Raw genomic sequence first — 115343 nt, 5'->3', positions numbered from 1 at the left:
TTCCAACGTTTTTGACTGTCCCATATTTAAATCCCTCTGTGTTAGACGTTGGTAAAAGGTTAGGGGAAAGTAAGTTGCGTCACAACGTAAAAGGCCAGAGGCATATATATGTTGGCTGCAAGGAGGCGCACAAGGGAAAGTTAAGGGAATAGCTAGGAAATAGCTGTAGTGCACCTTCTTCGACTAGAGTTAAGTAGGTTATGGGCAAGAAGAAGTCGAAGAAAGAAAAGGTCAGCGCCAACAACGCGGTGGTGGCCACCAATCGTCGTGCCCGCCATGACTACAACATTCTTGACACCTACGAATGCGGTGTCGTTCTCGTGGGCACTGAGGTCAAGGCGCTGCGCGAGGGCAAAGCATCGCTTAACGACGCCTTCGCGACCATCGATGACGGAGAAGTGTGGCTGCGCGGGCTGCATATCCCGGAGTACTCCTACGGTTCGTGGACTAATCACTCGCCGCGTCGTTCGCGCAAGCTGTTGTTGCACCGCAAGGAGATTGACACCCTGTGGGGCAAGGTCCGCGATGGTAACAACACGCTTGTACCCCTGAAGCTGTATTTCACCAACGGTCGCTTGAAGGTCGAGCTCGCACTCGCCCGCGGTAAGCAGGACTATGACAAGCGCCAGGACATCAAGCGCCGCACGGAGGAGCGCGAAGCTACTCGTGCGCTGGGTCGCCGTGTGAAGGGCATCAAGGGGTAGCAGAGGTCTTCATTAGGAAAGGGCTCTATTAGAAGGGGAACTCAGTCGCATCGACTGGGAGGATGAGCAGGCCAATGACGTTTTCGTGACGGTCAAAGGCAACTCGAGCCATCCATTCGCCAGCCTCATGTTTGAGGGTGGTGATGACGAGACTTGTGCCGAGAATCTTCGACAGGAGTTTCTGCGAGGTCGGTTCCTTAGTCCTGGTTCCCCCGAGGCTGGTGACTTGGGTGTCGTCGAAAGATTCGAACGCCCCAGTCTCGGTGAGAACATCTTCCCAGACAGAGTAGATAGTGGACCAGGGGAGATCCTTCCGGAGCTTTGGGGAGATCATGCTTACGGTTTCTGCTTCTTCACCGTTGATGATGTGGCGAAGGAATTTTTCGCCGAGTTCGGCGATATGTGTAGTTTTTGTGGCAGTCATCAATTCTCCTGACACGGGGTTTTGGACACTTCCGAACCGTTTGAATGCCGCTTGCCGGGAGATATTGAGTACATTTCCAATCTCTGCCCATGAATGGCCCGCTGCGCGAGCCTGCGCCACGGCATCTTCAAGTTCTTGTTCGGCAATGTTCGTTGCTTGCAGTCGGTGACGGATTGTCGTCAATGGATCCATGACTGCAGTCAACCATTGGTTGACAATGGTGTCAACTCTAAGTTGACATGTGGGTGGGGAGCTGCTGGCTGTATGACGAGGTCTGTTGACTTTCCTCGTCGTAAAGCGTTATCCTTGAACATCCTTTGAGTGCTACGCACTTTCCCGTGCTCGAAGGCATTGTATGGGGCTGACATGGTTTCGACACCGTACAGTGAGCCAGGGGAAGCGTGCCGGTGCAGGCTAGAGACCACCGTTAAGCGTCGTAGCAACTGATTAAGCGCCGAGAACACTCAGCGCGACTACGCTCTCGCTGCCTAATTAAGCGACTAGCGTGTCTGTCAGGCCGGGCTTGCCCTTTGGTCCGGACCCTGGCATCGACTTAAAAGGGCTCGCCCGATGGGTGTGCCGTAAGGCTCATCGGGGATCTTCTTGCTTGCGGCTGGGCCCGTCATTCGGACATGTTTGCCTGAGCCGAAGGGTCGAGTAGAGGCGATTGTGCGAACTGCGCACGGAGAAGCCCTGGCGAGTTGGCGGTGGACCCGAGTTCAATTCTCGGCAGCTCCACAAATAGAAATCCCCGGTCATTATGGCCGGGGATTTTCTCGTTGTACTTGAAGACGTCTGAGCGACGTCGAAAGACCTTAGAAGGTGCTCTTGTAGACGTTGGCGATAGTGGTGCCAGCAACTGCCGAACCGTGGAAGGTCGGGTGGTTGGTCATGTTGTAGGAAGCAACATCGGTATCCAGAATTGCGGAGACCTGACGCTCACCGTCCGGACCACACATTGCGACGTCGATGTTGGTGACTTCCTTCATGTTGACGAAACCGATACCGGATTCAGCGGCAGCGCGCATCTGGCGGTTCTGCAGAGCCATCTCAAAGTGGTGCATGCCGGCAGCCGGAATGTGCGGTGCAAAACCTGCGGCGTTAACCGGGCAAGCGTAGTGAGTCGGGTCATTAGAGGTGAAGGCCGGGTAGCCAATCAGCATGACGCGAGTAGTTGGGTTAGCGGCCTTGATCTTCTCCACAGCGGCCACAACGTTGGTGGTGTACAGGTCATCCTGAACCGGCATTGGCAGCACAGCGCCCTGCATCGCGTCATTGGCACCAACGTAGATGGTCACCAGCTGGGTAGCCGGGCCGAGGGAACCCTGAGCGATGGCGTTGTCAACCTGTCCCATCAGGGACTTCTGCGGCTGAGTCGGCATGAAAGCGGTAGTGCCGTTGCAGGAATAGTCGTGCAGTTCAAGGCCAGTCTCACGAGCAACGTGAGAGCCGATGTTCGAAACCGAAATTGGGCAGCCACCACGGCCCGGTACGGCCGGGTCGGACTGACCCGGGTTAGCAGCGAAGGAATCGCCGAAGGCAACGTAGTTACCAGTAGGGAGAGCGTTGGCAACACCGCCAGTCAGGAGGGAGGCTGCCAGCGCAGAAGCTGCAGCTGCCGAAGCTGCTGCACGGCGAACAACGTTGTTCTTCATAATTAAAAACCTCTTAGTTGAAAACCAATAGAAGGAAAAACTCGCGCTACACTCGCGATTTCTTCGCCACAGACCGTCCCTGGAAGAACCCAGTCCGACAGAACCAAGTCCGACAGAACCCTGAGCGGATACTTAGAGACGTGCCTTTATCACTTTGTTATACAACTAGGTTCTAAGTCCGATGTCAACCGGAATCAGCTAGTTATATGGATATTCGGCGCTTTCAATGCCTCTTTTTGTCTCTTATCGCTGGTAGGTGGATTTATGAGGCGCTTCCGAACGTGGAATACAACGCAGCGATGACACCATCGGCTACCCCAGAACCGTCTTTTAGCTCAATCTCATCTTCAGCAAAGGGTCCACGCTCATCCAGTTCCGCCTCTGTGGGGCGAGGCTGAATCAGCGTTAGGTGTGGACCTTCACTGATAACGCCACTGAAAAGACGTGCCTGACGAGCCGCCTCACCATCCGCCTGTGCCCGCACCTCGTCCAGGGACGCGCCCTCAAAGCTGTCTGCCTGCTCCGGGGCGATGACCATAATTTCCTGCGCTAACACGGCACCGACGACACCTGCTGGCCAGGATGTCCGAGCGATAAAGTCCGCCAACTCAGGGCTACCACCTTCAATTCCCTCGGGGAGAGGTTCCTGCGCAACGACAGTCAATGGGGCGCTGTCAATCAGCTCGTCGGCAAGCACGTCGGCAAGCGCGGCGGTGGGGACGAGGGCGAAGAGGCTCGGAGCGCGGTCCCAACCTTCGGTGTGGACGTATTCGACAGCTTCGCGCACGGCGCGATTGAGTGCCTGCTGGCTGAGATGAGTCTGAGTGCCGTTGTTTTCGCTCATGACGCTTGACGACGCCCCTTTCCTGGCAACGCTGTATTAACAGCATCCTTAGTCAAATGTTAGGAACTTTATTTAGAGTAGATGACAGATAAGCGTACGACCGACTTACCAGCTCGCTGGCAAGTCAAGCTCAACTCGAACAGGAGAGACGTTGTCTCTAAACCAGACTCGACCGAGACGATCGGCGGGTGGCCGACCGGGGTGGCTGGCAATTACCGTGTTGGTGATTGCCGCGCTGACCTTTGTTATTCCAATCGCCGTCAATTTTTATACGGACTTTCAGTGGTTCGGTGAAGTGGGCTATCGAGGGGTATTCGCCACCACGTGGCTCACTCGTATTGTCCTGTTTATCACCGTAGGCCTAATAACGGGTGCACTGACATTTCTATCTATGTGGCTGGCGTGGCGCTCGCGTCCCGTCGACCTCGGGCTGACGGATCCACGCAGCCCGCAGGCAGTGTACCGACGGATGGCTGAATCTGGTTCGAAGTCGATGTTCACCACGCTGCCCGTTGTATTCGGCGTACTCGGTGGCCTTGTGGGGCAGGGCAATTGGCAGACGGTGCAGCTGTTCTTAAACCGGCAGTCCTTCGGTGAGACTGACCCGCAGTACGGCAAGGACTTGGGCTTCTATGCATTCCAGTTGCCGCTGTGGTCGTACATCGTTTCGACGCTGGTTGTCCTGGTAGTTATTGCGTTCCTGCTGTCGCTGGTGACACATTACTTCCTTGGTGGCATCCGCCCAGGTAACCCGACTACAGGGGAGAAGACCCGCGTTTCCAATGCGGCTCGTGCGCAGTTGGCGTGCTGGGCCGGTGTTTTCATGCTGCTCAAGGCTGTGTCTTACTGGCTGGACCGCTATGAGCTGCTGAATAACAAGCAGAAAACCTTCACCGGTGGTTCCTACACCGATATCAATGCGCTGCTGCCGGCAAAGATTACGCTGCTGGTCATCGCAATTGTCGTGGCCGCTGCATTCTTCGCTTCTATCTTCCTGCGCAACCTCTCCATTCCGGCGTTTGCCACAGTGCTGATGCTGGTCTCCGCGGGGCTGATCGGCGTGGCCTGGCCGATGGCAGTTGAGCAGTTCTCGGTTAACCCGAACCGCGCTTCCAAGGAACGTGAATACATTGCGCGCAACATTGAATCGACGCGCTACCACTACGGGCTTACCGACGACAAGGTGAAGGTCGAGCGCGACTGGGGCGTTCCGGCTGAAAAGGAAGGCGATAAGGAGGCAGCAAAGGAAGGTGCGGATTCGATTTCGCGCGATGCCGCGACATTGGCCAATATCCGAATCCTGGATCCGGAGGTCCTGCCGCGTACCTTCACTCAGCAACGTCAGCTGAAGAACTTCTACGGTTTCTCCGATCCGCTTGCCATTGACCGCTACCAGATTGATGGGGAGTCCCGTGACTTCATTGTCGCTGCTCGTGAGCTGAACCCGCAGACTCTGCAGGGCAACCAGACTGACTGGATTAACCGTCACACGGTCTACACTCACGGCAATGGTTTCGTTGCTGCGCCGGCTAATAAGGTTGACGAGGTTGCCTCCGAGTCCGGTTCCGCCCGCGGTGGTTACCCGCTGTACACCGTGGCTGACCTGTTCGAGTCCGAGGACCCGAACGGCATGAACCTGAACCTGAAGCAGCCGCGTATCTACTACGGTCCGGTTATCGCCAACAGCGATGCCGACTACGCGATTGTCGGTGGCAATGGTGACGGCAAGGACTACGAGTACGATGCTGACGGCCGAAACTTCACCTACGACGGTGAGGGCGGTGTTGGCGTTGGCGGACTTGCCAGCCGCATGATTTTCGCCACCCGTTACCAGGAACTCAACATCCTGCTGTCCGACCGCATTGGGTCGGACTCCAAGATTATCTACAACCGCGATCCGCGTGACCGTGTTCAGAAGGTCGCCCCATGGCTGACTACCGACACCAAGACGTACCCGGCTGTAGTCGATGGCCGTATGAAGTGGATCGTCGACGGCTACACCACGCTGGCCAAGATGCCGTACTCCCAGCGCATGAGCCTCCAGGAAACCACGCAGGACTCCATTAACCCGGATGGCACTCCACGCCCGCTGCCGAACAGCGAGGTCAGCTACATCCGCAACTCGGTCAAGGCGACCGTCGATGCCTACGATGGCACCGTTGAGCTCTACGAGTTCGATGAGGAAGATCCGGTGCTCAAGGCCTGGGAAGGCGTCTTCCCAGGTGTGGTGAAGCCAAAGTCCGAGATTTCCGAGGAGCTGCAGGAGCACCTGCGCTACCCGGAGGACTTGTTTAAGGTTCAGCGTGAGCTGATGGCGAAGTACCACGTCAGCGATCCGGGCGTGTTCTTCGCCAATGACTCCTTCTGGTCTGTCCCGTCCGACCCGACCGCACCGGAAGACAAGAACCTCTCTCAGCCGCCGTACTATGTTGTCGCTTCCGATCCGGAGAGCGGCAAGCCGAGCTTCCAGCTGATCTCGGCATTCCGTGGACTGGAGCGTGAGTTCCTCTCCGCTCAGATGAGTGCTTCCTCCGAGCCGGAGACCTACGGCCAAATCACTATTCGTGCTCTGCCGACCAACACCCAGACCATGGGTCCACGTCAGGCGCAGGACACGATGATGTCCGCAGATGAGGTCGCCCAGGACCGCACCCTGCTCGAGGGTACGAACGTAGTCACCAACGGTAACCTGCTGACGCTGCCGGTCGGCGATGGCGAGATTCTCTATGTCGAACCGGTCTACACCCAACGCAAGGGGCAGGAGACCGCATTCCCGAAGCTGTTGCGTATTCTCGTCGCTTACCGCGGTCAGGTGGGCTACGGCGCTACGGTCACTGAGGCTCTGAGTCAGGTCGGTATCGATGCTTCCGCCGTGACCAAGGTCCGCGGTGAGGAAGAGGCTGAGGAGCAGCCGTCGGATAAGGACAAGGACGCCGCCGACGCTGAGTCCGACGACGAGGCACCGAAGGAAGAGCGCAAGGTTGATGTCGCTGCGCGTGACGACGCCGCTCGCCGTATCTCCGACGCGCTAAAGAAGCTTAACGACGCCCAGAAGAACGGTGACTACGCAGCCCAGGGCCAGGCACTTGCCGAGCTCGACCGCGCTGCCGCTGACTACCAGAAGGCCAACGGCCAGTAAGGTTTACAGAGAGTAAGGCTTGCAACGGGAGATTAGCCGAGAATCATAGGGTCTTATGGTTCGCAGAGTCCCCAGGTTGTAGCGAAACTGGCTATGACCTGGGGATTGGTCTTTGTTGGAAGGTCCGTGCTACAGTTACATCTCGTTGGCCGGAGAGGTCAGCACCCGCTGTGAGTGCTTGTAAAAGCCAGGACAGTTGACGCGGGGTGGAGCAGCTCGGTAGCTCGCTGGGCTCATAACCCAGAGGTCGTTGGTTCGAATCCAGCCCCCGCCACTAAGAAGAGACCCCTACCGGTGTAAACGCTGGTAGGGGTCTTCGTTATTCGGGGGTCAAATCACCGTTTGGGGGTTAAGCCGTTGGGCAGTCGTTGGGTCTGACGAACTCGCGCACTTCACAACCGGGCATTGAAGGACGGTCGTCAAAATGCAGCGTGAGGCGCTGCTCGATTAGTCGGCCTGAAGGTACTTAGCTTGAGGAGTTGCTGGGTTGATTCTGGTCGATTTGCCTCAGCTCATGTACGCGCTGCTAGCTTTCGGTTTCACATATCGATGAGTTATTCACTTATGGATACGCTGGAGCGCATCGATGGGTGAATCATGCATCGATAAGTGAGCGCAATACTGGCAAAACGGTGGGCAGACAGCTGGCAGACAGCTGCCAGACAGGCTTGGACTCCCACGGTGGGCTCGAAATGTGGGCGGATGTGGAGTGACTCGTTCCTTTTTTCGCCCCTTCATAAAGAACTCTACGAAGTCTTGGCTTTCGATTTTTTCAGCCAGATCATTGGCGGAATCAACAGAGCCAGGCCACCGATAGGTGCGACCCCACCGAATCGTCGATTCTTAGAAAAATTGGAATAAAACCATAGGATTACCTCACGATTGTACGTCAGTTACCGAGAGATTTTGTGGCTTCGGTCACGATTAAGTTCCTCGCATGCACGATAAAAGCCGCCTACCCAGTACTTTCCGGGGAGGCGGCTTGTGGTTGTGGTTAGACGGTTCTACTGTCGGCCATTCCTAATGCGCGGCCAGGCTGCTGCGACAACCAGGCCAACGCACGCGATGGCGAGGTAACCCCACATGTGATCGGCGCTGGTCTGAATGGTCTTTGGCGGAGCAGGAGTGTTCTCCGCGGTCAGCACGCTTTCTGTGTCTCGGCCAGAGGTGATGTCATCGATCCAGTCAGCCGTGCCAGCGAGGGTGGTGATAGCTGCGCTGGGGGAGGGTAGGTCAGGATCGCCATTGGAGGTTCCGGCAGTAGCCAGGCCCGCGAGCTTGCCGTCGACGAAGAACGGGCCGCCGGAGTCACCGCCCTGCATACCCGCGCCAGAGACGGAATGTGCGTCCAGGATGGCGCTTTGAATCATTGGCATCATGGCAGCGTCGGCTGGGATGCTTTCCGTTCCTGCGGGGATCGACTCGGTTTTGGAGTCATCTGGCTTTACTACATCCGGCTTAACTGCACCCGGCATTGCTCCGCCTGGCTGCATCTCCATTGATTCCATGGCATCGCCCGGAACAGCTTCGCCTGGAGTAGCGTCACCCGGAACAGCACCGCCAGGCGCAGCCTCACCTGGAGTTCCTTCAGCCGGCCCGCCGCCCAGCAGCTCATTGACGACCATCTTGGTCATCGGAAGCTGCCCGGATCGTGCCATGGACGAGCTGCTGCTCCAGCCGTAGAGAGTTCCCGTCTGTCCAGGTGTGGGGATATCGCGGGAGACCTTCGCCGGGGTTGCGTCGGTGACCTTTTCGGTCAGGTGAAGCAATCCCGCATCAGACATTGGAGAAAGCGCCCAAGAATCGGCATCGTAGACCTTTCCACCGATGCGGGCCTGGGTCCCTTCGTTGTTCACAGACTCCAGGCAGTGGCGTGCGGTGAGCACCCACTGGTCGGCAACCAGCGTGCCGGTGCAGTCACCGAAATTACCGATTTTGCCAATCTTTAGCGCGGCCACAGAACTGCTTTCAGCATTGGCGGGTGCGGGTTCGCCGTTTTCCAATGCAAGAGCTGGAGTCGCAGATAGAAGCAGGGTGCTGCTAACAATTGCTGCGATGGAAAAAGATGTTTTCTTCACGGTTATTTCCCTTTCCCAGAAGGAACAATGCCCTTGATTGCGGTGGCAACGAGTTTTTCGGCAGGGCCCTGTCCGACAAATTTCTTCCAGAGGCTAGCGATGACGAGGAAGAATACGATGAAACCTGCTGCAGACAACGTGGAATGCAATGCAACATTCTGCTGCCAATAAAACGCGGTGAGAACGTGCAGGATGTAGATCGTCAGCGACATTGTTCCCATAGCCGCGAATGGGTAAACCACAGCTGGGAAGCGATCGCCTACGAAAAGGCACAAGTGCAGCACAATGGCGGCAACTGCGACGGAGAGAATGATTTCTCCGAAGACGCCAGTGTGTCCGGTAAAACGGAGCCAGCCAGCAATCTCGGGATCAAATCGGAAGTACATGCCGACGGCCGTGATGACAGCACTGACAGCGGTGACAATCCAGCTCAACCGAGCATTAGCGCTGGTCTCGGAGGTGGAAGTGTCTTGCAGGCGACTGCGTAGGTAGACGTCGTAAAGCAGCATGCCGCCGATGAAATATGCGATCCACGCGAGTAGTGGATAGATCTGCGGCAGCGTCATAGGCGCGTACTTGATTGTGGCGGCGATGGTTGCGGCGATGAAGAAGCCGACTCGCCACCAGGTTCCGAGCGCTGGCATCCAGGAAACCAGCATCATGACCAGGCCCATGATGACGAGGACCACCTGAATTTCTCCACCCACCGGCAATAGCGCCAGGCCGATGAGAATGATCAGGGCACCGCGAGTGATCAGGCGCAAGAAGGTAGTGCTGCTGTAATTGCGGCCGATAATCATCATTGTGGCGCCGGCGATAATGGCGAACAGTGATGAGGGTAGGCCAGAGAGCACAACCTTTGTGCTCCAAAGTAGTGAGGCCATATGGACAATGATCATGCCGATGATGGCGAGTGAGCGCGCTATATCGAGCCCCACAATTCGGGTAGGTTTATTCACCCCGGATTTCTCCTTTACTACAACTTATAGGGAGGTGCTCTTTGGTAAAAAGCACTCTCTACAAACGGCGTATTGAAAACGACTTTCTAGTTGTAGCAACCGAACCTGACAATACATTAAGTGACTATGTGTAAATCATGGTGTTTCGTCTGTGTTTTTACTGGGAAACTAGCGCGCTCAAAAAGCTAAGAGGCAGGCGTAACCTGGTGGCATGACATCGATGCTGACGAGTTTCACCTGGGCAGAGGTGCCAGGCGTCTTCCTCGCGTACCTATTAATCATTGCCATCCCCACCGCTCTCGCATGGGTGGGTGCCGCATGGTTGGCCAAAAAATACGGCGAGCGTATCGCATTTGGGCACACGATTTTCGTCTTTGTCGCAGCATTCCTAATCTGCTTTTGTACGCTCGCGTGGACACTTGAGGGCGAATACGACTACTCGCCGTGGCAGGTTTTCTGCAGCGGCTTTGCGATGGTCATCCTCACTGCCTCTGCCATGATGCGCGTGCCCGCCCCAGCTCTGAACCTGCTGCCCACCTGGTGGGCTGCCGTCGCCGGCTACGCCCTGTGCTGGAGCATCATTGCCGGCACCGACGACACCACCGGGCTCTGGGCAGTCGGCCTGATGTTCCTGCTCCTCGGCCTCATCGCAGGCGTCGGCGCAGTCGTGTGGCTTACGCTGGCGATAAGGCGGCTTTTGTTGGATTCTGCCGCTTAGGGATTCTTAGTGTAACGGAGTTCGACAGCTAACTCGTCGATACGGTGCTCGAGGTCATCGCGAATTAGGTCCATGCGTTCTTTTCCGTCGATGCCTCGTTTTGAAGGCTCGTCAGTAAGCCAACGCTCGAGTGAGCCTTGAGCGTCCGAGGGGAGCTCTACATGAGCGGCATCGCCGATGATGACAACACGATCTGCAGTCCGGAGAATCGTGGGGTCAATCGGCTTTGGTGATGCACCGTCCATAGAAGCGCCGATTTCTGCAACTGATTTGGCTGCAAGCGCATTGGTAGTAGTTTTGGGGTTCGTTCCTGCTGAAAGGGCGATGAACTGCGTGGCATATTTTGCACGCGCAATGGCCTCGGCCATCTGGGATTTACCGGCATTTGCCACGCAGATGAAAAGTACCTTCGGGATTTCCTTCATTTCAGAATCCTTTTTCTATAGTTTGTCCGGTACGGAAAGGTCATTGGGAAAAAGGCGTGGCCCGAGCCAGCGGGTGACGTAGACAAGTGCAACGAGTACGGGTACTTCAATAAGTGGTCCAATCGTTCCCGCAAGTGCTTGCTGGGACAATGGGCCGAAGGTGCCAACCGCAACCGCAATTGCCAACTCGAAGTTATTTCCGGCGGCCGTAAAGGCAATCGATGCGGAGGTTGCGTAGTTCATGCCCGCGGCCTTGGCCGAAGTGAGAGCGATCGCGAACATGGCGAGGAAGTAGATCACTAGTGGTAGTGCCACTTTCGCAACGGTCCAGGGATTCTCAAGAATCTGCTGTGACTGAAGCGCAAAGAGCAACACGATTGTGTATAGAAGGCCGGCAAGTGCCAATGGTGAGATTTTGGGCAAGTACTCATTTTCATACCAGTCGCGACCACGGGTGCGTTCACCAATTATGCGTGATGCCGCGCCAGCCAGAAGCGGAATACCGAGGAATACCACTACAGATAGTGCGATTGCCCAAAAAGAAAAGGTGGCGGAAGTGGTTTCCAGTCCCAACCAGGAGGGCAGAATCTGCAGGTAGAACCACCCTAGAGTGCCGAACATGAAAATTTGAAATAGCGAGTTTACGGCCACCAATACGGCAGCGACTTCAGTATCGCCGCAAGATAGGTCGTTCCAGACCAAAACCATTGCAATGCAGCGGGCGAGACCGACGATGATCACGCCAGTGCGCAGTTCTGGACTATCACTGAGGAATATCCAGGCAAGGGTGAACATCAGTGCGGGGCCGAGAATCCAATTGAGGAAGACTGTGATGCCCATCAGCTTCCTGGATGTCAAAATTTTGCCCGTTTTGTCGTATCGAACCTTTGCGAGCGGTGGGTACATCATGACCAGCAATCCGATGGCGATTGGTACGGAAATTGTCGTAATTTTTGCCTCTGCCAGCCAGTTCACAAGTGACGGTGCAATTTTGCCCAGAATGAGGCCAATTGCCATTGCAGCTGCAATCCATAGCGGCAAGAAGCGGTCTAGGAAGCTGAGTGACTTTGTAGTCTGTGTCATAGTTTCCGGTGTAATCAATATATCGATGATTGTCAATATATTTAGAGGGGAGGCCGTGTAGCCTCAACGGGTATGGACGAAATCTCAGAATGCTGTGCACTTGGCGGTCGGCCTCTCGACGCGGCGGAAGCGCAGGCTGCGGCAACGCTCTTCAAAGCGCTGGCGCAACCGGCGCGCCTGCAAATTTTGTCTCAGCTCGCTGCCGCTGGCTGTAGTCCGATGACCGTAGGGGAGCTGGCCGCTGTTTCTGGGCTTAGTCAGCCGACGGTGTCGCATCATTTAAAGACCATGGCGGATGCCGGGCTGCTAACTAGGTCTAAGAGTGGACGGGTGGTAACCCATGAGGTACGCCCTGAGGTATTTGCTGAGCTGCGACGTATCCTGGATATCGGTCACGCGGACGGGAGATAGTGAGCCGCTCGTCGCAAATTGCGATAGGTTGGAAAACCCTGTTTACCCGCCCAGGCGCTTGACGACGGCGTCGTGAAGCAACCCATTCGTCGCAACTGCGTCCCCGCCGTGCGGCCCGTTGACACCCGCGAGGGAAGTGAAGCGGCCGCCAGCTTCCTCCACCAGGATCGCAAGCGCTGCCAGGTCCCACAGGGAAACCTCCGGCTCCGCGGCGACATCGACCGCACCCTCGGCTACCAGGCAGTAGGAGAAGAAGTCGCCATAGCCACGCAGTCGCCAGGCGTCATCGGTAAGCCCGATGAAGTTATCGCGTAGGTCGCGCTCAGCCCAGCCGGTGAGCGAAGAGTTGGAAATTGAGCAGTCCGCGATGTCTGCCACCTTCGAGACCTCAATGCGGCGCTCGGTGGCTTCCCGGCCATCGACGTGGGTGCGCTTGAATGCGCCGTCGCCCTCGGATGCCCACCAGCGACGGCCCAGTGCTGGGGCAGAGACTACGCCGACAACCGGCTTGCCGTCCTCCAGCAGGGCAATCAAGGTGGCCCAGACCGGGACATTGCGCACGAAGTTCTTAGTGCCGTCGATGGGGTCGATGACCCACTGGCGCCCCTCAAACACAGCTTCGCCACCGAATTCTTCGCCGAGAACTTCATCGCTCGGGCGCTTGTCCGACAGAATCTCGCGGAGCAGTTTTTCGCACGCGATATCGGCATCGGAGACCGGTGTCAGGTCGGGCTTGGACTCGACGATTAGATTGGCCGCCTCGAAGCGGGACATCGTGAGCTCGTCGGCTGCGTCGGCAAGCGAGAGTGCGAGGGCGAGATCTTCGGAGTAAGAGGTGGTCATGGCCGAAATTCTAGCGCAGAACCTCACGTAACTCTGCGACCTGGCCACTCGAGCCCGCGAGCTTCCAGCGCCCCACCGACGTGCATTCGCCGCCTGCGCCCGAGATAAGCGCATACCCAGGCAGCCAGTCCCAGGCTGCGACGTCGCGCTGGAACCACACGCCGATGCGGCCGTCGGCCACGCCTGCCATATCTACCGACGCCGAGCCCAGCATGCGCCAGGTAGCGCTGCGGGACACCGCATCCAACCAGGACTTTGTGGCGGTGACCTCGGATTCCTCGCTCGAGCTCACCACCGTGGTGTGGAGGTAGGTCGCTGCGCAGACTTCCGAGAGGGGGCGGTCAGTGACCCGGAGGTCATCAACAGTGCCATCGAGGTTGATGCGAGTGGTCGGGAGATTGGGGCCACCAATCCAGCTCTCGCCCGTTGCCGGGCGGTGCACCGCGCCGAGGACGACCTCATCCGGATTGTTCGCATCGCCCATAACCAGCGCCAATGCGCTGCACCAGTAGTCCGAACCAGTGGTGAAGTTGTAGGTGCCATCGACAGGATCGATCACCCACGTGCGACCAGACTGGGACTCCTTCGCTGACCCTTCCTCGCCAAGAATGCCGTCCTCCGGGCGGAGCGCGGCCAAAGCCTCGACGACGAATTTCTCCGCTGCGCGGTCGGCCGCGGTGACGACGTCGGAAATCGATGTCTTGTACTCCGTGACCAGGCCTTCGTCGCGCATACGAGCGGCAATGGTAGCGGCACGCTTCACGATGGCAACCGCAACGCTGGTATCCGATGCCACAATCGACTCGGATACTTGGGAGAGAAAGAGTTCTAGGTCTTGGCTGGAATCTTGGCTGGCGGTGGATTCAGACATACGTCCTATTGTGCAACGAAACAGGCGGTATAGCTAAGGTAGTACCCGTGAACCCGGATCTGAATGCTGACCTCAAAGAACTCGACGCGACGCTGACCACCATTGAGAAGGTGGTCGATGTCGACGAGCTTTCCGACCGGATCAGGGAGTTGGAAGCCCAGGCCGCCGACCCGTCGCTGTGGGACGACCCCGACTACGCGCAGCAGGTCACCAGCGCACTGTCGCAGGCGCAGGCGAAGAAGAAAAAGATCGACTCGCTGCGCGGGCGCCTCGACGATCTCTCCGTGATGTACGAACTCGCGGAAGAGGAGGGCGACCCCGACGCCGTCGAGATGGCCGATGCCGAACGCGCTGAGCTGCGTGCCGACATCGAATCCCTCGAGGTCACGACGATGCTTTCGGGGCCTTACGACGAGCGCGAGGCGGTCATTAACATCCGCTCCGGTGCCGGTGGCGTGGATGCCGCTGACTGGGCCGAGATGCTCATGCGCATGTACCTGCGCTGGGCCGACAAGCATGGGCATAAGGTCGAGGTTTACGACACGTCCTACGCTGAAGAGGCCGGTATTAAGTCCGCTACTTTCGTCGTCCATGGCGAGTACATGTACGGCACCCTCTCGGTCGAGCAGGGTGCGCACCGTCTGGTTCGTATTAGTCCTTTCGACAACCAGGGGCGCCGCCAGACTTCCTTCGCTGAGGTTGAGGTGCTGCCGGTTGTGGAGGAAACGGATCACATCGACATCCCCGAGTCAGATTTGCGTATCGACGTCTACCGCTCCTCCGGCCCAGGTGGGCAGTCGGTGAACACCACGGACTCCGCGGTCCGACTTACGCACGTCCCAACCGGCATCGTGGTGACCTGTCAGAACGAGAAGTCGCAGCACCAGAACAAGGCATCTGCCATGCGTGTTCTGCAGGCGAAGTTGCTGGAGAAGAAGCGCCAGGAAGAGCGCGCGGAGCTGGACGCTCTCGGCGCAGGCGGCAATGCCTCGTGGGGTAACCAGATGCGCTCCTATGTGCTGCACCCGTACCAGATGGTCAAGGATCTGCGTACCGAATACGAAGTCAACAACCCACAGTCGGTCCTCGACGGTGACCTCGACGGTTTCATTGAGGCCGGTATTCGCTGGCGCATGGCTCAGCAGTCCGAAGGGGAGTAGCCCTAGAAGGGCGGTTCGTCTTCGAGTGCTTCCGGTGTCTCGGGAGTTTCCGGTGCTTCCGGTGTGGTGGGCTCGTCGGCTTCTGATTTTCTCTCGTTTTTGTTCATTCCCAGTTCTTCGCGAGCCTGATTTGTCAGCTCCTGTGATTCGCGGAGGTTTTCCAACCTCTGCTCGTTGTACTCCTTGAGCGTCTGTGCTTTCTTTGTCTTGCGCAGGTCGAAGGAGTAGCGACCGTGGCCGGAGAGCGGCCCTGATTCTGTGCTGATTAGGGCAGCTTTTTCAGCGCTCTGATCAGTGGCGGAGGTCCAGTACTCCACGCCGTCGATATCGCGCACGACATTCCAAAGACCGGCCGTTTTTAGATTGTGGTGGCGACGGCATAGGCAATGGAGGTTGGGCGTCTCGGTTTGGCCACCTTCGTCGGGATTCTCGTGGTTATACGGCTGAATGTGGTCGATGTCGCACTTCGTCGCATCGACATCGCATCCGGGAAAGCGACAGGTGCCGTCTCTACCTTGGATGTAAGTACGCTGTCGCTCTGTTGGCGAGTACTTTTCCGTTTTCTCGTCTGCTAGTAGCCGGATGCTAGTGACCCGATCGAGCCAGGATTCAGTGGCGATTTTGTTGATCCACCCCAGGCCACCGATCCAGGCTTCCTGGGGCTTGTCTTGGGTTAGTGGGCAGTACAGATTCAGTGTGGCGGTGACCTGGGCAGTCCCGTGCAGAAGATGTGAAAAGGCCTCGACAAAGTCGCAGTCCTGATCAGCGGTGATTTCTTCCAAGACCTTCTGAAACTCAATTGCCCGCTCAGGCATTAGTTCCATGGTGACTTCAGTGAGGTTGTCCTTTAACTCGAACGTTATAGATTCGCCAGCTTTTTGCTCGATGCCTTTTTGAAACGAAGTGATCGGCGGGTCGTACTCATTCTTCGGGCGCAATAGCGGGCTGACTTCATCAACAAGTCGCTGAATATTCTGTTGAAGGCTCCGAACTCCGCGAAGAACTTCACCATTGACTCTCGGCGTGATCAGCTCAAGGAGATGGTCTTCGAAATATCTCACAGCCGAGGCGTCATCCAAGGGGAGGACGGCCGTGGCAATGACCCGCATGTGGGGAAGCGGTAGCTGTGCGCGTTTGAGCAGAAGCTCTTTTAACCGCGGGAGTCGCGCTAGTTGCATCCCGACATCGATGTACTGGAGTGTTCTCCCACGTGACATGCCAAGAGCTGGAGCGATTTTGGCGATGTAATCTTCGACATCTTTTGTTGAAGAACAGGGAACACAAGCAAGGGCAAGCTTCAAGTCAGCTCGATTGCGGTCAATTCCAAGACGTGCTGGTGCTGTTTGAGAAATCTCATGGTGAAAGCGTGGCGCTGTTGCTTCCATCGCCGCAGTGTAAGTGCGTTTGCGTGGTATATGTTCCCCGCTGGCCATTGGTGAATCCCCCTGAAAGATAAGGCCTGGACGTTGAAATGTTGAAATAAGGAAGAGGTAGGGAAAGTATTTTCGACTAACTCTGGGTGTCAATTTTCCAAGCTTGAAGCAGCTCGGCGACGTTATTTGGTGCTTTCAATCCTCGTGTTTAATCTTTCATGACCCATTTTAATCGAACAGATAAGCGAAGTAAAGGGTGATTTAAAGATTTTTAGGGAAAATAATTTCGAATGCCGCTATGTCGTGAGCTTTCGTGCGGTCGCGCTCTGGGGTTAGCGTTCGACGCCGCCTGTTCCCGCAATCCCGCCATCCCAGCGCCTAGTTTCGCGCATTCCAGAGTGACTTGAGTGGCTTAAGTGATTAGAGTGTCTACTTATGATCACTTTCGACGGGGTTACCAAGTCCTATTCGACTTCTAGCCGACCAGCTCTCGACGACGTTTCAGTCCACATAGATAAAGGTGAGTTTGTCTTTCTCATTGGACCGTCGGGCTCTGGTAAGTCGACCTTCCTGCGCCTTATGGTGCGTGAAGAGAAAGTGGATTCAGGAAAACTGACAGTTGCAGACCAGGATCTAACCAAGATTTCTCGTCGCAACATCCCGAAATTGCGTCAAAAGGTGGGGTACGTCTTCCAGGACTTCCGCCTGCTGCCAAAGAAGACGGTGTACGAAAATGTCGCGTTCGCATTGCAGGTAATTGGCAAGCCGAAGGCGAAAATCGACAAGGCAGTTCCGGAAACGCTCGAAATGGTCGGGCTCTCGGGCAAGGAAAACCGCTACCCGCATGAGTTGTCGGGTGGTGAGCAGCAGCGCGTCGCCATCGCTCGCGCCTTCGTCAACCGCCCGCTCATCTTGCTTGCCGACGAGCCCACCGGCAACCTCGACCCAAGCACCTCCGGTGACATCATGCTCTTGCTTGACCGCATCAATCGCATGGGCACGACCGTTATTGTGTCGACTCACGACAACGATGCCGTGGACTCCATGCGTCGCCGCGTGCTGGAGCTGGAGCTTGGGCGTCTCGTGCGTGACGACGCCACGGGTGTTTACGGCCTGAACAATTAGCAGACAGTCCATCGGTAGAAGAACTCATTCGAAAGGTATTACTGACCTATGAAGACTCGCTTTGTCCTCGGTGAGGCTTTCTCCTCCTTGGGCCGAAACATCACGATGACCATCGCGATGATTATTACGACTGCGGTGTCGTTGGCGCTGCTTGCGACGGGCATCCTGGTTACTGAGCAGACCAGCCGCACGAAGGATCTCTATCTCGATCGAGTAGAAGTGCAGATTGAGCTGAATGAACAAATCTCAGCCGAAGACCAAACTTGCTCCTCGCCGGAGTGCGCTGACGTCGTCGGCAAGCTTGAAGAGGCTGACGGCATTGATTCGGTGACCTTCCGAAATCGTCAGCAAAACTTTGACCACTTCGTGGAGATGTTCAAGGACAGTGACCCCGTGCTCGTGGAAAATGCGACGCCGGAGTCGCTGCCGGCTGTCGTGATGGTGCGTCTGAGCGACCCGACCGATGTCAGCCCGCTCGATCCGATTCGGGAGCTGCCGCAGGTCGACCATGTTACTGACCAGCATGAAGAGATCGGTACTGCAGCTCAGAACCTGGACTCGGTGCGAAATGCGACCTTCCTGCTGGCTGCGGTGCAGGCCGTTGCCGCGGTGTTCCTGATTGCGAACATGGTGCAGATTGCGGCGTTCTCGCGTCGTAAGGAAGTTGAGATTATGCGCATGGTCGGTGCCAGCCGTTGGTTCACGCAGGCGCCGTTCGTCCTCGAGGCTGTGATTGCGTCGCTGATTGGTGGTGTGCTGGCCATTGGTGCGCTGTTCCTGGGCAAGGCGACGGTCATCGATCCGGCGCTGAGTAACCTGTACAAGGCACAGCTCCTGGCGCCGCTGACCAACGGCGATATCGGTGTGGTGGCGCCGATCGTGGTCGTTATTGGCATGGTCTTTGCTGGGCTTGTTGCACAGGTCACGCTGCGTCTTTACTCACGCGACTAGGGTTGCAAAAAGGTTAGCTATTAGGCCCCGCGGTTAAACCCGGCGAATAGGGCCGTCGCGCCCTGCCGGGTAAACTGTGGACTATGAATAATGACGACGTCCAGCGCCCACCGAAGCTCGACAAGAAGGCTTATGAGGCTGAGCTCAAAAAGCTCCAGGCAGAGCTCGTCGAAATGCAGCAGTGGGTGGTAGAAACCGGTGCCCGAATTGTCATCGTGATGGAGGGGCGTGACGCTGCCGGCAAGGGGTCGGCCATTAAGCGCATCACGCAGTACCTGAACCCCCGTACCTGCCGTGTTGAGGCTCTGCCGGCCCCAACTAGCCGTGAGCAGGGTCAGTGGTACTTCCAGCGGTACGTCGAAAAGCTGCCGACTGCTGGTGAGATCGTGATTTTCGACCGCTCCTGGTACAACCGTGCCGGCGTTGAGCGGGTCATGGGCTTCTGCACCTCCCAGGAGTACCGTCGCTTCTTGCATCAGGCGCCGATTTTTGAGCGTCTGCTGGTCGAAGACGGCATTATCCTGCGTAAGTACTGGTTCTCTGTGTCGGACGAGGAGCAGGTTGCCCGCTTCAAGTCCCGCCGTGAGGATCCGCTGCGCCGCTGGAAGCTCTCGCCGATGGATTTGGAGTCCATCACCCGCTGGGAGGATTACTCCCGTGCAAAGGATGAGATGTTCATCCACACCGATATCCCGTCCGCACCGTGGTTCACGGTTGAGTCTGAGGACAAGAAGCGTTCGCGTATCAATGTCATCAACCACCTGTTGACGACCATTCCGTACGAGCGCATTCAGCGCGATGTTCCGGAAATCCCGGAGCGTCCGGAGTCGGAGGGAAGCTACGAGCGTCCGCCGCGCACTGAGTTCCGCTATGTGCCGGACGTTGCCGCCAATCTCGAGGCTGACCGCGTGAAGGGCGCAGGCAAGTCCGATAAGAAGGGCAAGAAGCACAAGAAGGACAAAAAGGACAAGAAGAGCAAGAAGAAGTAGCTCCTTAGTCTCAGTGAGGTTCTGGTCGTCAGAACCTTTCCCTGGTTAGTTATCTGTGTCACACTGGGTGACATGACTGCTACTGATAACGGTTCTGGCACTGCACGCACCGAGGTCGATGAGCCGAAGGTGCTGCGAGAAGTCCACGGGCGATCTGGTCACCTTCGGCTGAATAGGCCGAAGGCACTTAATTCGCTCGATTTGGATATGGTCACCGAGGTCGTCGAGGGGCTCCGCGCATGGCGTGACGACGACTCGGTGGACCACATTGTTGTTTCATCCGGTCACCCCAAGGCGTTTTGTGCCGGTGGTGATGTGCGCGCAGTTCGGCAGGCTGTGCTCGATGGCGTTCCGGAGCAGGGGGAGGAGTTTTTCCGGGATGAGTACGAGATGAACGCGATGATTGCGGAATTCGCGCAGTCCAAGCCATATATCGCGATTATTGATGGCATCGCTATGGGCGGTGGCCTTGGTGTTTCTATGCACGGCTCCCACCGAATCGTGACCGAGCGTGCCAGCGCTTCCATGCCAGAAATGGCAATCGGCTTTATTCCCGACGTTGGCATTACCCACTTTTCGCAGCATGTGAACACGCGGTTAGGAGGGCCCTCGTCGGCAATCGCGAGGTTTACCGGGCTGACCGGTTACCGCCTAACTGCGGCGGACATGCTGTGGTCTGGATGGGCGACACATGCGGTGCCATCCGCGCAGCTGGACGAGTTTGTTGCGGCTCTGGACCGCGATGGAATTGATTCGGCGCTCGCGGAGTATGCGCTCGATATGGACTCAGCTGAGGCTCGTGAGCTGCTCGGGGATCCGCAGTTGGCCGAGTGGAGCGACTGCATTGAGGCTTGCTTTGGGGCTGATACCTGGGCGGAGATTGAGCGAGCTCTCAACGAAGCCGCTGAGGCGGGCTCTTGTGCATCGTCAACAGTGGAGACTTTTCGCGACCTGCTGGCACCCGCCAACCCGGAAAGTCTCGTAGCGGCCGTGGAACTCTATGCGGCTAACTCGGCCCACGAGGTCACCTTGCAGGAGGCGCTAGACCGGGAAATGAAGCTTGGCGCTTACATGCGTCAGCACCCCAATTTTGCCGAGGGCGTGCGGGCAGTGTTGGTGGATAAGGACCGCGACGCCGCCTTTAAGCCCGCTACCGTGCAGGAAGTTGATGTCGAGGAGATTCGACAGCACCTTCGTTAGCGAGCCCTGCGTTAGACAAAGCTGTGGCGGCCAGTCGTCGGCGCGAAATCATCGGCAATCATGGCCGCTAATTCGAGATAGCTCTGGGTGGTGGCGGGCTGGAGATTGTCCAGCTCGATATTGGCACCATTCGCGATATGCGGATCATAGGGGATGACCTGTACTGCGCGGCAGCGCTGGGCAAATAACTCGTGCACGGTCTCTGTGGACAGTCCCTGTTTATTCAGCTCGTTGACCACCACGACAGTGGTAGAGACCAACCGTTCGAAGCCGTGCGCTGAAAGCCAATCCAATGTCGTCCAGGCACTTTTCACGCCGTCCAGTGCAGGTGTGGTGACCAGCACCAGACAATTGGCCGCAGACAGAATCGAAGCGGAGATGGGCTGCGTCAGGCCGGTACCGCAGTCAGTCAGGCTCACGTTGTAATGCCGTCGAAGGATGTCGAGGGCCGCGCAGTATTCGCCGTCGGAAAGCGCGATCGTCGATGTCGGATTTTGGTCGCTGCCGACAACCTCCAGCCGCGATGGCGTGTGCGATGTATATGCACGGACCTGCGCGTATTTGTCCGTATCCGGGGCTCGGAGCAGATCGCGAATAGATGCGGGATTGGCTGCGGTGACGCGTGCGCCGAGGGTGCCAAAGTCCGGATTCGCGTCGATCGCGACGATTCGGTCACTGCGCAGGCTTGCAAGCGTGGCGCCCAGGCACATGGTTGTCGACGTCTTGCCAACGCCGCCCTTCACGCTGATAACAGCGATGTTGTAGTCACCGTAGATAGGCTGTCGCACCCGCTCTATCAGCTCGCGTTGCTTGCGTGCCGACGATGATTCCCGCGGTGAAATTGCGCCCCAGGTGGCTTTATGAACCCAGCTGCGCCAGCCCGACTGTGGTGCCTGCCGCGAGTTCAGGCTAGCGGCCAAGTCTGAGACGGAAACTGCGTGATTGACTGCGTGTTTGGTGGAAGTCATAGACTTCATCCCCTCCCCAAAAATCCCCAAAGTATGTCCCCGCCGTCGTTTTTACCACGCAGCCAGGACGACGGCGACTCCAAAGAAGGCATCGAGAATTCCGACCTGTTTCGGAGTCCACGGCCGAGCGCGGCGAGCGCCGGAGATTGGCATGGCAAAAGACCTGATGAGAAGCCCAATTGCGACGATGGGCACACCGATGCTGATGAGGTTCCGGTCGTGGAGGAGGAGCCACCCGATGACGGCCACGGCGGTAATGAGAACGTGATACGTGACCGAGCCAATGAGCCACTGGCGGTTGCCGCGCTTGCGAATCATAGTTTTTACATAGGGCACGGTGCCGACGAAATATCCAGCGTAGATAGCCGCAATTGCCCAAGCTTTCGGGGTTGGTCCGGCGATGATAGGCACCATGAGGCTAGCGGCCAGAACGGTGGAGACACCGGAGAGAAGTGAGCGCGGTCGGCGGCGGTAGGTCTCCCAAATAGCGATAGCGGCAAGAGGGGCAATGAGGGCGACCCAGGTGAGGAGGGAAACGTCGGCAAGCAGTGTGATGCAGCCGGCGACGGCAGTGAGCGCGGTGTATGTGGCGGCGGGTGCGAGGTGGCGGCGTTGGCGACGAGAGCGGAGCCAGACGCTCACGGCGAAGAATGCGAAGTAGCCGAGCAGCCAGGTTGCGGTGACGGCAAGGCCTGTCCATGTGGGGTTGAGGGCGAGAGCGGTCAGCGGGGGAATGGTGACCATGAACCAGGCGCCGTGCTGGTCCGGAACCCAGCCAGCGGAGCGCTTGTGATGGGAGCGGCGGGCGGGGCGGGGAGGACGTGGTTGGCGGGGCTTTTGGCTCATACTACGCATTGTAGATGCGTAATTATGTCGAGGCTGTATTAGAACCTCATATTGAAACCTCATTGAATAAAATGCACATGCGCGCAAGGCGACAGTGCTAACGTTGAACTCGCATTCTCAGGGCGAGGTGAAATTCCTCACCGGTGGTGATGCTGCGGATGACGCAGACAAGTCCACGAGCGCCCTACCTGTGGCCAGAAGGGTCGTCAGGTAGGGGACAAGCAGATTTCGGTTGGAATCCGAAACCGACGGTCATAGTCCGGATGAAAGAGAAGGAGTTGAATAATTCGTGGAATACGTGTCGGATTTTTTGGTGGGTTTCCTCACTGCACAGCTCAGTGTGGCGGGAGCACCAATCTTGATTCGTGAAATTGTCGGTAACCTCTTTGGCCTGGCGTGTGCCTTCCTGGGCATGAAACGGAAGGTATGGGCTTGGCCGGTCGGCATTATCGGAAATGCCTTGCTGTTTACCGTCTTCCTCGGCGGAGTTTTCCACACGCCACAAAATCTTGATCTCTATGGCCAGGCTGGGCGTCAGGTCATGTTTATCGTCGTCAGTCTCTACGGGTGGTTCAGCTGGGTCAAGAGCCGCAATCAGAGCGGTGACGAGGTCGCAATTGAGCCTCGGTGGGCGACGGCATCGGAACGCATTGGGATGATTACCGTGGCTATCTTCGCCACTGTGATCTGTGCCAATGTCTTTGAGATGCTGGGCTCGTGGGGGCCATGGGCCGATGCCTGGATTTTCGTCGGTTCGATGTTGGCGACCTGGGGTATGGCCCGCGGGTGGAACGAATTCTGGCTAATTTGGATTGCCGTTGACGCCGTGGGAGTGCCGTTGCTGCTCAAGGGTGGCTACTACCCGTCGGCGGCGCTGTACCTCTTCTACGGATGCTTCGTTATTTGGGGCTTTGTCTCCTGGGTTCGCCTCGAGCACCAGAGCGACAATGACCAGCAGAAGAGCTCCGCGACCGACCAAGTACCGGCTTTGGCAGCAGCCGAGCGGTAGGATAGTCCAGGTGAGCTTCCGACCAGATAACTCCCGTACCAACCGCGCCCATCAAGCCGAAGAGCGTGCCCGCAGTCTCGTGCAGGACGTCCTCGACCGCGAGGAGCGGGTACGCAACAATCTGGCCAGCGCTGATGTCGACCCGTGGACGATGCGTTTCGTCGTCGATGAGTCGATTTCTGAGGGCGCAATCATCACCTGGCGCAATGAGGCCACTCGTGCCCGCCGCATCATGCGTCGCTATGACATTCAGCGGGGCTACCGCGAGAAGTTGCGCGAAGTTGAAAAGCGCATCGATGCCATGTTGCACCTCGCGGAATCGCTGGAGGAGTCGTGGGACGCCGCGGCACACGCTTCGAAGAGGCTTTCCGACGCGGAGGCCCGCGATGTCGCAGCCTTTGAACGCGAGCGCGAGCGGCAAAATGACGCGGCAGAGACTAAGCGGCAGCGTGAGGAGAAGGTCCGCAAGTTCCGTCGGAAAGCGGAAAATATTGCTACCGACGCGTGGGACGCGGGCCGTGACGCGCTGGAGAAGCTGCCGCCGCTGTCGTCTTCGCTGAAGGACATCGCGGCTAAGTTCCGTTCGCGGGGCTCGGAGGAGGAACCGCGCGAGGTACGGCGGGCAACAGCCCGCGACCTGCGCAAGGAGCCCCCGCTGCCGGAGGACTAGCGCTGCTCGGTTTTAGCTGCCTGGACTACCTCAGCGAGCTTGGAAATCTCCTCGTGAGAGGGGCGGATATCCGGATGCGTGCGACAGTAGTCCAGCAACAAATAGCCAGCTGTGCGAATGCGACGATGCCCATCCCAGTGTGGAGTGGCGATTTCGGGGTCGTTGGTGGCCAAAGACGAGATGGCCTGGCGCTCACTGAGCAGCTCGTACTGGAGATCTCGACGAATATCGAGCGCCTGATTCGGAGTACCGGTTAGCAGCGCGCCGAGAAGAGCGCCCATCTGTCGATAGCAGCGCGGAATATGACGCAGGTAGTGCTTTTCAATGCTCTCGGTTGGCCAGAAGTGCAGGACAGCGAGAGCCAGCGCGCAGGCGATACCGACTTCCAAGACACGATCGGTCACAATCGGTGCGAGTTCGCCAGCGACGTTTCCGCCCAGCAGCAGCGCCAATGGAGTGGTGACGATTGTCGTCAGCGCATAGTTCTTCACCACGAGAACCTCCGCGCCGAATTGGCAGGCTGCAAGCGCGATAAGTAGCGTCCAGCTGTCCAGGCCAAAGGAAAAGAGCAGCGCATAGAGGAAAATGCCGATAATCGAGCCCACCATGCGGTGAATCCCTCGGATCGAACCAGCGGTGCGGTCGGGACCCCACTGCAGAGTCATCAATGCGCTGACCACCGCCCAGTCAGGCCGGTCGAGACCGACAAGCACGCTAATGAGACCAGCTAAGCCACCAGTAATAGCAACCTTTGCCGCAGTCATTGACGCATGGGAATAGCGATCGAAAGAGCGGAAGATTCGGTAACTCACGCTTGGTCGCGCGAGTGGAATGGTTGTCTGCGTCTCGTCGAAGAGGTTAGGCGTGTCCACGATGTCCACAGCGCTGCCGTGCACGCCCAAGCGTCCGCGGATAGCAATCAGCCGCTGATGAGCAGCAATGACACGGTTGACCAGTTCCGTGTGGGAGGGCTTAACGATTTTGCTGCCACGGATGATGCCTGCGTCGGCAAGCGATTCCCATGCGTCGGTGAGTGCAGTTTGCGCCTGGTGATGAACGGCGAACGATGTCGAGTCTGACTTTTCCATCGCGTCGATGGCTGATTCAAGGGATTCGACAGCCGCCATCTCGGGGCCATGCGGATTCCACAACCGCGGTGCCATGCCGATGACTATCGGGGAAAGCACGCCAACGGTAGCCCACATGGCGGTTTCCACCGGGTTGAAGCCAAGGCGGGCGACCATTGTTGTGCCGCCGGAGACCATCACAATAAAAAATGTACCCGGCGGTGGCAGGCGCAGTGCATTTTGAATGAAAGCGCCGACGGTAGCCAACGCCGTGGTAAAAAGTGCGATGAGCAGCAGCCATAGATTGCTGCCGCCGGAAGCGATCTCACTGTGGACCACCGAGCCGACAAAACTGCCGGACATAACTCCGGCGATCAGGCATAGCCCCGCGATGGCCATCACGCGCAGACGACTGCGGTAGGGGTGGCCTTCGCCATAGATGACCACGCAACCACCAGCGGCGATAAGGAGCATCTCCGAGCCATGTCCGGTGAGAAGTGCCACGGCACCCGGCAGGAATAGCGCGAGTGCTGCGCGGAGGGCACCTGGCCATCTCTGCGCACGGGAGTGGAAGGCAGTAAAAAGCTGCCATGCACTTGGTTGTGGAGGAAGCTCAACCGTTTGGCTCAATGTTGGTGAAATCTCCTTAAAACTCTAGTCCGCGACCAGCGTCTCGAGCGTGAACTCCGGGTGCTCCTTCTCAATGAAGGACAGCTTCCACTTGTCCCCGAAGAGCGCGATGAGGGCGCCGTCGGAACGAGTGAAGATCTCCACGCCGCGCTGCTTTGCCAGCTCAGGCGCGGTCTCTTCGTCCGTGCGGCGGGCGACGGAGTAGGGGATGGGCTCGGCGATGGTCTCGACGTTGTACTCGTTTTCCATGCGTGCCATCATGACCTCGAACTGCATCGGGCCGACCGCGGCCATCACCGGGGCGGCATCGCCGCGGGCATCGTTGCGCAGAATCTGCACCACTCCCTCGGCATCGAGCTGATCGACAGCTTTGCGGAACTGCTTGTACTTGCCCAAGCTCTTGGCGCGCAGGGTGCGGAAATGCTCGGGCGCGAACTGCGGCATCGGCTTGAATTGAACCTTGCGGCCCTCGTAAATCGTGTCACCCGGTGCCAGTGAACCCGCATTGACCAGGCCGACAATGTCGCCCGGGTAAGCCGTCTCCACAGTCGAACGTGTCCGGCCGAAAACGGTCAAAGCATACTTTGTGGAGAAACTACGTCCCGACTGCGCATGCGTGACCTGCATGCCGCGGTCAAACTCGCCAGAGACAACGCGCATGAATGCCAGCTTGTCGCGGTGGTGCGTATCCATACCCGCCTGCACCTTGAACACGACGCCCGAAAAATCATCCGTCGGCTCACGCTTTTCGACGATAGCTCCCTGGCCGCCAGCCGCCGCAGCGGCAACGGCAGCCGGGTCGGACACGCGGGCACCAGGTGCCGGAGCCAGCTCGCAGAGAGTGTCCAGGATCTGGTGGACACCCCAGTTCAGCATGGCGGAGGCGAAAATCACCGGAGAGGTGTCGCCAGCGAGGTACATCTCCTGGTCGTGGTCAGCGCTATCGGAGGAGAGAAGCTCGGACTCCTCGGCTGCCGTCTCCCAGGCGTCGCCCTGCTCTGCGGCGGCCTCATCTGGGGTGAGGTGACGCTCAGCGGCAATAGTGGCGCCACCGGCAGTGCGCTCGAAGCCGATGAACTGCTTGGCTTCGCCGTCCTCACCACGCTCCAGCAGACCGCGGAAGTCGCCGGCCTCACCGACTGGCCAGTACAGCGGAGTCGGTTGCAGTCCAATCTCCGCGACAATCTCATCCATCAACTCCAGGGGAGCCTTACCCGGGCGGTCCCACTTGTTGATGACGGTGACGATGGGAATTCCGTTGGACTTACAAACCCGGAACAGTTTCAACGTCTGAGGCTCGAGACCCTTGGCACCGTCGACAAGCATGACAGCGGCGTCGACAGCGGTGAGCACACGGTAGGTGTCCTCGGAGAAGTCAGCGTGACCAGGCGTATCGACGAGATTGATCATGTACGGCTCGCCGTCGTGCCCCTCTGGCTGGTACTCGAACTGCAGCGCGGAAGAGGCAATCGAGATGCCGCGATCCTTCTCCATGTCCATCCAGTCGGACACAGTCGACTTACGGCCGGCCTTGCCGTGGACAGCACCGGCTTCGTTAATGACATGAGCATGCAGTGCCAGCGCCTCGGTGAGCGTGGACTTACCGGCATCCGGGTGTGCGATGACGGCGAATGTGCGGCGGCGTGCGGCTTCTTCGGCGAGAGTGGTCACAGGGAAACTACGCTTTCCTTAAAAAGAAAATCGGAATAAGGGAATCGGGTTCAACCTTTCTAACTTACCGCTCCAGTGGGGTAAGGGGTCAATTGCAGTTAGAGGTTGAACAGCTCGCGCAGCGTCGTGATGACGCCTTCCTCCGCGTTCGACGGTGCGATGTCGGTGGCGCGGCGTTTGATTTCCGGGTGACCGTTGGACATGGCAAACGAACGGCCTGCGTGGTCGATGAGCTCGAGATCATTCAGGTAGTCAACGAAGCAGACAGTTTCGGCAGGAGAGATACCTAGGGCCTCCTGCAGGGCGGCGAGTGCCGTGCCCTTGTTGGTGTTGGCATCGATGAGGTCGACCCAGTGGGCACCGGAGACTACCGCGCGCAAGTGCGAGCTTTGGGAACGCAGGTAATCGGCCGATTCCTCTTCGACGGCGTAAGGATCAAAGGCGGCAATTTTGACGATGCCGTCCTCGGCGGCAGCGGTGATGACATCATCGACCTTCTGCAGCTTCAAGTAGTACTTGGCGGCCTCGTCGAACTGCAGCTGCTGAACTTCCTCCGGAATATTGAAATGAGGCGGGAAAAACTCCACGTATGCGCTGGCAGCGCCGCAGATGATAACTGACAGGGGAGTGCGACCCGCCGCCACACGGTTGTCGTTGAATTGGCGGATCGCGTGCACCAACTGGGTGACGATGTCGTGGTCGATACTGGTAACCGAGACCACCTCGCCCGCATCCGCGACGTAGTTGCCGTTTTCCGCAATGATTGGGATGCGGTGTGCAATGGGGGCGAACTGGTCGGCCAGAGTCGCGTACTGGCGGCCCGACGCGGGAGCGAAGTGGACACCGCGGTCGAGCAGCTCGGTGACTACCGGCCAAAAGGAATCCGGGATTTCCTTGTCTTCATTTAATAGAGTCCCGTCCATATCTGTGACTACAAGGCGGTATGGCGGCTGGGCGGGAGATTGCTGCTGGATATCCAGGGGTTCCGTCATGGCTCTTATTCTAACGGGTAAGTAGGGTTCAATTTTCTTCCTTGAGGTGTCTCCCGGTGTCTCCCCCGATTGGGTGAAAGCTGGGCCACAATACGGGGTACCCAGTTGAGGGCGATAGCCGGTGAATAGCGTGTGCGGGGTATTTTGAGGGGGAACTCATATTCATTTAAGCCAGGAGGATTTATGTCGGATTCGGCCCCCATCAAGCGCAATGACTGGAATGAGCGCATCAGCCTTGCAGAGCAGATGATCCCCCTCCTGGGACAACTGCGCCGCAACAATGATGTCGTGACTTCAATCTTCGGCCGCCGACTGGAAAACGTTACCGAGACCGGCATCATTAAGTCGCACCGCTACGCCCGTCGCATCACCTCGCAGGAGCTGCCCTTGAGCCAGACCCTGCCGATTCTGCAGGAACTGGTGAAGATGGATCTCGGCACCGCCTCCATCGACCTGGGTGCCCTGGCTACCAGCTTCGAAGAGGAAGGCGGCGAGCTGCGCGCATTCCTCGAGCGTGAGCTTGCCGACGTCATCGGTGCCGGGACACAGACCCCGAAGACCGACATTGTCCTCTACGGTTTCGGCCGCATCGGCCGTCTGCTGGCTCGCATTCTGCTGGCTCGTGAGGCACTGTTCAACGGCCCGCGCCTGCGCGCTATTGTGGTTCGCCAGAATGGTGAGGACGACATCGTCAAGCGTGCTTCGCTGCTGCGCCGTGACTCCGTCCACGGAGCATTCGACGGCACCATCTCGGTTGACCGCGAAAACAACATTATTTGGGCAAATGGCACCCCGATTCAGGTCATTTACTCCAATGACCCGGCAACTGTTGACTACACCGCCTACGACATTAACGATGCGATTGTCATTGACAACACCGGTCGTTGGCGTGACCGCGAGGGACTGTCGCAGCACCTTCAGTCCAAGGGCGTTTCCAAGGTTCTACTTACCGCGCCAGGCAAGGGCGATGTGAAGAACATCGTCTACGGAATCAACCACAACATCATTGAGGAATCTGACAACATTTTGTCGGCAGCTTCCTGTACTACCAACGGCATCACCCCGGTGCTGAAGGTCGTCAATGACAAGTGGGGTGTCGAGTTCGGTCACGTCGAGACTGTTCACTCCTTCACCAACGACCAGAACTTGATCGACAACTTCCACAAGGGTTCTCGCCGTGGCCGCGCAGCCACCCTGAACATGGTTCTCACCGAGACCGGTGCCGCAAAGGCCGTCGCCAAGGCTCTGCCGGAGTTCGAGGGCAAGCTGACCGGTAACGCCATCCGCGTTCCCACCCCGGACGTTTCCATGGCGGTGCTGAACCTGACCCTGGACACTGAGGTCGACCGCGACGAAGTCAACAACTACCTGCGTGAGGTTTCCCTCAAGTCCGTCCTGCGCCAGCAGATTGACTACATCCACTCCCCGGAAGTGGTTTCCACCGACTTCGTCGGCTCCACCCATGCTGGCATCGTCGATGGTCTGGCTACCATCGCCAACGGTAAGCACCTGGTGCTCTACGTCTGGTACGACAACGAGTTCGGTTACTCCAACCAGGTCATCCGCATTGCTGAGGAGATCGCAGGCGCTCGTCCGCGGGTCTACCCGAAGCGCAAGCACATCGACGAGCTGTAAGTCGGCGGTCCTGGGCTTGAGCTGCTGAGCCCTCGAAGGCCCTCTTCCCCCTCCTAAACCACGGGGGTTGCGGCGATGGGGAGGGCAGGGGAGGGGGACGGGGAGATTTTCCTGTCCATCGACGACGACTTGGATTCCGCGTATGAGCCGTTCGAGTTGGTGAGGATTGTGATCCTGCCGGAACTGAGCGACGAGGATCTGGTTTTCGGCCTCCAATTCCGGGCCTCCGGCGACATCGAGCACGGGCGGGGGATGAAGATTCGGGAAAGTGATTTCGGGATCGTCGAATACGGCTCGGCGGAAGTGGCCCTGTTCGGCGCCTAGGTGGCGGCGTCCGGCCGCCACTCGGTTCCAATCCGCGTGGGGGCCCTATGTGGATTGTCAATAGTCAGGCGAGACTTTCACGTACATCGTATGGGAGGGGGGTAGCCATGACTGATCGCCGGGCCGCATCGTGCGGGCCGGCGGTGATCAGCGCAGCGGCCTACGCAGCCGTGGCGATGGTTCTAGCAGGGATTTCTCGGAAGAACTCACGCCGAGTCAACAGGGCATAGATGACGTTGCAGCGGCTTCGGGCAAGCCACATCACCGCGGCATTGTGCTTCTGTCCTTCAGCCCGTTTACGCAGGTAGTAGTCGCGCGATGCGGGATGGCAGTGCGACGCGATCCACGCCGATCGAAACAGCGCGTTTTTCAACTGTTTATTGCCGGCCCTGGTGGGAAACTCGCCGCGGACCGACGTACCCGACTGCCGGGTGGTCGGCGTGATGCCGGCGTAAGCGGCTAAGTGTGCGGCGTCGGCGAAGTCCTGGCAATCGCCGATGGACAACACGATGTTAGAGGCGGTCTTGATGCCTACGCCGGGCATCGACATCAAGACCTGGGCAAGAGGGAACGATTCGAGCATCTCCTCGACTTGTCCGGCAATCGTGTCGCGCTGTGCTTGAAGCGCTTTGATGTTCGCCGCCAGCTGGGGAATGACCAATTCTGCTGCCGCAGTGCCGGGTACCGTGACGATTCGCTCGGCAAGGGCGGCGAAAATTGCGTCAACCAGGGCAGCAGGGTCCTTCTTGGCGCGGTTGCGCATCCACTTCAGGCCCCGGCCTCGACCTGCGGCGGCCAGTTTTGTCGGACCTTCGTAGTGGATGAGCGAGTCCAGCACCAGCGTGCGGGAGAGAATCTCGCCTGCAAAGACGCGCTCGAGTACGGGGCGAATCTCTGTGAGCACGCTGGGAAGGCGGTTTTTCGTTCGGGGGGGGCGGGGGTAATTTCAGTAAATTGAGCCTGGCGTAATCCGATAAGCATTGCCTAACCTAATACTGTTTCAGGTGGTGTTCCCGATCGGGAATCGGCAACGGAAGCGAGGCGGCGACGATGAACGGAAAACGTGGATCGACCGGAGAACCCCTCTCCGGAGGGGGAGCCGGGGACGCGGTGGCGTCGCAGACGGATGACGGGCGGTTGGTGCACGTCGCACCGGTCGCAGCTGGTGGCCGACCATCCACCCGCGACATGCTCGTCGCCGCCGCGATCGGCGTCGCGGGGTCTCTCATCATCGTGCCCCTGACCTACCTGCAGGTGTTCGCCGGCATCGCCCACGTTTATCTCGTCGCGGCGACGCTCGGGTTGTGGTTCCTGCAGTGCGTTGTTCCCCTCATCGTCGTCCGCAAGCCTGGCGCGAGCCTTATCGCGTGCCTTGCCATGGGCGTCGTGTCCGCGGCGACCACCCCGTTCGGCGTCGCCGCAATCGGGGCGCTGACTATGGAAGGATTGCTCATCGAGCTTCCGTTCATGGTCACCCTGTACCGGCGGTGGACGCGTCCGCAGTTCGTGGCGTCGGCGATGTTGTTCTCCGCGCTGATGGGAACGATGGCCCCGCGCGCAGTCGGCGTCGACTCGCCGACCACGCCCATGACCCTGATTAGCTTCGCCGTAGCCTTGGCATCGAGCCTGGTGTTTTTGGTCCTGGGCTTTGCCGTCGCAAAGGGGCTTCGCAGCCGCGGAGTCACCCGGTGACCGGCGGAGCACCCGCGTGCGCCGGTGCGACACGCGGGACGGCCCCGGCCCGGTTACGGGTTAGTGGCGCGGGCGTCCGGCACGCCGATGGGCGATGGGCACCCGACATGGTGGATCTCTCCTTCGATTTCGGCACGATTAACGCCATCACGGGACCCGTGGGATGCGGAAAGACGAGCCTGGCCCACCTCATCGCTGGACTGATCCCCTCGCACATCCCCATCGACCATGCCGGATTCGTGCACATCGTCGATGCCGACGGCACCGAACGCCCCGTGGACGGGGACCGGGTCACCTTCGTCGGGCAAGACCCGTCGACGCAGGTGCTCACGCTCCGAGTCGTCGATGACGTGTCGATGGCCCTCGAGTTTTCCCTCGTGGAAGCCGGCATCGTCGCCAAGCAATCAGCCGAGGCCCTATCGGAGCTCGGGCTGTCAGAGCTCGCGGAGAAGGATCCGTGGGCTTTGTCGGGTGGGCAACGCCAGCGGATGGCCATCGCCGGTGCTGTGGCCAGGGCGCCGGAGGTCATGATCTTCGACGAGCCCGCGGCCCACGTTGACGAGGACGGTCGTCGGTCGCTGTTCGCCGCCATCCGTGATTTGCGGGCCCCGGGGCGCGTTATCCTGCTCATCGAGCACGACCTCCGCCCGTTCGACGGGTGGGTCGACACGGTGACAATCCTCGATGCGGACGGGAGCGTCGCCGCGCACGGAGCACCGGAGGGCATCGCGGTGAAGGGCATTGCGACGTCGGCCGCGCCCGCCGGAGCGCCGGACGCCAGTACGCCGGGCACGGGGGCACCGGACCGTCCCGATTTGGAATCGGAGGCGGATGCCGTTCCACTGCTGGCCTTGACCGGAACCCACGTGGCCCGAGGCGGGGAGAGGATTCTGGACGGGGCCGATCTGACACTGGAACGGGGCGAGATTCATGCCCTAGTCGGCGCCAACGGAGCCGGTAAGTCCACCTTGCTGGCGGTGCTGTCAGGCCAGATGAAGGCGGGAGCGAACTTCCGGATCGACGGCGCGTCCGCCCGGCGCGTCCCCGACGCCTTCGCGTCGTGGGCGTTCCAGAACCCCGAGCACCAGTTCACCCGCGCGACCGTCGCCGCGGAAATCGACTCCGCGCTGGCCGGCACGGACCCGCACGGACCACTCGGCGCCGATGAGCTGCGGAAACTGCGGGAAGCCCTGTGCCCCAGGGCACTTGACCCCGTCTCGCCGTTCGTCCTGTCGGGCGGACAGAAAAGACGGTTGGGCATCTTCCTGGCGGTGGCGGCCAATCGCCGTTTGCTGCTTCTCGACGAGCCGTTGGCGCACCTGGATTCGCCGAGCTCGCGCATCGTACTGGATGCGCTAGCGGAATACGCCGGGGCCGGCGGAACCGTTGTGTTCACGTGCCACGACCGCCGTGTCGCGCGAACGTGGGCAGATAGGGCGAGCATCGTCGCCGAAGGGAAGGTCGCCTGGTCCGGTCCCGCAGCCGACCTGCCGGCTTCCCCGGAGTCGTCCCGGCGGGATCGCCCACTGCCCGCGGCCGGCGCACGGACGTCCTTGGACGAAAGCCCCTGGACCAGTGAATCCGCCGCTCGAAGGCGCGCGGGGTTGAACGCCATCACGATTGTCGCGGCGGTGATGTTCGTCCTCGTCGCCGGGCTGCTCTCCGACGGAGACGCCGTTCTCGCCCTGACGGTGGTCGGGTTCCTCGCACTCGCTGCGATCGCGGAACGCGACGTTCGGGCGACGGCGGGGAAGGTCCTTCTTGTCCTGTTAATCGGGGGGTTCTTCGGCCTGCTCGGGTGGCGCTCCGAGTTCTACGGAGGTGGGGATGCGTCGGAAGCCGTCCGCCACGGCATCCATCACGGACTGCTGTTGATGGCCGTGTTCGCGGGGACGGTCCTGGTCTCCGCGTGCATGCGCGTCGAGGAGCTTTTCGACGCCATGGTGCAACGCCTCCGGGTGCCCTACACATGGTGCACCATAGCGATTTCCGGGGTGAGCATCGCAGCGTTCCTGCGCAGTGAAATCCCCCAGCTGACATGGGCGATTAGATTGCGCTCGATGCGACCGGAGCAGTCTTTCCGCTCCGGTTTCATTCGCGCGACGACGCCCGCGCGCATCGCTTTCCCGTTGTTCGTCAGCGCCGTGCGCTGCGCCGAAAAGCTGTCCCTGACCCTGGCGATGCGCAACTTCGGCCTCTATCCGCGGCGTACCTTCCGCACCGATCACCCCTGGCGAGTGCGTGACGGGTTCGCGGCCGCAGCGTCCGCCGCGGTCTTCGTCGCCGCCCTGGTGTCTGCAGTGACTTGACGGGCGCCTGGAACCGGCGGGTCCCGGGCCCGCGAGCGTTTCTGAGCTTGTGCGGAGACGCGCCCCACCCAGTTGCTTCACCCTTTCAACCCTTCAGACACATCCTCCGGGTCACGCCATGCGGGCCCGGTCCGCCCGGCACCGGCATGGCGCCGACAACCGAAAGAGGTACCAATGAACACGATCCGGACCATCAGCGACGTGCTTCGGGACAAGGCCGATGAGACGAAAAAGGGGATCACCTTCGTCGAGAATCGGCGGGACGTCTTCGTCCCGTATGGCCGGGTCCATGCGGAGGCGGTGGCGGCTGCGACTCGGTTGGCCGAAGCCGGCATCGGCCCCGGCGATCGCGTGATCTTCCAGGTTTCGGAGAACCGCGGGCTCATCCGGGCGTTCTGGGGCTGCGTCTACGCCGGCGCGGTTCCGGCGCTTGCGCCGCCGGTGTCGGGCCCGGTTGACGTCGACAGGGTGCGGACGCTCTCGGACATGATGCCCGGGGCCCCGATCCTGGTCGACGAACGCAGTTACACGCTGCTCACCGGCGCAAACGGTGCCGTGGTCGTGGGCGAGGATCGGCTGCTCGACGTGTCCATCGTCAATGACGCTGCCGCGGAACCGGATGCGGCGATGCCGGGTGATGCTGAATCGGACTTCTCTCAGGCGGGTGACGTGGATTCCGGGGATGGCGCCGGGGCGGTCCCCGCGTTCCCGGTGCGAGGTGGGACGGCAGGCGAAGCCCTCATCCAGTTTTCGTCCGGCTCCACGGGATCGCCAAAGGGCGTCATCGTAACCAACGAGTCCGTGCTGAACGGTCTGCGCGCGACGATCCCACGCCACGCGCACCGGTACGAGAACAAGATGCTCACGTGGCTGCCTTTGACCCACAACCTTTCGCTGATCGGCTTCCACGTCTACGCCCTTTTTCGTGGGTACGACCAGGTGTTGCTGCCGGTTTCCGAGGTGGTCGCCGATCCCCCGAGGTGGTTCGAGGCCGTGACCAGGCACCGGCCGACGGTGACAGTGTGCCCGAACTTCGCGTTCAAGCATTTCCTGCGCCATCTCGAGCGCCGGCCCCTCGGGGATGACCACGGTTACGACTTCTCCAACGTCCAGAAGCTGATGAGCGGTTCTGAGCCCATCGACGCTCCATTGGCCCGGAAGTTCCTCGCGGCGATGTCCGCCATGGGTCTCCGGGAGGATGCCCTGACCTCCGCCTACGGAATGTCCGAAGCTTGCCTGCTGGTCACGACCCGGGACATCTACTCGGGTCTGTCCACGGTGCGACTTGACCGGACGGGCATCGCCACGGGGCAGCGTTTCGAGGACATCGAGAGCGAGTCCGGAGCTGAGTTCGTCGCCTTGGGCAAGGCCGTCCCGGGGATTTCCTTGACCATCCGCGATGACGGGGGCGGGGTCCTCGGCGACGGCACCGTCGGTGAAATCCACATCGCCGGCGCTCCGATGACCCGCGCCGCGATCACAGCAGAGGGGATCGTGGAGCACGAGCTCACCGATGATGGGGCGTTCGCAACGGGGGACATGGGCATTCTCCGCGACGGCGAGTTGTTCGTCCTCGGCCGGAAGAAGGACATCATCTTCGTCAACGGCCGGAATTACTATTCGGCTGATTTGGAAGCCGTGCTGGAGAATGTGCTTGACCGCGATGTTGCCGTTCTCGGCCGGAGCAACCCAGCCACGGGCGAAGAGGAGATCGCCGTGTTCTTGGCCAGGCGGACCCCGACCGATCGTAAGGCCGACGATGCGACCGGTGCCGGGCAATCGGACGGGGATGAACCTCCGATCGATGAACAGGCGGTGGCCCGGTCCGCGACGACGGAGCTGATGCGCGTCGCCGGGGTGCCCGTCTCCAGGGTTCTGTGGGTCGACGAGCTGCCCGTCGCGTCGAACGGCAAGAAGCTCCGCCGCAAGCTCGAGGCTCTGCTCTGAGGCGATGACGATGACCAATGAAACGATCGCGCCGGCCGTCGCATCTACCGCCGTGGGAAGAGCCCGCACCGGGGCCCGAGTCGCCCCCGAACGGCTGTCGGAGTCCATCGCCGACGCCATCGGCGTGCACCTGGATTCGGCGGACGTGAAACTCCGCGACCACATCCCGAACTCCCTGACTTTCCTCCAGATGCTGCTGGCGCTGGAGGACGAGTACGGGGTCACCATCGATTACGCGGCGATGGACCCCGGGGTCACGGTCGCTGATTTGGCGGCCGTCATCGACGCCGCCCGGGGTGGCGCTGATGCCGGATCTGCCGCAGGCGCCGCTGCCGGGGCCGATCCCGCTGTAGCGACGGGTGAGTCGGATGACGGCTGTGCCGGCAAAAATGGGGCTGGTTCCGCGGATGCGGTCCCGCTCAATCCAATCCAGACCGCCTACCTGCTCGGCGCGGACGAGGACATCGAGCTTGGCGGCCAAGCGACGTACATCTACGCGGAATCCCGGCACGACTATTCGTTGCCGCAGGTGGAGGAGGCCGTGCGGGCGGTCTTCGGGCGTCACGACGTGCTGTTCCATCGGCTCGACGTCGATGCCGGGGTCTTGAGCCCGACCGGCGCGTGCCTCGCCACCGTCGAGGTAGTCGGGTCCGGCGACGATATCGACGCGGCGGTGGGGGAGATCCGTCGGGACATGCGAACCGCGGCGCGATCGTCGAACGAGGACGGTCCCATGGTCGCCGCGAGGCTGCTCGCAGATGCGGGCGGGTGCAGGATGTTCATCTACTTCAACATGATCGTCATGGATGCGGGTTCGGTGTACCTATTCTTCGACGAGCTCGAATCCCTGCTGGCCGGGGAGCCGCCGGCTCCGGCTTCCAGATATGGGGATGCCCTGGCGGCAATCTCTGCGCGCCGGCGCGACGGGAAACGGGCCGAGGACCTCGCCTACTGGGAGAAGAAGGCCGCAGATCTGCCGCGGCGTCCGGAGTTCCCGGCGGCCGTGGGGGGTGGCGACGATTGGTCGACCCGGCGCTTGGGCACGGTGCTTGACGCGGAGGTCACCGCCAAGCTCAGCGAACGTGCCCACCGCATTGGAGTTACCCTGTCGTCGCTGGTGATGGCCGTCAACGCCGCCGTCGTCTGCAGGTGGCTGCCTGAATCCGCGTTGACGGTCAACGTGACTGTCAGCGAACGCAGCGGCCTCGCCGCGGGCACGAGGGTGATGGGAGATTTCACTTCATCGATGCTTGTCGGCGTCGACGCCGGGAGAGCCGCGACCATCGACGGGTTGGCGGAGGCGATCGACCTGGACATCCGCGAAGGGCTGTCCCACCGCTGCGTTTCCGGTGTGGAGGTGCTACAGCGATTCCTCCGGGACGCGGCCAATCAGTCCCAGGCCACCGCTCCGGTGGTGTTCACCAGCTACCTCGGCGGCGAGCGGGGAAGCGGGCGCAGCCCGGTCATCGAATGCATCTACACGCAAACCGCGCAGGTGTGCCTCGACATCCAGGTGATGCCGGCATCGGGCGGGATGGCGTTGTCGTGGGACGTGGTCGACGATTACTTCCCTGCGGTAGATGCGATGTTCGGAGCCGTTGCGGAGGCCCTGGACGTGGTGGCGGACGGGGGAGAGGCTCTGCCCATCCGTCATGCGGAGACGGAGGGGGCCGTCGCCCGCTACAACGACGCTGCGGGCCCGATCCACGATGACACCCTGGTTTCGCTTGTCGAAGCCGCATGCGCGGCGACTCCGGATGCGCCGGCCGTGCGCCTCGCCGCCCGGGGCATCTCGTACACCTACGCCGAGGTCTGGGCCAGGGCCGGACGCATCGCCCGCCAACTCTCGGATTCCGGCGTCGGGGCGGGGGATGCGGTGATCGTGCGCTACACCAAGCATCCCGACGACATCGTCAACATGGTCGGCGCATTGCGTGCGGGAGCCGCATTCGTGCCTGTCGACGCGGGCATGCCGGCCCAGCGACAAGAATACGTAGTGGAAGCCTCAGGTGCGGCGGGCCCGATTCTGGACACCGGCGTGATCGATGAACTGGACCAAAGCGGAGTAGAGGGCGTCGGCAAGCCCGCAGCCGCGGAAGTCTGCGACCGCGCGGGCAGCGCGGGTGCGCACTCTTCGCCCGGCACTGCCCCTGACGACCTTGCCTACGTCATCTTCACCTCGGGGACCACGGGCCGGCCAAAGGGTGTGCGGATCAGTCATCGCAACTGTATCAACACCATCCTCGACGTGAACCGGCGGTATGGGGTCACCTCCGCTGATTGCATTATCGGATTGTCGTCGCTGGGATTCGACCTGTCGGTCTACGACGTGTTCGGTGCGTTCGCGGCAGGAGCGACGGTGACGATGGTCGGAGACGAACGCAACGCCGATGAAATCCTCGACGTCTTGCGGGAAGAGCGGGTCACGCTGTGGAACTCCGCGCCCGCCCTGTTGGAGCTCGCCCTGGTCCGGGCGACGGACGACGACGTGTTCCCGGATGTGCGCACCGTATTGCTCAGCGGCGATCGCATCGCAGCGGGGCTTCCGGCGCGCGCCATGGACATGTTCCCGAACGCGTCGATCAATAGCCTGGGCGGTGCGACCGAAGGAAGCATTTGGTCCATCCAGTACCCGCTGCAACGCGACAGCCTGGAAAACCGCATTCCCTACGGGTACCCGCTGGCGAACCAGGGCATCCACGTGCTCGCTCCCGACGGGGTGCATTGCCCCGTCGGGGTGCCGGGGGAAATCCACATCAGCGGCCTCGGCGTCGCGCAGGGGTATGCGGCCGATCCGGAGCGGACCGCTGCCGCCTTCGGGTATGTCCCAGGCATCGGTCGCTGCTACCGGACCGGAGACGTGGGCATGTTCAACGCGGAGGGTTTTGTGGAATTTCTCGGCCGCCGCGATCGTCAGGTGAAAATCGCGGGCTTCCGCGTCGAACTCGGAGAAATCGAATCGGTCCTCGAGCGGTCCGGCCTGGTGACCGCGTCGATGGCGGCGGTCGTCGAATCGGGCGATCGGGGACTACTGGCGTGCCTCTACGTTCCGGTGGACGATATGACCGGCTCGCGGGATGCCGTCCGGGCCGAGCTTGCCCGATGCTTGCCAGCGTACATGGTACCGACGGTCCTGCTGCCGGTGGCGCACCTGCCCGTTACCGTCAACGGGAAACTGGACCAGGAGGAAATTCGTAGGCACGTCGGCGCCGCGGGCGGCGGGGCAACGGCCGATGGCGAGGTCGCCGGGGCGGGGGCCGGAGCCGTGGGCTCGGCTGGTTCCGTCGCCGACCCCGGGGCGATCGAGTTGGTGTCCGGAGTCTTCGACGAGATTCTCGGGGAAGCCCCGTCGACGGGTGCCGCGGATTCGGCGTGCGGCGCGGGAGAGTCCTTCTTCCGCCGCGGCGGCGATTCCCTGCAATTCCAGGTTATGATTCGCGCAATCCGGCAGAAGACGGGAGTCCGGCTCCGTTTCCGCGACGTCATCGTCGACCCGACCATCGCGCACATCGCCGGCCTTGTATCGGAGGCCATGCGGGAATCCGGGGCCGAGTCTGAAGCCGTCGCCGAGGCAGTGCCTTCCCCCGATTGTGCCGTCGGTGCCGGTTCAGCCGCAGGAGGCGCCCGAGAATGCTCCGCGAGTGCCCACGGAAAGGATCCGGTGGAACAATTCGGGGATGACCCCCACGCGCCGTTCCCCTTGACTGACATGCAGAAGGCCTACTACGTTGGCCGGAACTCTGGGTTCGAGCTGGGCGGCGTCACCGAGCACTACTACATCGAATCCGTCACCGAACCCGGCACCGACATCGATCGCCTGGAAGACGCCCTCGACAAGCTAATCCGCAGGCATCCGATGCTGCGCGTCGTGTTCACCGCACAAGCCACGCAGCGGATCCTGCCGGAGGTTCCGCGCTACCGTATTGATGTCGCCGACTACCGGACCGCCGATGAGGCGACCGTGGTCGAGGCGGTGCGGCGCAAGCGCGATGAGCTGAGCCACCAGGTATTCGATCTGGGCAGCTGGCCCTTGTTCCATCTGTCGGCGTTCGCGCTCCCGGACGGGCGGCACCGCCTGTTCTTCAGCGTGGACATGATCATCGGAGACGGGGCGAGCCAGCGGATTTTCATCGACGACCTGGACAAGCTGTACCGAGGAACGGAGCTTCCGCCCGTCACTGGCGACTACCGCACGTACGTCTTGGAGATGAAGCGTCGGGAAGCTTCGGCGGTCGGGCGGGGCGAAGAGACGTTGACTCGGACGGTGGTCGAGGAATTCCCGCCCGGCAACACCCTTCCATCAAGCGGTGCGGCCGCGGACGTGGATGTGCCGCGGATGCGTCGCCTGTCGTACACGTTCACCGCTGAGGAAACCGCACTGTTGCGGGAAAGGGCCAGCGCCGCCGACGGCAGCGTGTCCGCACTGCTTCTCGCCTGCTATGCGACGAGCCTGTCGCTGTGGTCGAAGGGGGATTCGGTCGGCATCAACATCACCACGTACAACCGTGATTCCGAAATCGCCGACGTCGCCGGCGTCTTCGGTGATTTCACCGGCGTCATTCTGATGCCTGTAAAAGCGGCCGCCGACCATGATCTCCGTTGGTGGACGGCGGAACTGCGCAACCGGCTGCTCGGGCACATGGCGGCCGGGTACTCCGGGGTGTCGTTGCTCGGCACCATCGCGCGCCACCGGGGTCTGCCCGTCGGACAGGCCATAGCGCCGTTCGTGTACACCTCGTTGCTGTTCGGCGAGGGGGCCGCGGCAGGCGATGGCTCGGGCAAGGATGCCCACGTCCTGGGAGACGTCGATTACGCCATCTCCCAGACTCCGCAGGTGCTGTTGGACAACCAGGTGATGGAGGTCGACGGGCGTATCAACGTCGCCTGGGATTTCGTCGAGCAGATCCTGAAACCGGAACTGGTGGAGGACATCTTCGACCATTACATCAGGTCGGTGTCGGGCTTCGCCGGGGGCTGCCCCGAAGCGGCGCCGCTGAGCGTCGGCCAGGTTCGGCACCTGCGCCTGGCGGTCGGGGGCACTTCTTCCGGCGGTGGGGTGATCGACGACGGCGTCGCGGGCGTGTTATCGGCAGAGCGCGACAGGGCGGGCGCGATCTCGAGGATCGCATCCGGGGACCTGATGGGCCGAGTTCGCGGATACCTGACGGTCATCACTGGGATAGTCCGGGCCGACCTCGGCGGCGCCGAAGCCGGCGCGGACGACGACCTGTTCCTCCTCGGCTACGACTCCCTGGGATTCGTGAAACTGATGCAGCGGATCCAGGACATCACCGGGGCGTCGGTGCCGCTCGCGGAAGCGCTGGCCAAGCCGACGCCACGTGGCGTGGCAGAGCTCGTCGGCCAGTCGACGACCACGCCGACCGACCGGCGGGACGCGGATGATCCCGGCGCGTCGGCCGCGGACCGTTCGCTGGTCCTATTGCGCAGCGGTGATGAGGCGCGCCCGATCTTCCTCGTCCACGGCGGATTCGGCACCGTCGACATCTACCGAGACCTGGCACTCGCGATCCCCGGTGGCGGGCAGGTGTGGGGCGTCGGCTTCGCGGAGTTCGAGAGACCATTCCCCCACGCTATCGGCATCGGCGATATCGCGGCCCACTATTCGGGCCGGGTCCGCGAGGTGCTCGTCGACGGTGCCGCCCCTGCGATCGTTGGATGGAGCCTCGGCGGCACCATCGCGGCCGAGATGGCGCTCCGTTTGGCCGATCTCGATCCTGCGCTGGTGTTTCTCGACAGCCTGGCTCCGGGGATCGCGGTCGACGTCGGGGATTTCGACGCGGAATCCGAAAAGGGGCTGCTGTCCCGGGTGATGCCCTCGATCGCCGATCTCCCGCACGGAACGCCGGTTGCCCGCCTCTGGGCGGAGTTCGGCGGGGTCGACGAGACCGATGAGGAACGAGGGGCCCGCCTGCGTGCCCTGGCCGCAGCGGTCGCACCGACGCTCCTGGAGGACCTTGGGCTTTCCGGCGACCGGGTGACAGCGACGGAGTTCAACTCGCTGCGCTCGCTCATCGATGCCCGCACCCGGTACCGGCCCGAGGGGCGGGTGAGGGAGGCGCTGTTCGTTTTCCCCGATGACGGCGAGGCTCACAACCACGACCAGTGGCGGGACCACCTCGTCGATGACCTCTGCGTCGCCGGCGTCGCGGGAAACCACTATTCGTTCGTCCTCGGAGAGGATGCCGCGCTGACTGGGGCTCTCATCGGGGAGTACATCGAACACCGGCGCCGGGCGCCGGAAACGGACGACAGGGCAGTGGACCCGTCGTCCGATGGAATCGACCGGTCGCGGGACCGGGGAAACGAGATGGAAAGTGACTGATCGACGAAACGGCGGGGAAGCACGGGACCGCGACGCGGGCGAACCTGTGAAAGTGCTGGTGGCCGGAGGTACCGGCGTCACCGGACGGCTCGTCCGGGGGATGCTCGGCGCCGTCGACGGGATCGAGCTGGCCTACACTTCCCGAAAGAAACCGGACGATGGCCCGGGGCGGCACTTCCCGCTGAGGATCGCCGCCGGCCACAACGAGATCTGCAGGGTATTCCGCAAACACGATTGGGTGGTCAACTGCACCGGCCCGTTCGAGGTGCACGCAGACTCACTCGCCCGTGCTTGCATTGACTCAGGCACCGGATACATCGACGTCAACGATTCGATCGACGCCCGCCGCGCAATCATGGCCCTCGACGGGGATGCCCGGCGGGAGGGGGTTACCGTGCTCACCGGGTTCGGCCTGTGCCCGGGCTTGTCGACGGCACTGTTGATTCTCGGGGCCCGCGCTGCGGGGGCCGAAGAGGTCCGCGATGTGCGGGTCGATCTGCGAATCGGCGCCGACCAGGAATCCGGGGCCGCGTCGGTCGAGTCGATGTTCCGGACCATTCGCGGCGGATACCGCGCGATGCTCGGCGGCGCCATTGTCGAAGTGCGGCGCAACCCGGTGTCGTCGCAAAGCGGAATCGGCTACGAATGCCCGGACGTCGACGTCGTACGCGAGGTGTGCCCCTCGATCCGTGGATATTCCTACCACGTCGCCTTCGATGCCCTCCCCGATGCGTTGGTGGAGAAGATCTGCACGTCGAGACTGTACGCGATGCCCGTTGTCTCCGGTCTGCTCGCCCGTCTCGGGGCGGCCGTGACATCGCGGAAGGCGCGGGCGAAGGGCACTCCGCAACCCGCCGAGCTGGTCGTCGTACTGTCGTCCGCCGGCGCGGGCGATGCGGGGCCGTCGGCCGAGACGACCGTCGTCCGGGCGACCGGCCCAGGTTCCTACAAAATGACCGCGGCGATTGCTGCCGCCACCGTTGTGGCGGTGGCGGGGAAGCCGGTCACGCCGGGGTGCCGGGATCTCGTCGGCCACCCCCGGCTCCTCGAACCGGTCCTCGCCTTCGCCCGCGATGCGGGCATCCATATCGAGGTGCCGCATGACAACCCGACCACGGGGCCGCTGCCGACAGCGGCCCACTGCGATACCAAAGAAAAGGGGAAACGATGACGGAGAAAGCTGAACGAGGTGCGGCGATCGTCGTCCGCAACCTCACGAAGAGCTACCCGATTGCGGGCAAAGCGGGCACCGCGCCCGAAGGCGGTGCAGGTGCCCCGCCGGACGGCGGGCGTAAGGGAAAGCGCGGTGCCCGGATGCGCAAGCATGTGCTCGACGGCGTGAGTTTCACCGTGCCCGCCGGGGCGATCGTGTCGTTCCTCGGCCACAACGGCGCAGGCAAGACCACTCTCATCCGAATCCTGTCGACGCTCATCACCGCAGACTCCGGCGAGGTGAGCATCTTCTCGCGCGATGTGAAAGAGGATCCGGCGGGCGTGCGCGCCGACATTGCCACCACCGGCCAATTCGCGGCGATCGACGAGAACCTCACCGGCCGGGAGAACCTGGAGTTCTTCGGGCGGCTGCGCGGACTCGACCGCGCCGACGCGGCCGCCCGCGCGACGGAACTACTCGCGCAATTCTCGCTCGCAGACAGTGCCTCGACGTTGGTGTCGGCCTATTCGGGTGGCATGCGGCGGCGCCTCGACATCGCCGCGTCGCTGTGCGTCGTGCCCAGGCTGCTGTTCCTCGACGAACCCACGACGGGGTTGGACCCGGTCAGCCGCGAAGAGCTGTGGGGCTTCATCCGGCAGCTGCGGGACGACGGAATGACCCTGGTGCTGACCACCCAGTACCTGGAAGAGGCGGAGGCGCTGGCAGACCACGTCCATCTGCTCAAGGACCGACGCATCGTCGCCAGCGGAACGCCGGAGGAATTGCGCCGCGACTTCGGGTCGCACGTGCTCCGCGTGTCCTTCGCCACCGCCGCCGGGGCGGAGGCGTTCGCCCGCTGCCTCGGGGGAACGTGCCTGGACCGCGCCCGCGTCGCGGGGAAGTCGGTGTCCCTCGACGTCGACCCCGGGCCACGGATCCTCGAGGCGGTGGCGCGGGCGATGGAGGCCTCGGAAGCGTTGCCGGATTCGCTGAGCGTGTCGCCGCCCACCCTCAACGAGGTGTTCATATCGATGAACGCAGGGGGTGCGGCACGATGAGTGCGACGTCGGTCGCGGCGTTTCTCCGTCGGGATCTGCTGCTGTTGCGACGCAACACCGCGTCGCTGATCTCCATGTTCGTAGTTCCGCCCCTCTTCCTGCTGTGCCTGTACGCGGTGTTTGGGTACTCGGCGGGGCAATCCGGCTTCGGGTACCTGCGTTTCGTGCTCGGCGGCTGCCTGTTCCAGGCGGCGATGTTCACCGCCGCGGCGTCGGCGATGGCGGTGGGACAGGACGTCGAATCCGGGCTTGTTGACCGCGTGCGCGTGTTGCCCGGGGCCACAGGCGGCTATGTCGCCGGCAGGCTCGCCACCGATTTGCTGCGGATGTCCGCGTCGATCGCGGCGCTGCTGGTCGTCGCGTGGGCCTGTGGACTCGACATGGCTGTCGGTGACGTCGCGTGGACTGTCCTGTGGTCGCTGCTCGCCGCGGCGGTCCTGTCCCTGGTCACGGACGGGGTGATCCTGATGGTGCCCGCCCCGGTGTCGACGGCCTCATCGATCCAGGCGCTGGAAATGCTGCTGCTTATGTTCTCCACCGCGTTCATTCCGGCGACCGCTTTGGACGGCTCCCTGCGCGACGTCGTACGTCACATGCCGTTTTCGCCGATGATCGAGGTGATCAGGGCGGCGTCCCCGGACGCCTTCCCGGATAGCGCCGGGGAAGAGGCAGCCCTGTGGCTCGGCGTCGCGGTGGTCGCCGGAATCGTCCTGTTCATCCGCCGGTTCACCTCGAGGAGCGAATCATGATCGACGCCATCTTCGTGCATTTGCGGCGCATCGCCCACATTTGGCTGCGGCGCCCCGACTTCTGGTTCATGACGTTCATTGCTCCGCTCGTGTACCTGTTCATCGTCAACCGCATGTTCGGTGGCCTGGTCAGGCAGCTCACCGGAGAGTTCGAACTCCGGAACGCGGTCATCCTGGTCGTGACGGCGTGGGCGTTCATCCTGGCCATCACGGGATCGTCCACCGTGTTCGTTGAACGCAGCAATGGCTTCCACGAGCGGTTAATCACCATGCCGTCACCGTACGCGGCCGTGCCGGCCGCACGGATTATTGCCGAGTTCATCCGGATCATGGCGATGACGGTCGTCGTCGCGGCGGTGGCCGCCTTGCTGTCCGACGGCCTCCCGGAGGTGTCCTGGTGGTGGAGGATCGCGGTGACCGGCGCGATGGTTGCCGCGGCGGCCGCATGCACCGGCACGTACATCGCGTTCTCCATCACCAGCCCCCAGGGTTCCGTGGCCCTCATCCCGTTAATCATCGTTGCGATGTTCGTCAACACGGTGCTCATGCCCGCCGACCACTTCCGTCCTCTCCTGCGCGGAATCGCCGGGCACACCCCCGTATCCGCGGCCGGCGAGGCCGTCAACGGCACCGGGGCTGCGGGTCTGGTGGTCTGCGCGGCCTGGTTCTTAGGCATCGCCGTGCTCGCGGCGTGGGGCATCGCCGTGAAAACGAGGCCGGGGGAGGCTGCATGACGGGCACGTCCACGGGGGCGGCGCCGCCGACGACGGCCCGCGAACCCGAGCACCTAACCCGAAACCGCCGCGTGGACGCGGCCCACACACCCGGAGACAGAACCAGATGAAGTCGATTGCCCAGATCGTCCAGAACAACCGCAGACTCCTCGCGGCCTACGAGGACAAGGTCCAGCCGAGGTTCCTCAGCCGCTATGCGCGTGAACCGATGGACGTCGCCGCCGTGTATCGGAAGCTCCGTGCGCTGGATCCCGGGCCGGATGCGCCAGCCCGGGTTCTCGACCTCGGTTGCGGAACCGGGTGGCTCGCCCGCATGCTTGCCGCCGAGCCTCGCTATCGCAGGGCGAACATCGTCGGCTACGACCTGTCGCCCAATGCGATCCGCATCGCCCGCGAACGCGCCGCCGTCGAAGGGCTCGGGGCCCGGACGGAATTCCACGTCGCCGACGTCCTCGCGCCGCTCGCGGGAGAGACCGGCGGGGCCGATGAAATCTGGGTGTGCGGCGCGCTCCACCAAATGAAGGATGCGGGTGCCGCGCTCGGCAGGGTCGCCGGGCTGCTCGCCGACGACGGCATCGCTTACGTGCAGACGTTCGCCGAGGATCCCGACGTGAACGAGCGGGTCGACATGGCCATCATGGCGAAGATGGGCCACCGGGTGTTCCGGGACAGCGAGCTCGAGGACCTCGCCGAAGCCAACGGGCTGAAGCTGGGCGGAGCCTCACACGCCGGCATGGTGTACTTCTGTACTCTCACGAAGAAAAGCGCAATCGGGGAGGCGGGCAAGTGAGCGCCGTGGACGGGACTGTAGGCCCGTGGTCGCTGCTCGCCCCGATCCGGACCCGGATGCGTGCGGTGGTCGCGTTATCCGTCCTGTCGTCGGTGGCTACCGTCGCTTCGCTGGTCGGCATCATCGACATCGCGATGACGTACCCGGAGGCCCCGGAGCATCGGACGTGGTTGGCCGTGGCTGTCATTGTCGTCGCCGCAACGGTGCGCATGGCCGCGGACGGCGCCGCCGGCATGCTCTCGCACCGGGCGGATAACGACCTGCAGCTCCACCTTCGGCGCCGGCTGGTCGCCCAAATCCGGAAGTTGCCGCTGGGCTGGCTGGACGCCCGGCGCTCGTCGGGAATCATCGGGTCGGTTGAGAAGGACGTCGCGGCTGTCCACCAGCTCATGGGCCACACCGTCGGTGAGACCGTGGTGGCGGTGCTGGTTCCCCTGCTTTCCCTCATCGCGCTCGTCGCGGTGGATTGGCGGATCGCGGCGGTGGCGGTCGTCCCGGTGCTGGTCACCTTCGCCCTGATGGGTGTGATGATTTCGCGCGGAGCCGGTCTTCAGCGCGACTACGAGCGAGCCTCCGAAGGAGTGACGGCCGCGGTCATCGAGTTGGTGCGAGGTATCTCAGTGATGAAGTCCTTCGGACGCGCCAACCAGGGCGCGGGTCGCTACGATGCCGCGGCGCTGTCGTTCGTCCGTGCGTGGTCTGCCTGGTCCCGGCAGTCGAACATCTATCTCGGGGTCATCGACGTGGTGACGTCCCCGATTACAGTCCTCGCAGTGGTGTGCGGGGCCGGCCTCGCTCTGAGGGACGCCGCGGGCGGCCTACCGGAGGGGCTCGTCGCCGGGCTGGTTCTCGGCCTTGGACTCTCCGCGGCGATCGTGCGGGTGGCCATGAACTCCGAACCCATCATCGCGGGGATCGCTGCCCTGAAGTCCATCGCGGAGGTGCTGGGCACGCCGCCGATCGTCGAGCCCGCCGATCCGGTGCCCGTGCGCGGAGGCGCGCTCGAGGCCCGGAACCTGGTCTTCGCCTACGGCGATGGGCCGCGGGTCCTCGACGGGATGTCCGCGACGTTCGAACCGGGGACCCTCACTGCGCTGGTGGGGTCCTCCGGTTCCGGAAAGTCCACCGTCGCCCGGCTGTTGGCGCGTTTCTACGACCCCGTTGAAGGCTCGGTGCTGCTGGGCGGCGCCGATCTTCGCGACATCGCCGTGCGCGACGTGCACCGCTCGGTGTCGGTGGTGTTCCAAGATCCGCAGTTGCTCACGCTGCCGTTGCGGGAGAACATCCGGCTGGCCAGGAGAGACGCCACCGACGGCGAAATCATGGCGGCCGCGAAGCTCGCGAACCTCGATGCGGTCATCGCGGCGCTGCCGAAGGGCCTGGATTCGGTGGTCAACGTCGACGTGACCTTTTCCGGTGGTGAGGCGCAGCGCGTGGCCATCGCGAGGTCGATCGTCACGGACGCGCCGGTGCTCATCTTCGACGAGGCAACCGCTTACGCGGATCCGGCTTCCGAGGCCCTCATCCAGTCCGCAATCGAGCGTTTGGCCCGTTCACGGACGGTGATTGTGATCGCGCACAGGTTGAGCACGATCCGAAACGCCGACCGCATCCTCGTTCTCGATGGGGGAGCGGTCGCGGAGGCGGGTACCCACGACGAGTTGCTTGCGCGCGGTGGCCGCTACCGGGATTTGTGGCGCGCGTTCGCACTCGACGACGAACCATCCGCCCCGCGGGGCACTGAATTAGACGATGAAAAGGCGGGGAACCGATGATTCGGGACTTGTGGTCGATGACGGATCGGCGCTCGAGAATGACGCTGGCGTGGCTCATTGCGTTGGCCGCGCTTGCCGCGCTGGCTCAGGGAGCGGCGTTCGTCGCGCTGCTGCCGCTGCTGTCGGCTCTGGCCGAGGGAGATGATGCGACGGCGTGGCGTTTCACCGGCGTCATCGCCGGCCTCGCGGCCGCCCATGCGGTGCTGTCTCTCGCCGCGGGGACGGTCGGCAGGGCGAATTCCGCAGCGGTGCTGTCGTCCCTGCTGCGTTCCCTGGGCGAACGCGTGCTGACGTTGCCACTCGGGTACGTCACCAAGTCCACGGCCGGCCGCTTTTCGGAGATGGCATCGTCGGGTATCGCGTTCGCGGCGTCCGTGCCGCACGTGATCCTGCGGCCTGTCATCGCCGCGGCGGTTGCGCCGACCGTCATCGCCTTCGGAATTCTGGCGGTGGATTGGCGCGTCGGTTTGGTTCTCGTCGCGTCGGCGCCGGTGATCTTCTTCGCCTACCGGGCCATTGGTCGGGTCGGCGGGGAGTCGGACGAAGCGCATGCTGACGCCGTCGCTGCCGTCTCCGGCAGGCTGATCGAGTTCACCCGCTGCCAGCAGGCGATTCGCGCCGCGGGCGACGGTTCGGCGGCGGACGCGATGGTGGATGAGGCAATCCGGGCCCAACACGATGCGTTCGCGAAGGCGACGTCGACGCAGGGGGCGGCCATCGGACGACTGGGTTCGGTCGTCCATGCGGTGTTCACGGCGGCGGTGATAGTCGCCGTGGCAGTCGCCGCGACGGGCGGGATGGCGCCGGCGCATTTGGCGCCGATGCTCATCGTGGTCGTCCAGTTCACCGGACCGATCACCACGGCGGGAGCGTTGTCCGGCGGTTTCGGTGCGGGCCGCAACACGTTGGCTGCGTTGCGTGACCTGCGGGCAATCCCCGCCCTTCCCGAACCTGCCGCACCGGAGCTGCCCGACGGGCATGACGTGGAGTTCCGCGACGTGAGCTTCGGGTACGGGGATAAGAAGGTTCTCGACGGCGTCAGCTTCCGTGCCCCTCAGGGAGCGCTGGTTGCCGTAGTGGGACCGTCGGGGGCGGGCAAGACGACGGTCATGCGGCTGCTGTCGCGTTTTCATGATCCGGACTCGGGGGAGGTCCTCATCGGCGGGGTACCCTTGCCTCGGATTGGCACCGACGGCGTGAACTCGCTGGTGACCCCGGTGTTCCAAGAGACGTTCCTTTTCGACGCGTCCGTGCGGGACAACGTGGTCTTCGCCGATCCCGGATTCGGTTCCGAGCCCGGTGACGGGGACCGCTTGCGCGAGGCCGCCCGGCGTTCCGGGGTGGACCGCATCGTGGAGCTGCTGCCTTCCGGGTGGGATACCCCGGTGGGGGAGGAGGGGACGCTGCTGTCGGGAGGCGAGCGGCAGCGCCTCGCCATTGCCCGGGCGCTTCTGAAGGATTCCCCGGTGGTGCTTCTCGACGAGCCGACGTCCTCGCTGGATGCGGCCACTGAGCGGGCGATCGTCGGCACGATGGAGGCGTTGCGCGGCGATCGCACCGTGATTGTCGTCGCCCATCGCCTGCACACCGTTCGCGATGCCGACCTCATCGTCGTGCTTTCGGAGGACGGGACGGTCGCAGAACGGGGCACGCACGATGAATTGCTGGCGAAGGGCGGCCGCTACGCCGAGTCGTGGGCGTGCCGGACGGGGAGCTCCTCGGGCGCCTGATCCTCATCACCTGGTCGATGCCCTCACGGGCGCCCTGCCGCAGCTTCCCGAATCCCACCGCCAGGCGCTCGGTGGACAGAGCGAAAACGCCGACGAAAACGCCGAGCAGCACGAACACCGACGAGCTGTAAAGACTGAAGCTCCCGGGAACGTGAAAATAGCCCCCCCCTTCCCGCTACTGCTACCGCCCGTGAATCTGGTTCTGCGCAATCTCCAGCCCGTGGCTGGCGATTAACTCCACCGCCTCCGCAGCAGTGGGCAGAGTGAAAGCGAGCTCCTCGCGTTCCTTAGCATTGAAATTACGCAGCACGTAGTCCGCCGGATCTTGGCGGCCCGGAGGACGGCCAATGCCAATACGCACCCGCATGTAGTCCTTCGTGCCCAACGACTTCGTGGTCGAGCGCAGGCCATTGTGGCCATTCTCGCCCCCGCCGCGCTTAAGCCGTACCACGCCCGGGTCCAGGTCCAGCTCATCGTGGACTACCACGACGTCGGTAGGCGCGACGTTGAAGAACTTGGCCAGCGCCGCAATCGGACCACCCGACAGATTCATGTAGGTCCGGGGCTTAGCCAGAATCACCTGTCGCTCGCCGCCATCGGAGGTCTTAAACCGAGTCTGCACAATCTCAGCGTTGGACTTCTTATGCACGCTAAACGACGAAGGCATCGGAGAAGTGCGGCTCGCTAGTTCATCTAGCACCAGATGCCCGACGTTATGGCGGGTGAGTTCATATTTGGGCCCAGGGTTGCCGAGCCCCACGACAAGCAGAGGTGTGGTGGAGGCGTTCATGAATTCAATCTTGGCACACGGTGCGCGGTCTGTTGGCTTCGGGGAGTTTCAAGAACAAAAAAGGGACGGACCAGAGTGTCCGTCCCTTTTTAGCTAAACGTGAAAGCCTGTACTGGTTCAGTCAGATAGAGCCATTCAGCGTTTGAATTACTCAGCCTCTTCCTCAGCTGGCTCATCCGGGGTCTCAGCCTCGCCCATGCCCTCGATATCGGCATCGACGTCACCAGCCGGCTCTTCCTCCGGCTCGACGATGTTGAAGATGAGCAGGTCAGCGTCGTCGGTGAGGACCAGGCCCTCTGGCAGGGTAACGTCGCCGGCGTGAACCATGGTGCCGACCTCTGCACCCTCGACGGAGACCTCGATCTCTTCCGGAATAGCCAGAACCGGTGCGTTGACCAGAATGGTCTCGGCATCCTGCATGAGCAGGGCGCCCGGAGCGAGCTCGCCAGTCGGAACGACCGGAACCTCAACCTCAACCTTCTCGTCACGGTGAATGGCGAGCAGGTCAGCGTGGTCGATGTCGAGGGTCAGCGGGTTCTGGTCAACAGCCTTGACCATGGACAGCTGGGACTCACCCTCGATGTTGACGTCCAGAACAGCGTTGACACCGTGGTTACGGATGACAGCGTGGAAATCCAGAGTGTCAACGAGGATGTGCTTCGGGGCATCCAGGTCAGCGCCGTAGATGACAACCGGGATGTCGCCAGCAACGCGGGCACGGCGAGCGGCACCCTTGCCGAACTCGGTGCGGTTACGAGCATCAATCTTGATGATGTTGGGCTTTGCCATGAAAATGGACTCCTAAACGATTCGATATTGAGTCGTCGAGTCGAGCACGTGCCGCATCCATGCCACCGTGGGCGCAAAAGTTGGGCTGCGAGCGTCGCGTCGATAACGGCAACCACCTACTGTGGCCGCCCTCGCCGAGACTTACCGGAGAAATTGTAGTGGACTAACAGGTCAAACAGCAAACCCCGCCACCACCAGCAAAACTAGGTTGCTGGTCGCGGCGGGATGCCCGTCGGCAAGCGGAAAGAACTTATGCCTGACCCTCGAAGAGGGTGGTGACGGAACCGTTTTCGAAGATCTCGTGGATCGTCTTAGCCAGCAGTGGTGCGATTGGCAGGACGGTCAGGTTGTCCCAGCCCTCGGTGGACTGCGGCAAGGTATCGGTGGTGATGACCTCGCGGGCACCGCACTTCGACAGGCGCTCGCGAGCTGGGTCGGAGAAGACGCCGTGCGTGGTAGCGATGATGACATCCTCAGCGCCAGCCTCACGCAGCACCTTGACAGCGCCGGCGATGGTGCCGCCGGTGTCAATCATGTCGTCGATGAGCAGACAGGTCTTACCGGAGACCTCGCCGACCACGCGGTTGGCGACAACCTGGTTTGCGACATCGACGGAACGGGTCTTGTGAATGAAGGCCAGCGGGGCGTCGCCCAGGGTGTTGGCCCACTTCTCGGAAACCTTCACACGGCCGGCGTCAGGGGAGACCACGACCAGGTTGTCCAGGGAGTAGTTCTTCTTGATGTACTCCGACAGAATCGGCATGGCGTGCATGTGATCGACCGGGCCGTCGAAGAAGCCCTGAATCTGGTCGGTGTGGAGGTCCACGGAGACGATGCGGTCAGCGCCGGCGGTCTTGAGCAGGTCAGCGACCAGGCGAGCGGAAATCGGCTCACGGCCACGGTGCTTCTTGTCCTGGCGGGCGTATGGGAAGAACGGCAGGATAGCGGTGATGCGCTTGGCTGAACCGCGCTTGAGCGCGTCAATCATAATCAGCTGCTCGATGAGCCACTTGTTCAGCGGTGCCGGGTGCGCCTGCAGTACGAAGGCATCGGAACCGCGGACGGATTCCTCGTAGCGCACGAAGATTTCGCCGTTGGCAAAATCACGAGCGGTCATCGGAGTCAGCTCTGTGCCGAGCTCCTTGGCAACTGCCTCGCCCAATTCCGGGTGTGCCCTTCCGGAGAAGAGCATGAGGTTCTTTTGGTTATCGATCCACTGGCCGGTCATCTGCCGTCTAGCCTTCCTGGTCTTCCTTGTTGTTGTCAGCGTTGTCAGCTACCTGCGCCGCCTGCGCTGCCTCAGCAGCAGCGGTACCTGGACGCTTCCGCTCGACCCATCCCTCGATGTTGCGCTGACGGCCACCACTGACCGCCAATGCTCCCGGAGGAACGTCGTCCTTAATAACAGTACCTGCACCTGAGTACGCACCATCACCCACGGTCACCGGAGCGATGAACATGGTGTCGGAGCCGGTGCGAACATGCGAGCCGATAACGGTGCGGTGCTTGTTGACGCCGTCGTAGTTCACGAACACGCTGGAGGCACCAATGTTGGAGTGCTCGCCAATCTCCGCATCGCCGACGTAGGTCAGGTGCGGAACCTTCGAACCGTTTCCAATCTGCGCGTTCTTCGCTTCTACGAAGCCGCCGAGCTTCGCGCCGACACCGAGTTTGGTGTTCGGGCGAATGTAGGTGAACGGTCCGACCGTCGCATCCTCGCCGATCTCCGAATCGGAACCGTGTGTACGTACGACGCTGGCGCGCTTGCCGACGACCATGTTGGTCAGCGTCGTGTCCGGTCCCACGGTGGCCCCGTCGCCAATCACGGTCTTGCCGTGCAGCTGCGTGCCCGGCAGAATCGTGACGTCGCGGCCGATTTCCACCTCAACGTCAATCCACGTGGTGTCCGGATTGACGATAGTGGCGCCCCCGCGCATAGCTGCCTCGCAGGTGCGACGGTTGAGCTCACGGCCAAGGGTAGCCAGCTGGACGCGGTCATTGACACCGGCGACGACGGTGGCGTCGGCGAGGCGGTGACCGCGTACTGAGCGGTCGGCCTCACGGGCGATGCCGATGACATCGGTGAGGTAGAGCTCGCCCTGGGCATTGTTGGTGTCCAGCTGCTTGAGAGCGTTTGCCAGGGTCTCGGCATCAAATGCGTAGACACCGGAGTTGACCTCGGTGATCTCGCGTTCCTCGTCGGAGGCGTCCTTTTCCTCCACGATGCGCAGAACTTCGCCGTCGGCGTTGCGAACGATGCGGCCGTAGCCGTGCGGGTTGTCAGCAGTGGAGGTCAGCACAGTCACGGCAGCGCGTGGCTTGCGGTTGTGCTCTTCGAGCAGTGCCTGGAGCGCTTCGGAATCCAGCAGCGGAACATCGGAAGTGGTCACCAGAATGGTGCCATCGAAATTCTGCAGCTCAGGGTGTTCCAGTGCGCACTGAACAGCGTGGCCGGTACCGTTTTGTTCTTCCTGCGGGGCAATGACGACGTCGTTGGAGTGCTCGGTATCCGAAGCCCAAGTCCCGATGGCGTCGATTACCTTTTCGCGCTGGTGGCCAACGACAACAGCAATCTCTTCCGGACTAATTCCCTTGGCGGCATAGAGCGCGTGCTCCAACATGGTACGACCGCCGATAGCGTGCAGCATTTTCGGCGTATCGGATTTCATTCGGGTGCCTTGACCCGCGGCGAGAATGACCACAGCGGTGGCCGAACCGTTTGACATGAAACTTGCTACTCCTCGGTCAGGGTGCATCACGGTCACGGCGGGGCGAAAAGTCACTTCTTAATTAAGGGGCCGGCCCCCCGCTTGCTCTCCCACCAGGACTCGAACCTAGAATGCCGGTACCAAAAACCGGAGTGTTGCCATTACACCATGGGAGAATGGGGCAAACGCGAAAAATTGCATGGCTGATTCGACGCTGATTCGACTCAGCCAACTCGCTTGCGCCTGCGATATACGATAGCAAGACTTTAGCCACTAATCTAAAAGCATGGCCTCCAATTCTCCGAGACGACGTATGACCGGTCCACAGCGCAAAGCTCAGCTGACAGAAGTCAGCCGTGGAATCTTTGCCGCCAAGGGGCTTGATGCCGCCTCAATGGAGGAGATCGCTGCCGCAGCTGGGGTATCAAAGCCGGTTGTCTACGAGCATTTCGGTACCAAAGAGCGGCTCTACCAGGCAGTCGTCGACCAGGAGATGAAGACCCTGGAGGCCACGATTAGGGAAGCGTTGTCCCTGGGACGCTCGCGTTACCGCATCGAACAGGCGGTGTTGGCACTGCTGACTTATGTGGAGGAAAACCCGGAGGGATTCTCCATTATTTCTCGCGACCCCGGCGTGGCGGGTGGCTATGAGACGCTGCTGAATAATGCCACTGAGTCGATTACGCCTATCCTTGCCGAGGCTTTCAAACGCGCCGGCTTCGACCCGGCCATGTCGGTGCTCTACGGAAACTGCATGGTCGGTATGGTTTCGCAGACCGCTCGCTGGTGGATGGAGAAGCGCAGTCCGGATAAGGAGACAGTGGCGGCGCACATCGTGAACCTGTGTTGGAACGGGCTGGCCGGCATGGAGGGTTCTCCGACTCTGCATGGCTCCGCTGATGTGCCAGCGGCCGCTGAGGGCGCGAAGTTCGGCGCAGGTGCCGCAGCGGACCCGATGCAGGTGGCGGAGAACGGCTAACCAGCACGCAGGGTGGATCCGGGGTGCATGGTTATATTGGGGCTATGCCAACTTCTGCGTCTTCCTCGGCGAAAGCCACACCCAGCATTCTGCCGAACCCGCTGTCGGGGCTGGAAAGCCTCGTTGTCACGGATCCTCAATTTGTCGGCGTGCTCGGGCGCATCGGCGAAGACGAGCTGGCGCTCACGGGTGCGGACGCGGTGCGTTCGCACCTTATTTACGCCATGTCTACGAAGGTGCCGGTGCTGGTCATCACGGCTACCGGCCGTGAGGCGGAGGACCTGACTGCCGAGGTCAAGTCTATGATCGGCGACCGTGTAGCTATGTTCCCCTCGTGGGAGACGCTCCCGCATGAGAAGCTTTCGCCAGCGGTGGATACCGTGGCGCAGCGTCGTAAGGCGCTTTACGACGTTCGCCGGGGCAAAGTCGACGTTCTGATTGCGGCGGTGCGCTCGTTGGTGCAGCCGATTGTGGACGACCTCGAGGCTGAAGCCAGCGCCCCCATTCACGTCCAACTGGACCAGGACTGCGAGAACCTGGTTGAGCGGCTGGTGCATCACGGCTATTCGCATGTGGACATGGTCGGCAGGCGTGGCCAGTTTGCCGTGCGTGGCGGCATCGTCGATGTTTTCCCTGCGACCGAAGAGCTGCCGGTACGTATCGAGCTCTGGGGTGACGAGGTCACCGACCTGCGCGCCTTTTCCGTCGCTGACCAGCGCACGATCTCTGAGGTAGAGGTCGACCAGCTGGATATCTTCCCGTGTCGTGCACTGCTTATCGACGACGACGTGAAGGCCGCCGCGGAGAAACTCGCCACCACGCGCTCCGGCCAGGTCCAAGAAATGCTCACCCGCATCGGTGATGGCCAGTGGGTGGAGGGCATGGAGTCGCTGATTCCACTGATTAGTCAGCATCCGATGAAGATGCTCACCGAGGTCATGCCGGAGAAAACGCATGTGCTCATGTGCGGGCCGGAGCGCATTCGCTCTCGCGCGCAGGACCTGATTAGTGCGGGCGAGGAGTTTATGGCCGCAGCGTGGGAAACGGCCGCGATGGGTGGCTCGGCGCCAATCGCCACCGATGGTCTGGAGCCCAGCGCTTACCGCAGCTTGGCCTCTATCCCGATGCCCACCTCGTGGCATATTTCCCCGCCCGGCATGTTAGAGGCGGGGGTCACCGAAGATGATGTGCTGCCGCTAACCTTTGAGCCCGGGCCCGCGCCACGCGGTGACTTAAAGGAAATTGGTCACCTGATGAAGCAGCTGCGCGATGCCACGGTCGCGGGGGAACGAGTGGCGTACGTGGCGGCGACGCCCGCGGGCGCGCGTCGGCAAGCGGAAAGGTTTAGGGAAGCCGGAATTGCGACGCGCATGGCGGCGGGCCCGGAGTATCCCGAGTCCGGAAGAATTACCGTCTACCAGGGTGTTTTGCACGGCGGCCTGGTGTTCCCGCGTATTCCCGGTGGCGCGCTGACTCTGATTACTGAGCAGGGCATCACGGGGAACCGCATCGCGGAAGGTGCCCTTGGTGGTCGCCGTAAACCGGCGAAGCGCCGTGGTCGCGTGGATCCGCTGGCACTGAAGGCCGGCGACTATGTCGTACACGACACGCATGGCATCGGTCGATTTGTGAAGCTCACTGAGCGCACCATCGGCACGGGCGAGGATCAGGCTCGCCGCGAGTACGTGGTGCTCGAGTACGCACCGAGCAAGCGCGGAGGCCCCTCGGACCAGCTCTACGTGCCGATGGAGAGCCTGGATCTGCTGTCGCGCTATGTCGGCGGCGAAAAGCCCGCGCTGTCGAAGATGGGCGGCTCGGACTGGAAGTCCACCAAGCGCAAGGCCCGTGGTGCTGTCCGCGAGATTGCGGAAGAGCTGGTCAAGCTCTACGCCGAGCGTCAAGCCGCGCCGGGCCACGCGTTCGCGCCGGATACGCCGTGGCAGCAGGAGATGGAGGATAACTTCCCCTTCACCGAAACTGAGGACCAGCTGCAGGCCATCGACGAAATCAAGTCCGACATGGAAAAACCGGTACCGATGGACCGCGTGCTCATCGGCGATGTCGGCTACGGCAAGACCGAGGTGGCACTGCGTGCTGCTTTCAAAGCGGTTCAAGATGGCCGTCAGGTAGCAGTGTTGGTGCCGACCACGCTGTTGGCACAGCAGCATTTGACTACTTTCACTCAGCGTATGGAGGGCTTCCCAGTCACCATCCGTGGGCTGTCCCGCTTCACCTCGCCGAAGGACTCCAAAGAGGTTCTCGAAGGGTTGAAGAATGGGACGGTCGATATTGTTATCGGCACGCATCGTCTCTTGCAGACCGGCGTGCAGTGGAAAGAACTCGGTCTGGTCATCGTTGACGAGGAGCAGCGTTTCGGCGTCGAGCACAAGGAACACATCAAGGCGCTGCGTCACCACGTCGACGTGCTCACCATGTCCGCAACGCCAATTCCGCGCACGCTCGAAATGTCGATTGCCGGCATCCGCGAGATGAGCCAGATTCTCACCCCGCCGCAGGACCGCCACCCGGTGCTGACATACGTCGGCGCGCAGTCTGACAAGCAGGTCGCCGCTGCTATCAGGCGCGAGCTGCTTCGCGACGGCCAGGTGTTCTACCTGCATAATAAGGTGGAAACCATTGACAAGGTCGCACAGAATATCCGCAATTTGGTGCCCGAGGCCCGTGTGGTAGTGGCCCACGGTCAGATGGGGGAGGAGCAGCTGGAGCGCACGGTCGATGGTTTCTGGCAGCGCGAGTACGACGTGCTGGTGTGTACCACCATCGTGGAGACCGGCCTGGATATTGCCAACGCCAATACGTTGATTGTGGAAAACGCCCACCATATGGGTCTTTCCCAGCTGCACCAGCTGCGTGGTCGCGTGGGCCGTTCCCGTGAGCGCGCCTATGCCTACTTCCTCTACCCGGAGAATCAGACGCTGACGGAGACTTCCTACGACCGTCTGTCCACGATCGCGCAGAACAATGACTTGGGTGCCGGTATGGCCGTGGCCATGAAGGACCTGGAAATGCGCGGAGCCGGAAATATCCTCGGTGCGGAGCAGTCCGGTCACATTGCCGGCGTCGGCTTCGACATGTACGTCCGACTGGTTGGCGAGGCCGTGGCTGCACTGAAGGCAGTGGCCGATGGTGAAACTCCGGATGCTTCCGATAACGAACCGAAGGAAGTTCGGATTGATTTGCCGGTGGATGCGAATATTCCGGCCGAATATGTGTCGTCGGAACGCCTACGTCTAGAGGCGTACCGCAAATTTGCTGCCGCCAGTGCGCTGGACGATATCGACGTAGTGCTCGAAGAGCTCGTCGACCGTTACGGAACCCCACCCATTGAGGTGGAGAGACTGGCGGTTATTTCACGACTTCGAATTATTTGCCGGGAATTCGGCGTGCATGAAGTTCAAGCTATGGGGGCGCACATTAGAATAACCCCTATGGAGCTTGCTGACTCCAAGCAGGTGCGTCTCAAGCGCCTGTATCCACAGGCGACCTATCGTGCGGCAACGCGCACGGTTTCCGTCGGAATGCCGAAGGAAGGGCGAGGGTTGCGGGCAAAACCTGTCCGCGATATTGCATTGGTGCAGTGGGTAGCAGACTTCTTGACATCGATGGCGGGAATTCCACGTATGGATATCTCGCACATGGGAAAGGACTAGAAACCGTATGACTATCATCAAGCTCGATAGCCGCTTTCCAACTGCAATTCCGCTGGAAGCCGCTAACCTGCTGACCGGTGAAGTCAGCTACACCGAAGAAGTCCCAATCCGTGTGCGCTGGGCAATCGCCGACGCCGGTGGGCACTCGGTGTCCCAGGCGGAGATTCTGGTCACCACCGATATGGAAAATGACGAGGTACTCGATCGCCTCGATGCGGGCGAGAAAATCTACTCAGTCGAGCTGGATGATGCGCCGAACCCAGCAGCTCCAGCGGGCCCGGCCGCTCCGGTCGCGGCGGCACCCCAGCAGGACTCGGTGCAGGAACCTGAGCCAGAACCGGTTGCAGAGCCAGTGGCAGAGTCTGTTGCAGAACCGCTGACTCCGCAGGAACAGCTTGCCGCAGCTCGTCTGCCCCACGTCGTCGAGGCCGTGGACATCATGGCGGCCGCACGGCGCACGGGGCAGTGGGAAGCTCGCCAGACGCACAAGAGCCTGCTGCCGTACCTCATTGAAGAGACCTACGAGTTTGTCGATGCAGTCAACGAGGGCGGTGACATTCGTAGCGAGCTGTCAGATCTGCTGCTGCAAGTCCTCTTCCACGCTGAAATCGCTGAGGACTTCGACTTCGACGACGTGGCGACCGACTTTATTTTGAAGATGCGAGCTCGTCAGCCGTACCTCTTCGACGGCACTGTGGCCGAGGGAGAAATGGTCTCGGAGGAAGAGCAGGAGCGACTGTGGACTTACGGCCGCGGACGTCCGCGCTCGAACCCGGCTACGCAGTTGCCAGCTCTGACTTTGGCTGAGGAAGCCATCCGCCGCGCACGTGCGCTGGGACTGTCCGATGCAGACATTCCAGTGGAGATTCTGGTCCCGACCCCGGGACTGGAGACTGAGTCCGGTGCGGAAGAGCGAACCCGACAGGCTTCACGCGCATTCCTGGCTGAGCTGGCCCAGATGGAGAATCAGCAGGCCGGTAGTGCTGAGCAGTGGGCAGCGGGCAGCGAAGATAACGAAGAGGCTGAGGACCTCGGCCCGTCGGAAAGCGACAGCTAGTTTCCAACAAAAGTGATTTCTGTCCTCGAGTTTGAGTGATTTTTATGGTTTACCCCGTAGAGTAATTCCCCATGCCTTCTAATTCTCCCTTTGATGAATACGCGCACCCCGCACCCCGCGGGGCGAAGTCGCGTGGCCGCAGTAGGGGGAAAAAGAAGTCCTCGCGAGGCTGTGGCTGCCTCGGTCTAACCTCCCTGGCGGTGCTGATTATCATTGGCACGGTTGGGGCGTTGGCGATGTTCACTGGACCCGTTATCCCGTCGTTGACCAAGAAGCCGATTCCGGACAATGTGCCGCCTGCCGCGGCCGAGCCACCGCCGATGATTGATGTCAACGCGCCCGGGCGCACCTCTGAACAGCTCCGACAGTGGGCGCAGCAGATTTCCCCGAAGACGGGGATTTCTGAGGACGCCCTCCGCGCCTACGGCAACGCATATGTGATTGCGGCAGAACAGTTCCCGAGCTGCCACCTGGAGTGGAACACGCTTGCGGGACTGGGCAAGGTGGAGACTAATCACGGCACGTACTCGGGCAATTGGCTCAAGCCGGCGCATATCGGTGCCGATGGGGTAGTGAGTCCGACGATTATCGGTCCGCCGCTGGACGGTACGAGTGGGTTTGCTGAGGTTCTCGATACTGACAACGGCGAACTCGACGGTGACACAGAGTATGACCGCGCTGTGGGGCCGATGCAGTTTATTCCCGAGACATGGCATCGCTTTGCGATGGATGCTTCGGGGGATGGTGTCGCGGACCCCAATAACGTCGACGACGCGACTGCGACGACCGCGCGGATGCTCTGCAGCGACGAACGCGACCTCGCCACCCCGGAAGGGTGGGCATCTGCAATTCGCTCATATAACCAATCTGAGCAGTATCTTCGCGATGTCCGGGACGCTGCGGCGAACTATGCGCTGAATCAGCCCGCATAGGGTGAAAAGGATTTAAGGCGAAGGTTGGCAAACCGTGCCACAATTGGAGTCATGTGCCGGAACGGTTCCGGCGGAAAGGTGACCTATGGCTGCAATCATCGAGTTGAACGCACGCGAAATTCTGGACTCCCGTGGTAACCCGACCGTTGAGGTTGAGGTGCTGTTGGAAGACGGCGCTGTGGGCCGCGCTGCGGTTCCGTCCGGTGCCTCTACCGGTGTACACGAGGCTCACGAGCTCCGCGATGGTGAGGATCGTTACCTGGGCAAGGGTGTCCAGAAGGCTGTCCGCGCGGTGCTCGAGGAGATTGAGGACGCAATTATCGGCCTCGAAGCTGAGGATCAGCGTCTCGTTGACAAGACCATGATTGAGCTGGACGGCACTGAAAACAAGTCCCGTCTGGGTGCCAACGCCATTCTCGGTGTGTCCATGGCCGTTGCCAAGGCCGCTGCTGAGTCCGCCGGCCTCGACCTGTTCCGCTACGTCGGCGGTCCGAACGGTCACATTCTGCCGGTCCCGATGATGAACATCCTCAACGGTGGCGAGCACGCTGACTCCGGTGTTGATGTCCAGGAGTTCATGATTGCCCCGATTGGTGCTCCGACCTTCAAGGAGGCACTGCGCGTCGGCGCTGAGGTCTACCACGCGCTGAAGAAGGTCATTAAGGACAAAGGACTGTCCACCGGTCTCGGCGATGAGGGCGGCTTCGCTCCGTCGGTCGACTCCACCAAGGCTGCACTGGACCTGATTGTTGAAGCAATTGAGGCCGCTGGCTACAAGCTGGGCGACGACGTCGCTCTGGCTCTGGACGTCGCTTCTTCCGAGTTCTACAAGGACGGCAAGTACCACTTCGAAGGTGGCGAGCGCACCTCTGAGGAGATGGCAGCTGTCTACGCCGACCTCGTTGAGAACTACGCCATCGTCTCCATCGAGGATCCGCTGCAGGAGGACGACTGGGAGGGCTACACTAAGCTGACCGCTCAGCTGGGTGACAAGGTCCAGATTGTCGGCGATGACTTCTTCGTTACCAACCCGAAGCGTCTGGCTGAGGGCATTGAGAAGAAGGCCGCTAACGCTCTGCTGGTCAAGGTCAACCAGATCGGTTCCCTGTCTGAGACCTTCGAGGCCGTCGCAATGGCCCACAACGCCGGTTACAAGACCATGATGTCGCACCGCTCCGGTGAGACTGAGGACACCACCATCGCTGACCTGGCCGTCGGTCTCAACTGTGGCCAAATCAAGACCGGTGCTCCGGCTCGCTCCGAGCGCGTTGCTAAGTACAACCAGCTGCTGCGCATCGAAGAGTACCTCGGCGATGCCGCAGTCTACGCTGGCCGCAGCGCTTTCCCGCGTTTCAAGTAAAGAGCTGAGGCGCTGCGAAAGCTGCGTCTAGCACTGCCCGCCCGCACCACACACGTGGTTGTGGGCGGGTTTTTGTTATTTCATCGGCTGGCGGTCGGGTAGAGTGTGGGGCATGAGTGCATCGGACCGATCTCGCCGCGGAACACAGTCGCGCCCTGCAGGGGCGGGGCAGCGTTCGGCAGCGGCAATCGCATCGGGAATGCGCTCGCTGAGCACGGCACAGAAGATCGGTATTGGTCTGTTGGTGCTTTTCTTAGTTTCTGTTCTCGCAATCCCGCTGCGGACCTTTGCACAACAGCAGGCGGATGTAGCCGCAACGCAGGACAGTATTGCGCGCATGGAACAGCGAATTGAGCAGCTAGAGGATGAAAAGGAGCTTTACTCCAACCCTGCCTATATCAAGGAGCAGGCACGCCTGCGCCTGGGGCTGGTAGAGCCGGGGGAGACCCCATTCCGTATCCTCGATCCGGCAGTGGGCGAACAGCCCGTGACGCAGCCGGAGGAAATTCCGCAGCACCAGGCCAAGAAATGGTACGAGACGCTGTGGGATTCCATTTCCATCCCGCCCGAACCCGACGAGACTCGCCCGAATCCGGGGCGCGATCAGGCAACGAGGCCAGAGAGCTTGCCGACGGTACCGGAGTCCTAAACCTCCATAGGGCAACCTGAGCCTCTCGGTGAGGTTGCATGCGCGGTGGAGTGTGCCGTCGTAAAGCGAAACAACGCGCTTGTAAGGCGACTGTGAGATTATGTGTCAGTAAAACGGAAGCAAAAGGAGTGTGACCGATGTCTGTGGATACCGCAGATTTGGAAGTGATAGCGGAGCAGCTCGGACGTGAACCGCGGGGTGTAGTGGACATCTCTTACCGCAGCCCCGACGGCACTCCTGGTGTGGTCAAGACGAAGCCTCGTTTGGACGATGGCACTCCGTTTCCCACGCTCTTTTACCTGACTGATCCGCGTTTGACAGCGGAGGCCTCCCGGTTGGAGACGACCGGCGTGATGAAGGAAATGACCGCGCGTCTGGAAAGTGACGAAGAGCTTGCCGCTGATTACCAGCGTGCACACGAGGCGTTTCTGGCGGAGCGCAATGAGATGGAAGACCTGGGCACGGACTTCTCCGGTGGCGGCATGCCGACGCGCGTGAAGTGCCTACACGTTCTTATTGCCTACGCGTTGGCAAAGGGGCCGGATCACTTCCGACTGGGTACGGAGTCGGTGGCGCTGGCGGCGGAGAATGAGAAGCTGCGCGGCACCGCGATTCCCGCGGACTGGCCGACGATTTCCGAGCTCGGTATTGCGTATCCGGGGGTGGAGGGATAAATGACGACTCTCGCTGCCGTCGACTGCGGCACTAACTCGCTTCGACTGCTTATCAGCCGGGTCGAGGTCGTCGATGGAGTTCTCGAAATCACAGAACTGCACCGACTGATGGAAATCGTCCGCCTTGGCCAGGGCGTGGATGCCACTGGCATGCTGGCCCCGGAGGCACTGGAGCGCGTGCGGGAGGCTCTGACGAAGTATGCAGAGCTTATGCAAGTCGAAAAAGTGCAAGCAGTCCGAATGGTGGCGACATCGGCGACGCGCGACGCAAGCAACCGCGACGATTTCTTCGCCATGACCCGCGAGATTCTCGCTCCGTGGGGTGCAGAGGCCGAGGTTATTTCCGGCGACGAGGAAGCCGCGCTGTCCTTCCGCGGGGCAGTCGATGACTTGGAGCCCGAGCTGGGTCCGTATTGCGTCATCGACGTCGGCGGCGGCTCCACCGAGGTTATTGTCGGTGACCACGATGGTACGGTAGCCGGCTCTGATTCCGTGGCTATGGGCAGTGTGCGCTTGACCGAACGGTTCCTGCAGGCCTCGCGGCCGACGGCGGAGCAGGTCCAGGAGGCGCGTTCGTATGTTGCGGAACTGGCCGACGAGATTATTGCGAAGGTGCCTGTCGACAAGGCTCGCACCATCGTCGGCTGCGCCGGGACCTTCACCACCCTGTCGGCGCTGGCACAGGGCCTAGAAACCTACGACCCGGAGGCAATCCACCTGTCGCAGCTGCGCTTTGCGGCGTTGCGTGCGTTGACAGCATCCGTCATCGAGACCGATGCGGAATCCCTTGCTGCGAATCCGGTCATGCACCCGAAACGCGCGGATGTCTTCGCCGGTGGTTCCATCATTGTTGACGGTCTGATGGACATGTTTGAGGCGCTGCCACTTTCCGAGGCAGCCAAGGAAGAGCAGCGCTTTTTCTACATCAGCGAGAAGGATATCCTCGACGGAATTGTGGCGAGTTTGGTAGACACCCATATCGCCCATTAATCTTTCTTAGGGGCCCCTATAGCCCAATTGGCAGAGGCAGAGGACTTAAAATCCTTTCAGTGTGGGTTCGAGTCCCACTGGGGGCACCAAAAGGCCAGGTAGAAGCGATTTTCTACCTGGTCTTTTGCTATTTGTGTGCGCTCCACACGTATTACGGCAGGACGTTGAACTTCTTGCCGAGAACAAGTGCCGTGTTGAACACCTTCGAGTACAGCTCACGCGGCATCTGTGGCATCGACACCGGGGAAAGACGCTGCACGGTCACCGTCTGCGCATCGGTGTACTTCAGCAAGCCGCCCGCTGCTTGACGACGGCCCACACCCGAATCCTTGAAACCACCCATCGGGGCATCGACAGACGCGAAGGCCGCAGCAAAACCATCGTTGACATTCACAGTGCCGGCCTCAAGCTGTGGAGCCAGCTCCTTTGCGCGACGCGGGGAGGTCCACAGCGAAGCGTTGAGGCCATAACGGGAATCGTTGGACTTGGCGATAGCCTCATGGACATCCGAGACACGCTGGAGGACTACCACGGGGCCGAATACCTCTTCGGTCAGCAGGGCGACGCCCTCCGGGACGTCGGTAAGCACGGTTGGCTCGTAGAACAGCGGTCCCAGATCGGGACGAGGACGACCACCGGCCAGCACAGTGGCGCCGGCCTCGATGACCTCGTCGACCATGGACTTGACGATGTCGAACTGCCCCTGCGACTGCAGGCAGCCCATTTCGGTTTCCCACTCGTAGCCAGCGCCGATGGACATTGCCTTCACGCGGTCGGTGAATGCCGGGACGAATTCGTCCCAGACGGAGTCCACGACATAGATTCGCTCAATGGACACGCACAGGTGACCGGAGTTGGTGAAGCAGCCGATGCGCGCGCCCTCGACCGCGCGGTTGATGTTGGCATCCTCAGCGACAATCAGCGGGTTCTTGCCGCCGAGCTCCGCGGAGAAACTAATCAGGCGCTCGCCGCACTGCTGTGCCAGTGAGCGGCCGGTCTCGGAGGAGCCGGTGAACATCAGGAAGTCACACTGGCCGACAATGCCCTGGCCGACAACGCGACCGGGACCTGGAATGACCTGGAAGAGATCCTCCGGAAGGCCAGCGCGGTAGAGCAAATCGACAGCGAAGAGAGCAGTAAACGGAGTGGTGCTGTCCGGCTTGAGCACGATGGCGTTACCGGCCATCAGTGCAGCCAGCGCGTCGGAAACCGCGAGGGTCAGTGGGTAATTCCACGGAGCAATAACACCGACTACGCCCTTTGGATGGTGGTAGACGGTGGTCTTGGAAAGTACCGGGACAGCGCCGTGTGCTCGCTTCGGCTCAAGCAGTTTCGGGCCCTGATTGCCGTAGTAGCGGGCGGTGATAGCTGTGTGTACGAGCTCCTCGTGGGCACTGGCGCGGTTTTTACCGGTCTCGGCCTGCAGCAGGTCCAGCACCTGGTCGCAGTGGGTAAAGAGCAGGTCGTGGAAGTGGTGCAGCACTTCGCCGCGCTTTTCCGGCGCCATGCGGGCCCACTTCTTCTGCGCGGCACGGGCACGCTTGAAGGCCTCGTCGACATCGGCCTGGGTACCGACAGGAATCTGCGCCAGCTCCTGGCCGGTAAATGGTGCCGAGATAGTGGCGGTCTTCGACTTATCAGCTACCGTGACGCGCTGAAGAAGGCGGGCAACGAGCTCGTCGTTAAGCGGATTGCGGATGGTAGTTCGGTTTGTCGTAGCAGTAGATGCTGTCATGGCACAGATACTACTGTTGCGCGGCGCTCCGAGATAGTAAATTTGGCAAAACTACTAAAATTTAGAAAACTCTAGTAAGTAGTCCAGCCCATCCGACGGTTGCGGTCCGGGTCTCGCGGGCCATCGTTGCCGAACTCGAACGGTTCGTGACCGTCGACATCGCCGTAGCGCATCTCCGGGTCATCATCCAGATCGTCATCGATGTCGATGTCCGGCTTTTCCTCTGCCAACCGCTTGCCGAGAGTGTCATGCGGAGAAGCGCCTCGCCAGCGGTCTGGAGGATCCATTACATAATTCTCGCCGTCACCGGTGAGGAAGTCGCCATCGAGCCCCTCTGAGCCATCGAGCGTGGTCTCGTCGAAATCACCAGTGGTATCCGGATCGTAGTCAAGGCCATCAGACATCTTGACCAACCTCCTGTTTCGTAATCACTCAAGTGGTGCCCACGCCTGGCGACTGTGAGTGTTTCCGCGATTACAAAATCACCGCCAGCAGGCGAGGAATTACCTTGATACTAACTGTTTTTCAGGGTTGGGAACAATACCTTTACGTCGCCCGTTGTAGACAGTGTAGGCAGACGTATGCACGTGTGCCTAAGTTCAAAACTTGTAAGAAAAACTGAGAAAAAGAAAGAAGGACGACGTGCGCGAAAGCAGCAATCCTGCATTCAGTTCACTTACTAAGACCGTCGCCCGCGGACAGGCGGGCGCACAACACTACGGCCAAGGTCAGATGGGCGCTGACTACGGGGATAACCCGTACCAGTCGCAGGTTGCCGCCGACTACCGTCCGATGACGGTCGACGATGTCGTTTCCAAGACCGGCATCACGCTGGCAACCATCATCGTTTTGGCTGCAGTCAACTTCTTCATTGCCGTTAGCGTCTCCACCAGCCTGGCCATGATTCTGACCATCGTCGGCGCCATCGGTGGTCTGATTACTGTTTTGGTTTCCACCTTCGGCAAGAAGTACGGCTCCGCGCCGGTTACCCTCACCTACGCGGCCTTCGAGGGGCTCTTTGTCGGCGGCATCAGCTTCATGTTCACCGCCCCGATTCAGGGCGTTGCTGCTGGTGCGTTGATTATGCAGGCCGTGCTGGCCACCCTGGGTGTCTTCATCGGTATGCTCTTCGTCTACAAGTCGGGCGCTATCCGTGTGACCCCGAAGTTCACCCGATTCATGAGTGCGGCTCTGATTGGTGTCCTGGTCCTCATGCTGGGCAACCTGGTGCTCTCCCTGTTCGGCCTGGGCTTCCCGCTGCGTGACGGTGGCATGCTGTCGATCATCTTCTCGCTGGTCTGCATCGGCCTGGCAGCCTTTAGCTTCCTGATTGACTTTGATCAGGCTGACCGACTGGTCCGCGCAGGTGCTCCGGCTCAGTACGCCTGGGGTGTCGCCCTCGGCCTGGCTGTGACCTTGGTCTGGCTCTACACCGAGATTCTGCGTCTGCTGTCCTACTTCAGGGACTAAACGCTAGAAAACTAACTAACGCACAAGCGCCGGTTAGCCCGTTTTACGGGTTGGCCGGCGCTTTGCTCTTATCTGATGAGCTGCTTTCTCGATTCGCATTAAACACGGACGCGCGGTGGGCCAATCGACCGGCAGTCAACATTTTGACCGATCGGGCTGTGCAGTGTGACGTCGTAAAGCGCGATATTGAAGCGGGAGAGGGTACAAAAAAATGGACCGATAGGCCATATGGGCTTCTATCGGTCCAAGAATCGGGCACTGTGGCCCGAAGTTGCCGCCTGGGTTGAGGCGGTCTAACGCCGGGAGCGCTTAGGCATCCATCTCCGGGTTGTACGGCTCAGCCTTAACTACGGTGACAGACACTTCGTCGCCGCTCGGGGAAGCGTAAGTGCGGGTCTCGCCCTCCTTAGCGCCGACCAGAGCCTTACCCAGCGGGGAATCGGTGGAGTAGGTCTCCAGGTTCGGGTTGGAGGAGTCAGCGCCACGGGTACCGATGAGGAAGGTCTCGGTGTCGTCCTCGTCGCCGTCGTAGTAGACGTGGACCACGGTGCCGACCAGAGCCACACCGGACTCCTGCGGAATCTCGCCGACAGTGGCGCGCTGGAGCAGGTCTTCGAGGTAGCGGATGCGTGCCTCTTCCTGTCCCTGCTGCTCGCGGGCGGCATCGTAGCCGGCGTTTTCCTTCAAGTCGCCCTCTTCGCGGCGCTCGTTAATCTCGGCGGCGATGACCGGGCGGTTTTCATATAGCGCCTCAAGCTCGGCCTTGAGCTTGTCGTAGGACTCCTGGGTGAGCCATGGGCTATTGTTCTTTGCCTCAGTCATGGTTCCTCCTGTGTTTTTGGCTATTTAATACAAAAGCGGCCCCGCGTGGGGCCGTCGGCTGCGTCACAGGATAGCACTGTCACGCCACATGGCAATAACAGGCGCGTCGGAGTGTTGTCGCGCACGCTTTACGACGTGCCCCCCGCAGCGCATGATCCTCAGTCGCGAAGGGAGATTACTTCGCAGGTGCGAGGAACTCCGGAATGTCGGTGGAGCAGCCATAGACATCGCCTGCGACGGCCAGCTCGCGGGTGGCAATGGGGACGTCCATCCGCACGGTAGCGGGGCCGCCGCCCGGGATGAATACGTCGCGACGCCCGACCTCTGCCACGTCATAGTTCAGCGCATAGATAATGCAGTAGCTATCCAGCTCCGGCTTTTCGCGGGTGACGTCCAGCGTGAAGATGAACTGCTCATCTTCCTTGCCTGGAGTGCGGCTCCAGCCCGCTTGCGTTGCAGAGACATCCGGGGCGGAGACGCGGTTCATCTGAACGAAGATGTATGCGCCGACGATGACGAGCATGCCAACAATAGCGATGACAACCAATTTTGCGGGGAGAGTGCGACTGTTGTCCCCATAGCGCTCGCGCTGCTCGTTAGGCGCTGCGGTATTTCGGGTGTTTCGCTCCGAACTTTCAGCCATGCTTTTTAGCCTATCGGAGTTCTCAGTCGACGTGGTAAAATGTTGACAGTTAAACAATCTTTCTGGTGTGGCGCGGTGTCCTGCTGCTATGTCGTTCCGCCGAGTAGCGATGCTGCGTGGTCATATGATGGTGCAGCGCTATAGTGGGGCGGTATTGAAACGGTGCTGGAGTAGCATCGTTGCGGTCGAAGGGCTCCGGCCTTGGCCAGAAAACATGGACTGAGATAGTAGCGGGAGTGACTTCAATTGACACTTCGTCTGATGGCAATTCACGCTCATCCTGATGACGAATCGAGCAAGGGCGCCGCAACGATGGCCCGATATGCGGCGGAAGGGCATCGCGTCAAAGTGGTGACCTGCACCGGCGGTGAGGCCGGTAGCATTCTCAACCCTGCGATGGATCGGCCGGAGGTGCGGGAGAATATCGCCGCAGTGCGCGTTCACGAAATGGCTGCAGCCGCTGAGACTCTCGGCGTTGAACATGAGTGGCTCGGCTTTACCGACTCCGGTCTGCCTGCGGGCAACCCGGTGCCGGTGCTGTCGCACGGTGTGTTTGCTCGCCAATCGGTCGAGGATGCGACCAAGCCTCTCATTCGGGCAATCCGCGAGTTTCGTCCGCACGTCGTCATTACTTACGACGAAAACGGTGGCTACCCGCACCCGGACCACATCATGACCCATATCGTGTCCATGCGCGCTTGGCTGGAGTCTGGAACGGATAAGTACCCCGAGCTCGGTGAACCATGGGAAATTTCCAAGCTCTACTACACCCACGGTTTCATCAAGGCGCGTCTCATCGCGCTGGACAACTACTACCGCGACAACGGTTTGGAAAGCCCGCTGGCCGAGTCCTTCCGCCGTTGGACTAAGACTCCCGGCGACATCATGACCCGCGTGACCACGCAGGTTGAGTGCGGCGAATACTTCCAGCAGCGGGATCAGGCGCTGCTGGCGCACGCTACGCAGATCGATCCGAACGGGCCATTCTTCGCCGTGCCGGTAGACATTCAGCAGCGCGTTTGGCCGACCGAAGAGTTTGAGCTTGCCCGCACTCGAGTGCAGACCGAGCTGCCAGAGACCGATCTCTTCGCCGGTATCGACCCCGACGCGGAATAGTCCGGAATTAACGCTAAGCTGGAACTCATGATTGAAAGCTTCGATGCCTTGGCGGCTCGCACGACAATTTTCCTGGCGCAGAACCCCACTGGTCCGCGGGGTGCTGACTTCGGAAAGGCCTCTCCTGTTGGCCTGCTCATCATTGTCGTTTTGCTCATCGTCATCCTGGCTCTCGGCTGGGATCTCTCGCGGCGCGCGAAGCGCATGGCCGCTCGCCGGAAGTTCGCCGAGGCGCACGACATGGATCCCTTCGATTCCGAGGCTGTGGATAAGGCGATGGCTGCAGCAGAGCAGCGTCGTGAAGCGGAGTAGTCAGCGTCAAGGTGTGTGCGCGTCGCTTGACGACGGGTAGTTGCGCGCACCCCTGATTGTTTCCCGTGTGGCGGGATTTGGAGTTCGAATTGCGGGATTCTAGGCAGTGCGCTACAGTCAAGCGCATGCGTATGTGGCGATTTTATTTTTCGAAGGCTCCGGAGGCAGTGACGACATAGTCACAGCCGGCGGCTAATCGTCACGTCGCCACCAACCGGAGCCAAAGGCAGCAGCCCCACCAATAGGGGCGCTGCCTTTTGTCGTATCTACAGCCAAATACATGCGTAACGCCCCAGAGAAAAGAGACCTCAGATGACCCCTCCAACTTCCCTCGAAGCCCCCGCCTCTACCGCGAACCGCCGTGTCGTAGCCTTCCACGACCTGCCCTCCCCAGAAGAGGTCATGGCCAAACAGCCACTGACCCCGAACCTAGTTAACGAAGTGGAGCAGTCGCGACTCGACATCGCCCGCGTCATCGCCCGCGAGGACGATCGCCTGCTGGTCGTTGTCGGCCCGTGCTCCATCCACGACCCCGAGGCCGCCATCGACTACGCCCGCCGCCTGAAGGCCACCGCCGATGAGCTCGACGAGGACCTGCTGGTCGTCATGCGCGTCTACTTCGAAAAGCCGCGCACCACCGTCGGCTGGAAGGGACTCATCAACGACCCCGACCTGGATAGCTCCTTCAAAATCAACAAGGGCCTGCACATGGCCCGCGAAGTGCTCATCGGGGTCCTGCGCACCGGCCTGCCCGCCGGCGCTGAATTCCTCGAGCCCAACAGCCCGCAGTACATCGCCGACGCCGTCTCCTGGGGTGCGATTGGTGCGCGCACCACGGAGTCGCAGGTCCACCGCCAGCTCGCTTCCGGACTTTCCATGCCCATCGGCTTCAAAAACGGCACCGACGGCAACGTCCAGGTCGCCGTGGACTCGCTGGTCTCTGCAGCAAACCCGCACTTCTTCTTCGGCATGAACGACCAGGGCCGCGCCGCCGTCGTCGAAACCGCTGGCAACCACAATTGCCACCTCATTCTCCGCGGCGGCACCTCCGGCCCGAACTGGGACGAGGCATCGCTTAACGACGCCGAAGCCCGCCTGAACAAGGCCGAGCAAACCATCAGCATCATGGTGGACGCCTCCCACGCCAATTCCGGAAAATCCGAGGTACGCCAGGCCGAGGTCGTTGAGGAGCTCGGCAAGCTCATCGGTGCCGGCGACGAGCGCATCACCGGCATCATGATGGAGTCCTTCCTCGAAGCCGGCGCGCAAAAAATTACCGATGGGCGTAATGGCCTCGTATATGGCAAGTCCGTCACCGATGCCTGCATGGATTGGGAAACCACCGACCGGCTGCTGCGTACGCTTGCGGCAGAAGTCCGGAAGCGTCGGCAGGCACGTGACTAAGCACAAAGCGGCCGTGCCCATTGGGTAGAGTTACATATGTGAAAGAAAACCAGCCGTCCTCACTCCGGCGGATTGCGTATCCGCTCTACGAGCGCAAACTAGCCCAAGAGCTAGAAGGAAAACCTCGCCCCAAGCACGTTGCCATCATGGCCGATGGCAACCGCCGCTGGGCGAGGGAGGCTGGATTCACCGACGTAAGCCACGGCCACCGCGTCGGCTCCCGCAAAATCGCAGAATTCGTCGGCTGGTGCGCCGAGCAGGAAATCGAGCTGGTCACCATCTACCTGCTCTCCACCGAAAACCTCGGGCGCGACCCCGAAGAGCTGGAGTTACTGTTCGACATCATCGCCGACGTCGTCGATGAATTGGCGCAATCGCCTAACGACGTGCGCCTGCGCATGGTCGGCCACCTCGAGCTCCTTCCGGAAAGAATGACCGCCCGGCTGCGTCACGACGAAGAAGTCACCGCGAACAACACCGGCATCCAGGTCAACATTGCCGTTGGCTACGGCGGCCGGCAGGAAATCGTCGACGCAGTACGCAGAATCATCCGGGAATCAGTCGCCGAGGGAATCGATGCTTCCGAGCTTGAGGAGCGCATCACCACCGATGCCATTTCTCGCCGCCTCTACACATCCGGACAACCGGACCCCGATCTAGTCATCCGCACTTCCGGAGAACAGCGGCTCAGCGGCTTCCTCCTCTGGCAAACCGCCTACTCCGAGATTTGGTTCACCGATACCTACTGGCCCGAGTTCCGCCGCATCGACTTCCTCCGCGCACTTCGAGACTTTTCGCAGCGCTCACGCCGCTTCGGCAAATAACCTCTCTACATCCGGAAAAATTTCCGGATGTTAGAGTTTGCGCATCCGGACCCTCGAAACCTTGTGGTCCCGAGACTTCGTCAGAACTAATGACGCACGCACTCGAGTGGGCAGAATATTTTCCGTCAGGTTCGGCAAGTTCACCTGCTGCCAAATGCGTCGGGCCACCTCGGCCGCAGCTTCGTCGTCAAGCGTGGCGTAATCCGCGAAGTGCGCGCCCGGAGCGCGAAACGCTGTCTGGCGGAGACGGAGGAAACGGCTGATGTACCAACGCTCGATGTCCGCGCGCGGGGCATCGACGTAGACACTGAAATCGAAAAGATCGGAAATCATCAGCGTCGGGCCCGTCTGCAAAACGTTGAGCCCCTCGAGAATGAGAATGTCCGGACGGTCAACATCGACGAACTCATCCGGCACCCGGTCATAGAGCGTGTGTGAATACACCGGCGCCTTCACATGCCGCGCCCCCGACTTCACCGCCGTGACAAACCGCATCAACGCACGCTGATCATACGACTCCGGATACCCCTTGCGCTGCATAATCCCACGGCGATTCAATTCCTCAGAAGGGTAGAGGAAGCCATCAGTAGTAACCAAGTCCACCCGCGGATTAGTCTCCCAGCGCTCGAGCAGGACCTGCAGCAAACGCGCCGTCGTTGACTTGCCGACCGCCACCGAACCCGCGACGCCGATAATAAACGGCACCGACGCCCCCTTCGAAGGATTTTCCCCAAGGAAGTTCGACGTTACGGCGTTCAGCTCCCGATGCGCCGCCACACGCATGTGAATCAGACGAGAAAGCGGAAGATAGACCTCGGCGACTTCGTCCAGGTCGATGTTTTCACCGATACCGGAAAGTCGTTCAGCTTCCTCTTCCGTCAGCACCAGAGGCATATTCTTGCGCATTTCGCGCCACTGCTCGCGTTTGAACTCGACGTACGGGCTGGGGGATGTTGCGCGCGTCATACTTCCAATTGTGCCAAGGGGGTGCCGAAAACCGGAAAACGAGTCAATAAAGGGGGCATACCTGAATGGTGCTGCTTTCGTGGTTTGCCCCATAAAGGGCTAGCATGGCCTGTGGCATTGAAGTTTCATTGAAAGGTCGAAAACCTACTCATGACCGGGTCTAACAATAACGATGTCCGCTACCAATCGCTGCGTGAACTCGATCCCGACCTCGCAGAGGCAATGGCAGGGGAGCTCTCTCGTCAGCGTGACATGCTCGAAATGATTGCCAGTGAGAACTTTGTTCCACGTGCAGTGCTGCAAGCTCAGGGCTCGGTTCTGACCAACAAGTACGCCGAAGGCTACCCGGGTCGTCGTTACTACGGTGGCTGCGAATACGTCGACGTCGTCGAGGACATGGCTCGCGACCGCGCCAAGGAGCTCTTCGGCGCTGAGTTCGCCAACGTTCAGCCACACGCAGGTGCGCAGGCAAACGCTGCCGTTCTGCATGCGCTGATCAACGCCGGTGACAAGATTATGGGCCTCGACCTGGCACACGGCGGTCACCTGACCCACGGCATGAAGCTGAACTTCTCCGGCAAGCTCTACCACGTCGCCGCATACGGTGTGGACAAGGACACCATGCGGATCGATATGGACAAGGTGCGTGAGCAGGCGCTCGCAGAAAAGCCGGATGTTCTCATCGCAGGTTGGTCGGCGTACCCGCGCCACCTCGACTTCGAAGCTTTCCGTTCCATCGCCGATGAGGTCGGTGCGAAGCTGTGGACGGACATGGCGCACTTCGCAGGCCTGGTTGCCGCCGGTCTGCACCCGTCGCCGGTTCCGCATTCTGACGTTGTGTCGACCACCGTTCACAAAACCCTCGGTGGTCCACGTTCGGGCATGATTTTGGCCAAGCAGGAGTACGCCAAGAAGCTGAACTCCGCTGTTTTCCCGGGGCAGCAGGGTGGCCCGCTGATGCACGCCATCGCCGGCAAGGCCGTGGCGCTGAAGATTGCTGGTACCGAGGAGTTCAAGGAGCGCCAGGAGCGCACTCTCGCTGGTGCCCGCATTCTGGCTGAGCGTCTCACCGCTTCCGACTGCGCCGAGGCTGGCGTCGATGTTCTCACTGGCGGCACCGATGTCCACCTGGTTCTGGCGGATCTGCGCAATTCTGAGATGAACGGCCAGGAGGCCGAGGATCTGCTCCACGCTGTTGGCATTACCGTCAACCGCAATGCTGTTCCGTTTGACCCGCGTCCTCCGATGGTTACATCCGGACTTCGTATCGGTACTCCGGCGCTGGCCACCCGTGGTCTCGACGAGAAGGCCTTCACCGAGGTCGCCGATGTCATCGGTACTGCTCTCGCCGCCGGCAAGAATGCGGATGTTGACTCCCTGCGTGCTCGTGTTTCGAAGATTGCTCAGGAATTCCCGCTTTACGACGGTATCGAGGACTGGAACCTCATCTAAATCTGCGTTTTTGCAGCGCAAGTACCCGTTCTAGCAGTGCGCTAGGACGGGTTTTCCCGTACATCCGGGTTTTAGTCCGGAGGTGGTGGCTCCGGCCCGAGCTGTTTCGTCGTGCCCGCCCGGTATCCGGCGTAGGACCTCCCGGACATTGATGTCACAAATGAGTTGCTAAACAGCGGCGGCCGAGTCTTGTCAGGTGGGCGCCATCGAATATGTCCGGATGTGGGGATGCGTTCGAGGTGGCCGTTGCGTCCTTCCCGGTCGTCGTCGTTAAGCCCGTTGTGTTCGCGGCAGACCATGGTGAGGTTGTCCAGCGTGGTTGTGCCGCCGTGCTTGTGGGCGACTAGGTGGTGCGCTTGTCCGCTATAGGCGGGGCGTTCACAGCCGGGCCAGGCGCAGATGGGGTTGTCGATGAGCATCGCGATGCGCTGCTCTTCAGTCGCCAGGCGGGGGTTGCCGATGGGAAATAAGTCCGTAATGGCGCTGTGTTCGTCGTAAAGCACGGCCCACCCGGTGTCGGCGAGTAGGGCGTTAAGGAAGACGTCGGGGGCGAGCGCGGAGCCGTTGGTGGTGGCGGCGAAGCGCGGGCTGTAGTCGATGATGTCTTGTGCGGTGATGATGATGGCGGGTTGGTAGCGCATTTCATCGAGCTTGTCGACGGGCATTGCGGCATCGGCATGCTCGAGGCGCTCGGCAAGCGCCTGACCGACGCAGCGGTCGTGGGAAAACTCCGGATGGGACTTCCGGATTTCTGCGGCGCGGATGGTAAGCGGCGACAGGAGATTGTCGAGCATATCCGAGGGGCCGGAGATGTGGAAGTGCTTCATTCCCCGGATGTCTACCTTCCGGGAAAACCGGGCGCGCAGGTGCTGGGGTGGTTCGTCTTCGGTGTTGAGCTCGGTGAGAGTTTCCCGCATGTAGAGATCGAGTTCTTCGAAGCCGAGACGCTCGGCGGCCGCGACGAATGTGAGCCGCAGGTTGTCGTGGAGTTCTGCGTTGTTGGCTTGGCGGCTGCGCTTGTCGATAAGCACGCAGGTGTCCAGGCTGAGCCCGAGTCGGCGGGCCAGAGCTGTGGCGTCTTCGCGGGCTTTGGTGTTTTCCCCGGTGTCTGCGGGTTGGAGATAGTGGGCGGCGACGCGTAGCAACAGCCGAAGGCGCGCCGGGTCAAGTCCGAGGGTTGCCGCCAGGTGGGAGGTGGCGTCGTGGCCGTCGGGACGGGCGGCGTGGAGTTCCGCCAGCGTGTCCATTCCGCGCGAGGCCAGTGTGGCGAGCGTCCCAAGAACTGTCATGCCTTCGAAGGTAAAAGTCCGGATGTAGGGGGACAACGCCCATGAGGGCAGGCTGTGGATAAGTCAGCCGGTTTAGCAGTTATCCACATCCGGACTTTTCTGTTGCCGCATTACCGCGCAAACGCAGCGCAGCTGAACCGTCACACCGCCGGACAGCAGCATCTCCGCCTTCTACGCCCCGAAGTCAGCGAGCGGCTGTCCGGTGAGGCGGAAGGTGTCCCATTCGTCCATGGGGAAGGCGCCGAGGGAGCGGTAGAAGTCGATGGAGGGGTGATTCCACTTCAGGACGCACCACTCGACACGTGAGTAGCCTCGCTCCACGGCAATTCGCGCGAGGTTCTGCAGCAGTGCTTTGCCCTTGCCGGTGCCGCGTGCCTCGGGACGGACGTAAAGGTCTTCGAGGTAGATGCCGTGGGTGCCTTCCCAGGTGGAGTAGTTCAGGAACCACAGTGCAATGCCGTCGAGGCGAGGGCCGCCACCAACACCGCCACCAACACCGCCACTACTAACACCGGCGCCGTTATCGTCGCAATCGTCCAAATTTCCGGATGTGGAGTCGACGACGTGGCAGAAAATCGCGGGGTTGTCCCCGAAGAGCTGTTCGCGCAGGCGCTCGGGGGTCAGTCGGACGGCGTCGGGTTCTTTTTCGTAGGCTGCCAGGTCTTTGATGAGGTCGACGATCTCGTGGACATCGTCAGGCGTGGCGGGGCGTGGAAGTGTCATGTGTCCCTTGTTACTCGCGGCGGGTGATTTGGTGCAAAAGTGCGTCCGAGGCGGGGGAGATTGCGATAACCTGCGAGGTTATGAGCAACGTTACTCAAGAATTTTCCGACGGCATTCTAGCCATCACCATCGACCGCCCGGATGCATACAACTCCCTGGATAAGAATCTCCGCTTGGAGCTAAAAGCCGCTTTTGAGCGTGCGCAAGAGCCGGACGTGCGCGCTGTTATCCTGCTCGGCGGGCCGAAGGCGTTTTGTACGGGCCAGGATTTGAAGGAGCACATCTCTGACCTGCAGTCGAGCGCTGGCATGGGCAAGGTTGTCGAGGAGTACAACCCGATGGTCGCGGAGCTGACCGCGATTAACGTTCCGGTTATTGCCGCTATCGAAGGTGCTGCGGCGGGTGCCGGCTGGTCGCTGGCGCTGCACTGTGATTTCCGTATCGCCGGCCCGAAGGCGTCGTTCAAGGCGGCGTTCCCGTCGATTGGCCTGGCCACGGACTGTGGCATGTCGGCGCTGCTGCCGCGTATGGTCAGCGACGCGAAGGCGCGTGAGCTGTTGTTCTTCGATAAGAAGGTGCTTGCCGACGAGGCCCTGAGCCTCGGCCTGGTCACTGAAGTGGTGGATAATCCAGCGACTCGGGCACGCGAGTTGGCTGCCCAGTTTGCGGCGGGGCCGACGGCCGCGCTGAAGGAGATTAAGGCTCTGCTGCGCCGGGATACCTTGTCTGCTGCTGCGGCGGAGGCGGACGCGCAGGCTCGTTTGGCGGTCTCGACCGACCATAAGGAAGCGGTGGCCGCGTTCTTGGAGAAGCGACCACCGCATTTCGTAGGTGAGTAAGTCAGATACCTGGAGTGGCAGGGAAGAGATAGTAGTGAAAACTACTGCTCTTCCTGTGCTCCTAGTACTTCACTGGTGAGTTCTGGGTGATCTCCCAGCTCACCGGAAACCTCGTCAGGGTGCTTGGATAGGCTGATCAGCGAGACCGCCAGACCGCCCCAGATGACGATGATGAACAGTGCCATCATGACAATTGCGATACCGGACATTTGGCTTAAACCTCCTCGGTTTCCGGAGTGTGCTTGCGTGGCAGGTGTGAGGACCGCTTGAAATCTGGCGTCACACCGAAGTCCGAGCCCGGAGGGCCATCGAGACGGTGTTGGCCGCGCCAAGGCAGGATGGCCATAATCAGAGCGCCGATGAGAATCACGCCGATGACACCCCAGCCAAAGATGTCGATTTGGGTGTCGGAGTAGCCTTCGTAGTTTTCCCGGAAAAGTCCAATGAGCTCCTGGAACAGGATGACGGCGAGAATGACCGGCGTGATGTTTCCGACGAAGATCTGCCACATGGTGCCGACCTTGAACGAGGAGACGGCGTTGAGGTGCATGGCGAACTCGTTGGTGCGGCGCAGGATCCAGTCGATTGCGATGATGGTCAGCAGTGCAACCAGGACGATGCCGACGTTGTTGGTGAACTTATCTACGATGTCGAGGGTTACCAGACCTGAGGTGGTCGGGAAGGCCAGCAGCGAGATGACGGCCATGGCGCCGCCGACGGTGAGGGTGGCCTGGACGCGGCCGAGGTTCAGCTTGTCCTTGACTGCGGAGACGACGACCTCGAGCAGCGACATCAGGGAGGTCACACCGGCGATTGCCAGGGAGAGGAAGAACAGCAGGCCGAAGACGGAGCCGATGAGCTTTGGCATCTCAGAGATGACCGTCGGGAAGGCGATGAAGGCAAGACCAATACCGGAGGTTGCGACCTCGTCAACGGCCTGACCCGACTGCGCCGCCATGAAGCCCAGGGTGGCGAAGACACCGATACCGGCGAGAACCTCGAAGGAGGAGTTTGCGAACGCGGTGACCAGGCCGGAACCGGTGAGGTTCGTGCGTGGCTTCAGGTAGGAGGCGTAGGTCAGCATAATGCCGAAGGCCACGGACAGGGAGAAGAAGATCTGGCCGTAGGCGGCAATCCATACGCTGGAGTCAGTGAGTGCGGACCAGTCTGGGGTGAAGAATGCGTCCAGGCCCTTTGCAGCGCCGTCGAGCGTCAGGGAGTAGATGACCACTGCGACGAAGAGGATGGTCAACAGTGGGATGAAGATAATCGAGACCTTGCCGATGCCCTTGTCCACACCAGCGGCCAGAATGCCGATGACGAGTACCCAGACAATGAGCAGGACGATGGAAATCGAGGGGACGAAGTCCAGAGAGAAGACGCTCTCGGTGTCTACTTGGAGGAAGTCCTTCATGAAGTGGGTCTCGGCATCTGGGCCCCAGCTCTTGCGGATGGACTTCCAGGCGTAGATGAAGGACCACGCGATAATAACGGCGTAGTAGACGGTAATGAAGAAGGCGATACCGACCTGAATCCAGCCAATTGGCTCAGCCCAGGGCTTGATGCGACGCATCGACTTCGGTGCGGACCCGCGGAAGCGGTGTCCGATGGCGAAGTCGAGGAAGAGCAGTGGGATACCTGCGGTCAGAAGTGCGACCAGGTAGGGGATAAGGAAAGCGCCACCGCCGGAGTCATACGCGACATAGGGGAAACGCCAGATGTTTCCAAGCCCGACTGCCGAGCCGATAGCGGCGAAAATGAAGGCTGCTCGGGTGGAAAACACCTCCCTTCGCTGAGGGGTAGCGGTCGAGTTGGTTGTGCTCATACCTCTGGAACTCCAATCCTTCATCTCCGGTCACGCGCTCGCGCGGCCTAGGAGGGAATTTGGTGAAGTGCATCACCATTACCTAACAGAATCTTAGTATATGAGATGGGTATCTCATTGTATAGTTTCGGTTTTGTAGGGGGTAATGTTTTTTGGTGAGGGGTATGGCACAGGGGAAGGGAGCTCTAATCCAGCCTCGTAAATAATCGCCAGCCACCTACTTTGAGGTATGCAAAAACCCCGCCAGGAAGACCTGACGGGGTTTGGGGCGAATCGGCTAGGCCGACGTGAGCTGTTTACTCTGCGCCGCCCTTGGCGATACGACGGAAGATGATCTCCTTCATGATCTCGTTGGTGCCACCGTAAATGGTCTGGACCTTGGAGTCGAGGTAGTGAGTGGAGATTGGGTACTCGAGCATGAAGCCGTAGCCACCGAACATCTGCAGGCAGCGGGTAACGATATCCTGCTGTTCCTCGGTGGTCCAGTACTTGGCCATGGAAGCGCCGGTCTCGTCCAGCTGGCCTGCGTTGTGAGCCATAACAGCCTGGTCAACGAAAGCCTGCAGGGCGGTGACGCGGGTGGCAATGTCAGCCAGGTAGTGGCCGTGGACCTGGTGCTGGATGATCGGGCGACCGAATGCCTCGCGCTCCTGAGCGTACTTGTAAGCCAGGGTCCAGGCGCGGCGGGAAGTTGCGACAGAGCCGCAAGCCAGGGTCAGGCGCTCGTGAGCGAGGTTGGTGCGCAGGTAGCCGAAGGCAGCGCCCTCTTCGCCGAGCAAGTTCTCGGCCGGAACGCGGACGTTGTCGAAGTTGAGCTCAGCGGTGTCCTGAGCCTTCAGGCCGACCTTCTGCAGCGGGCCAGCCTTGGTGAAGCCCTCGAGATCAGCGTCGACGATGAACATGGAGACGCCAGCGCGGCCCTTGGATGGGTCGGTGATAGCTGCGACGAGAGCGAAGTCGGCCATCATGCCGTTGGAGATGAAGATCTTGGTGCCGTTGAGGACGTAGTGGTCGCCGTCCTTCTTGGCGAAGGTGCGCATACCTGCCAGGTCAGAACCGGCGCCCGGCTCGGTCATAGCGAGGCAGCCGATGGTGTCGCCGGCGTTCATGGAAGCCAGGTACTTCTGCTTCTGCTCTTCGTTACCGAACTTGGCCAGGTACGGAGCGACCAGGTCGTTGAGAACGCCGAAGGAAACGACGATGGAGCCACAGTCAGCGTTGGAGAGCTCCTCGTTCAGGACCTGGTTGTAGCGGAAGTCCATCTCTCCGCCGCCGCCGTATGCCTCCGGGGTGGACATACCAATCAGGCCCAGCTCACCGGCCTTCTTGAAGATTTCGCGGTCCGGCTGACCTTCCTTGTGCCAGCGCTCTACGTTCGGGGTGATTTCCTTCTCGACGAAGCCGCGAACCATGTCGCGGAACATGTTGTGCTCTTCTTCGAAGTGAGTACGGGGCAGAAAGTCCTTCATGACATGCTCCTAGAAATATTGTCGTGGAATTTTTGTCTTAAGGCCTTTTCGTACGTCGCAGATAAACGCTGCAGATAAACGCGATGGCCTCGGTTCATCGTCATAGTGACTATGACTGTTGTACCCCATTATGCATGAGTGTGATGAGAGACACTTGTTTTTTTAAAAGTTTTTTCCCGATTGATGACGTGAAATCGCTTGACGACGGATATTGTGCCCAACCTTCCCGGAAAACTACCCCCGTTGCGGTTGGGGGTGCTATTGAATCCAGACTGTCCCCGACAGTCGGCAATGTTAGGTAATGCTAACCTACAGAGCCAGGTGAATGGCTATTTTTGTCATATCTGACAGACGGGACCCTGGGGCTTTGGGGTGGATAGGGTAGGCGTTTTGGATGGTCATCATGGGGGTGATTAACGAAACATTCTCGTTTTCTTATTCCCATTAGTGCTGGTGGTAGTTAGTATGAGCATCAGGTGGAGACCGGTTCCCTTGATTATCCGAGCTTCTTCCACTGCAGTCATAGCAACCTCCAATTGCACTCGAAAAAATGACGCGACCTGTGCGCCGTCCCCGTGGAATGGACAGCGAGCAGGTCGCGTTATTTTTATTTTTTATTGCTGCGATTAGGCGCTAGTCGGCAATCCCATCAATGTGCGCCAGCAGGGCCGAGTTGTAGTACTCCGGGGTTTCCTGGTTGAGCAGGTGCTTGGCCGGCGAAATGACGACCATGGTCGAGCCCGCGATGCCGTCGTGAAGCGAAGTGACGACGTCGAGAGACGTAGAGGTGTCCTGCTTACCGGCGATGACCAGCGTCGGAGCGGTGATCTCGGCGAGGCGCTCGCGGGTGTCGAAGCGAGAGAGTGCTCCGCAGGCGCCGATGTAGCCGTCATCGGGGCAATCTGCGATCATGTCGCGGAAGCGGGCGGGGAGCTCAGGGGTAGTGTCGAAGCACTCGTCGGTAAACCAGTTGCGGACGACAGTGTCCGCGAGCGCGCCTGTGCCCTTGTCACGCACGAGCTGGGCCTTTTCCTGCCAGGCCTCGGGTGTGCCGAATTTCGGCGCCGTCGACGACAGTGTCAGACTGACCACGCGATCGGCGTGTTCTAGTGCGATGGTCTGGGCGATAGCGCCGCCGAGAGATAGTCCCACAAAATGTGCACGGTCAACATCCTCCTCATCGAGGACCTCGATGATGTCGGCGGCCAAGTGGCTCATGTCCCACTCACCCTCGGGGATAGGGGAATCGCCATGGCCGCGGACATCTGGCGTGATGACCTGGTACTTTTCGCTCAAAGCGGCTACCTGGGGCTCCCACATCTCCTGTGTGGTGCCCAGCGAGCCAATCAGGACAACCGTACCGTTGTCCTTGTGGTTGATTGCATGTGCGGTGTAGTCGATGGCCACGAGATCCTCCTTGAAGGTGTTGGCTGTGTCAGCTGTGCCAGCTGTGTCTGCTAATTCTCGGCGTTGCGAGCAGCTTCAGCGGCAGCCCGACCAGGGCCGTCGTCCTTCTTGGCCTCTGCCTCAGCGGCTTCCACGCGCTGCTTCGCCATGGACTCACGAGCGGCCTCCAGCCACTCCGGCATCTGCTCGAGCAAATCCTTAATCTCCGCCGTTGTCAGCGGCTTGTCCATGTCGTTCTTCTTCAACGCCGTGATAGTGATGCCCAGCTTGCGGGCAACTTCTGGACGCGGGTGCGGTCCGTTGCGGCGTAGCTCAGCGAGCCATTCCGGCGGATTGGATTGCAGTTCGGCAAACTGCGCGTGCGAAATCTCACCAGTGCGAAATTCCTCGGGTGTGGCCGGGAGGAAAATGCCAAGTTTTTTGGCTGCGGTTAGGGGTTTCATGGGTTCAACGCTAGCACCCATTCGAGTAACCTTGCGGAGTATGTCGACTCCTGAACCCGCCGTCCTGCGCATCGTGTTCGCCACCGGCACCAGTCCCGAGAAGTGGTTTCGCCGCTTTAGGGATCGAATTCCGGCAACACTGCACACCCACGCCGCCGACGATCCGATGTCCGACCTGGTCGGCGGCGCCGCTGACATGGCGCTGGTTCGGTTAGAGTCCGAAAGCTCGCTGCCCGAGTCGCTCCATCGCATCCGGCTTTACGACGAAGCCTGGGGCGTGGCCTTCGAGAAAGAGCACGTGTTCTCCCTCACAGAGTCCGTGCCGGAGGAGCTGTTGGCGGACGAAACTGTGCTGCTGACCTCCGTGGATGCGGATGAGCTGCGACAGATGCTGCCCGTTGCGGCCACTGGTGCAGGTGTCGTGGTGGGACCTCGCACGATTTTGAAGGCGCTGTCGAAGAAGGCGGTGGCCTCATCGAACTTGGTGGCCGAGGAAGGCGCCACGGAACCGCTGTCTCGGACAGCTATTTGGTTGGTGTGGCCGAAAGTAGAGGACGACGAGCTCCGGCAGGAGTTCGTCGGCATTGTCCAGGGGCGCAGGGAGGGCTCGACACGCACGCAGTTGGGGCGCAAGAAGGCTGACGAGCAGCCGAAGAAGTTGTCGGCCAGAGAAAAGACGCTTGCTAAGCAAGCCCGCCGGCAGCGCGCTGGGGCCGTCGTAAAGCATGCGCGCAGTGGCCGTAGCGGACGTCGAAGCAGCGGCGGAAACGGGCGACCGCGCAGGCGAAAGTAATCTTTTTACAATATTTTTGCCGTTTCGTTCGACGCGCGCGGAAAAATTAGCCACACTTGTAGTTATGGCTGAAAAGAAGCGCGATTTCACGATTCGAATGATGCGTGAAGAGGACTATCCACAGATCCAAGAGATCTACGAGATTGGCCTGGATACGGGGCACGCGTCCTGGGAGCACTCCGCTCCCGAGTGGGACGAATTCATCGCACTCAAACGAGTGGATTTGTGTTACGTCGCCGTCGACGCAGAAAACCCGGACAAGATTCTGGCTTGGGCATCGGCAGCGCCGGTATCCAAGCGCCCGATTTTCAATGGCGTCATCGAAGACTCCATCTACGTCCATCCTGACGGGCAGGGCATGGGGCTGGCGGCGACGCTGCTGCAGAAGCTTATCGACGATGCCACGGAGCTCGACTGCTGGTCGATTCACTCGTGGGTCTTCCCGGAGAATGTGGGATCGTTAAAGCTGCATCGAAAGCTCGGCTTCCGTGAAGTGGGGATTTACCACCACATGGCAAAGATGACCTACGGCCCAATGGCGGGGCAGTGGCGCGATGTCATTATTTTGGAAAAGCTCCTGGAAAAGCCAGAGGAGCGCGCACTGAAGCGCGTCCAGGAAGAAGCAGAAGCCGCCGGTGAGCCGAACCGTCCGATTCTGGACAAGCTCGACCGCGCCGACGGCCAGGTGGGGGCATAGCTGCCGGGAGCCGCGGCTCCCGCGAATTAATTATTCGACGGTTTCCTTCAACGGATCCTCGCGAACAAAGAACACAATGATTGCTGCCAGAATAATCACTGGCATTAGTACCAAGAAGATCGGCGTCAAACCATCGTTGTAGCTGGAGATCAGCGCTTCGTGGATTGGCGCCGGCATGCTATCTAGGACGTGCGGCGTCAGTGAACCAATCGACTTAGAGGAAAAGCCCTCCGGGCCCATCTGCTTTGCGAACTCTGCTGCAGCCTCCGGTGATGCGGCCTTGATCTGTTCGATAGCCGCCGGAACGCGTTCGCCTGCCAGGTCCTTCATGCGGTGGATGAAAATCGAACCCACAATGGAGGAACCGACCGCACCACCAATCTGGCGGAAGAAGTTATTCGCAGCGGTAGCGGTACCGACCATGGCGACCGGGAAGGAGTTCTGCACGATGAGAACCAGAACCTGCATGCCGGTGCCCAGGCCGAAGCCCATGATGAACAGGTAAACACCAACCTGCCACAGCGGGGTGGTGGTCTCCAGCGTGGACAGCAAGTAGAGGGAGACAGCCATAATCATCAGGCCGACGAAGGGGTAGAAGCGATACTTACCAGTCCGCGAAATAATCTGGCCAACGCCAATTGAGGTGAGCAGCATGCCGACCATCATCGGCGTCATCATCAAGCCTGCAGCGGTCGGTGACATTGAGTGCACCATCTGCAGGTAGGTCGGAATATAGGCCATAGTGCCGAACATCGCGATACCCAGAATGAGACCCGACACAGTCGTGAGCACGAAGTTCCGGTTATTAAACAAGTGCGTCGGAATCAGTGGGTTGGAAACACGAGTCTCGGTGAGGAAGAACAGCACCCAGGAAACCACGGAGGCAACGATAAGCGAGATGATGACTCCGGAGTTCCAGTCGTACTGTGTACCGCCCCACGTGGTGGTGAGAATTAGCGTCGAGGCAGCGGCAGTCAAGAACATCGTGCCGATGTAGTCGAAGTTTCCTTCACTCTGGCGTCGGGGCAGCTTCAGGAAGGCTGCAGCTGCCGATAGTGCAACCACGCCCATCGGGACGTTGATCCACAGGCCCCAGCGCCAGCCCGGGCCGTCGGTGAACCAGCCTCCCAGCACTGGTCCCAGCACGGAACTCAGACCGAACACAGCACCCATGATGCCCATGTACTTACCGCGCTGGCGTGCGGGAATAACCTCGGCCAGGATGGCCTGCGAGGAAACCATCAATGTACCGCCAGCAAATCCCTGAAAGGCGCGGGCGGCGATGAGCAGGCTCATGGAGTTGGTGATTGCACCCATGACGGAACCGACCATGAACAGCGCGATGCCCATCATGAACAGGCCCTTGCGCCCAATCATGTCACCGAGCTTGCCGACAATCGGCATTGCCACAGTCTGTGCCAACAGGAATGCAGAAATAACCCACGACATGTGGTCAACTCCGCCGAGCTCGCCGACGATGGTCGGCAAGGCGGTGGCGAAAATCATCTGCCCCAGCGAGCTCATCAGCATGGTGAGAATGAGCGCGAAGAAAATGATTCCCAAGTGGGACTTGTTGTCTGAAACCGTGGTGTCGGTTTGATCTTGAGCAGTGGTGTTGCTAGCTGTCACTATTCCTCCTCCAGAAATTTTTAACGACGTCGGCGGCGTCGTGAAGCGGTGTATCTGTTGTGAATTCGTCCCGATGAGCCGATGAGTACAGCACGCATTCGCGGACGAAACCGACCGACAGTGCTACCTCGTGCCCGACGGGCAGCTCGGGGTGCGTGCGTGACTGTGGATTCATCTCGAAATAGCGCTCAAAGGCAGAACGGACGCGGCGCATTGAGTTGCCAAAATTCGAAATGACAACCGTCGATAGCTTTGGCTCATTGCGCAAAATCTCGCGGATACGCTCCTTGAGCAGACGGTGAAACTCTTCGGTTGCCCCCAGCTCTTTATATCGGAGTAGCTGGGATTGCTGCTTTTTCTCGATGAAATCGAGCATGTCCGCGATGGGGTCTTGGTGCGTTTGGGCGAGGAATACCTCTTCATCGTCAGCATCGAATGACATGATGCCGTTGCCGAAGATGGCTTGATCCTTGGAGTCGAAGTAATTGAAGAATGTGCGTCGACTGATATTGACCCGCTGACAGATGTCTTCGATGTTGACTTGGTCGTATCCGTAATCCAGCACAAGAGCGGTCGCGGCATCGGCCAAAGCGCAGTGTGTTTGAAACCTTTTGAGCTCCCGGAGACCGCACTCGGGGTGTTGGCCCGGGTCCAATCTGTGATAGGTATTCTCATCAATTTGCACGAGGTGCAAAGTTACACCGAGTGCAATGTGATGGCAAGTTGATGAGTCAACAGGTGTTTGAGTACCTATGCAGAGAGCATCTTTGGGTTGTTCAGGATGCCGTGGACTCAGGCGCAGGGGTCGGGTTGTTGATAGTCGCAACGCGCCATTCAATTACACAACCTTCGTGTTTTGTGTAGGCACGGTGGAAGGCTACGTCTCCTTCAATAGCTCGTGGCGCAGGGCGTCGTTAAGCGAAGTGAAGCGGAACCTGTGCCCCGCCTTTTGCAGCGCTGCTGCCTCTACTCTCTGATTCGCGAGAGCCAACTCCGCAGCACCGCGTTTGCCCAGCAGTACTGCAGGCCCCAGTGAAGGAATCGGAACCGCCGTCGGGCGGTGCAAGACCTCTCCCAATACCCTCGTGAACTCCGCATTATTCACTCCGGAAGCCAGTGGCACCACCGCATTGACAGGTCCGGCAAGTGCGGAATCTGCCAACGACCGGTGATAGATGTCCAACAGGTCGTCCAAAGCAATCCACGGGAACCACTGCTCGCCCGACCCCAATCTTCCTCCAAGTCCGGTGAACACAACGCCCGCTAGTAGCGGCAAGAGTCCGCCGCCACCAGCAAGCACGAGACCAGTACGGACGTTTACGACCCGCTTGCCTGCATCGCGAGCGGGATCCCATGCATTTTCCCAATCGCGCACGATAGCCGAGAGACTGTCCGCGGTGGCGCTACCGTCGTAACGCTGCGCCTCCGCGCCAGGGCCAGCGTCCTCGGTGAGCACCTCTGGGCCACGATCCGCACCGTAGAACCCCACCGCCGACGCTCCAACCGCGACCTTCACGCTGTCAGTAGATGCAACGAGCTTTGCCAGAGCTCGCGTTGGTTCGACACGGGAATGGCGAACCTTTCGAAGATGCGCCTCCGTGAAGCGCCCCGCAATCGGTGCGCCGGCCAGATGGATGACCGCGTCGACTCCCTCCAGCAAGTCAGCTGCGGGTGCCGCAGTATCCCAATATCGCTTGTCCACACCCGTCTGTTCACGTGAGCGCACCAGCGAAATCACCTCATGTCCGGCCGTGGTCAGTAGCGCGCGCAGCTGCGTTCCGATGGTCCCCGTAGCTCCACTGATCGCCACTGTCAGCGGCTCCGGCACATGCCCCAAATACTCCGAAAGCCTATCGACGGCCGCAAGGTCTCCAGCAACCTTCGTAGCACGGTAGGCGAACATCGAATCTAACCCGGGTACCGGAACCTTGGTGTCAACGGTGTCCTCTAAAACCGTGCCAGCGCTGCCGTCGTCAAGCGGAGTATCGGAGAGAACGTGGGTGTGCTTCCACCCCGTGATGCGGCGAAAGGGTTCGCTGGTGACTTCGTCAATGAATCTCTGGCCGGGGAGGAAACCGGCCGGGTCGTGACGTGCAATCCATTTGAGGCCAGCCGGCACGGAGAATACGGTCGTGCCGTCGGCGAGGTTGGCGGCTTCGGATTTCGGTGAAATCGGGAGAAGCCCCGGTGTTAGGCGGGTGACAGCGCCGGGGCGGGAGAACCACTCGGCGACGCAACGGCGAGGAAATGCGATGGTGTGGCGATAGGTGGGAATAGTTAGTCACTCTCTGAAACTTGTCCGACGTTTAGGAAAAAAATAGTAGACCCCGAAGTCTTTCAGCGAAGTGAGACTACGGGGTCTTATGCGTAAGGTGCTCTCACACCTTCGAGTTCAGAAAGAACTAGTCACGATCAGTGTTGGCCATTGCCAGCACGTCGAGGCGCTTGTCCAGCTCTTCCTCGGTCAGCTTCTCGCCGTCGACGAAGCCCATGTCGATAACAGTCTGACGGATGGTCTTACCTTCCTTCAGAGCAGTCTTAGCGACCTTAGCTGCGTTCTCGTAGCCGATGGCGGAGTTCAGCGGGGTCACAATCGACGGGGAGGACTCAGCCAGAGTCTTCATACGCTCAACGTTCGGCTCGATGCCGTCCACCAGCTTCTCGGCGAAGACGCGTGCGGTGTTCGCCAGCAGCTTAGCGGACTCCAGCACGTTACGTGCCATGACCGGGATGAAGACGTTCAGCTCGAATGCGCCGTTAGCGCCAGCAAACTCAACAGCGGTGTCGTTGCCCAGAACCTGCGCTGCGACCTGGGTGGCAGTCTCACACAGAACCGGGTTGACCTTACCCGGCATGATGGAGGAACCCGGCTGCAGATCCGGCAGGTGAATCTCAGCAAGGCCGGTCAGCGGGCCGGAGCCCATCCAGCGAATGTCGTTAGCGATCTTGTTCAGGGAGACTGCGACGGTGCGCATAGCGCCGGAGAATTCGACCAGGGCATCGCGGTTAGCCTGAGCCTCGAAGTGGTTCTGAGCCTCGCGCAGCTCCTTGATGCCGGTCAGTTCGACGAGCTCAGCGGTGACCTTGGCACCGAAGTCCGCCGGGGTGTTCAGGCCGGTGCCAACAGCGGTACCACCGATTGGCAGCTCGCCCAGACGCGGCAGGGTGGCCTCGATGCGCTCAATGCCAGCCTCAATCTGGCGAGCGTAACCCGAGAACTCCTGACCCAGGGTCACCGGGACAGCGTCCATCAGGTGAGTGCGGCCGGACTTAACAACGGTCTCCCATTCCTTGGCCTTCTTAGCCAGGGACTCCTGCAGAACCTTCAGTCCCGGGACGAGGTCCTTGACAGCTGCCTCGGTTGCTGCGACGTGAGTGGCAGTCGGGAAGGTGTCGTTGGAAGACTGACCCATGTTGACGTGGTCATTCGGGTGAACCTCAACGCCGTTGGCCTTTGCGATGGACGCAATGACTTCGTTGGTGTTCATGTTGGAAGAAGTGCCCGAACCGGTCTGGAAGACGTCAATCGGGAACTCAGCATCGTGCTTGCCTTCGGCAATTTCCTTGGCAGCGGCGACGATGGCATCTGCCTGCTCAGCAGACAGCAGGCCGCGCTCCTTGTTGACGATGGCGCAAGCTGCCTTCAGCAGACCCATAGCGCGAATCTGTGCAGACTCCAGCGGACGGCCGGAAATCGGGAAGTTCTCAACTGCACGCTGAGTCTGTGCGCGCCACAGGGCATTAACCGGAACCTTAACCTCGCCCATGGTGTCGTGCTCGATGCGGAACTGCTGCTCTGTCATTCGTTGCCTCTTTCAGTTAGGGGAACTTGAGTGCGCGCAGAACGGCCCCTCATTGCGCATGCAATTTTCATGCGATGCAGAACCGTTAGCGCATTCGTCTTCAAGTATGAATCAGTTTGTTAAAAAAGTGGTGCCCTGAGGGCACCACTAAAGGGGTAGTTACTTACAGATCGATGTCAGGCATCTCGCCCTTGCCGTAGTCGATGCTGGCGTACTTGCGCAGCTTCTCCAGGGAGTGGAAAGCCTCGATGCGACGAATGGTGCCGGACTTGGAGCGCATAACCAGCGAGCGGGTCCACGCGCCGTTACCGCGGTAAGCGACACCGCGCAGCATGTCACCGTTGGTGACACCAGTGGCAACGAAGTAGCAGTTGTCGGATGCGACCAGGTCATCGGTGGTCAGAACACGAGAAAGATCGTGCCCAGCGTCGAGAGCCTTCTTAATTTCAGCCTCATCGCGCGGATGCAGTTTGCCCTGGATCTCGCCGCCCATACACTTCATGGCGCATGCGGTGATGACACCTTCTGGGGTGCCGCCGACGCCCATCATGATATCGACCGAGTTCGTGTTCTGAGCTGCGGCAACAGCGCCAGCAACGTCACCATCGCCAATCAGTCGAACCTTGGCGCCAGCTTCGCGGATGTCACGAATCATGTCAGCGTGGCGCGGGCGATCCAGCACGACAACAGTGACATCTTCCGGACGCAGCCCCTTGGCCTTAGCAACGACCTTGATGTTGTGCTCAACTGGAGCCTCGATGTCAATCTTGCCGGCAGCCTCCGGGCCAACAGCAATCTTATCCATGTAGAACACAGCCGACGGGTCGTACATGGAACCGCGGTCTGCAGCAGCAAGAACAGCGATAGAGTTCGGGCGGCCCTCTGCCATCAGAGTCGTGCCGTCAATCGGGTCAACCGCGATGTCAACGGCCGGACCTTGGCCGTTGCCGACCTTTTCGCCGTTGAACAGCATCGGGGCTTCGTCCTTTTCGCCCTCGCCAATAACAACGACACCGTTCATAGCCACGGTGTTGATGAGCTGACGCATGGCATCGACGGCAGCGCCGTCGCCCTTTTCCTTCTGACCACGACCGACCCACTGACCAGCCGCCAATGCAGCGGACTCAGTAACTCGGACGAGCTCCATCGCAAGGTTGCGATCTGGTGCTTCAGGATTCGAGGCGTTCATTGACTTCTGGCCCTTCCGTCGTTTTTTAGAACTCTTTTGAGGTTTGAGAATGTGCTGGGAGACGCCACGCCAGGAAACTGGGGTTTAGCGTTGCAACAATTTCTATTGATTGATGTTTGGCGCATCAGTTTTAGCGCCTTTGCATCTGTTACTAGTGTTCCACCTTTTTGGTGTTCGGGGGTGGACGCAGCGCCAAAGTGGGGGGAGTTTCAGGGCTAAACCCCCACATCACGCGGTTATCAAAGGTTTGTTCCGGCGTCAGTTCGCTTGACGACGTCGACAGCGTCCGTCATCAAGTATTGCTAGCTGCAGCTGTGCGGGTGCGACTGATGACTAGGTTCGTTGCGGGGCCTTTGGCATACTTGAGCGCGTGGCGAATGAGAAACCTAGGATTTTGCAGGACAGTCGAGACATGATTCTCACCCTCGTGGTGATGTTTCTTGCGGTGGCTGTCACCATTGGCTTTACCGGCCTGTGCAGTTTTAACCCCGGGAAGCCGGAAAACGGTCCGGTGCACGAAGTCGATGCTGCCCCATTCGTGAACGTGGAGGCTCGGCGCGTGGACTATCCAGTTCGCCTGCCGAAGGTGCCTGAGGGCTGGACTTCAAACTCGACCCGCGCGGGTATGGCAGCGGGGAAGCAGACGACCATTATTGGCTATGTCACTGCTAGCGGAGCATTCATTCAGGTCACGCAAACAGATGCGGAAGCAGGTCAGCTGCCGGATGATGGTAAGAACCGTCTCCGGGACGGTACTACTGACGTGGAAGGTACAACCTGGACTAAGTATGAGCCGGCTGAGGACAACGTGCGTCGCGTATGGGTTGGGGACCTCGGTGACTCCCGCGCAATTATCGAGGGCACTGCCAACGACGAGGAGTTCACACAGTTGGCGGCGGCATTGCAGAAGGCCGAGCCAATTGATTCGGACACGACAATGCCGGATTCGTCACAGCCGCAGCAGACTGCGTCCGAGATGCCGTCGGCACCAGCAAAGTAGGCCGAGTCGAGCACTCACCTGGAGTGGTAATCCCGACTAGGGCCATAAAATAGCTGAACTCAGCTATCAGCGAAGAGACGAGAAACGATATGAACTGACGATCGTTTCTCGTCTCTTTTTAGTCCTCATCGCCCACATTCTCGGCAGAAGCCGAGACATCCTGATTCTTGCTGGCCAAGGCGGCTTCAACCTTTGCCTGGGCGCCAGCCAAATGCTCCTCGCAGCGGCGGGCCAGCGCCTCGCCTCGCTCCCACAGCGCCAGGGATTCATCCAGGCTCATCTGTCCGAGTTCTAGGAGCTTGACGGTCTCGACCAGCGCATCTCGAGCCTGCTCGTAGCTCAGGTTCTCCACCGGTACCTGTTCCTCCGAAGAGGGAGCCTGACCCGCGCCGAAAACATTGTCATTCATTAGCGAATACGTCCTTCACATTTAGTAGTTAAAGCTTCAAGGTTGGAAAAGTCATTGCTTACTAATTAGCCGGCTTCGTAGCTAGCGTCGCTGCAGAGATGGAGCCGTCACTGACGCGAATTCGCAGTTGGGAACCCATCGGGGCATCTGCAATAGAGGTCACAATCTGTGGTTCTGGCTGCGTAGCCGATTGTGCCTGCACGATGGCATAGCCGCGAGCGAGTGTGGCCGAGGGGCCAAGTGCTGAAACCTTGCCGCGCAATCCCGATACCACGGCTTCCTCACGTTCCAGACTGCGGTGGATGAGAAAACGCAGCCGATCCACTTGCGCCGTGACAAACTCTTCACGCACGCGGATGGGAGTGAGCGGATCGCGCAGTACCGGCCGCGACGTCAAATCCCGCAGAGTCGCTACTTCACGGTCAACCCATCGCCGCAGAGATGCCGAGGAGCGCTCACGCAGCTGTGCAATTAGGCGTCGTTCCTCAGCAGCATCGGGCACTGTTTTCTTTGCCGCATCCGTCGGTGTGGCAGCACGTAAATCAGCGACGTAATCCAACAGCGGAGTATCCGGCTCGTGCCCGATTGCAGAAACCACCGGTGTTGTCGCCTTACTCACCGCACGAATCAGAGCCTCATCTGAAAAAGGCAGCAAATCTTCGACACTGCCACCGCCACGGGCGACGATGATGACATCGACCTCCGGGTCGGCGTCGAGCTGTGCCAGCGCCTCAATAATCTCCGGAACAGCCTTGGCGCCCTGCACAATTGTGTTGATTACCCGGAAATCCACTTCGGGCCAGCGGGCACCCGCGACCGAAAGCACATCGCGTTCAGCTGCCGAACCGCGACCGGTAATCAACCCGATCTTGTTGGGGAGATAGGGCAGAGGGCGTTTCAGCCGTGGATCAAAAAGTCCTTCCGCCGCTAGCGCCTGGCGCAGCTGTTCCAACCGCGCCAATAGTTGCCCCAACCCCACGGGTCTCCACTCCGTAGCCCACAGGGAAAACTGCCCCCGCCCGGCATAAAACGCAGGCTTGCCCAAAACCACTACGCGGTCGCCGTTGCGCAACGGATTATTGCGCAGAGCCGCCGTAGAACAAGTCACCGACACCGAAAACTCCGCGGAGGTGTCACGCAGAGTGATGTAGGAGAGCTTCCAGCTCGGCTTGGAGTTGACCTGGGCGATTTCCCCCTCGACCCAAATCTGTCCAAGGCGCTCAATGTAGTCCTTGACTAACTGGTTCAGGCGTCGAACCTGAACCGGTTTCTCGGCCGACGTTTCCAATTTCGACATACATCAACACTTACACGATGGCGCGGATTGCCCTGCTAATAAACGCACGTTGCCCACAGGCTAAATCTTCCTGTGGGCAACTGTGACGGTAAAAGTGCAAGCCCGAGCTACTTGCGGTAACGAGACCTGCTATCGCGCCCGGTTATGCGCTCCTGGCGAGGGCGCTGCTGTCGCGGTGGCCACTCTTCGGTGCGACGGTGGTTGCTCCCCGGGCGTGCGGGACTCTGCTGAGGCTTTTCGGACCGAGACTCCGGCGAAGACTGTTCTCCCCACATCCGTGCCGTTCCTGCCGCTTGACGACGGGGAAACTCCTGCGTTGGCCGCTGCGGTGCGTTTGGCCGTTCAATCGGACGACGAGGCTGCTGTCTGGTCGAGTTTGGCGAAGTGGAATCCTGAGTGAACTGCGCCTGGCCCGGATGCGGGCGAGACTGCCAACGGGATGTTGGCTGCTGGGCCCGCTGGGCGAAATTCGAGCGCTGCTGGGCGCGCTCCCCAGAGCGGTCAACTGGTCGCTCACGCAGTTGCTCGGCGTTGCGCGATGCCGAGCTGGCGCTCGCTGCCGGTCGGGCACCAGAACGAGAAGTCTCCTGCCGAGAGCGTGCAGCCTGCTGGCGCGCCTGGCGGCGAGCTTCGGCATCTCGGATAATGTCCGCAGCGGGACGTCGTGAAGCAGGGCGTTCCTGAGAGCGAGAAGCTACGCGGCGATCAGATTCGGCGAGACGACGGCGAACCTGAGAGCTGGATTCGACAGCGGCTTCGTCACGGTGCTGGCGTTGTTTAGCGGCCTTGCGCTGGGTGTTGAGGGATTTCTCCTGGGTGCGGGTGATTTCGAGGTAACGCCACACTGCGATGATGACACAGATAATCATCAAGATCAGCAGCCACGGGAACTGCTGGATGATGGGATATGCGGAGGTCACCAGGCGAGCGCGTTTAGAGGTCGTCGCGGTCGCGCCACCATTTTCGGGATCGGCGAGAGAACCGGTAAACCACGCTGTGAAAAAGGTGACAAGCGCGAACAAAATAGGGATTTGAGCGACGGTAACTACCAGACCGCGAGGAACCACCAACAGTGTTCCGGCCACAGCAGCCACGGCAAAAGCAATGAAGTAGGGCTTGCCAAGCGAACCGTTGGGAACAGAAAAGAGCAAACCAAAAACGCCGGCCAGAAGCATCAGCAACGGCGGCACAAACATTGGCACGCGTGGAAGCAGGGGTTTGTTCCCACTGCCTTTACGGGTTATTGCTGATCTGTTCGACACGAATGCGTATCCTACCGGTTATTAGTGATAAAAACGGGCAAGCCCGGTATAAGAGCCTGCCCGTGTCTTGGAATCTCGCCCTACTTGTTTTTCTTAGAGAAAGGCCCGGAGACGACTTCAGTGACCTTGTGGAAGGCCTTGGTCATCGCTCCCTCTTCCTGCTTGGTCGGACCAGCATCGGGGGAAACTTTACCGGCGGTGCGAGCATCTGCCTTCACAGCGCTCTCCGCGGAGCTGTCGGAGTCATCACTGCCCAGACGGAACGAAGCCAGTCGGTCGCGCATCGCACGGCCGGCAGCTTCAATCTGAATGCCGGAGATTGATCCGGCGTCCGTGGCGAACTCGATATCCTTTGCGGTCTTGTCACCCGTTCGCAAATCCGTGAGGTCGCCGAGGTAGCGGAACCAGACCGCGACGACTGCAGTGACTGGCACAGCCAGGAAAGCGCCGATGATGCCGAAGATACCGCCACCGAGCAGAACCACCAACAGGACGATTGCGGCGTGCAGGTCCATAGCCTTGGACTGCAGAATCGGCGAGAGGATGTTGCCCTCAATCTGCTGGACGGCAATGATGATGAGCAAGACAAAGATTGCTGTGGTCAGGCCGTTGGCAACAAGTGCGACAACCACCGCAATGAAGCCGGCGGTGAACGCGCCGACAATAGGAATGAAGCCAGCGAAGAAAGTCACCACGGCCAGGACCATTGCCAGCGGCACATTCAAAATCGCAAGACCGGCACCGATGAAGACCGCGTCGATAAGCGAAACGATAGCCTGCGTGCGGATGTAGCCCGACAGCGTGTTCCAGGAGCGGGTGAGTACCTCCGTGAGATGCCAGCCGAGGCGACGTCCGGTCAGGCGGCGGAGCCATGGCAGGAAGTCCTGGCCGTCCTTGATGAAGAAGAACGTCAGCACCAGCATTGCCATCAAGGTTACGGCGACCGAAGAGACCACCGAGATGCCTTGGAAGACTGTGTTGGCGATATCGCCGGAGCGCTCCTGGAGCCATTGGGAACCCTGGTCCAGAGCGTCGAGGATTTGTTCATCCTTGACGTTAAATGGCGGGGCCTGAATGATGTTCTGGACTTCTTGAATGCCATCTGTGAACTGGCGACGCAATTCGGGGAACTGCGACTGCACAGTCGGTGCGAGGAACGCGACGACGCCGCCAAGCAGCGCCAGCGCGCCTAGGATGACCGTCAGTGCGGAGAGTGCGCGGGGCCAGCGGTGTTTCATCAGGAACACGGCGGGCGGAGCCAGCACCGTGGAGACAATCAGGGCCAACAGAATCGGCAGAACGCCAGCCCAAATCTTTCCCAGAATCATAGCGCTGACGTACAGCGCCGCTGCGGTGATGAGGAAACGCAGGCACCAACCTGCGAACCATCGGGCGCCCTCGCCAATGACGTCGGCGCGGTCGATGGATTCGGCGTCATTTTCGCTCATAAGCTCATCGAGGTTTTCAGCGTCTTCCGGCAAATCCGGCTGCGTTGCCGCTGACTTATGGGCATCGGAGGGGATAGACAGAGACTGTTCTATACGCAGAGGCTCCGATCCCATTACGTGATCGATAGCGTCTTTTTCGGACTGCGCAGTCCACTCTTCGCCTTCATTGGGTTTATTGCTCACGTATTCATTATGGGGGTTCGGAGGGGATAGGGGGCAACTTCACGAAGTTAGGGCGAGTTCAAATCTGTCTCCCCGAGCCCGTAAGATGAGCAATGTGAGTCTTACACTTGGAATCGTCGGTCTGCCCAATGTCGGAAAGTCAACCCTGTTTAACGCCTTGACGCGCAACGATGTGCTGGCTGCGAATTATCCGTTCGCCACCATCGAGCCAAACGTCGGCGTTGTGGAGCTTCCCGATCCCCGTTTGAATAAGCTCGCCGAAATTTACGGCTCCGAGCGTATTCTTCCGGCTACGGTGTCGTTTGTGGATATCGCCGGCATCGTCAAGGGTGCATCGGAGGGCGAAGGTCTTGGTAACAAGTTCCTCGCCAACATCCGCGAGGCTGACGCTATCTGTCAGGTCGTCCGTGTCTTCAATGATGATGATGTCGTGCATGTCGACGGCAAAGTTGACCCGGCCTCTGACATCGGTGTGATTGAAACCGAGCTCATCCTGGCTGATATCCAGACTATTGAGAAGGCGCTGCCGCGTCTGGAAAAGGAAGCCAAGAAGGATAAGGAAAAGGTCGGTGAGGTTGAAGCCGTCAAGCAGGCTCTCGCTGTGCTGGAAGAGGGACGCACTCTCTTCGCAGCTTCCGATGACGTGAAGCTCTCCGCTCTGCGCGAGCTGCACTTGCTCACCGCAAAGCCGTTCCTCTACGTCTTCAACGCTGATGAGGAAGTGCTTGCCGACGAGAACCGCCGCGCGGATTTGGCCGCTGCTGTGGAACCGGCGGACTGTGTATTCCTCGATGCGAAGGCCGAGTCAGACCTGCTGGAGCTGGATGAGGAATCCCGCAATGAGCTGCTGGCCGAAATTGGTCAGACTGAGCCGGGCCTGCATTCGCTTGCTCGCGCTGGTTTCCGCACCCTGGGGCTACAGACCTACCTGACCGCTGGCCCGAAGGAGTCTCGCGCCTGGACCATTCCGAAGGGTGCTACGGCTCCGCAGGCTGCCGGCGTGATTCACACTGATTTTGAGCGCGGTTTCATTAAGGCTGAAATTGTGTCCTTCAACGACTTGGTCGAGGCCGGTTCGATTGCCGAGGCGAAGGCCAAGGGCAAGGTTCGCCAGGAGGGCAAGGACTACATCATGCACGACGGTGATGTGGTGGAGTTCAAGTTCAACGTGTAGGTTAGCCGAATAAGAAGCTCTGACAGATGGTGGGGTAATCCTGCTCTGACATCTTATTCCAGCTTCGATGCGCTGGGATTAGGACTGGTCACGTGTGAGAAGGTTTCGTGTACAACTAGTGACATGAACTTTTTATTGCTCGGTGGTACCGGTTTCCTTGGAGGACACATTGCGGCGGCAGCAATCGACCGAGGACATCAAGTTACTTGCCTCGCGCGGGGTAACGGGAAGGTTCCCAACGGAGCCGAATTTGTGAGTTCAGACCGTGACCGTGACGGTGCGTACGATGAGGTTGCGGGGAAAACTTGGGACACCATTGTGGATCTGACGAGTCAGCCGAAGCATGCGCGGGATGCGGCGACGAAACTCCAGGCCAAGCATCGTATATTTGTGTCTTCGAGCAGCGTATATGAGGACCAAGGAAGTATTTCTTCCGAGTCTGATTCCGTAGTCACTCCGCTTGAAATTTACTACATGGAGAACATGGGGCAGTACCCGGCCGCAAAGTCTGCTTGCGAAACGATTTATCGCAACATAAATAGGTCGGTAATGGTAGTTCGACCCGGTCTGATTGCCGGCTACGGCGACGAAACAGGGCGCAGTGGTTACTATCCGTGGCGCTTCGCGCATCCCACGGGTGAGAACGTGATCGTCCCAGACCCGGCGTTTCCCGTCGCTATGATTGATGTGAAAGACCTTGCAGACTGGATAGTTGAGTCTGCAGAAGTTGGAACTTTCGGAACCTTTAACGCCACGGGGTTTGCTACTTCCTTGTCCGATGTGTTCAAGATTTCGCGTGAGTTAACCGCATCGGAGGCTACGGAGCGACCTTGCTCTGATGAACTGCTTCTCGCTAATGATGTAACCCCGTGGATGGGCCCAAAATCGTTGCCGTTGTGGGTACCAGGTGAACAGTTTCGCAACATCGCGCTACTCGATTGCGCCACAGCCTACGAAGCTGGCCTGCAGATTCGCCCGTTGAAAGAAACATTGGCGGATGCGCTGCGATTCGAAGAAGAACAGCAGGGGGAAAGACTCGCTGGGCTCAGCGATGAAGAGGAAGTCGTGCTTCGCCAGCGGTTAGAAGATGGTATTTAGTTTCGGCAGGAACAGTTTTAGTTGCAGTCGGGACCGTACTAAGTTGGTTTTCGTTCCGCGACTGACTGTGAGAATGAGTCCGAATCTGACTTGAGGGGAACTTCGGCGGTGCTAGCTCTTCATGACGCGGAACGATCTAGCCTGCGGAGGCTGCCTTTCCGAGCAGGAAACGCCTTGCGGCACACTTTTCGGCTTCTCGAATCGCTTGCAACTGAGTGAGGTAGCCTTCTTTCGCCACTCCGTGGAGTTCCGTTTCAATAACTAGTGAGATTCGTTGATGATTCTCGTCGAGTGTTGAGTCAGGACTAGTGCCCGGCGCTTTTGCCAGGGACCTACCCGCGTAGTTGTACATCGTCCGTCGTGCGCCGCTCCGCGGTGGGGAGGAGCCCGATGGGGCGCGGGACTATGCCCATGGAGACGTAGGTCGTGTCCGCCTCGGGGTGATGCGCCGCTAGTTCGGCTCGCTTCCACGACAGAACGAGGAGCCGGCGCAACGATCGACGTGGACGACGGCTCCGCCCAAGGGGACTGCTGCACGATCAGGCAACAACTTCAAATTCGTGCCACTAGGCGCCCCCGAACTGTATAGAGTGACGCCTACCGGGAGGGAGATTCGAGTGTCGGAAAGCGGACCAGAGAAGAGACTGAAGTTCTTCGGCCTCAGCGACTACGGAACCTTCTGGCAGGCCGACCGCCTCCTAGAGCTCGTCCGTGAATTCGATGCTACTCGTGGCGATCAAGGCATAAACGACATCGTTGAGTTGCATCATCTCGCGTTGTTCCTAGAACACAAAGTTCTCCCGAAGGACCTGGCCGAAGCAGAGCGAGACGCGCCTCTGGCGCACGTCTCCGAGATCCGGGAAGTCATCGGCAGGTTTTTCGGCAAAGTGACTGACGCCACCTTCTCAACGCTCGTTCAGGACGTTGACTTTCAGTACCGCACAGACGTCCTCGATCTCCTCGGAAAGAACAAGGTCTTCGAGCGCTGCACTGACTCGATCGTGCTTGCTGCACTTCAAGAGCAGAGTTTCCACCCGCACGATCTGCTCTCATGCCAGACACTCGTGCGTGCCTACGACCAGGAGATTCGGGCCCTGCTACTCGATGAGCCGCGCAATGCTGAGCTGCTTGCGCGGAAGTTCCTCCAGTCCGAGGGGCGGGATCCAATCCATCTTCCGAAGAGCTTTACTCCCGCGGATCAGCGTGGCCTGTTTGACCGATATCTCGATGAGGAAGAGCCCAACCTCAACTTCGTCAAGCTGATCGCATCCGCACGAGCTGACAAGAACACCGGCGTCGATGCACGACTGAAGCTAAAGGCTCGTCGCAAGGCAGATGCGCTCACGAAGAAGATGTTCGAGTCCACGGAGGGGATCAAGACCGGCTGCGAAGTGGGCATCTCGGCCGATCAGGTCGAAGAGGTCGTCCAGTCTTTGGACGGCATGGTTGGCAAGTACTCCTACAGTCGAACCTGGCTCACGGAGAACCTCGACTACCCGACTATCCTGAATAACTTTGTTCACCTGTTCCAGTTCGCCAACGACCACATGCTCCTGGAACTTCCTTCCTACGGAGCGCAACTTGGCGTCTTCGAGCGGTTCATGGGTACGCCGGGCAAGGGCGACTACCGGACGGGGGCGGTGTTCAGGCTCAAGGATCAGGCGTCCTTGCTCCAGACCTTGATGTACGAGCGCTTCCTCAGCTCCGAAGGTATAGAGCTCGAGTCGGTCATCGCTTGGTTCTTCACGGACTACCTTGAGCAGGAGTTCGGTGCCAAGGGGCTGAAGTACCGCGCCTCCAGCCCGACCGCTACCTACCTTGAGAAGAGCCGCCATCTGTTCTCAGAGATGGAGAGCGTCCTCAAGCAGTTCACGCTGCATGTCGACTACGGCGAGGTTGACCCGGAGCTGCTGACAATCACATCGGAGCAGCTTTCCTACGGCGACATCCCGAGTCAGGTTGTGGATAAGTACGCCTACGTTGCCAACAACGCGGACATCCAAGGAATTCAGCACCTGCTCTTCTCGGACCAATCCGGATTGGTGCACATCAGCAGCGATCTGGAGGCAGAGAGCTTCCTCCACTTGGTCATCGCCAATGACATCGCCTACGACCAGTTCCACGAGTACCAACAGCGCAACATCGACTTCCTGGTCGAGAAGGGCATCCTGACCGGAGATCGTGACCGAATTGCGTTTGCAAGCGCGCCACAATTGCATGTGCTCAAGGAACTCTGGGAGTACGAGGTGACGAGCTGTCTCCATCATTCGGCGGCCGGCCAGAAAGCCATTGACGAGATGGTGAGCGCCGGATGGCTGGTGCATCGATCAACGCTGCTCAGCGCCGCGGAGGTCAGCTACTTCAACTACTTCCTTAACGATAAGGAGTTCAGCAACGGACCTAGCCTGCGCAACCGCTACCTCCATGGATCACAGGCAGACGGTGACGACGACCGCGTTCACCGCCACACGTATCTAACAGCGCTCCGCCTACTCGTTGCGCTGGTCATCAAGATCAACGATGACTTCTGCCTGACGGATAACGCCGTGCTCGCGAAGGAATAGGGGCCGACCGCTGGCATGGTCGAGCCCTCTTCAGATCCCTAGTATGTGGCGTCTCAGCCGGGTTCCCTGCCGGCGTGATGGCGCGGTACCTCCTTCGTGGCGTCCTGCAGGCTGACCCACGTCGAAGGTGAGCCTGTGTCCCCTGATCAGTAGCGAGCACTGACCGTGGGGAGGGGGAGCACGTGAACCCCGTGTTCAGATGTACCTATGTGCCGGAACTCGGTGGAGTTTAGATTCAACGTGTGATCGACGGCCGATTATCGGGCACGCTGGACTTCAGTTCATCTGTGGTCGAGCGGCCCAGGCGTTGACATTGCATTGCTGCTCGGTGTGGTCGCCCGCAGCCACGACTGTTCCGTCGGCGCGCAGCCCGAGCGAGTGTCTCGCTCCGGCTGCGATCGCTGTGATGCCGGTCCATGACTGGACATCGCACTGGCCGAACTGGTTGTCGCCCGTTCCGAAGACCCTTCCGGTCTGGCTCAGCGCGAGCGTATGGACGGAGCCGGCCGCTACTGAGGTGATGCTTCTCCACGATGACACCTCGCACTGGCCTCTGCTGTCGTCGCTGACGGCGACGACGGTGCCGTCTTCGTGTAAGCCGACGGTGTGCAGGGTAGCCGGCAGAGACCCCGGACAGGTGTGTCCACCGGGCGACGTCGGTCTGCCCTCGCTGATTGTTGCCAGTTGCGAGGGCTGTGCCGTCGCGTCGAACTGCGATTGTGTGCCAGTCGCCGCATCCGATCTCAGTTGACCATGATCTCGCTGTAGATTGTCCTACGTGGGGGCATGTGGTGGAGTAAAGATTTTCGACCTGACATCTGGTCGCAAGACAGGAAGGAGCCCGGACCGGGAGCACGATGCCTAATGATCCTCTCAACCTCGACAAGGCCGGCGAGTGGGCTGGCGTGTGGTGGCTGCCGGAAGCCCCTAGCGAGAAGGTCCCGGGTGTCCTACGGTACGACCCGGAAGATGGTCTCTCTCTGTCGCTGATCGGCACCTTCGAGGATCGGATCTTGACGACGGACTCGTCTGGATGGACTGCTGTTCACGAAGGAACCCGCACCTGGGAAGTCATGCACGGTGTGGCCGAGCTCAGGGAGATCACACTGCTCGGCTGTGTTCCTAGGAGCACCAGAAGGACCATGGGTGCGCGAGTGGCGAGCCCTGATAAGCAGACCGTGACCGCGACGGTCGCCATCATCGGCGCGCATGTCAGCGGTGACGCGGATCCGGCGTTCGCTGGGGCAGAAGTCTCAGTCGAGGATCTGAGTCTCTGGGCGGCGTCTTCTGTGTTCGAAGGATCCCTCGGGGCTCCCGACGGCAAGATCGACGGGACCGGGCGTATCTCGGTGAAGCCGGTCGAGGCGCAATCGGTCGTGGTCGACGACACTGAGTATCGCCTTCAGCACACGCACACGCTTCCATTCTTCGACCAGCGCAAGGGAGGAAGCGTCGGACGTATGCGGGACACGGTGTCCATCTGCGTCGTGCCAGCCGAACCATTCTCTCTGAGTGTTGCTCTGCAGGAGGCGAGCCTGGTGCAGGACCTGATCTCCCTGGCGACGCATCGCGCGGCCGGAGTGATCTGGCTCCGACTGGAAGTTGCCGGGACCGAGTCGCACTTCCCTGATGGCCGCCCGCTGCCGCGCCGACGTGCCGATGTGCTCTACTCACCGGCCGCGCTTGGAAAACACGACGCGAAAGCCGTCGATCACCACCGAATGTTCTTCACCTGCGGCTCGATCCCATTTGAGGAGGTCATGCCCCGATGGTGCGAGGCCCATGGCCGCCTGGAGGCAGCGACAAACATGATCTTGGGCTTGTGCTACGCACCGGCCCGTTTTGTTGAGAACAATCTTCTGACGGCAGTCGGTGCTGCCGAGGTGTTGCACCGCAACCTCCGCATCGACGAGAAACCGTTCCCCAACGTGGAGTTCAGGGCGATGCGAGAGGCGATGCTGGCGCAGGTACCCGATGAGCACCGAAACAGGTTCAAGGGGGCGATCCGCAACGACCCGACCCTCCGTGATCGGCTCCATGCCCTCGCCGCGCGACCCGATCAGGAAGCGATCGCACAGCTCTTACCGGATGTCGACCCTTGGGCGAAGTGGACGACGCGCGCCCGCAATGACCTCGCGCACGAGGGCAGAACGTCCAACCATTCCATCGAGGAGCTGATCGCCGTCGTCGAGGTGACGACCGCGGTCGTAATCCTCAACCTCTTGCACGAGCTCGGGTTGCCGGCGGAGCGGCAGCGAGAGATCGTGCGGGAGCACCCGCAACTGAGGGCTACGTTCCGTACCGCTGCCGAATGGCTGGTTCCCTCACCAACCCCTTAGGTGCACTGCGATAGCCGCTACTTCGGAACCTCCGTGACGCTGCTGCCCGGTCGTTTAGTGCGAGACGCGTGTAAGCCTGCTCTATCGCTCGTTCGTTGAGTGCGTCATGGCGGGCGGGCGAGACGACCGGCTGTAAGTGGTGGCAGCGCGTCAGTGCCGCCTGGTGCGGCGGTGAGACGGGAGAATGTCGTCGGCCCTTAAGAACGCGGTGGAGTTCCGCTTCAATGTCAAAGCTCCATGTCGACGTGCTGCCGAGCCCGTTACCCCCGGAAGCATGTCTGAGACCGTCGTGACGCCCGAGACGCTTGCCCTACGCAAGATTCTCGTTGCGCGTCTTGACAAGTTCCAGGTGCTCCTCGATCGGTACGGCGCGACCAACCCGAAGTTGTTCGGGTCCGTCGCGCGCGGCACCGCGTCTGCAGGATCGGACATCGACATCCTCGTCGGGATGGACCCTGCGGAGGGACGTCTCCTGATGCGTGCGTCTGGTCTGCTCGAGGAGAGTCGCGCTCTGTTCGGGCGCGATGGCATCGACGTGTTTCCTGCCCAGTTGCTCAGGCACCCGGTATCCGCTTCGACGCTCGCCGAGGCGGTGCCGCTGTGAGTCGCAGTCCGGCGAAGCCGTGAACCATCTTCCCGATGAGATCACCGGCGCGCACCCTGAGATCGTCTGGCCTCAGATTCGGGATTTCCGCAACATCCTGGTGCACCAGTATTTCGGCGTCGACATCGACGTGGTCCGCGATATCGTCGATACTCATCTGCCTCCTCTTGCCTAGGCGCTGCGGTGCCACATCTCTGCTAACTGACGGCGCGGCTCCAAAGGTTATTCGGCTACGGAACGTGGTCGAGTTTAAGTTCAATGTTAGCTAAGGGCCTTATTAAAAGCGTTTGGCAACACGCGCTCCTATTTACCTTCGTATCTCGCGAGACGCTGACGTGGATGGCCTCACCATCGACCGGCAGCGTCAGGACTGTGAAGCCATTGCAAAGCAGCGTGGCTTGGACGTTGGACATAGGACATAACTACGTCGATCAGTCCATTTCCGCGTCAAAGAAGAATGTGGCTCGCCCCGACTACGACGCCATGGTGGCATCCTTTGAACGCGGCGAAATCGACGCGATCATCTGCTGGGACCTCGAACTACCCGCCCCACGTCGGTGGGTAGTCCGATCAGTCGGACAAAACTACTCCCGCACCACAGCGTAATAAGGGGTGCACCTTAAAAACATCCGGAGGTGGGGGTAACTCCCCCTCGTTGCCCAGAGACAAAATACGCCAGTGGCGTCTGTACGACGAGCCGAAGGTAGGACAAATTCCAATCCAGAGAGGTCTTGCACTGTTGCGGTGCGGTTGTCTTCTTTCTCACCGTATTGGACCCTGCGAAATTAATTGGATACGATAGGCCCATGTTGATTTCAGGTTCCGTTTTCATGCGGCCGCTCACCAGCCGCTAAGGCGGTTTTCTCCCTCCCGCAGGTTAGAAACCGCTCCGGTCCTTTAGCCGGGCGGCTATTTGTCATGCCCGGCTCCGTTTCAACTCCAAGGAGCACACCTGATGTCTGCATACGGATACGGCCGTCACGAGCATGGCCAAAATTTTCTCACAGACCACAAGATCATCAACTCCATCGTCGATCTTGTGAAACAAACCTCCGGCCCCATCATTGAGATCGGGCCAGGAAGCGGTGCCCTCACTCACCCGATGGCCCACTTGGGGAGGGCGATAACGGCAGTTGAGGTAGACGCAAAACTAGCTGCCAAACTCACAAAAAAGACCGCCTCGGCGGCGGTCGAAGTGGTCCATGATGATTTCCTTGACTTCCGGTTACCCGCCACTCCCTGCGTCATTGTGGGAAACATTCCCTTTCACCTCACCACTGCCATTCTTCGAAAGTTGTTGCATGCGCCGGCATGGACTGACGCTGTACTCCTCATGCAGTGGGAAGTCGCTCGCCGCCGGGCCGGGGTAGGTGCAAGCACGATGATGACGGCTCAGTGGTCCCCATGGTTCACGTTTCACCTTGGTTCCCGAGTACCAAGGTCTGCTTTCCGGCCACAGCCAAACGTTGACGGGGGGATCTTAGTGATCCGCCGGGTGGGTGACCCGAAGATTCCGATAGAGCAGCGCAAAGCCTTTCAGGCGATGGTGCACACCGTTTTCACTGCCCGGGGACGCGGGATAGGGGAAATTCTCCGAAGGGCAGGGTTGTTTTCATCACGTTCAGAGACACAATCATGGTTGCGCTCGCGAGGAATCGACCCCGCGACCCTACCTCCCAGATTGCACACCAGCGACTGGATCGATCTCTTCCAGGTGACTGGTTCCTCTCTACCTCACCATCGGCCCATTTCACCATCGGGAAGTAGTCAACGACCTCCTCAACGGAAAAATCGAGGCCGGCGGCGGTAATCCCCCCACCACCAAAACCGAAATCCACCAGTAGTAGTGAACGACCCATGTTCGTCTACCGTGAGCCGCGTTATGGCAGTGACGTGTTCTCGTCGGGCACAGTCATAGTTCCCGGCGTTGCCAGCGACAGGGTTCTACACCCAGCAGCGGGACCGATCAAAATCACCCGCACGGGGAACGACCCTGCTGGTGGTTTCGATTTTGATGAAAGCGAGGAGACATAGCCCCTCGCCAACTCCCCGTAGCTGGCGAACAGTAGCTCCTGGCGCTGGCGCTCGTTGGTGAGTTTGCGTGCCACATCGAAAGCCTTATCGACTTCCCGGTCCAAGTTGTTGTGAGCCTTGAGCAGAATTGGGTCCATCGATAACGGGTTGTAGTGCTCCGCGAGTGACCGCTGGGGGTGCCGCTCGCGTGCCCGCAGCACCAACTGTCCAGCGTCGATGATTCGCTGCTGCGCCTTCTCATCTAGTTCACACAGAGCTGGTCCGCAGTTGTAGCTCCCGATGTACTCCGAAAAACGGAAAAAATAAATAGTGGGGATACATCAACCTTCCACTTTCCATTCTTCCGGCTCAGAGTATTGAGGGGTCTGGGACCGGGTCCGTAAACCCTTTATGTTTTTCGCGCACAGCGGTTTTTAGCGACGCACCCTATAGGTTTTCCGCAGAACTTATATGTGTTTCTGTGCACCCCATATGTTGTCTGTTTTAGCGGTATTTCGTTGTTAATTCCGCACGCGCGCATCAAATGGTTATTTATCGACGACACTCCGTCGAGTTCAAGTTCAACGTGTAACGCGAGGCGTTAATGACGTTTCGCGTTATTGGGGGTAGGTTGAAGAGCGCTGTCTCTAACTCGGGTTTTCGTTCGGCCTCGGTCCATTCCGCTACCTCGTGTGAAGAATCTGCAAGCGGTATCGAACCGTTGAACTATTAGGTTCCCCCACAGTTCCCGTGCCTGCACGCATCGAGAAGGACCAGGTGGTGAACTCGAATGACTCGCCTGGTCCAACGTGTGTGCGCTCGGCGCGTGGTTTAACCCTTATAAGACTTGCCGGTCACAGCCTCAGCGTTTCGCTCGTGCAGCCCGCAGGCCGTTCAAGATCACGATGACTTCGGCGACTTCGTGTACCAACACGACGGCGGCCAAGCCCAGTACACCGCTGATCGCCAGTGGCATCAACACGATGATGATGGCCAGAGACAGCACGATGTTTTGGTTGATGATCCTGCTGCCTCGGCGGGCGTGCTGCAGCGCCTGCGGGATCAGCCGGAGGTCGTGGCCAGTGAAGGCGACGTCAGCGGACTCGATTGCGGCGTCAGAGCCGGTTGCTCCCATCGCAATGCCCACCGTTGCGCCCGCCAGTGCCGGCGCGTCGTTGATGCCGTCGCCGATCATCGCCGTCGGCGTCTTGGAGGAGAGTTCGGCGACGATGCTTGCCTTGTCCTCCGGTCGCAGCTCGGCGCGCACGTCGTCGATTCCGGCGATTTCAGCCAGCGCCCGGGCGGTGCGAGTGTTATCGCCGGTGAGCATGCTCACTTCCACGTCGTTGTCGTGCAGGGACTGCACGGCATCGGGCACCTCGGGCCGCAACTCGTCGCGCACCCCGATCGCCCCGGCGAGAGCGTCATCGACGGTGACTAGGACGCAGGTCTGGCCTTCGGACTCCATGCGCTCAACGTCCGCCTTCAGTGGCCCGGCGTCGATCCATCGGGGGCTGCCGACCAGCACCCGTCGGCCTTCGACGGTGCCGCCGATGCCATGACCGGCTTCCTCGCTGATATCCAAGGCGGTGGGCGCTTCGGGCTCCGCTGCCACGATCGCCGCGGCGAGGGGGTGCGTCGATTGCTGCTCAACCGCCGCCGCGAAGGAAAGCACCTGCGCCCGATCGAATCCGTCTGCCGGGACCACTCCGGTAACCTCGGGCTGGTTGCGGGTAAGGGTTCCGGTCTTGTCTACCGCTAGGTGACGGATGCCGCCGAGTCGCTCGAACGCCGCGCCGGACTTGATGACTACTCCGAACTGGCTGGCCGCGCCGATCGCGGCCACGACCGTCAGCGGCACGGAGATTGCCAGCGCGCACGGCGACGCTGCGACCAGGACCACCAGCGCACGGGTGATCCAAGTCTCGGGGTCGCCCAACAGCGAGCCGATCACGCCGACCAGCACCGCCAGGATCATCACCCCGGGCACTAGGGGTTGGGCAATTCGGTCGGCGATCCGGGCGCGGTCACCCTTCTCCGCCTGCGCCTGCTCGACGAGGTCGACGAGTGTGGTCAGCGAGTTGTCCGTTCCAGCTGCGGTCGTCTCGACCTCCAGCACACCGGCGGAGTTGATCGCTCCCGCGGGTACCTCGTCGCCGGGCGCAACCTCCTCCGGAATGGATTCTCCGGTGATCGCTGAGGTGTCAAGGCTGGAGCGTCCGGACCGAATGATGCCGTCCGTGGCGATCCGCTCCCCGGGGCGTACGACCATTAGCTCGCCAACCTCAAGGTCCTTCGCAGCGACCTCGGCCGTCGTACCGTCGCGCAGCACGGTCGCGGTTTGCGGTACCAGCTTCAACAGTGCCCGCAGTCCGCCTTGGGCCCGGTCCATCGCCTTGTCTTCAAGCGCCTCGGCGATCGAGTACAGGAACGCCAGCGCCGCGGCCTCTCCGACGAAACCAAGGATCACCGCGCCGACCGCGCTGATCGTCATAAGCAAGCCAATGCCGAGCTTGCGCTTCGTGACAAGGTTCCGGATCGCTCCAGGTGCGAACGTGTAAGCGCCCAACAGCAGGCCAAGCCAATACAGTACCGTTGCGGGCGTCTCCAAGTCGGACCAGTCCAGCGCCAGTCCTGTAATGAGGGCTACGCCGGAGAAGATCGGTAGCAGTAGCTCGGGGTCCTTCCACCATGGCCGATCGAGCTCTTCGATCTCCGTGGCGGGTTCGTGTTCGCATCCACATGCTGAACTCATGCGTCCGTTCCTTTCTCGCCGCAGCCGGGCACCGAGCACTCGGTGTCGATGCAGGGGGCATTCTCGTCGACGGCCAGCGTCGCGTTGACCAGCGCTTCGAGCGCCGCCGCGAGGTGCGGATCGGCAATTTCGTAGCGGGTCTTACGGCCCTCCGGCTCAGCGACGACGATGCCACAATCGCGTAGGCAGGACAGGTGGTTCGAGACGTTCGAGCGGGTCAGATCCAAGCTTTGCGAAATCTCGGCCGGGTAGCCCGGACCGTCGAGTAGGGTCATCAGGATTCGGGAACGCGTCGGATCAGCCATGGCCCGGCCGAGCCGGTTCATGACGTCGAGGCGCGAAGCAATAGTCAGCATGTGCTGAACAATACAACGTGTGTTGAACTATTCAAAATGCACTGAACTGACGGTTCCGCGAAGGTCCTGCGACCTGCAGGAATTAGTCGATGGGATAGCCGGTAACTGGGCCTTCGTGATTCGGCTGCCAACCCAACGCGGGGGCGACATGCGTGGCGAAGTTGTCCAAGATCTTCACGTTGACGTCGACGCCCATCCCAGTGGGGATGGTGATGAGCAGGGTGTCGGCGGACATGACGGCGGCGTCGGCTTTGAGTTGCTCAATGAGTTTGTCCGGCTCGGCGGCGTAGGTGCGGCCGAAGGTGGAGGCGCCGACGTCGGGAAGCATGCCCACCTGATCGGAGCCGGAGGCCTGCATGCCGAACAACTGCATGTCCGCGCCGTCGACGATGGGGAAGACGGAGCGGGACACCGACACACGCGGCGTCCAATCGTGGCCCGCCTTCTTCCACGCGGCGCGGTAGCGGCTGATCTGATCCGCCTGGATTTCGCCCAGAGTCTCGGCGGTGGTCTCGGAGACCAGGGTGGAGGACATCAGGTTGAGCCCGTCCTTGGCGGTTTGCTCGGCAGAAGCGTGGGTGCCGGAGCCGTAGAAAATGTGCTTACGCAGCTCGGGCACCATGGGGAAGACCGGCAGGGCGGAGCCGGGTTGGAACATGTTGGGGTACTGCCGGTCTAGCGGTGCGGCGGTGGCGAATCCGTTGCCGTCCACTGCAGCCATGAACGCCTCGAGGTGGGCTCGCGCCACGTCCGCGCCGTTGGGCGCTTTACCCTTGTAGCCGAAGGCCTCCCAGCCGCGGTCAGCCACCTCTGGGGCGCCGCGCGAGACGCCCAGGGCCACGCGGCCACCGGAAATTTGGTACAGCGACGCGGCCTCTTCGGCGAGGTAGAGCGGGTTTTCATAGCGCATGTCGATGACACCGGTGCCCATCTCGATGTGTTTGGTGGTGGCCGCGACAGCACCCAGCAGCGGCATCGGGGCGGAGGCCTGCGGCACGAAGTGGTGGACTCGGAAGGACGCGTTGTTCACGCCGATTTCGTCCGCAGCCTGGGTGATCTCCAGATGAGTCTTGGCGATCTTTTCCGCAGATGGCCCGCGCTGGCCACCGAAGGCGTAATGCCCGAAGCTTAAGAATCCGAACGCTTTCATTGGATACCACTCCTTTTCATGGTGCTAACGAGAAAGTAACTTTGCAACGAGATACCGTGGACTTTAAGCTCGATGTCTAGGTCCGTGGCAAGACGGTAGATCGATTTTTCGATTCGGCGCTTTGGGGCGCTACCGGAGTCCCCGGTGGTCTTCTTAGATTGAGCGGTTCAGATTTCCTAACCTAAAGCTCGTTTGAGCGTGCTATCCGCTGGTGCGCCTCCGATACTGCTGCTCATAAGGTGGCGGGCGCTCCATGAATACAAAGCGTAGGTCAGGTCGAGGAGGATGCAGCCCCCTGGGCTCTGGTGTATGTGCTAGCCCCGCTCGGGGTAGCGCACGAGGAGATCGTTGCCGATGACTGCGCCGTCGTTGAGCGTTGCCTCGCTCACCTTCGCCCCGGCTGCACCCAGGCCCATAATGTGGCCAACCTCGTCACCGTGGGCGATGAGGTGGTCGGCGATGATACGCCGGTGGCAGCGCCACCACACCGCCTCGGAGCACATGATCGCGGTGGGAGTTTCGGCTGCGTTCGCCCGTAGCTGCGAGATCGCGTCGGAGAACTCCTCGCCCAGCGCATGGTCGGCGTAATTGTGGAAACTGCGGTTACGCCAGTTGCCGTTAACCTCAAACGGCACCGAGTGGGACACGTTGCGCCGTCCGGTTAGGCCCTCGCTTCTGCTGTAAGTGATGCCACATGTGGGAAGGTGTTCGGCAAGGTGGTCGCCGTTGAACCACGGGTACTTCCTGGACCCGGGCAGCTTGCGCACATCCACGATGGATGCCACACCGGCCGCCTTGATCATTTCAGCGAAGTCCTCGAACTCGAGGTTGGAGTGGCCCACGGTGAAAATGCGCATGTCACCAATGCTACGCGCCAAGCGATTACACTCACATCGGCTTCACGAATGAGAAGGTGACTTTGCAACGACACGTCGTGGAGTTTAAGTGCAACGTGTAAAGGTTTTTCAAGCGTCGCGCGATGGGGATGTGGACCCACGATTGCAGGGTCGACTGCGACGGAGTGACCATTGTCTGGCTCAGCCAAGCTATTGACTCTGCGATGCCGCGGGTGCGCCATCAGACTCTTCATGCTGAATGCGCGAGGCATGCAGTCGGGCGTGGGCGATGGCGTCGAGAGTGTTGTCGAAGACGTGATTCTCGTGCGCAAGCTGGTCGAATACGCCGAGTTCGCGCAACACCGGAATATGTTCGGGCTTCGTGGCTGCGAGCAAGACCCTGGTACCGCGGCGTTCGAGGCGCCCAATCGTGTCGGCGAGCATCTGGGCGCCGGTGGCGTCGATCGTCGTAACGTAGCGCATGCGGAGCACGACAACCTTGACCGACGAGACATCAGCGAGCTCGAGGAGGAAATCGTGCGCTGCACCAAAGAAGAGGGGGCCTTCCATACGGAAGGCGGCGATGTGCTCGTCGAGAAGCTCACGCTCCTTGTCGCGGTGGTCTCCCTCGTCTAGCGGGGCGGCCTCTAATACCGCCGTGCGGGCGGTATCGCGCAGTGCGAAGAAGCCCGCCATAATGAGGCCGATGAGCACGGCGACTACAAGATCGAACACGACGGTGGCGGCAGCTGTGATGAGCAGGGTCGCCCCGTCGCCCTTGGTGGCGCGTATCACCGAGCGGAGGTTCCGCGGGTGGAGCATCTGAATCGCAGTGGCGATGAGCACGCCGGCGAGCGCGGCGAGAGGAATCTCGCCCACCCACCGAGCCGCGACGAGTACGGCGACGAGCAGGAGCAGCGAATGGAACACCGCTGCCAGGCGTGTGCCTGCGCCTGCCCGCACATTGACGGCAGTTCGGGCAATCGCGGCGGTCGCGGGAATCCCGCCGAACAGGGGCGCGACGACGTTGGCCACGCCCTGTCCAAAGAGCTCGCGGTCGGGATCGTGCCGGTCGCCAACAGTCATTGCGTCGGCAACCGTCGCAGATAGTAACGATTCCAACGCGCCGAGAGCTGCGACGGCGACTGCTGCCAACAGAAGCGAATCCAGGTGCTCCCACGGGATCTGTGGCCAGCGCGGGGCAGGCAACGTCGACGGGATGTACCCGATTGTCTTCAGGCCGCTGTCTGCCAGCATGTTGATGGCCGTCGCGGCAGCTACCAACACCAGCGCCGCGGGGAAGCCGCTACGAACGCGCGCAGCAAGCACGATTCCAGCCGCCACCGCAATGGTCATCACGGGCGCTTGCCATGCCGGAGCGTCTAACCAAGCTTTGATTGCGCCCCACGCCAACCCGAGGACTTTCTCGCCGTCCACGTCAACACCGAGTGCTGCGGGCAGCTGTTGGAGGCCGATGATTAACGCAATACCGGCGGTGAAACCTTCGACGACAGGTAACGGCATGTACTTCATCGCTCGGCCAGCACCGGTGACCGCCAACACGAGCAGCATGAGCCCTGCCAGCACGCCGACGACGAGCACCCCATCGGCACCATGGTTGGCCACGATGGGGATTAACACGACGGTCATTGCGCCGGTCGGGCCGCTTACCTGGACATTGCTACCGCCGAAGACTGCGGCCAGGATACCCGCGACGATGGCCGTCGTAATTCCGGCCGCCGCGCCGACACCGGACGCAACGCCGAAGCCGAGTGCGAGGGGGAGGGCGACGAGGGCCACCATGAGGCCTGCCGAGAGGTCGCGCCCGATTGTCGCGCGGGACCAGTCCGAGCGGCGCGGTGCGAAACGCAGGGCACGGGACCGGATGCCCACCGTAGAGGCGGCGGAGGAGGGGTGGGTCATGCTACTTTCTTGCTCCTTCAGGGCTCAATGACACTCAAAGGATACACAAGGTGCCATCCTCCGACGGTCACATTCCCGGTTCTGGCCGAGGCCTCATGTCGGGGGAATAAAACTTCCTGACCTGGCGGGAGTTCGCTGGAGCGTTGTCGCGGTGCTTGGAGTGACGTGCGTGAGCCGGTGTCCGAAGAGCAGGTAGCCCAGGAGAACCGGTACCAGTGTCATACAGAGCGCGACACCACTGCTCATGGGTCGGGCCTGACGGCGGGCTGGGGGGGCGAGGGCCGGCTACCGGATCCGGGCTTTCGCAGTGACGAGCAGCAGGGCGGCATGGTCGACTTCGCCGTTTTTGATCTCGCGATTGAGCTTGTGTAGCACCACGGGGCAGCGCAGGCAGCGGATGCCGGATTTGCAGCACTTCTTCTTCGGTGTCATCGCAGCC

Annotated in this window: 99 protein-coding genes, 3 tRNA genes, 1 other RNA gene, 2 pseudogenes and 1 riboswitch (2 of these 106 cut by a window edge); of the genes and pseudogenes, 53 read left to right on the top strand and 52 right to left on the bottom strand. The window is 60.6% G+C overall.

What is annotated here, in order from left to right:
- Window positions 1–24 carry the 5' end (the start) of an AbgT family transporter gene (locus tag HMPREF1206_RS10310; RefSeq protein ID WP_016423248.1) on the bottom strand. Its footprint begins 1620 nt before the window's first position, so the window shows 24 of its 1644 coding nt (coding positions 1–24); its start codon is at window positions 22–24; the stop codon falls past the left edge of the window.
- Between the two features lie 176 nt (window positions 25–200).
- Between HMPREF1206_RS10310 and smpB the strand changes: the two genes are divergently transcribed.
- The gene (smpB, locus tag HMPREF1206_RS10305) at window positions 201–704 is read left to right on the top strand and encodes an SsrA-binding protein SmpB (protein ID WP_005511394.1); all 504 of its coding nucleotides are present in this window, start codon (window positions 201–203) and stop codon (window positions 702–704) included.
- 28 nt (window positions 705–732) lie between these two features.
- On the opposite strand, the gene HMPREF1206_RS10300 is transcribed toward smpB, so the two are convergent.
- Window positions 733–1128: a DUF3887 domain-containing protein gene (locus HMPREF1206_RS10300; RefSeq protein WP_016423247.1), complete on the bottom strand. Its 396-nt coding sequence runs from the start codon at window positions 1126–1128 to the stop codon at window positions 733–735.
- Window positions 1129–1485: 357 nt separating this feature from the next.
- Here HMPREF1206_RS10300 and ssrA point away from each other — a divergent pair.
- Window positions 1486–1869, top strand: a transfer-messenger RNA (tmRNA) gene (ssrA, locus tag HMPREF1206_RS11045).
- Between the two features lie 74 nt (window positions 1870–1943).
- Here the strand turns inward: ssrA and HMPREF1206_RS10295 are convergent.
- Together HMPREF1206_RS10295 and HMPREF1206_RS10290 are read right to left on the bottom strand one after the other, a co-directional pair.
- Window positions 1944–2783, bottom strand: a complete 840-nt coding sequence (locus tag HMPREF1206_RS10295) for a GDSL-type esterase/lipase family protein (protein WP_016423246.1) — start codon at window positions 2781–2783, stop codon at window positions 1944–1946.
- A gap of 262 nt (window positions 2784–3045) precedes the next feature.
- Window positions 3046–3627 (bottom strand): PPA1309 family protein, encoded by a 582-nt coding sequence (locus tag HMPREF1206_RS10290; RefSeq protein ID WP_016423245.1) that lies wholly within the window; start codon window positions 3625–3627, stop codon window positions 3046–3048.
- Between the two features lie 151 nt (window positions 3628–3778).
- Between HMPREF1206_RS10290 and HMPREF1206_RS10285 the strand changes: the two genes are divergently transcribed.
- Window positions 3779–6766, top strand: coding sequence for a UPF0182 family protein (locus HMPREF1206_RS10285; RefSeq protein WP_016423244.1), 2988 nt, complete (start codon window positions 3779–3781; stop codon window positions 6764–6766).
- A gap of 200 nt (window positions 6767–6966) precedes the next feature.
- Window positions 6967–7040, top strand: a tRNA-Met gene (locus tag HMPREF1206_RS10280).
- A 730-nt stretch (window positions 7041–7770) separates the two neighbouring features.
- On the opposite strand, the gene HMPREF1206_RS10275 is transcribed toward HMPREF1206_RS10280, so the two are convergent.
- Both HMPREF1206_RS10275 and HMPREF1206_RS10270 read right to left on the bottom strand, forming a co-directional pair.
- Window positions 7771–8844, bottom strand: a complete 1074-nt coding sequence (locus HMPREF1206_RS10275; RefSeq protein ID WP_016423243.1) for a trypsin-like serine protease — start codon at window positions 8842–8844, stop codon at window positions 7771–7773.
- A 2-nt stretch (window positions 8845–8846) separates the two neighbouring features.
- Entirely contained in the window at window positions 8847–9803 is a 957-nt protein-coding gene (locus HMPREF1206_RS10270) for a DUF418 domain-containing protein (protein WP_016423242.1), read from the bottom strand.
- A gap of 211 nt (window positions 9804–10014) precedes the next feature.
- Between HMPREF1206_RS10270 and HMPREF1206_RS10265 the strand changes: the two genes are divergently transcribed.
- Window positions 10015–10521: a hypothetical protein gene (locus HMPREF1206_RS10265; RefSeq protein WP_016423241.1), complete on the top strand. Its 507-nt coding sequence runs from the start codon at window positions 10015–10017 to the stop codon at window positions 10519–10521.
- Here HMPREF1206_RS10265 and HMPREF1206_RS10260 read toward each other — a convergent pair.
- Together HMPREF1206_RS10260 and arsB are read right to left on the bottom strand one after the other, a co-directional pair.
- Window positions 10518–10946 carry a low molecular weight phosphatase family protein gene (locus tag HMPREF1206_RS10260; protein ID WP_016423240.1) on the bottom strand — a complete coding sequence of 143 codons (429 nt, stop codon included), beginning with the start codon at window positions 10944–10946 and terminating at the stop codon, window positions 10518–10520. The two genes, HMPREF1206_RS10265 and HMPREF1206_RS10260, sit on opposite strands and share 4 nt — an antisense overlap.
- Window positions 10947–10961: 15 nt before the next feature.
- Window positions 10962–12029: an ACR3 family arsenite efflux transporter gene (gene arsB, locus HMPREF1206_RS10255; RefSeq protein WP_016423239.1), complete on the bottom strand. Its 1068-nt coding sequence runs from the start codon at window positions 12027–12029 to the stop codon at window positions 10962–10964.
- Window positions 12030–12101: 72 nt separating this feature from the next.
- Between arsB and HMPREF1206_RS10250 the strand changes: the two genes are divergently transcribed.
- A complete protein-coding gene (locus HMPREF1206_RS10250; protein ID WP_016423238.1) occupies window positions 12102–12440 on the top strand; it encodes a helix-turn-helix transcriptional regulator in 339 nt (112 codons plus the stop codon).
- A gap of 42 nt (window positions 12441–12482) precedes the next feature.
- On the opposite strand, the gene hisN is transcribed toward HMPREF1206_RS10250, so the two are convergent.
- Together hisN and HMPREF1206_RS10240 are read right to left on the bottom strand one after the other, a co-directional pair.
- Entirely contained in the window at window positions 12483–13283 is an 801-nt protein-coding gene (hisN, locus tag HMPREF1206_RS10245; RefSeq protein ID WP_016423237.1) for a histidinol-phosphatase, read from the bottom strand.
- A 10-nt stretch (window positions 13284–13293) separates the two neighbouring features.
- Entirely contained in the window at window positions 13294–14154 is an 861-nt protein-coding gene (locus tag HMPREF1206_RS10240) for an inositol monophosphatase (protein WP_016423236.1), read from the bottom strand.
- A gap of 47 nt (window positions 14155–14201) precedes the next feature.
- On the opposite strand from HMPREF1206_RS10240, the gene prfB reads away from it, so the two are divergent.
- Window positions 14202–15314 carry a peptide chain release factor 2 gene (gene prfB, locus HMPREF1206_RS10235; RefSeq protein ID WP_016423235.1) on the top strand — a complete coding sequence of 371 codons (1113 nt, stop codon included), beginning with the start codon at window positions 14202–14204 and terminating at the stop codon, window positions 15312–15314.
- Between the two features lie 2 nt (window positions 15315–15316).
- On the opposite strand, the gene HMPREF1206_RS10230 is transcribed toward prfB, so the two are convergent.
- Window positions 15317–16699, bottom strand: a complete 1383-nt coding sequence (locus HMPREF1206_RS10230) for an HNH endonuclease signature motif containing protein (RefSeq protein ID WP_147580948.1) — start codon at window positions 16697–16699, stop codon at window positions 15317–15319.
- 423 nt (window positions 16700–17122) lie between these two features.
- On the opposite strand from HMPREF1206_RS10230, the gene ftsE reads away from it, so the two are divergent.
- From ftsE to HMPREF1206_RS10210, 4 genes are all read left to right on the top strand, one after another.
- Window positions 17123–17812 (top strand): cell division ATP-binding protein FtsE, encoded by a 690-nt coding sequence (gene ftsE, locus HMPREF1206_RS10225; protein ID WP_016423233.1) that lies wholly within the window; start codon window positions 17123–17125, stop codon window positions 17810–17812.
- Between the two features lie 48 nt (window positions 17813–17860).
- Window positions 17861–18763 (top strand): permease-like cell division protein FtsX, encoded by a 903-nt coding sequence (gene ftsX, locus HMPREF1206_RS10220; protein ID WP_016423232.1) that lies wholly within the window; start codon window positions 17861–17863, stop codon window positions 18761–18763.
- Between the two features lie 83 nt (window positions 18764–18846).
- On the top strand, window positions 18847–19752 hold the full coding sequence (gene ppk2, locus HMPREF1206_RS10215; protein ID WP_016423231.1) for a polyphosphate kinase 2: 906 nt from the start codon (window positions 18847–18849) through the stop codon (window positions 19750–19752).
- Window positions 19753–19824: 72 nt separating this feature from the next.
- Complete coding sequence (locus HMPREF1206_RS10210; protein ID WP_016423230.1) at window positions 19825–20952, top strand: 3-hydroxyisobutyryl-CoA hydrolase; 1128 nt, start codon at window positions 19825–19827, stop codon at window positions 20950–20952.
- Between the two features lie 11 nt (window positions 20953–20963).
- On the opposite strand, the gene HMPREF1206_RS10205 is transcribed toward HMPREF1206_RS10210, so the two are convergent.
- Together HMPREF1206_RS10205 and HMPREF1206_RS10200 are read right to left on the bottom strand one after the other, a co-directional pair.
- Entirely contained in the window at window positions 20964–21920 is a 957-nt protein-coding gene (locus HMPREF1206_RS10205; RefSeq protein WP_016423229.1) for a MinD/ParA family protein, read from the bottom strand.
- Between the two features lie 51 nt (window positions 21921–21971).
- Complete coding sequence (locus tag HMPREF1206_RS10200) at window positions 21972–22766, bottom strand: YwiC-like family protein (protein WP_042388853.1); 795 nt, start codon at window positions 22764–22766, stop codon at window positions 21972–21974.
- 109 nt (window positions 22767–22875) lie between these two features.
- Window positions 22876–23045, top strand: a riboswitch (FMN riboswitch).
- 10 nt (window positions 23046–23055) lie between these two features.
- On the opposite strand from HMPREF1206_RS10200, the gene pnuC reads away from it, so the two are divergent.
- Together pnuC and HMPREF1206_RS10190 are read left to right on the top strand one after the other, a co-directional pair.
- Window positions 23056–23775, top strand: coding sequence for a nicotinamide riboside transporter PnuC (pnuC, locus tag HMPREF1206_RS10195; protein ID WP_016423227.1), 720 nt, complete (start codon window positions 23056–23058; stop codon window positions 23773–23775).
- Window positions 23776–23785: 10 nt separating this feature from the next.
- Window positions 23786–24445: a hypothetical protein gene (locus tag HMPREF1206_RS10190; RefSeq protein ID WP_016423226.1), complete on the top strand. Its 660-nt coding sequence runs from the start codon at window positions 23786–23788 to the stop codon at window positions 24443–24445.
- Here HMPREF1206_RS10190 and HMPREF1206_RS10185 read toward each other — a convergent pair.
- From HMPREF1206_RS10185 to HMPREF1206_RS10175, 3 genes are all read right to left on the bottom strand, one after another.
- Window positions 24442–26142, bottom strand: coding sequence for an FUSC family protein (locus tag HMPREF1206_RS10185; RefSeq protein WP_016423225.1), 1701 nt, complete (start codon window positions 26140–26142; stop codon window positions 24442–24444). The two genes, HMPREF1206_RS10190 and HMPREF1206_RS10185, sit on opposite strands and share 4 nt — an antisense overlap.
- 24 nt (window positions 26143–26166) lie before the next feature.
- Entirely contained in the window at window positions 26167–27813 is a 1647-nt protein-coding gene (locus HMPREF1206_RS10180; RefSeq protein WP_016423224.1) for a peptide chain release factor 3, read from the bottom strand.
- Between the two features lie 98 nt (window positions 27814–27911).
- Window positions 27912–28805: a Cof-type HAD-IIB family hydrolase gene (locus tag HMPREF1206_RS10175; protein ID WP_016423223.1), complete on the bottom strand. Its 894-nt coding sequence runs from the start codon at window positions 28803–28805 to the stop codon at window positions 27912–27914.
- Window positions 28806–28988: 183 nt separating this feature from the next.
- On the opposite strand from HMPREF1206_RS10175, the gene HMPREF1206_RS10170 reads away from it, so the two are divergent.
- Both HMPREF1206_RS10170 and HMPREF1206_RS10165 read left to right on the top strand, forming a co-directional pair.
- Window positions 28989–30440, top strand: a complete 1452-nt coding sequence (locus tag HMPREF1206_RS10170; protein WP_016423222.1) for a glyceraldehyde-3-phosphate dehydrogenase — start codon at window positions 28989–28991, stop codon at window positions 30438–30440.
- A gap of 75 nt (window positions 30441–30515) precedes the next feature.
- A complete protein-coding gene (locus HMPREF1206_RS10165) occupies window positions 30516–30764 on the top strand; it encodes a hypothetical protein (protein WP_016423221.1) in 249 nt (82 codons plus the stop codon).
- A gap of 160 nt (window positions 30765–30924) precedes the next feature.
- Here the strand turns inward: HMPREF1206_RS10165 and HMPREF1206_RS10160 are convergent.
- Window positions 30925–31692, bottom strand: a pseudogene (locus HMPREF1206_RS10160) (IS110 family transposase); the annotation flags it as partial.
- Between the two features lie 182 nt (window positions 31693–31874).
- On the opposite strand from HMPREF1206_RS10160, the gene HMPREF1206_RS10155 reads away from it, so the two are divergent.
- The 11 genes from HMPREF1206_RS10155 to HMPREF1206_RS10100 all read left to right on the top strand — a co-directional run bounded on the left by HMPREF1206_RS10155 (window position 31875) and on the right by HMPREF1206_RS10100 (window position 51044).
- Window positions 31875–32456, top strand: a complete 582-nt coding sequence (locus HMPREF1206_RS10155) for an ECF transporter S component (protein ID WP_187400548.1) — start codon at window positions 31875–31877, stop codon at window positions 32454–32456.
- Window positions 32457–32563: 107 nt separating this feature from the next.
- Window positions 32564–34765: an ATP-binding cassette domain-containing protein gene (locus HMPREF1206_RS10150; RefSeq protein ID WP_231367206.1), complete on the top strand. Its 2202-nt coding sequence runs from the start codon at window positions 32564–32566 to the stop codon at window positions 34763–34765.
- A gap of 174 nt (window positions 34766–34939) precedes the next feature.
- Window positions 34940–36712, top strand: a complete 1773-nt coding sequence (locus HMPREF1206_RS10830; protein ID WP_016423217.1) for an AMP-binding protein — start codon at window positions 34940–34942, stop codon at window positions 36710–36712.
- A gap of 10 nt (window positions 36713–36722) precedes the next feature.
- Window positions 36723–43055 carry a non-ribosomal peptide synthetase gene (locus HMPREF1206_RS10135; protein WP_016423216.1) on the top strand — a complete coding sequence of 2111 codons (6333 nt, stop codon included), beginning with the start codon at window positions 36723–36725 and terminating at the stop codon, window positions 43053–43055.
- Window positions 43048–44226 (top strand): hypothetical protein, encoded by a 1179-nt coding sequence (locus tag HMPREF1206_RS10130; protein WP_016423215.1) that lies wholly within the window; start codon window positions 43048–43050, stop codon window positions 44224–44226. The genes HMPREF1206_RS10135 and HMPREF1206_RS10130 overlap by 8 nt, the downstream gene beginning before the upstream one ends.
- Window positions 44223–45266 (top strand): ATP-binding cassette domain-containing protein, encoded by a 1044-nt coding sequence (locus HMPREF1206_RS10125; RefSeq protein WP_016423214.1) that lies wholly within the window; start codon window positions 44223–44225, stop codon window positions 45264–45266. The genes HMPREF1206_RS10130 and HMPREF1206_RS10125 overlap by 4 nt, the downstream gene beginning before the upstream one ends.
- A complete protein-coding gene (locus tag HMPREF1206_RS10120; RefSeq protein ID WP_016423213.1) occupies window positions 45263–46015 on the top strand; it encodes an ABC transporter permease in 753 nt (250 codons plus the stop codon). Before HMPREF1206_RS10125 ends, HMPREF1206_RS10120 begins: the two co-directional genes overlap by 4 nt.
- Entirely contained in the window at window positions 46012–46749 is a 738-nt protein-coding gene (locus HMPREF1206_RS10115) for an ABC transporter permease (protein WP_016423212.1), read from the top strand. Before HMPREF1206_RS10120 ends, HMPREF1206_RS10115 begins: the two co-directional genes overlap by 4 nt.
- Before the next feature lie 106 nt (window positions 46750–46855).
- Entirely contained in the window at window positions 46856–47539 is a 684-nt protein-coding gene (locus tag HMPREF1206_RS10110; RefSeq protein ID WP_016423211.1) for a cyclopropane-fatty-acyl-phospholipid synthase family protein, read from the top strand.
- Window positions 47536–49314, top strand: a complete 1779-nt coding sequence (locus HMPREF1206_RS10105; RefSeq protein WP_016423210.1) for an ABC transporter ATP-binding protein — start codon at window positions 47536–47538, stop codon at window positions 49312–49314. Before HMPREF1206_RS10110 ends, HMPREF1206_RS10105 begins: the two co-directional genes overlap by 4 nt.
- Window positions 49311–51044: an ABC transporter ATP-binding protein gene (locus HMPREF1206_RS10100; RefSeq protein WP_016423209.1), complete on the top strand. Its 1734-nt coding sequence runs from the start codon at window positions 49311–49313 to the stop codon at window positions 51042–51044. The genes HMPREF1206_RS10105 and HMPREF1206_RS10100 overlap by 4 nt, the downstream gene beginning before the upstream one ends.
- Window positions 51045–51225: 181 nt before the next feature.
- Here HMPREF1206_RS10100 and pth read toward each other — a convergent pair whose 3' ends face one another.
- The 5 genes from pth to HMPREF1206_RS10075 form a co-directional block, all read right to left on the bottom strand.
- Window positions 51226–51834 carry an aminoacyl-tRNA hydrolase gene (gene pth / locus HMPREF1206_RS10095; protein ID WP_016423208.1) on the bottom strand — a complete coding sequence of 203 codons (609 nt, stop codon included), beginning with the start codon at window positions 51832–51834 and terminating at the stop codon, window positions 51226–51228.
- A gap of 147 nt (window positions 51835–51981) precedes the next feature.
- Window positions 51982–52623, bottom strand: a complete 642-nt coding sequence (locus tag HMPREF1206_RS10090) for a 50S ribosomal protein L25/general stress protein Ctc (protein WP_016423207.1) — start codon at window positions 52621–52623, stop codon at window positions 51982–51984.
- A 250-nt stretch (window positions 52624–52873) separates the two neighbouring features.
- Complete coding sequence (locus tag HMPREF1206_RS10085) at window positions 52874–53851, bottom strand: ribose-phosphate diphosphokinase (RefSeq protein ID WP_016423206.1); 978 nt, start codon at window positions 53849–53851, stop codon at window positions 52874–52876.
- A 7-nt stretch (window positions 53852–53858) separates the two neighbouring features.
- Window positions 53859–55349: a bifunctional UDP-N-acetylglucosamine diphosphorylase/glucosamine-1-phosphate N-acetyltransferase GlmU gene (glmU, locus tag HMPREF1206_RS10080; protein ID WP_016423205.1), complete on the bottom strand. Its 1491-nt coding sequence runs from the start codon at window positions 55347–55349 to the stop codon at window positions 53859–53861.
- Window positions 55350–55436: 87 nt separating this feature from the next.
- Window positions 55437–55507, bottom strand: a tRNA-Gln gene (locus tag HMPREF1206_RS10075).
- A 110-nt stretch (window positions 55508–55617) separates the two neighbouring features.
- Between HMPREF1206_RS10075 and HMPREF1206_RS10070 the strand changes: the two genes are divergently transcribed.
- From HMPREF1206_RS10070 to HMPREF1206_RS10030, 9 genes are all read left to right on the top strand, one after another.
- Complete coding sequence (locus HMPREF1206_RS10070) at window positions 55618–56310, top strand: TetR/AcrR family transcriptional regulator (RefSeq protein ID WP_101687444.1); 693 nt, start codon at window positions 55618–55620, stop codon at window positions 56308–56310.
- Between the two features lie 44 nt (window positions 56311–56354).
- Window positions 56355–59981, top strand: coding sequence for a transcription-repair coupling factor (mfd, locus tag HMPREF1206_RS10065; RefSeq protein ID WP_016423203.1), 3627 nt, complete (start codon window positions 56355–56357; stop codon window positions 59979–59981).
- Window positions 59982–59988: 7 nt separating this feature from the next.
- Window positions 59989–61038 carry a MazG nucleotide pyrophosphohydrolase domain-containing protein gene (locus HMPREF1206_RS10060; protein ID WP_016423202.1) on the top strand — a complete coding sequence of 350 codons (1050 nt, stop codon included), beginning with the start codon at window positions 59989–59991 and terminating at the stop codon, window positions 61036–61038.
- A 71-nt stretch (window positions 61039–61109) separates the two neighbouring features.
- Window positions 61110–61970 carry a lytic transglycosylase domain-containing protein gene (locus HMPREF1206_RS10055; RefSeq protein WP_016423201.1) on the top strand — a complete coding sequence of 287 codons (861 nt, stop codon included), beginning with the start codon at window positions 61110–61112 and terminating at the stop codon, window positions 61968–61970.
- An 85-nt stretch (window positions 61971–62055) separates the two neighbouring features.
- Window positions 62056–63330: a phosphopyruvate hydratase gene (gene eno, locus HMPREF1206_RS10050; protein ID WP_016423200.1), complete on the top strand. Its 1275-nt coding sequence runs from the start codon at window positions 62056–62058 to the stop codon at window positions 63328–63330.
- A 112-nt stretch (window positions 63331–63442) separates the two neighbouring features.
- A complete protein-coding gene (locus HMPREF1206_RS10045; protein ID WP_016423199.1) occupies window positions 63443–63979 on the top strand; it encodes a septum formation initiator family protein in 537 nt (178 codons plus the stop codon).
- Window positions 63980–64116: 137 nt separating this feature from the next.
- On the top strand, window positions 64117–64653 hold the full coding sequence (locus HMPREF1206_RS10040; RefSeq protein ID WP_016423198.1) for a DUF501 domain-containing protein: 537 nt from the start codon (window positions 64117–64119) through the stop codon (window positions 64651–64653).
- Window positions 64654–65643: a Ppx/GppA phosphatase family protein gene (locus tag HMPREF1206_RS10035; protein ID WP_016423197.1), complete on the top strand. Its 990-nt coding sequence runs from the start codon at window positions 64654–64656 to the stop codon at window positions 65641–65643. It abuts the gene before it with no gap.
- A 12-nt stretch (window positions 65644–65655) separates the two neighbouring features.
- Window positions 65656–65732, top strand: a tRNA-Leu gene (locus tag HMPREF1206_RS10030).
- Window positions 65733–65794: 62 nt separating this feature from the next.
- Here the strand turns inward: HMPREF1206_RS10030 and HMPREF1206_RS10025 are convergent.
- Both HMPREF1206_RS10025 and HMPREF1206_RS10020 read right to left on the bottom strand, forming a co-directional pair.
- Window positions 65795–67378, bottom strand: coding sequence for a succinic semialdehyde dehydrogenase (locus tag HMPREF1206_RS10025; protein WP_016423196.1), 1584 nt, complete (start codon window positions 67376–67378; stop codon window positions 65795–65797).
- A gap of 71 nt (window positions 67379–67449) precedes the next feature.
- Entirely contained in the window at window positions 67450–67782 is a 333-nt protein-coding gene (locus HMPREF1206_RS10020) for a hypothetical protein (RefSeq protein WP_016423195.1), read from the bottom strand.
- A gap of 238 nt (window positions 67783–68020) precedes the next feature.
- Here HMPREF1206_RS10020 and HMPREF1206_RS10015 point away from each other — a divergent pair, with 238 nt between their 5' ends.
- The gene (locus HMPREF1206_RS10015) at window positions 68021–68848 is read left to right on the top strand and encodes a Bax inhibitor-1/YccA family protein (RefSeq protein WP_016423194.1); all 828 of its coding nucleotides are present in this window, start codon (window positions 68021–68023) and stop codon (window positions 68846–68848) included.
- 309 nt (window positions 68849–69157) lie between these two features.
- Here the strand turns inward: HMPREF1206_RS10015 and greA are convergent, their stop codons facing one another.
- Together greA and HMPREF1206_RS10005 are read right to left on the bottom strand one after the other, a co-directional pair.
- Window positions 69158–69670: a transcription elongation factor GreA gene (gene greA, locus HMPREF1206_RS10010; protein ID WP_016423193.1), complete on the bottom strand. Its 513-nt coding sequence runs from the start codon at window positions 69668–69670 to the stop codon at window positions 69158–69160.
- 175 nt (window positions 69671–69845) lie between these two features.
- Window positions 69846–70313: a DUF4307 domain-containing protein gene (locus tag HMPREF1206_RS10005; RefSeq protein ID WP_016423192.1), complete on the bottom strand. Its 468-nt coding sequence runs from the start codon at window positions 70311–70313 to the stop codon at window positions 69846–69848.
- Window positions 70314–70574: 261 nt separating this feature from the next.
- Between HMPREF1206_RS10005 and mca the strand changes: the two genes are divergently transcribed.
- The 4 genes from mca to HMPREF1206_RS09985 all read left to right on the top strand — a co-directional run bounded on the left by mca (window position 70575) and on the right by HMPREF1206_RS09985 (window position 73969).
- The gene (gene mca, locus HMPREF1206_RS10000; protein WP_042388838.1) at window positions 70575–71429 is read left to right on the top strand and encodes a mycothiol conjugate amidase Mca; all 855 of its coding nucleotides are present in this window, start codon (window positions 70575–70577) and stop codon (window positions 71427–71429) included.
- Window positions 71430–71456: 27 nt separating this feature from the next.
- Window positions 71457–71741 carry a hypothetical protein gene (locus tag HMPREF1206_RS09995; RefSeq protein ID WP_016423190.1) on the top strand — a complete coding sequence of 95 codons (285 nt, stop codon included), beginning with the start codon at window positions 71457–71459 and terminating at the stop codon, window positions 71739–71741.
- 312 nt (window positions 71742–72053) lie between these two features.
- Entirely contained in the window at window positions 72054–73145 is a 1092-nt protein-coding gene (locus HMPREF1206_RS09990) for a 3-deoxy-7-phosphoheptulonate synthase (RefSeq protein ID WP_016423189.1), read from the top strand.
- Between the two features lie 38 nt (window positions 73146–73183).
- Window positions 73184–73969 (top strand): isoprenyl transferase, encoded by a 786-nt coding sequence (locus HMPREF1206_RS09985; protein WP_016423188.1) that lies wholly within the window; start codon window positions 73184–73186, stop codon window positions 73967–73969.
- Between the two features lie 30 nt (window positions 73970–73999).
- Here HMPREF1206_RS09985 and coaA read toward each other — a convergent pair whose 3' ends face one another.
- Entirely contained in the window at window positions 74000–74935 is a 936-nt protein-coding gene (gene coaA, locus HMPREF1206_RS09980) for a type I pantothenate kinase (protein ID WP_042388837.1), read from the bottom strand.
- A gap of 150 nt (window positions 74936–75085) precedes the next feature.
- Here coaA and glyA point away from each other — a divergent pair, with 150 nt between their 5' ends.
- Entirely contained in the window at window positions 75086–76387 is a 1302-nt protein-coding gene (glyA, locus tag HMPREF1206_RS09975; protein ID WP_016423186.1) for a serine hydroxymethyltransferase, read from the top strand.
- 71 nt (window positions 76388–76458) lie between these two features.
- Here the strand turns inward: glyA and HMPREF1206_RS09970 are convergent, their stop codons facing one another.
- Together HMPREF1206_RS09970 and HMPREF1206_RS09965 are read right to left on the bottom strand one after the other, a co-directional pair.
- On the bottom strand, window positions 76459–77676 hold the full coding sequence (locus HMPREF1206_RS09970; protein ID WP_231367205.1) for an HNH endonuclease signature motif containing protein: 1218 nt from the start codon (window positions 77674–77676) through the stop codon (window positions 76459–76461).
- Window positions 77677–77847: 171 nt separating this feature from the next.
- The gene (locus HMPREF1206_RS09965; protein ID WP_016423184.1) at window positions 77848–78399 is read right to left on the bottom strand and encodes a GNAT family N-acetyltransferase; all 552 of its coding nucleotides are present in this window, start codon (window positions 78397–78399) and stop codon (window positions 77848–77850) included.
- A gap of 80 nt (window positions 78400–78479) precedes the next feature.
- Here HMPREF1206_RS09965 and HMPREF1206_RS09960 point away from each other — a divergent pair, with 80 nt between their 5' ends.
- On the top strand, window positions 78480–79238 hold the full coding sequence (locus HMPREF1206_RS09960) for an enoyl-CoA hydratase-related protein (protein ID WP_016423183.1): 759 nt from the start codon (window positions 78480–78482) through the stop codon (window positions 79236–79238).
- Between the two features lie 41 nt (window positions 79239–79279).
- Here HMPREF1206_RS09960 and metS read toward each other — a convergent pair whose 3' ends face one another.
- The 5 genes from metS to HMPREF1206_RS09935 all read right to left on the bottom strand — a co-directional run bounded on the left by metS (window position 79280) and on the right by HMPREF1206_RS09935 (window position 84382).
- Window positions 79280–79447, bottom strand: a complete 168-nt coding sequence (gene metS, locus HMPREF1206_RS09955; protein ID WP_016423182.1) for a methionine/alanine import NSS transporter subunit MetS — start codon at window positions 79445–79447, stop codon at window positions 79280–79282.
- Window positions 79448–79452: 5 nt separating this feature from the next.
- Window positions 79453–81063, bottom strand: coding sequence for a sodium-dependent transporter (locus tag HMPREF1206_RS09950; protein WP_016423181.1), 1611 nt, complete (start codon window positions 81061–81063; stop codon window positions 79453–79455).
- Between the two features lie 296 nt (window positions 81064–81359).
- A complete protein-coding gene (locus tag HMPREF1206_RS09945) occupies window positions 81360–82532 on the bottom strand; it encodes an acyl-CoA dehydrogenase family protein (protein WP_005510658.1) in 1173 nt (390 codons plus the stop codon).
- A gap of 633 nt (window positions 82533–83165) precedes the next feature.
- The gene (locus tag HMPREF1206_RS09940) at window positions 83166–83939 is read right to left on the bottom strand and encodes an alpha/beta fold hydrolase (protein WP_016423180.1); all 774 of its coding nucleotides are present in this window, start codon (window positions 83937–83939) and stop codon (window positions 83166–83168) included.
- Between the two features lie 50 nt (window positions 83940–83989).
- Entirely contained in the window at window positions 83990–84382 is a 393-nt protein-coding gene (locus tag HMPREF1206_RS09935; RefSeq protein ID WP_042389451.1) for a DUF5997 family protein, read from the bottom strand.
- 40 nt (window positions 84383–84422) lie between these two features.
- Between HMPREF1206_RS09935 and HMPREF1206_RS09930 the strand changes: the two genes are divergently transcribed.
- Both HMPREF1206_RS09930 and HMPREF1206_RS09925 read left to right on the top strand, forming a co-directional pair.
- Window positions 84423–85175: a hypothetical protein gene (locus HMPREF1206_RS09930; protein ID WP_016423178.1), complete on the top strand. Its 753-nt coding sequence runs from the start codon at window positions 84423–84425 to the stop codon at window positions 85173–85175.
- A 64-nt stretch (window positions 85176–85239) separates the two neighbouring features.
- Entirely contained in the window at window positions 85240–85872 is a 633-nt protein-coding gene (locus HMPREF1206_RS09925; protein ID WP_016423177.1) for a GNAT family N-acetyltransferase, read from the top strand.
- A gap of 30 nt (window positions 85873–85902) precedes the next feature.
- Here the strand turns inward: HMPREF1206_RS09925 and HMPREF1206_RS09920 are convergent, their stop codons facing one another.
- The 5 genes from HMPREF1206_RS09920 to glpX all read right to left on the bottom strand — a co-directional run bounded on the left by HMPREF1206_RS09920 (window position 85903) and on the right by glpX (window position 92493).
- A complete protein-coding gene (locus HMPREF1206_RS09920) occupies window positions 85903–87501 on the bottom strand; it encodes an MDR family MFS transporter (protein ID WP_016423176.1) in 1599 nt (532 codons plus the stop codon).
- Complete coding sequence (locus HMPREF1206_RS09915) at window positions 87491–88186, bottom strand: TetR/AcrR family transcriptional regulator (protein WP_016423175.1); 696 nt, start codon at window positions 88184–88186, stop codon at window positions 87491–87493. The genes HMPREF1206_RS09920 and HMPREF1206_RS09915 overlap by 11 nt, the downstream gene beginning before the upstream one ends.
- A gap of 192 nt (window positions 88187–88378) precedes the next feature.
- On the bottom strand, window positions 88379–89620 hold the full coding sequence (locus HMPREF1206_RS09910) for a TIGR01777 family oxidoreductase (protein WP_016423174.1): 1242 nt from the start codon (window positions 89618–89620) through the stop codon (window positions 88379–88381).
- Window positions 89621–89903: 283 nt separating this feature from the next.
- Entirely contained in the window at window positions 89904–91304 is a 1401-nt protein-coding gene (locus HMPREF1206_RS09905; protein WP_016423173.1) for a class II fumarate hydratase, read from the bottom strand.
- Window positions 91305–91467: 163 nt separating this feature from the next.
- Window positions 91468–92493 carry a class II fructose-bisphosphatase gene (gene glpX, locus HMPREF1206_RS09900; RefSeq protein ID WP_005510610.1) on the bottom strand — a complete coding sequence of 342 codons (1026 nt, stop codon included), beginning with the start codon at window positions 92491–92493 and terminating at the stop codon, window positions 91468–91470.
- Between the two features lie 370 nt (window positions 92494–92863).
- Here glpX and HMPREF1206_RS09895 point away from each other — a divergent pair, with 370 nt between their 5' ends.
- Window positions 92864–93493 carry a DUF4245 domain-containing protein gene (locus HMPREF1206_RS09895; RefSeq protein WP_081636727.1) on the top strand — a complete coding sequence of 210 codons (630 nt, stop codon included), beginning with the start codon at window positions 92864–92866 and terminating at the stop codon, window positions 93491–93493.
- Window positions 93494–93611: 118 nt separating this feature from the next.
- Here the strand turns inward: HMPREF1206_RS09895 and HMPREF1206_RS09890 are convergent, their stop codons facing one another.
- From HMPREF1206_RS09890 to HMPREF1206_RS09875, 4 genes are all read right to left on the bottom strand, one after another.
- A complete protein-coding gene (locus HMPREF1206_RS09890; RefSeq protein ID WP_016423171.1) occupies window positions 93612–93902 on the bottom strand; it encodes an exodeoxyribonuclease VII small subunit in 291 nt (96 codons plus the stop codon).
- 61 nt (window positions 93903–93963) lie between these two features.
- Window positions 93964–95199, bottom strand: coding sequence for an exodeoxyribonuclease VII large subunit (xseA, locus tag HMPREF1206_RS09885; RefSeq protein WP_016423170.1), 1236 nt, complete (start codon window positions 95197–95199; stop codon window positions 93964–93966).
- Window positions 95200–95306: 107 nt separating this feature from the next.
- Window positions 95307–96461: a DUF6542 domain-containing protein gene (locus tag HMPREF1206_RS09880; RefSeq protein ID WP_016423169.1), complete on the bottom strand. Its 1155-nt coding sequence runs from the start codon at window positions 96459–96461 to the stop codon at window positions 95307–95309.
- An 80-nt stretch (window positions 96462–96541) separates the two neighbouring features.
- Window positions 96542–98092, bottom strand: coding sequence for an AI-2E family transporter (locus HMPREF1206_RS09875; protein WP_016423168.1), 1551 nt, complete (start codon window positions 98090–98092; stop codon window positions 96542–96544).
- 94 nt (window positions 98093–98186) lie between these two features.
- Between HMPREF1206_RS09875 and ychF the strand changes: the two genes are divergently transcribed.
- From ychF to HMPREF1206_RS09860, 3 genes are all read left to right on the top strand, one after another.
- Window positions 98187–99266 (top strand): redox-regulated ATPase YchF, encoded by a 1080-nt coding sequence (gene ychF / locus HMPREF1206_RS09870; RefSeq protein ID WP_042389448.1) that lies wholly within the window; start codon window positions 98187–98189, stop codon window positions 99264–99266.
- A gap of 123 nt (window positions 99267–99389) precedes the next feature.
- Window positions 99390–100364: an NAD-dependent epimerase/dehydratase family protein gene (locus HMPREF1206_RS09865; RefSeq protein ID WP_016423166.1), complete on the top strand. Its 975-nt coding sequence runs from the start codon at window positions 99390–99392 to the stop codon at window positions 100362–100364.
- 617 nt (window positions 100365–100981) lie between these two features.
- Complete coding sequence (locus HMPREF1206_RS09860; protein ID WP_016423165.1) at window positions 100982–102928, top strand: hypothetical protein; 1947 nt, start codon at window positions 100982–100984, stop codon at window positions 102926–102928.
- Window positions 102929–103204: 276 nt separating this feature from the next.
- Here HMPREF1206_RS09860 and HMPREF1206_RS11485 read toward each other — a convergent pair whose 3' ends face one another.
- Window positions 103205–103468 carry a hypothetical protein gene (locus HMPREF1206_RS11485; RefSeq protein ID WP_197737674.1) on the bottom strand — a complete coding sequence of 88 codons (264 nt, stop codon included), beginning with the start codon at window positions 103466–103468 and terminating at the stop codon, window positions 103205–103207.
- 160 nt (window positions 103469–103628) lie between these two features.
- Window positions 103629–103784, bottom strand: a pseudogene (locus HMPREF1206_RS11480) (hypothetical protein); the annotation flags it as partial.
- A gap of 1 nt (window position 103785) precedes the next feature.
- On the opposite strand from HMPREF1206_RS11480, the gene HMPREF1206_RS09850 reads away from it, so the two are divergent.
- From HMPREF1206_RS09850 to erm, 5 genes are all read left to right on the top strand, one after another.
- A complete protein-coding gene (locus tag HMPREF1206_RS09850) occupies window positions 103786–105267 on the top strand; it encodes a HEPN domain-containing protein (RefSeq protein WP_016423163.1) in 1482 nt (493 codons plus the stop codon).
- Window positions 105268–105541: 274 nt separating this feature from the next.
- On the top strand, window positions 105542–105871 hold the full coding sequence (locus HMPREF1206_RS09845) for a nucleotidyltransferase family protein (protein WP_042389445.1): 330 nt from the start codon (window positions 105542–105544) through the stop codon (window positions 105869–105871).
- Complete coding sequence (locus HMPREF1206_RS11405) at window positions 105792–106046, top strand: DUF86 domain-containing protein (RefSeq protein WP_081636726.1); 255 nt, start codon at window positions 105792–105794, stop codon at window positions 106044–106046. Before HMPREF1206_RS09845 ends, HMPREF1206_RS11405 begins: the two co-directional genes overlap by 80 nt.
- A gap of 197 nt (window positions 106047–106243) precedes the next feature.
- On the top strand, window positions 106244–106477 hold the full coding sequence (locus HMPREF1206_RS09835; protein WP_224784272.1) for a recombinase family protein: 234 nt from the start codon (window positions 106244–106246) through the stop codon (window positions 106475–106477).
- A 349-nt stretch (window positions 106478–106826) separates the two neighbouring features.
- On the top strand, window positions 106827–107681 hold the full coding sequence (erm, locus tag HMPREF1206_RS09830; protein WP_016423159.1) for a 23S ribosomal RNA methyltransferase Erm: 855 nt from the start codon (window positions 106827–106829) through the stop codon (window positions 107679–107681).
- Window positions 107682–107751: 70 nt separating this feature from the next.
- On the opposite strand, the gene HMPREF1206_RS10825 is transcribed toward erm, so the two are convergent.
- From HMPREF1206_RS10825 to HMPREF1206_RS09795, 7 genes are all read right to left on the bottom strand, one after another.
- Window positions 107752–108105: a type IIL restriction-modification enzyme MmeI gene (locus tag HMPREF1206_RS10825; protein WP_016423158.1), complete on the bottom strand. Its 354-nt coding sequence runs from the start codon at window positions 108103–108105 to the stop codon at window positions 107752–107754.
- Window positions 108106–108746: 641 nt separating this feature from the next.
- The gene (locus HMPREF1206_RS09820; protein ID WP_016423157.1) at window positions 108747–110639 is read right to left on the bottom strand and encodes a cation-translocating P-type ATPase; all 1893 of its coding nucleotides are present in this window, start codon (window positions 110637–110639) and stop codon (window positions 108747–108749) included.
- On the bottom strand, window positions 110636–110995 hold the full coding sequence (locus HMPREF1206_RS09815) for a helix-turn-helix transcriptional regulator (RefSeq protein ID WP_005530797.1): 360 nt from the start codon (window positions 110993–110995) through the stop codon (window positions 110636–110638). The genes HMPREF1206_RS09820 and HMPREF1206_RS09815 overlap by 4 nt, the downstream gene beginning before the upstream one ends.
- Window positions 110996–111077: 82 nt before the next feature.
- Window positions 111078–112145 (bottom strand): LLM class flavin-dependent oxidoreductase, encoded by a 1068-nt coding sequence (locus tag HMPREF1206_RS09810; protein ID WP_016423156.1) that lies wholly within the window; start codon window positions 112143–112145, stop codon window positions 111078–111080.
- Between the two features lie 314 nt (window positions 112146–112459).
- Window positions 112460–113002 carry a DUF488 family protein gene (locus HMPREF1206_RS09805; protein ID WP_042389435.1) on the bottom strand — a complete coding sequence of 181 codons (543 nt, stop codon included), beginning with the start codon at window positions 113000–113002 and terminating at the stop codon, window positions 112460–112462.
- 189 nt (window positions 113003–113191) lie between these two features.
- Window positions 113192–114904 carry a SulP family inorganic anion transporter gene (locus tag HMPREF1206_RS09800; protein WP_016423154.1) on the bottom strand — a complete coding sequence of 571 codons (1713 nt, stop codon included), beginning with the start codon at window positions 114902–114904 and terminating at the stop codon, window positions 113192–113194.
- Window positions 114905–115189: 285 nt separating this feature from the next.
- Window positions 115190–115343: the 3' portion of a hypothetical protein gene (locus HMPREF1206_RS09795; RefSeq protein WP_016423152.1), read on the bottom strand. Its footprint extends 89 nt past the window's final position; only the last 154 of its 243 coding nucleotides appear in the window; the start codon falls outside the window, past its right edge — the gene reads right to left on this strand; it ends in the stop codon at window positions 115190–115192.

Origin of the sequence: Corynebacterium sp. HFH0082, assembly GCF_000411235.1 — a bacterium.
Classification (GTDB): domain Bacteria; phylum Actinomycetota; class Actinomycetes; order Mycobacteriales; family Mycobacteriaceae; genus Corynebacterium; species Corynebacterium jeikeium_D.
Note: the sequence above shows the minus strand (reverse complement) of the source record. Positions and strands in the feature narration are given on the sequence as shown.

Excerpts from the sequence above, each read along its gene's own strand:
- smpB (WP_005511394.1), top strand. The coding sequence starts at position 201 with ATGGGCAAGAAGAAGTCGAAGAAAGAAAAGGTCAGCGCCAACAACGCG.
- HMPREF1206_RS10300 (WP_016423247.1), bottom strand. The coding sequence starts at position 1,128 with ATGACTGCCACAAAAACTACACATATCGCCGAACTCGGCGAAAAATTC.
- HMPREF1206_RS10295 (WP_016423246.1), bottom strand. The coding sequence starts at position 2,783 with ATGAAGAACAACGTTGTTCGCCGTGCAGCAGCTTCGGCAGCTGCAGCT.
- HMPREF1206_RS10290 (WP_016423245.1), bottom strand. The coding sequence starts at position 3,627 with ATGAGCGAAAACAACGGCACTCAGACTCATCTCAGCCAGCAGGCACTC.
- HMPREF1206_RS10265 (WP_016423241.1), top strand. The coding sequence starts at position 10,015 with ATGACATCGATGCTGACGAGTTTCACCTGGGCAGAGGTGCCAGGCGTC.
- HMPREF1206_RS10260 (WP_016423240.1), bottom strand. The coding sequence starts at position 10,946 with ATGAAGGAAATCCCGAAGGTACTTTTCATCTGCGTGGCAAATGCCGGT.
- arsB (WP_016423239.1), bottom strand. The coding sequence starts at position 12,029 with ATGACACAGACTACAAAGTCACTCAGCTTCCTAGACCGCTTCTTGCCG.
- HMPREF1206_RS10250 (WP_016423238.1), top strand. The coding sequence starts at position 12,102 with ATGGACGAAATCTCAGAATGCTGTGCACTTGGCGGTCGGCCTCTCGAC.
- hisN (WP_016423237.1), bottom strand. The coding sequence starts at position 13,283 with ATGACCACCTCTTACTCCGAAGATCTCGCCCTCGCACTCTCGCTTGCC.
- HMPREF1206_RS10240 (WP_016423236.1), bottom strand. The coding sequence starts at position 14,154 with ATGTCTGAATCCACCGCCAGCCAAGATTCCAGCCAAGACCTAGAACTC.
- HMPREF1206_RS10230 (WP_147580948.1), bottom strand. The coding sequence starts at position 16,699 with ATGGAAGCAACAGCGCCACGCTTTCACCATGAGATTTCTCAAACAGCA.
- ftsE (WP_016423233.1), top strand. The coding sequence starts at position 17,123 with ATGATCACTTTCGACGGGGTTACCAAGTCCTATTCGACTTCTAGCCGA.
- ftsX (WP_016423232.1), top strand. The coding sequence starts at position 17,861 with ATGAAGACTCGCTTTGTCCTCGGTGAGGCTTTCTCCTCCTTGGGCCGA.
- ppk2 (WP_016423231.1), top strand. The coding sequence starts at position 18,847 with ATGAATAATGACGACGTCCAGCGCCCACCGAAGCTCGACAAGAAGGCT.
- HMPREF1206_RS10210 (WP_016423230.1), top strand. The coding sequence starts at position 19,825 with ATGACTGCTACTGATAACGGTTCTGGCACTGCACGCACCGAGGTCGAT.
- HMPREF1206_RS10205 (WP_016423229.1), bottom strand. The coding sequence starts at position 21,920 with ATGACTTCCACCAAACACGCAGTCAATCACGCAGTTTCCGTCTCAGAC.
- HMPREF1206_RS10200 (WP_042388853.1), bottom strand. The coding sequence starts at position 22,766 with ATGAGCCAAAAGCCCCGCCAACCACGTCCTCCCCGCCCCGCCCGCCGC.
- HMPREF1206_RS10175 (WP_016423223.1), bottom strand. The coding sequence starts at position 28,805 with ATGACGGAACCCCTGGATATCCAGCAGCAATCTCCCGCCCAGCCGCCA.
- HMPREF1206_RS10170 (WP_016423222.1), top strand. The coding sequence starts at position 28,989 with ATGTCGGATTCGGCCCCCATCAAGCGCAATGACTGGAATGAGCGCATC.
- HMPREF1206_RS10165 (WP_016423221.1), top strand. The coding sequence starts at position 30,516 with ATGGGGAGGGCAGGGGAGGGGGACGGGGAGATTTTCCTGTCCATCGAC.
- HMPREF1206_RS10150 (WP_231367206.1), top strand. The coding sequence starts at position 32,564 with ATGGTGGATCTCTCCTTCGATTTCGGCACGATTAACGCCATCACGGGA.
- HMPREF1206_RS10830 (WP_016423217.1), top strand. The coding sequence starts at position 34,940 with ATGAACACGATCCGGACCATCAGCGACGTGCTTCGGGACAAGGCCGAT.
- HMPREF1206_RS10135 (WP_016423216.1), top strand. The coding sequence starts at position 36,723 with ATGACCAATGAAACGATCGCGCCGGCCGTCGCATCTACCGCCGTGGGA.
- HMPREF1206_RS10125 (WP_016423214.1), top strand. The coding sequence starts at position 44,223 with ATGACGGAGAAAGCTGAACGAGGTGCGGCGATCGTCGTCCGCAACCTC.
- HMPREF1206_RS10120 (WP_016423213.1), top strand. The coding sequence starts at position 45,263 with ATGAGTGCGACGTCGGTCGCGGCGTTTCTCCGTCGGGATCTGCTGCTG.
- HMPREF1206_RS10115 (WP_016423212.1), top strand. The coding sequence starts at position 46,012 with ATGATCGACGCCATCTTCGTGCATTTGCGGCGCATCGCCCACATTTGG.
- HMPREF1206_RS10110 (WP_016423211.1), top strand. The coding sequence starts at position 46,856 with ATGAAGTCGATTGCCCAGATCGTCCAGAACAACCGCAGACTCCTCGCG.
- HMPREF1206_RS10100 (WP_016423209.1), top strand. The coding sequence starts at position 49,311 with ATGATTCGGGACTTGTGGTCGATGACGGATCGGCGCTCGAGAATGACG.
- pth (WP_016423208.1), bottom strand. The coding sequence starts at position 51,834 with ATGAACGCCTCCACCACACCTCTGCTTGTCGTGGGGCTCGGCAACCCT.
- HMPREF1206_RS10090 (WP_016423207.1), bottom strand. The coding sequence starts at position 52,623 with ATGGCAAAGCCCAACATCATCAAGATTGATGCTCGTAACCGCACCGAG.
- HMPREF1206_RS10085 (WP_016423206.1), bottom strand. The coding sequence starts at position 53,851 with ATGACCGGCCAGTGGATCGATAACCAAAAGAACCTCATGCTCTTCTCC.
- glmU (WP_016423205.1), bottom strand. The coding sequence starts at position 55,349 with ATGTCAAACGGTTCGGCCACCGCTGTGGTCATTCTCGCCGCGGGTCAA.
- HMPREF1206_RS10070 (WP_101687444.1), top strand. The coding sequence starts at position 55,618 with ATGGCCTCCAATTCTCCGAGACGACGTATGACCGGTCCACAGCGCAAA.
- mfd (WP_016423203.1), top strand. The coding sequence starts at position 56,355 with ATGCCAACTTCTGCGTCTTCCTCGGCGAAAGCCACACCCAGCATTCTG.
- HMPREF1206_RS10060 (WP_016423202.1), top strand. The coding sequence starts at position 59,989 with ATGACTATCATCAAGCTCGATAGCCGCTTTCCAACTGCAATTCCGCTG.
- HMPREF1206_RS10055 (WP_016423201.1), top strand. The coding sequence starts at position 61,110 with ATGCCTTCTAATTCTCCCTTTGATGAATACGCGCACCCCGCACCCCGC.
- eno (WP_016423200.1), top strand. The coding sequence starts at position 62,056 with ATGGCTGCAATCATCGAGTTGAACGCACGCGAAATTCTGGACTCCCGT.
- HMPREF1206_RS10045 (WP_016423199.1), top strand. The coding sequence starts at position 63,443 with ATGAGTGCATCGGACCGATCTCGCCGCGGAACACAGTCGCGCCCTGCA.
- HMPREF1206_RS10040 (WP_016423198.1), top strand. The coding sequence starts at position 64,117 with ATGTCTGTGGATACCGCAGATTTGGAAGTGATAGCGGAGCAGCTCGGA.
- HMPREF1206_RS10035 (WP_016423197.1), top strand. The coding sequence starts at position 64,654 with ATGACGACTCTCGCTGCCGTCGACTGCGGCACTAACTCGCTTCGACTG.
- HMPREF1206_RS10025 (WP_016423196.1), bottom strand. The coding sequence starts at position 67,378 with ATGACAGCATCTACTGCTACGACAAACCGAACTACCATCCGCAATCCG.
- HMPREF1206_RS10020 (WP_016423195.1), bottom strand. The coding sequence starts at position 67,782 with ATGTCTGATGGCCTTGACTACGATCCGGATACCACTGGTGATTTCGAC.
- greA (WP_016423193.1), bottom strand. The coding sequence starts at position 69,670 with ATGACTGAGGCAAAGAACAATAGCCCATGGCTCACCCAGGAGTCCTAC.
- HMPREF1206_RS10005 (WP_016423192.1), bottom strand. The coding sequence starts at position 70,313 with ATGGCTGAAAGTTCGGAGCGAAACACCCGAAATACCGCAGCGCCTAAC.
- mca (WP_042388838.1), top strand. The coding sequence starts at position 70,575 with ATGGCAATTCACGCTCATCCTGATGACGAATCGAGCAAGGGCGCCGCA.
- HMPREF1206_RS09995 (WP_016423190.1), top strand. The coding sequence starts at position 71,457 with ATGATTGAAAGCTTCGATGCCTTGGCGGCTCGCACGACAATTTTCCTG.
- HMPREF1206_RS09990 (WP_016423189.1), top strand. The coding sequence starts at position 72,054 with ATGACCCCTCCAACTTCCCTCGAAGCCCCCGCCTCTACCGCGAACCGC.
- coaA (WP_042388837.1), bottom strand. The coding sequence starts at position 74,935 with ATGACGCGCGCAACATCCCCCAGCCCGTACGTCGAGTTCAAACGCGAG.
- glyA (WP_016423186.1), top strand. The coding sequence starts at position 75,086 with ATGACCGGGTCTAACAATAACGATGTCCGCTACCAATCGCTGCGTGAA.
- HMPREF1206_RS09970 (WP_231367205.1), bottom strand. The coding sequence starts at position 77,676 with ATGACAGTTCTTGGGACGCTCGCCACACTGGCCTCGCGCGGAATGGAC.
- HMPREF1206_RS09965 (WP_016423184.1), bottom strand. The coding sequence starts at position 78,399 with ATGACACTTCCACGCCCCGCCACGCCTGACGATGTCCACGAGATCGTC.
- HMPREF1206_RS09960 (WP_016423183.1), top strand. The coding sequence starts at position 78,480 with ATGAGCAACGTTACTCAAGAATTTTCCGACGGCATTCTAGCCATCACC.
- metS (WP_016423182.1), bottom strand. The coding sequence starts at position 79,447 with ATGTCCGGTATCGCAATTGTCATGATGGCACTGTTCATCATCGTCATC.
- HMPREF1206_RS09950 (WP_016423181.1), bottom strand. The coding sequence starts at position 81,063 with ATGAGCACAACCAACTCGACCGCTACCCCTCAGCGAAGGGAGGTGTTT.
- HMPREF1206_RS09945 (WP_005510658.1), bottom strand. The coding sequence starts at position 82,532 with ATGAAGGACTTTCTGCCCCGTACTCACTTCGAAGAAGAGCACAACATG.
- HMPREF1206_RS09935 (WP_042389451.1), bottom strand. The coding sequence starts at position 84,382 with ATGAAACCCCTAACCGCAGCCAAAAAACTTGGCATTTTCCTCCCGGCC.
- HMPREF1206_RS09930 (WP_016423178.1), top strand. The coding sequence starts at position 84,423 with ATGTCGACTCCTGAACCCGCCGTCCTGCGCATCGTGTTCGCCACCGGC.
- HMPREF1206_RS09925 (WP_016423177.1), top strand. The coding sequence starts at position 85,240 with ATGGCTGAAAAGAAGCGCGATTTCACGATTCGAATGATGCGTGAAGAG.
- HMPREF1206_RS09905 (WP_016423173.1), bottom strand. The coding sequence starts at position 91,304 with ATGACAGAGCAGCAGTTCCGCATCGAGCACGACACCATGGGCGAGGTT.
- glpX (WP_005510610.1), bottom strand. The coding sequence starts at position 92,493 with ATGAACGCCTCGAATCCTGAAGCACCAGATCGCAACCTTGCGATGGAG.
- HMPREF1206_RS09890 (WP_016423171.1), bottom strand. The coding sequence starts at position 93,902 with ATGAATGACAATGTTTTCGGCGCGGGTCAGGCTCCCTCTTCGGAGGAA.
- xseA (WP_016423170.1), bottom strand. The coding sequence starts at position 95,199 with ATGTCGAAATTGGAAACGTCGGCCGAGAAACCGGTTCAGGTTCGACGC.
- HMPREF1206_RS09865 (WP_016423166.1), top strand. The coding sequence starts at position 99,390 with ATGAACTTTTTATTGCTCGGTGGTACCGGTTTCCTTGGAGGACACATT.
- HMPREF1206_RS09850 (WP_016423163.1), top strand. The coding sequence starts at position 103,786 with ATGCCTAATGATCCTCTCAACCTCGACAAGGCCGGCGAGTGGGCTGGC.
- HMPREF1206_RS09845 (WP_042389445.1), top strand. The coding sequence starts at position 105,542 with ATGTCTGAGACCGTCGTGACGCCCGAGACGCTTGCCCTACGCAAGATT.
- HMPREF1206_RS11405 (WP_081636726.1), top strand. The coding sequence starts at position 105,792 with ATGGCATCGACGTGTTTCCTGCCCAGTTGCTCAGGCACCCGGTATCCG.
- erm (WP_016423159.1), top strand. The coding sequence starts at position 106,827 with ATGTCTGCATACGGATACGGCCGTCACGAGCATGGCCAAAATTTTCTC.
- HMPREF1206_RS09820 (WP_016423157.1), bottom strand. The coding sequence starts at position 110,639 with ATGAGTTCAGCATGTGGATGCGAACACGAACCCGCCACGGAGATCGAA.
- HMPREF1206_RS09815 (WP_005530797.1), bottom strand. The coding sequence starts at position 110,995 with ATGCTGACTATTGCTTCGCGCCTCGACGTCATGAACCGGCTCGGCCGG.
- HMPREF1206_RS09810 (WP_016423156.1), bottom strand. The coding sequence starts at position 112,145 with ATGAAAGCGTTCGGATTCTTAAGCTTCGGGCATTACGCCTTCGGTGGC.
- HMPREF1206_RS09805 (WP_042389435.1), bottom strand. The coding sequence starts at position 113,002 with ATGCGCATTTTCACCGTGGGCCACTCCAACCTCGAGTTCGAGGACTTC.
- HMPREF1206_RS09800 (WP_016423154.1), bottom strand. The coding sequence starts at position 114,904 with ATGACCCACCCCTCCTCCGCCGCCTCTACGGTGGGCATCCGGTCCCGT.